The sequence below is a fragment of the Brachyspira hampsonii 30446 genome (assembly GCF_000316195.1).
Classification (GTDB): Bacteria; Spirochaetota; Brachyspiria; order Brachyspirales; family Brachyspiraceae; genus Brachyspira; species Brachyspira hampsonii_C.
In genome coordinates this window covers 392,728-508,070 of record NZ_JH994110.1, presented here as the reverse complement: position 1 = coordinate 508,070, position 115,343 = coordinate 392,728, and the positions used below count along the sequence as shown (strand labels likewise).

The following is a 115,343-nucleotide window of genomic DNA, read 5'->3' as shown; positions in this document are numbered from 1 at the left end:
AGCGAATAAATCTTGCAGCTTTATCAGCAGCATTAATATCAAGTACGCCTGCCATAGAATTAGGCTGATTAGCTATTATACCAACAGACTTTCCATCAAGACGAGCAAAACATATAACTATATTAGTAGCAAATAAAGGCTGAAGTTCAAAAAACTCTCCGTTATCAACTACTCTTTTAATAATTTCTTTAATGTCATAAGGTTTATTAGGGCTGTCTGGAAGAACATTAGATAATTCTTCATCTGCTCTGTTAGGATCATCATCTGTATTATTTAAAGGCACATCCTCTAAATTATTCTGCGGTATATAAGAAAGTAATGTTTTTACACCTTCCAAAGTAGAAACCTCATCAGGGAACATCATAGAAGCAACGCCAGAAGTTTTGCTATGAACATAAGCTCCTCCAAGCTCTTCAGCAGAAACCTGTTCTCCTGTTACAGCTTTTACTACCTGAGGACCTGTTATAAACATATTGGAACCTTTATCAGTCATAAATATAAAATCCATCAAGGCAGGCGAATAAACAGCACCTCCTGCACAAGGTCCCATTATAATACATATCTGAGGTATAACTCCTGAAGCCTGAACATTTCTGTAGAAAATATCACCGTATCCTCTTAATGAGTCAATACCTTCCTGTATTCTAGCTCCGCCTGAATCATTAATACCTATACAAGGACAGCCTAATTTTATAGCCATCTCCTGTACTTTACAAATTTTAGCAGCATGCATTTGTCCTAAAGAACCGCCTATAACAGTAAAGTCCTGAGCATATATACATACCTGTCTTCCGTTAATTTTACCGTATCCTGTAACTACACCTTCTCCGGCAACTTTATTTTTTTCCATACCGAAATCACTGCATCTATGCTCTATAAAAGCATCTATCTCGCAGAAAGTACCTTCGTCTAAAAGCTGTAATATACGCTCTCTTGCTGTTAATTTACCCTTTTTATGACGCTCTTCGTTTTTTTCCTTGCCGCCGCCTTCTTCTATTTTCTCTTTTCTTTTTCTTAATTCATTGATTTTTTCTTGCATATTCCTTTAAGTCCTTATTAGATTTTTTATCTAACTATTAGATTTTAAACAAAAATTTAAATGACTAGTTAAAGAAACATATAACTATTTCTTATTTATTGCAATGGTATTTTATAACTTTTGTATGTTTTAACAATTTAGTCGAAAGTTTAATTTTTTTATACATAAAAAATTTTAAATAAAGTGATAAGATATTTTTATATACTTTAAATAATATTACATTTTTTACTGCAAATAAAAATATATAAAATATTAACTTCAAAACATAATCTGTTAACACTTTATTAACTCTAATCTTAAAATTCATAACTTTATCTTAAATATACTTAATTAAAGATTCAATTTATTTTAATTACATATAATATTATTTAGCATCATAAAATAAAATTATAAGTTACACATTTAAAATATCTATTAATTTATTCATAACTTTTTATAGTTTATAGCAAAAATAGAACTATAAATAGTTTATTTCTAAAATAAATAATTCATAATAGAACAAATTTATTTTTAAAAAAAGGAGAAATATTAATGAAAAATAAGCTCATTTTATCTTTAATGTTAGTTTTAGCACTTGCTGTAAGCTGTAAAAATAACACAACTGACAGTACAGCAACAGGTACTACAATAACAATGGATATGCTGGAAGAAGAATTAAATAATATTAATAATGATAGCCCAATATCACAAAATGGGGAATTAAAGCATATGAATTTATATTCATTATATTAAATACGGATCCAAGTTCTCCTTCAGAGATTAGCATTTCTAATGATTATTTTACAGCTGACTCAATAAAGAAAGGATTAGATAATGCTTTTGCTGCCATACCAAATAGTAAAATTAATTATGAAGTAACTGCACCAATAATAACTACAGATGGAGAACAAAATGCAACTACTACTATAAAATTAACTCCTAAAAATGTTAATGATAAATTTGCTGAATCTGGTTGGGATGAATATTTTACAGTCGATCCTGATAAACAAATTACAATTAAAGTGACAATTAAATCAGACTGGAGAAAATAATTAAATAAAAAATTGATTTAAATTAATTCTTATATAAAAATAGAGAGCTTAAGTATTATAACTTAAGCTCTCTATTTTTTATTTATGTTTATCTATTATTTACCCGGAGTGCTTAAAGCATCATCAATACCTGTTCCTGTTTCAACACTAGCCAAATCTTTAGCATCATAATCTTTAAGAGGTATTCTGTTTCTAATAGCAGCATAAACAGTAGGTACTATAACAAGAGTAAACATAGTAGAAACTGTTAGTCCTCCAAGAACTGCTAATGATAAAGGCTGATACATCTCATTACCTTCTCCGCTTGATAATGCCATAGGAAGAAGACCTAATATTGTAGTAAGTGAAGTCATAAGTACAGGTCTTAATCTTCTAGGACCTGCTATTAAAGCAGCTTTATCACCATTAATCTTTTTCTCATGCATAAGCTGATTCATATAGTCAATAAGTACAATACCATTATTAACTACTATACCAATAAGAACTATAACCCCAATACCGCTGTATACACTCAAAGTCTGTCCTGTAACAAATAATAATGTAAGAGATCCTGCAAAACCAAAAGGTATAGCAAGAGCAATAACAAAAGGAGCTATATAAGATTCAAACTGACTTGCCATAATAGCATAAACTAATACTAAAGCTAAGAATAAAGCCTGTATAAGCTGTCCAAATGCCTCATTCATATCTTCATAATCTCCTGAATAAACTATTGAAAAACCAGAAGGTAAGAATACTTTTTCATTAATAGCAGCCTGTACATCAGTCATTATCTGATTCATAGGTCTTCCGTAACCTGAGGCAGTGATTGAAGTTATTCTGCTGTCATTTTTTCTCTCTATTTCTGAAGGGGCAAAACTTTTATCAACATTTGCTATAGCAGATACAGGAACCATTCCAGCAGGAGTTGGTATAAGCATTCTATTAACATCATCTATATTGATTCTGTCTCTTTCATTTAATCTCACTATAACATCAATATCAGTAACATCAGAATTATCCGGAGTCATTCTAGTGGCAGTAGTACCTCCGAAACTTGTTTTAATGGAGTTTGCAACAGTATTTATATTAAGTCCCATTTTAGAAGCTAAATCTCTATTAACAGTAACATTAAGTTCCGGACTTGCATCACTTTTTTTCAAACGAACATCTCTAAGTCCTGGAACATCCTGTAATGCTGCTATTACATTATTAGCAAGCTCTCTGGCTCTAGTTAAATCTTCACCAACTATATCTATATCAATACCGCTGGAATCACTATTTCCACCTCCTCTCATACTGCTTACTAAATCCACATTAATTGTAGCAGGATAGCTTGCCAATTTTTTTCTCACAAGCTCAACATATTCAGCAGTCTCCATAGTTCTTCCGTCAGATTTATCTATAAGTTTAGCTCTTATTTCACCTTTATTGGCATCAGAACCGGATCTCGCTCTAGTCTGAATTCTGCTTAAATCTTTTCCAACAACCTCTTCTACATCTTTTCTCATTCTGTCAATAAAAGTACCTGTCTGTTCTTTTCTAGTACCTATAGGCATAGTAATACTAGCTCTAAACTGTCCTTCATCAGACTCAGGGAAACCCTCTTTACCTATAAAGATTAATCCAACAATAATTACAGTAAATACTATAGTTATAACAGGAATTAATACTCTGTTTTTATGATGAACTGAATAAGTTAATATTTTCTCATATACATAATTAACTTTTGAGTGAAAATGCTTATCAAAGAAATCTTCAAATTTAGATAAGAATTTAGATTTTTTAGTAGTTACAAGTCTAGCTCCAAGCATAGGTACAATAGTTAAAGCTACAGCCAAAGAAGCTATCATAGAAACAGTAACAGTAATACATAAGTCTCTAAACATCTGACCGGTCTGACCTTCTACAAAAAGGAAAGGTAAGAATACTGCTATTGTAGTAAGAGTAGAAGCAGATATCGCAAGAGCTACAGTAGAAGTACCATCTATAGCAGATGAATATTTACCGTATCCGTTATTTCTATAGAAGAATATATTTTCAAGTACAACAATAGAGTTATCAACCATCATACCGATACCAAGTACAAGACCTGATAGTGAAATAATATTTAAAGTAGTTCCAAAGAAATACATCAAAGTAAATGTAACTATAATAGACATAGGAATAGATATTGCTATGATTAGTACAGTTCTAACATTCCATAAATAAAGCATAAGTATTATAACAGCAAATAAACCACCCTGCCAAGCAGTATCAAGAACCCCTTTTATGGCATTATTAACATTATCCGCACTGTTAAATAACACTTCATATTTTATACCTTCAGGCAGATTAAGAGTAGCAAGTCTTTTCTTTATACCATCAGAAACGGCAACTGTATTAGCACCGGATTCTTTATTGATAGAAACATTAACAGCAGGAGTACCATTAACTTTAATAACATCTCCGTCTTCATCATAGCCTTCATATATAGTTGCCAGCTCTCTAAGTCTTATAGGTGTACTGTTAGTTTTTAAAGCTACGACAACATTTCCTATATCATCAACAGTTTTAAACTCTCCTGTAGTTCTTAAAGTATATTTATAAACGCCTTCATAAGTCTCTCCGCCTGATATATTCTGATTTTCAGTAGCTAAAGTACTTACAATAGTATTAATATCAAGTCCGTAAGCCTGAAGCCTATTCATATCCACATCTACTTTAATCTGAGTTTTAAGTCCTCCTCTGATTTCAGCCATAGCAACGCCGCCTACCTGCTCTATACTAGTTAATATTTGATTATCAACCAAATTATATAAAGCAGCTAAATTATCAGTACCATAAAAAGATATTTCCATAACAGGAATATTGTCAGTAGAAAATTTATAAACTGCAGGACTTTCAGCATCATCAGGAAGCGATTTTCTTATTCTATCTATTGCCTCTCTTATATCAGCAGTAGCAGAAGCTAAATCACTGCCCCAGTTAAACTCAATAAAAACTCTTGAGTCCTCTTCTTCCGAAGTAGAACTCACCTCTTTAATGTTATTAACTGATGAAACAGCTCCTTCAATTATCTTAGAAACAGATTTTTCTACTTCTTCAGGACCTGCATTATCATAAGTAGTTCTGATACTAATAAAAGGAAGCTCCATGTCGGGCAGAAAGTCGACAGGAAGCCTTGAAAGACTTACAGCACCAAGTATAACTACAGCAATAATTCCCATAAAAACTGCAACAGGTCTTTTTACTATTAGTTCAATAAAACTTCTCATAAAAAATCGCTCCTTTAATTAAATATATATAATTAACCTCCAATAGAATAAATACCATTATCACTGCTATTATCTGCAGTTTTTGATGTATTAGTAGTGGTTGTTGTTTTAGGTGTAGTAGTAGTTTGTTTAGCAGTAGTAGTAGCTGGCTTAGATGCAGTTGTTGTTTGTTTGGATGTGCTAGAAGCTGCTGGTTTAGATGCAGTTGTTGTTTTAGCAGCAGCAGTATCTTCTTTAACTGCTGTAGTTTGATTTGCTACTGTATTTTGATTAGTATTAGCTGAAGCAACTGCTGTAGCCTGAGGTGTAATATATTCCAATATAGTAGGGTCATTTTCTATTCTATTAACTAATGAACCATTTTTAAGGAATTCGCGTCCGAACATTACTACCTCTTCTCCTTCTTCAAGTCCTCCGCTTAAAGCTACTTTATCTTTAGAAGTGAATAATACATTAACTTCTCTTGTATATGCTCTGTATTGAACATTAGTTGAATTTTCTGCCTGAACTTCTGCCGGAGGATTATTTGAATTATCTTCTTTAACAACATAGATATAATTCTTACCTAAATCATCACTGAACATAGCACTGTTTGGTATAACAAATACATTATCAGCTGAATTCAAAAGTATTGAAACATCAGAAAACATACCAGGTAAAAGAAGTCTGTCTTTATTATCTATCAGAGCTTTTACCATTAAAGTACGGGTAGAAGGATTAACAGCATAATCTCTTTTTGTTATCTCAGCTTCTATTTCTTTATTAGGAGCTGAAGGAACTCTTATAATTACTTTTTGGCCCAATTCTATTCCGGAAATGGAGCGCTCTGGAACTTGTATTTCTACCTCTAATTGGCTGATATCAGCAACATTTGCTATAGGCGTAGAAGCGGCTATTGATGCACCTGCTGCCATATATGTAGTGGTAACATATCCTGAAATAGGAGTTCTTGCAGGAGCATAAGCATAGTTTGCACCTATTACGAATCGGTCTATTAAAGCTATAGTGTCTCCCTTATTAACAAAACTTCCTTCGTATTTTAAGATACTTGCGATTTTTCCGGGTACATCAGAAGATATTTCTACTTCTTTAATAGCCTTAATCTCAGCTGATAAATCTAAATACTCTTCTAAATGCTGCTTTATAGGTGCTGCTACCAATACACTTATAGGGTTCTCTTTTTTCTTTAAATCTACTGCTGACTTTTTACAAGAAGCAGATAAAAAAGATAAAATTAAAACAATTGATAATACTATAATATTTACTCTTCTCATCATAATCTCCTTAAGCACCTAAAAGCTTTAATATTTGTAAAGTGCTTGAAAAATAATCATATATAGCCTGCAAATATGCAAGCTGTGCATTCAAATATGTAATTTCGGCATCACTAAGTTCAAGTGTAGATATAGTACCGCCTCTATACTGCCTTTGTGCCATTTGCAAAGCATAAGCTGCAGTTCTGGCATTCTCTGCCTGAGACTGCAAATTCACCGCTTGAGATCTTGCTGTAGAAATCAAATCCCGGCTGCTTATTTCTATAGTATCTCTTAACTCATCATAGCTTACTTCCATTTGCTTTATACTAAGCTCAATTTCTTCAGCAGCCTTTGCTGTAGAAGAAAAAGGCAAAAGAGAGTTAAGACTATATGACAAAGAAAAGCCTACACCCCAACTAAATTCACCAACCCTATTTTTCGTAAATGTGCCGTTCTCCATTTTTACTTTATCTACTGTAGTAATACCTACATTAGCACTCGCTGACAATGTAGGCCATAAATAACTTCTTGCTACCTTTCTATTATACTCTAACATTTCTAAATTGCTAGCCATATTTTTTAATTCTATATTATTATTCATTATAATAGTAAGCAAATCATCATAAGCCATATCAGGCAATGCTATATTTGTAGCATCCAATATATTACCTACTAAATCTACATCATCAGCAATATTAGTTAAACCTATTTGTCTGATAAATGTCAATTTCAAACTTTGATATTGATTGCTTAAAGTTATAACCTGAGGTTTTGTAGTTTCATATTGCACCTTAGCATTTAAATATTCGTATTCTGAAACCTGTCCGTTTCTATACTTTATATATGCCTCTCTCATTCTATTGCTGTAATTAAGCTGCTGCTGTAAATATACTCTGTAATTTTCCTGAGCTACAAATGTATTATAAAAATTTAATTTTGTATCGAGATCCACATTAAGCATTTCATCATAATATGTATCCTTTTTCATTTTTAAATTAACATCTCTAGCCCTATCTGTATTCCAATTTTTAAATCCTGTAAATAATGTTTTTGATAAACTAGCCGAAGCCGACCAAGTATCAGGACTTGAATAAACGCCTGTATTTCTATTGCTGATAGAATATTCTTTAGATTCAGATAAATCTAATCCTCCGCTTATAGTTAAAGAAGGCATAAATAAGTCAGAGAAAGATGCATCTTTTTGAACTTGTGCTATTCTTACATCATATTCAGCCTGCTTTAATGTTTTACTAGTATCAAAAGCCATATTTAGAGCATCTTCTAAAGTTATAGATATTTTTGTTCCATTTGTAATATTATCTGTTAAATTTGTATCCTGTGAATATAAAGAAATATTTAATATTAAAATCAAAACCAGAGTAACATAAAATCTCACCACATGCTCCTAATATCAATTTATCATATTATAAAGTTTAGTAATAAATCTTCATATTATAAACTTAGAATAGAAAATATCAAGTTTCCATATAAAATTCGTATTATTAGACGAATAAATTTAAAAATAGTTCCTAATATCTTTATAAATTTATAACAATAAAATTATAATATTGTAAACTACACTTACAATACTTTTATTTATATTTTTTATTAATAAATAAGAAATATAAATAAATGACTATGAATTATTAAAGTAATTTATACATATAATACAAATTTAATATTAATATGTTCATTTTTATGATTTTTTATAAAGTTTTAATCATTAAATCAAAAACTTCATTATCTATCTTGGAAGCTAATTGTATTTCTTCTATAGGCAGATTAACATCAATTAATATTTTATTTTTACTAATATTATATTTATCAGCTATAATATATGATAAACGCTCTATTTCTATAGGGCTTAAATTGGCAAAGGCATATCTAAAATTAGGAAGTATCTCTAAAAATTTATCTTCATCTAATTTTTTTATTGCCAAGTCTATACTTTCTATAATATTCTCATTTATGAATAATATATCTCTTGCTGCTGAAAGTATGCCGTTCAAAAAATATGAAGATGATTCTATATCAGAAGATTCCATAAAAGATGATATTATATGAGAAAATTCATCTGCTGTTAATCTTCCCGATTTATATTTTAAAGCTAGGCAAACTGCATATATATGAGAACTTCCGAATGTATTATCAAGCATTGAATCTATTTTATTATTAAAAATATCTATATCGCACCAATTAGGATTTTCTAATGTAAATGAATATAGATTTTTTATATAATGGGAATTTTTTAATGCCTCCTCTTCAGGCAGATTTTTAATAGAGTCCATATTAATAACAGCAATCGTAAATACCTGTTTGGCCAAAGACTCTATAACAGACATTATATCATAATTACAAAATAATGATTCCCTCTCTATTGATAAATTATTATTAATAGCTTCCATATTAGCTAAATATGATAAATTATTAAGGCAGGAGCAAAGACTTACAAAATTATTATCACTAAGTATAGTTTCTTCTATTTTGTTATAGTTATCAGTAAAAAAGCTGTAAATCCCCATAACATTAGCTTCTATTAAGAGTTTTGAAACCTCTGCAGCTCCTATACGGCTATTTAGCTTTTCAACTATCAAATTTGATGCTAGCTCTTCTATTGTTACACCATAAACAGATTTATCTATTAAAACGGAATCTACTGCTGTTTTATATTCATATTTCCAAATTTCTCTTGCTAGATTCTTATTAATTTTATTTACATAGTCAGGTCCCCTTTCTAATTTGCAAAATCCCGTATCCAAAAATTGCATCTTATGAAAAAATTTACTCTTTTCAAAATGACTTCTATTTTTTACTATATCTAATGCAGATTCTATTTCTTCTGTTTTATTAGTTTTTATTTTATATTCTTTGCATTTATTTCTAAAATCTATTACAACAGGAGGAACTATACTTTTTGACGACACATGACCATTTGACATGCCTGAAAGAAGTTTAAGCATCAAATCAAGATTGCTAGTGTTCTCCAAAGATATATCACCCTTAACAAATGCACTCTTAGCAGCATCTATAAGCTCATAAACTCCTGCCGAATACTTACCTCTTAATTTAGCAAGATTGACTGCCATATAATAAGCATTAATACAGTCTGGTATGCTTACATTATGATTGTATCTGTCTATATTTGAAGCCTTTATTATAAATGACATTACAACATCTAAATACATATTACCTATATTACCGGTATTATTTTGATTTATATAATTTTCTAGTTCTTTATAAACCAAATTATAAAATGCCGGAAACTCTATGCCGGCTCTGTATCCTCTTCTAGCATCAGCATCTTCAAATGAATATGGTATCAAATAGTTGGCTGTATTTGAAATTATGTATTTTTTTAATCTTTTATATTCTTTATTTAATTTTTTATTATCTTTTTCATCCTCTTTTAATTTATCTATTATGCCTTTAGTATGAAAACTTCCTGTAACTACCAAAACCCTATTATATTTTTCTAATGCCTCTTTAACATTTAAAGCCATTACATATTCTCTATTTCTAGTTTCAAAATCTTCATCTTCTATCAAACGCATATAATAGCCTAAAGCATAAACACTTCTTATAAAGTCTTTACTTTCTTTATGTATACCATTTATCTCAAAATCTCTCTCCCAAAGCTCTGCAAAACTTCTAAGTCCTGCCTTTTTGGTCAGCTCTACAGTATAAGCATTAACATTAAATCTATTATCATCATTATCATAAATTGATACTAATTTTTTTCTTTTTGCATCTGTATTATTATTAACTTCCTCAGAATTTTCTTGATTATTATTACTTTCTTTTTCATGCTCTGAGTTGTCTATAGAATTCTCTATCATAAAGGCATAATTCATATCTATAAAACAGCAGTGAATATTATTTTTAAGTGATTCTCTTATAGCAGTAAACTCCGGAGAATAATCTAAAAAAGGATAGTAGCATCTGTATTTCTCATTATTTCCGTCAACATAGCTTGAATAAATACAAAATGGTGCTTTAGTATCTTCTTCAATCATATACTTCATCAGATCATTACAGTCATTTGGTCCCTCTATAAGTACAGCATCAGGCTTAAAACTCTCAAAAATTTTCTTCAAATGATATGAGCATGCAGGAGAGTGATGTCTGATCGGAAAAAATATTACATTATCTTTTATGCTTTCTTCAAAACACTCATCAAAATTGTTGTTATCTTTTATACTGCTATTTGTTTTTTTCATTATTAAAAATCCTAAATAATGAAAGTATTTTACTATAAAAACAGCATAATGCAATAATTACAAGTTAATTGCATTATGCTTCTTTAATAAAGTATTATAAAGTTATATAAATTATTTGGCTAATTCATCAAAATCTCTGCTTACAGAATCAATAATATCTACTTTAACATCACCTTTATTTAATGAAACTAATGTTTTTGAAAGAGCATCTAATAATTTATTTTTCTCATTTATATTTGAAACACATAAAGATAATATTTTATGTCCATTTTTATTAAAAAATGAGAATTTATAAAAAGTACCGCTTCCTAATAATGCATTAAAAAAATTACCTTTAGGAAATGGTATCGCATCTATTTGAAAACTCTTTACTTCTATAAAAAATACTTCTTTTAAATATAAAACATCTTTTAAAAAACCAAATTTAGCATTATTATTTTTTACTAAACGCCCTTCTCTAACATCTATATAAACTCCTCTTGGATTCATTTTCATAGCTAAAATAACAAAAATAAACGGAACAACAATAGCTATAAATGGAAAATTAACATTCATTGTCATCATTAATAACATTATAACAATAGGCAGTATAAATGCCGAAAACAACATATGTTCATAACCATGATCAAATTTTGATTTTATACCAGATATTGGAACATAAAAACTATTACTAAAATTACTATTAGCCTGTTCATTAATACTAGCCTGTTCATTATTATTAGCTTGTTCATTATTATTAGCTTGTTCATTACTATTAGCTTGTTCGTTAATATTGGACTCTTTATTACTACTAACTTCTTCGTTAATATTGGACTCTTTATTACTATTAGCTTCTTCATTAATAGAACTTTTTACATCTGACATATTTTCTATATCTTCCAATTTTACTCCGCAATAACTGCAAAATATAGAATCGTCTTTAATTTCTTTTAAACATTTTTTGCATAACATATTTAATCTCCTAAAATATATTTTATAATTTTTTATTAGTTTTAAGCACCATATTTTTCCAATAACTCAATAATATCTTCTCTGCCTTCGGAAGCTGCTGTCATTAAAGCATTTTTACCATCAGAATTTTTTGCATTATAATCAGCACCAGCCTCTAAAAGAGCATCAATAACTTTTACATCTACACTATAATTATCATTATAACGAAAACCTCTATGATTTTTTATTGCCCAAGTTAATACTGTCTCATTTTCAATATCTTCTTCCAATAAACTTTTATCTTTTTTTAGAATCTCTCTTACTATATCAGCATTATTAGTTATTATTGCAGCCATTATCACAGTTTGATTATACCTATTAGTACCTTCAAGTTTTACACCTTTATCTAGAAAAGCCTTAACAATATTATAATTTTTGGTTTGTATAGCATAAAAGAATATTGGTACTTGAATATAATATGAATAGTTGTCAGTTTCTGATATATCTACACTTAATGTCATATTAATATCAGCATTTCTTTTTATCAATTCAATTATAGCTTCACTATTATCTATTTCCTGATAAATATATTCAAATATTGCCCTTCTCAAAGAATTATTAAAATCATCTGCACCAGCCTTTATAAGTTCCTGCATTATAGCTACATTACCTCTTTCAGATGCATAAGGAAGATAATAATTAGCATCAGCTCCTTTTTTTATAAATTCTTTCACTCTATTAATATCATTTTTGTATATGGCAAAAAATAAAAAATCATTAGGATTAGCTCCCTTGCTTAATAAATATTCGATAATATCATTATTGCCGTTTTCGATAGCAAAGAAAGCTATATCAATATTTACACTTTTACCTCTGTCATCAGAAGAACCATAATAATATCCTATATCAGCCCCAAATCTTACTAATTCTTTTACCAAATCTAAATTTCCGCTTTTCACAGCATACATCAAAGCACTTACTCTTTTATCATCTTTTGTATTAACATCAGTGCCTGTTCTTATTAGTTTTTTGGCCGTTTCTAAATCGCCTTTCTTACAAGCTTCTATTAACGTTTTTTCATCATTATTATATTGACTGAAACCAAATGAATTAAATAAAGCTAATGAAAATATTATGGTTATTAATATTTTAGTAATTTTCATAAACTATCCTTAACAATATTTTTATACATATTATAATATAAAATATACATAAAAAGTCAACTATTAAATAGTTTAAAACATAAAAATAGTTTATATATTTTATAATTATTTTATTATTATAAACATACTTTAAGCGAAAGATTATACCCTATATGGATTTAATATGAAAACTTGAAAAAAAATATTTATATAATATACTAATAAAAACTTGACTATAGGATAATATCGTTTATGAAATATTTATTAATTCTTTTTCTCTCTACTATAATATTTTCTTGCAATACAAAAGAAGCAAACAATAATAATACAGATAAAGCAGCTATAAATTTAGATGACAGTACGAATCAAACAGAACAAGCAAAAATTACAAATAATAACTCAATAAATACAAATCAAACAGAAGAATTAACAGATTACTCTCTTTCATATACAGATGAAGAGATTATAGACTTAATAAAAATGGGAGACTTAGAAACAATCAAAAAATTAATTGAATCAAAAAGTTTAGATGTTAATTATAATTTAGATATAGATGAATATTCCAAGTCAACCCCTTTAATAAAAGCTATAGAATATAAGCAAACTGATATTATAAATTATTTATTAGAAAATAATGCCGATGTTAATTTAACTTTGGGATATTCTACTCCTTTAACAGAAGCTATGTATGATGAAGAACTTGTTCGTAAACTTATAGATTTAGGAGCTGATATAAATTTACCTACCGAACTTACAGGATTTACTCCTCTTATGGCAAGCCTTCATAATATTGCTATAGCAGAGCTTTTAATTGAAAAAGGTGCTGACATTGAAGCTAAAGATGATGACGGCATTAATGCTTTAGTTTATGCCTCAACTTATAATAATGAAGAGATGGTAAAATTTTTACTTGAGAAAGGTGCTGATGCCAATACAGTATGCGAAATAGAAAATGAACATACGGACATATCTTCTACTCCTTTAATGAATGCTGCTTATAGAGGGAATACTAATATAATAAATATGTTATTAGAAAATGGTGCTGATATTAATTATACCACTGATTTTGGAATGACTGCTTTGATGATGGCTGCTAGTTTTAATCAATTTGAAGCTGCAAAAGTACTTTTAGAAAATAATGCTGATACTTCTGTAACTGATGAATATGGCAGGACTGCACTTGATTTAGCAAAATTAGAAGATTATAAGGATATAGTTCAGCTTCTTGAAAAATATAATTAATAGCTTGATTCAAACTCAATTTGTTAATACTTATAGTTAGAAATCACACAGCCGAAATTATAAAAAAATTAGTTTTGAAAAAAGTATAATTTTAGATATAAATTGAGAGATATATAAGATAATTTTATAGTTTTGATAAATAATATTCTGTGTTTTTAATATAGACTTATATAAAAAATATTTATTAAATTGTTTTTGAAACAGATATAATATAGCTATACAAATTACTTAATTTATTATAATAAAAAAGAGGCTATGTATAATACACAGCCTCTATATTTAATTTATTATTTTTTTGCTGATTTTCTTACAGCCGATTTTTTAGTAGGATTCTTTTTGGCAGAATCATCAGATTTTTTTTCTAATTCAGGTAAAAGAAGCTCAGCTATTTGCACCGCATTTGTAGCAGCTCCTTTTCTTATTTGGTCTCCTGCACACCAGAATGTTAATGAGTTTTTAGCACTTATATCGTCTCTTATTCTTCCAACATATATTAAATCTTGATCAGAAGTATCTAAAGGCATAGGATATTTAAATTTCTCTGGATCATCAACTACTTTTACACCTTTTGCTTTAGATAATAATTCTCTTGCCTTTTTAGCAGTTATTTTTTTCTCAGTTTCTACTGTAATAGATTCGCTATGGCTTCTCATAACAGGAACTCTTACGCATGTACAGCTTACATTCATATCAGGTGCATGAAGTATTTTTCTTCCTTCATTAGTCATTTTTAATTCTTCTTTAGTATATCCGTTTTTATCAAATGAGTCAATTTGAGGAATTAAATTGAATGCTATTTGATATTTGAATGTTTTATTAACAAGTTTTTTCTTAGCAACATAATCTTGAATCTGCTGCTCTAATTCTTCCATACCTTCTTTACCAGCACCTGAAACAGCTTGATAAGTAGATGCTATAATTCTTTTAATTTTTCCGAATCTGTGAAGCGGAGCCAATGCTACTAAAGCTATTATTGTAGAACAGTTAGGATTTGCTATTATTCCTTTGTGAAGTTTAACATCTTCAGGATTAACTTCAGGAACTACCAAAGGAACATTTTTATCCATTCTAAATGCACTGCTGTTATCTACAATTATGCTTCCTGCTTTTACTGCTAATGGGCTAAACTTCTTACTTAAATCTGCTCCTACAGCAACCAATGTTATATCCATATCTTTGAATGAATCTTTAGTTGTCTTTTCGATTGTGTATTCTTTTCCGTTAAATTTTACTTTTTTTCCTGCTTCTCTATTTCCAAGAAGTCTTAACTCATTGATAGGGAATTTTCTTTCTTCCAATACTTTAAGCATTTCCTGACCTACAGCACCAGAAGCCCCTAATAAACATAAATTTACTTTTTTCATAATTGTATTACCATTAATTATTTATTTTTGTTCGTTTAATTATACATTGATTATACATTAAAATCAAGATTTTTTTACATATAAAACTATAGTTTTTATAGTTTAATCCAATGAATTTATTATAATTTTTACTAAAAAAATGTAAATTTTTAGTAAAAAACTAGTAAAATTAATTGACATAATCTTAAAATTATACTATAATACTAAATGTAAAGATAATTTACCTAGTATCAGGGTGTCTTTACAAAATTAAAAATAGGAGAAATTTTATGACTACTATAAAAAAAGCTTTATCTATAATTTTTGTTTCAGCAATGCTTACAGGTTCATTGTTTGCTCAATATAATGGATATTATGACAATAATCAAGGTCAAGGCGGAGGACAAGGAGGTTATCAAGATCCTTATGGACAGCAAGGAGGACAAGGAGGCTATCAAGATCCTTATGGTCAGCCTCAGGTACAGCCAAACCCTCAAAATAATTATCAAGACCCTTATGCTCAGCAAGGAGGTCAAGGGGCACAATATGGATATGGAGTGCAATTATCTTCTATCCCTCAGAATGCTCAGAATTTTATAAAACAGCATTTTGCTAATGTGAAAGTAACTTTCATAGAAAGAGATTGGGACGATATCGAAGTATATTTAGAAAACGGTACTCAAATAGATTTCTTCCCTAATGGAGATTGGAAAGAAGTGAAATGTTATGGAAATATGCCTTCTACTATACTTCCTGCTAATGTTATGAACACAATAAAAAGAACTTACCCTAATGCTCAAATTATAAAAATAGAAAAACAGTTTACTATATTTGAAATCAAATTAAATAACATGATGGAATTATACATAGACAATAATGGTCAGTTATTAGGTCAAAAATGGGACGATTAATTTAATATATTTTATATAAAAGGAGTAATATTATGAAAAAAATACTTTGTTTATTAGCAGCTTTAACAGTTTTAAGCACTTCAGCTTTATTTGCTGATTGGTATGTGCCTCTTAATCAAGTTCCTCAAGCTGTAATAGCAACTGCCAAGAGAACTTATCCTCAGGCTCAGATTTGGGCAGTAGAAATGGAGCATTACAATGTATATAAAGTTAAAATGAATAATATGATGGAATTATACATTGATAAAGCAGGCAATCTATTAGGTCAAGAATGGGACGATTAATTTAATATATTTTATATAAAAGGAGTAATACTATGAAAAAAATACTTTGTTTATTAATAGCTTTAACAGTTTTAAGCACTTCAGCTTTATTTGCTGATTGGTATGTGCCTCTTAATCAAGTTCCTCAAGCCGTAATAGCAACTGCTAAGAGAACTTATCCTCAGGCTCAGATTTGGGCAGTAGAGATGGAGCATTACAATGTATATAAAGTTAAAATGAATAATATGATGGAATTATACATTGATAAATCTGGTCAGTTATTAGGTCAGGAATGGGACGATTAATATAAATACGCTTTAATATAAAAATATATTAGAACAAGAGATATGTAAATATCTCTTGTTCTTTTTTTTAATTTAATATTAAAATAAAATTATTGACATTATATCTATAATTATGTAAACTTTATTATGTTTATTGAATAACAAAAAGGTTTTGTACATGATAAGAGTTAATACAAAAGAATTAATGGAAGCCGTATACAATAAATTTAAAATGGCTGGGGTACCTAATGAACAGGCTGGAATAGTTACAGATTTATTAATCTATGCAGATATAAGAGCAATACATTCACATGGAGTATTAAGGGTAGAGCATTATATAGAAAGAATAAAAGCAGGAGGAATAAATTTAAATTCACAGTTTAATATAGAAGAGAAAAAACCGTCTTTTGCATTAATGGATGCTGACGGAGGATTCGGACATGTTGCAACACAGTATGCTATGGAATGGGCTTTGGAAACTGTTGAAAAACAAGGAATTGCATTAATAGGAATAAAAAATAATAGCCATGCAGGAGCATTAGGATATTATAATAAAATGGCTATAGACAGAAATAAAGTTTCTCTAATAATGGTTAATACAGATCCTTGCGTTATACCTTTCGGAGGAAAGAGATCTTTCTTTGGTACTAACCCTATAAGCTATGGTTTTCCTGCTAAAAGAGATTTTATACTTGGTGATATGGCTACGAGTGAAGTATCATTAGGACGCATATTTACCGCTCGTGAAAATAATGAAACAGTGCCTATGCATTGGGGTGTTGATGAAAATGGTAATCCTAGTTCTAATCCGCATGAAATAAAGTATGTTGTACCTTTCGGAGGAGTTAAGGGATATTTAATAATGACCATGGTTGAAGCTTTTACAGGGCTTTTAATAGGTCAGGCCTACTGCAATAATTTAGTGAAGATGTACGGTGATATGGATAAAAAAAGAAATCTATCCACATTTATGCTAGTTATTGATCCTGCTGTTTATAATGATTTAGATACTTATTTAAATACTGTGCAGTCATTTATTGATGATATAAGAAAAGAACCAGCCTTAAAAGAAGGTGAAACTATATCAATACCGGGCGAGAGAAAAGAGGCTTGTTCTGCTGATTACTTAAAAAATGGAATACCTTTATCAGATCATGTTTATAAATATATTTTTGATAAGTAGTTTTAAAGCTTTATTAAATGAATAATTTATATAATAATCTCTCAAAAGAATTTGAAATATTAAAAAACAATAAAGAAGCCGATTCAATGGCTAAATACATGAAAAATAATTTTGAGTTTTTGGGTATTCATTCAAAAGAGAGAAAAGAAGCTCAGAAAAAAGTATTTAAAACAATTTCAAAAGATGAAAAAGAATATATTGATTTTGACTTCACCGACAAATGCTACAAAAATAAATACAGAGAATTTCAGTATGCCGCAATAGATTATCTTATATTAAAAAATAAATATTTAAATAAAACTCATATAGAAAAATTAAAAATATATGCCCTCACAAAATCATGGTGGGATACTATAGATTTTTTGGACAGAATTATCGGAGATATTGCTTTAAGAGATGAAGCAGTTAATAACATACTTTTAGAATGGTCTTTATCTGATAATATTTGGCTTAGAAGAATAGCTATAGATCATCAGCTTTTAAGAAAAGATAAAACCAATACTGAATTATTAGAAAAAATTATAATAAACAATTTAAACAATAAAGAGTTTTTTATAAACAAAGCAATAGGCTGGGCATTAAGGGATTATAGTAAGACCGATCCTCATTGGGTAAGAGATTTTATAGAAAGGCACAAAGACGACATGGCGAATCTCAGTATCAAAGAAGCAGGCAAATATATTTAATTTATTATTGCTGCTAGTGATAAACTCATAATTATAAATTTCAGTATCCGCCAAAGTGTTGATTAGATTTAAAAATTATTTAACGCACGGTAAACAAAATTAAAAATATAATAAAATTTGAATTACAAATAAATCTATATTTTTAATTTTATTCTACGTGCAGCAAATACGCTATAAATTTAAAAAAATCTTGGGTGGGCAGCTAAAAATTCTAATTAAACAAAAAATAAAATATAAAATTATAATTGCAAATTAAAGTCATAAGCCTAGAGGGTGGGAATGAAAAATAAGTTTTTAAATTTATTTACATACCCCGCCCTTTAAAATTTACAGCTTTATTTTTAATTTTAATATTAATTATATTTATAGCCTAACTAGAATTTGTAGCACCCACCCAAACTAATTTAAATTTATAGTCTATACACCGCACGGTAAATAAATTCTAAAATATTAATCGATTAACAATCAAATTTTTCCTATATTTTAAAATCTATTCTGCGTGCGTTAGATGAATTCAAAACCTAGTAAAAATTTGGGTGGGCTTTAATAAATTAGAATAAAGTAAAAAGATAAATAAAATTTTAATTGCAGGTTAAAACAACAAACCTATAGGGAGGGAATGAAAAATAAGTTTTAAAACTTTATTTACATACCCCGCCATTTAAAATTTACAGCTTTATTTTGGATTTTAATATTTACTATCTTTATAACCTAATTAGACTTTGTTAGCACCCACCCTAGTGAGGATTAGATTAAAAAAATCATTTAACGCACGGTAAAAAAAATTTATAATATGACAAAAATATAAATTAAAAATAAGTTTATAATTTTAGCTTTACTCTGCGTTCATTTAAAAATAATAATTATAATATAACTAATTTACATAATACTATCTAATATATAAATTTTAGAAAATTATAAAAATAATTTTTTTATTTTTTCTAAAAAAATTGTATTTTTTATTATATTTAATCGCATAAAAATATAAAGTGAATTTTGGAGAATCAATGAAAAGAGGATTAATGTTCAAGTTTTTGAGTATTTTTTCTATATTTCTATTTGCTGCATTTTTAGCAATATTATTTATATACAAACCAATATATAAATCAAAATTTTTAAAAGAAAAATATTTTCAAACTTTAAACTCAAAAAATGAAGCAGAAGCGTATGTAAAAGAAATAAAAAATACAGTCAATTTAATAGTTAATAATTTAGAAGTAAATCCAAGTTTAGAGACATTCGGTAATTTTATAACAAATGTACATAAATCAGGTACCGGTTACTTAAATATGTATTTTGGAGATACTGTACCATATTCAGAAGGAGGAATATACATAAATACTTTAGAAGAATATCCCCGTACATATAATCAAACTTCAAGACCTTGGTATCAGGATGCGGTAGCTTCCAATGATATAGCAATAAGCGATCCGTATATAGATTTTGCGGTTAATAAACTTACAGTTACATTCAGTAAAGCTGTATATACAAATGGAAAATTAAAAGGAGTATTTGCTATAGACTTTGCTGATATGAATGCTATTATGAAAGATATAAAAGAAAATTTTGATGAAAGTTTTTATATAGTATCCTCTGATGGAATATATATGACTCATGAAAATAATGATTATGTACTAAATGAAAATAATAATTTATTTAAAGATCCGCTTTTTAGTTCTTTTAAAGGAAATCTCATATCACATATAGGAGAAGTAAAAATCGTAGGCAATCAATGGTATTCAGTGCAAAAAACAGATAATGCTCCATGGATATTAATATTCAAAGGAGATGCAAGCGAATTAAATAATCAATTTATGATTTTAATGTTTGTGATATTTATTGTTATGATCATTCTTTTATTTCTTGAAGGGTTTCTAGTTTATAAAATAGTAAAGCCATTAAAAAACACGATAAAGATTATAGACTTAATGAAAGAAGGAAACTTTAATAGTGTATTTGATAAAGAAGATTTGGATTTAAAAGATGAATCAGGACATTTGGTTAATTCTGTTAATGATATGCAAAACAAAATATCATCTATAGTATCAGAAATAAAAATGAATATGGCTTCTATAAATAATTCAAGCGGACAAATATCAAATGGTATAGATAACTTATCAGACAGAACATCTTCTCAGGCTGCTGCTATAGAACAGATAAGCGGTGCTATAGAAAGTCTATTCTCTTCTATATCTGAAACATCCAAGCATACTAATGATGTAAAAGATATGAGTAATAAAGTAGCTGATTCTACAAGAGTTGGAGTTGATGCTGTAACACAGATTTCTAATAATATGGCTGATATATCTCAGTCTAGTAAAGAGATATATGATATAATAAAGCTTATACAATCTATAGCATTTCAAACTAATATACTTTCTTTGAATGCTGCTGTAGAAGCTGCCAGAGCAGGCGAACAAGGTAAAGGATTTGCTGTTGTTGCTTCGGAAATCCGTTCTCTTGCACAAAATGTTAATGATGCTGCCGGAAAGATTACAAATATAATAGAAAATAGGGTTGCTAAAATAGAAACAGGAGATGAATCTGTTAAGCATTCTTTGGAAATACTTTTAAATATAGAGGCTTCTGCAAATGAAGTTTCAGAAGTTTTAAATAATCTTCATAATGCGGTTTCAGAGGAAGAAGGAAGCGTAAAAGAAATTGCACTTGCTATGAATGAACTAAATAATATTACTCATGAAAACTCTGCTCTAGTAAATAATAGCTCCATACTAGGAAAAGAAGTTGCTAATAATACAGAAAGAGTTTATTCAGAATTAGAATATTTTAAATTGCATAAAATAGGATAATATCAAAATCATATAATGCATATAAAAACTGCATTGTATGATTATATGATATTAGTTCCGTCATCGTCCATATTTCTTCTATTATCTTTATTATCTCTATCATCAATATTAAGACTTAATATTCTAAGCCCCTCATTACCAAGTACAGATTTTAATGCTATTAAAAATGCTGTATCTCTGCTGCTTGCAATATTTCCTTTATATAATTTCATTGCATATCTAGCCATATTAATACCATCTCTCACAGAAAAAGAAGCATTATGAATATGTGATTTTTGTAAAAAACCTACAGTAATTTTTAATATTTCATCATCAGCAAAAGGAAGATTCATCTTTAATATATCATATTCTTCTTTAACATCAGGGAAAGGAAGTTCTATAGTAGGCTGAAGACGAGAATGTATATATTCAGGAAGCTCAAAAGTGCTGGCATCATCATTCATAGTAACTATTACTCTGAAATCAGGATGAGCCTTTATCTTTATTCCAGCTATTACACTTTCTACATATCTTCTGTCATCAAGAAGCGGAGCAAGCGAAGCCCAAGTTTTTTCACTCATTCTATTTCCTTCATCTAGTATAGCTACCCCTCCTTTAATCATAGCAGTAACCAAACTAGAAGCATGATAGCTTATTTTATTATTTTCAGATATTACAGGAATAATTATAAGATCTTCAGGTCTTGTATCTACAGTACATTGAAATATATAAACATCTCTATTTAGAATTTCTTTTCCTACATAATACGAAAGAGTAGTTTTTCCGGCACCTGGTTTTCCTACAATTCTTGGGTTTAGAGGTATATCATCTTCTGAAATTAAATGCCAAGAAGCCATTATCTGTCTTACTAAATCATTCTGTCCTGTCCATTTTATATTTAAATTATCCGGATGTGATAATGTAAGTTCAACATTTTCTATTTGCACTTTTTCCATACTTTAATCCTATTTTTAGAAGAAATTTATAATTAATCAATGATATTATTAATTTTATAAAAAGTCAATTATTTATAATAATTTTAATTATTTGTATTGATTTATTGGTATTAATTTATATATTAACAGTTATAGCAAAAAAATTAAGGGTGTATTATATATGTTTCAAAAGTTTTTGTCTTTGTTAATTGTTATTAATTTAATTATTTCCTGCAATAATTCTAAAAGCATTACAACGGATAAAACTAAAAATGGTTCAGAAATACAAGAATCTAAATTCTATTTGCTTGAAGGAAATATATCCGGAGAAAAGGCTGATATGTATTTGTATGTAAATGAAAAGAATCAAAAAGTAAGCGGTTATTATTATACAAAAAATGAAAAATCAGTAATTACAGGTACTATTAATAATAATAAAATAAATTTGCAGGAAGTTGATGATAATAATAATATTCATGCTTCTATAGTAGGCAGTTTAAGTGATGATATAGTATTAAATGCAGAAATAAAATATGAGGAATTAAATGAAGTTAAAGATATGGAGTTTTCTTTAAATAGAAATCTTCCTGTATATTATGCGGATATAGTAGATTATTATAAAAATGAAAGTATAAGTAATTCTATATTCTCCTATCATAAAACTTTACTTTTATTTAGTAAGAACAGTGATACAAGCTCTTCAGATATGGAATCATCTATTAATTATGCTGAGGAAGAATGTGATAATTACTATAATGAATGGAAAGGACTTTTATATATAGGTTCAAGCAATACTACTTATGAAATAGATAATACAGTTAATGTAGGATATATAGACAGCCGTATAATAGCACTTGATAATTATTCATCATTGTATACAGGCGGAGATTATGCTGAAAAAGCTAATATTCAGGAAGTATTTTCATTAGAAAGTTCTAATCTCATTACTATAAGAGATTTAATATCTGACTTTAATAATGCTGATTTAATCTCATTAATGCGAGATAAAATATTAAAAACAGGTTATTCTAAAGAGGACTACTATGAATTTGATTCTATCACATTGGAAAGCTCAACTTTTAGAGTGCTTCCTAATTCTTTAAATTTTGTATGGCAGGCTAATGATATATCACCATATACAGTAGGAATTACAGAGATAAGTTTTACATTTAAAGAATTAAAACCATATATAAAAGAAGATTCTCCTTTATATTATTTATTTTTATAATTTTTTATAAAAGTTAGGCTTAAATTGATAAAAAAATTTGTTTAACTATTAGCATAAAGACAATAATCAATAGGAGTTTTAATATGTCAGGAAATGCTAATATTATAGTAATAGAAGGAAGATTAACAAAAGATCCTACTTACATGAAAACTAAAAATGGAAAATCTTTATGCAAATTTTCTGTAGCCAATAATAGATTCTATTATACAAACGGAACTTTACAAAAGGAAGTATATTTCTTTGATTTAGTAACTTGGGGATATAATGCAGATAAAGCTGCGGTTAGTTTATTTAAAGGAAGACATGTACTTGTAAGCGGAGAATTAAGACAAAATATTTATACATCAAAAGAGGGAACTAAAAAAAGTGAGATTTATATACTAGCATTGGATATAAAAAATTTGGATAAGAAATCTATAGGCAATACTTATTACACAAAAACAGCTAATAATCAAATAATATCAGATTCTATTGAAGAGAATTTAGAGGAAGTATTTTAGATTCTTTTATAGTATTTAAAATTTCATCTTTGATTGATTGCTGAGATTTGGAAGCGTCTATATGATGTATATATGAGGCATCAAAAGAGCAGAATATTTTATCAACCTCTTCTAAATAATTCTTGTTTTCAAATCTATCAACGAATCCTCTTTTTTCCATGATTCTGTTTAATGCAGTTTCTATATCAAGATGGAGTATAAATACTATATCAGGCTGTAATATAAAATCTTTATGCAGATTATATATATATTCTTTATCTATACCCTTAGCTCCCTGATATGCTATAGAGGAATAAATATATCTGTCTAATACTATTACATATCCGTCATTAATAGCAGGCTTAATCATATGTTTTATATGCTCTTTTCTATCAGCTATAAATAATGATAATTCTTCTTCAGGTTTTAAATCTTTAGAGAGCATGCTTTCTCTCAATTTAGAGCCATAATATGCATGAGTAGGCTCAAATGTATATATAGATTTTATTCCAAGACTATTCAAAGTATCAGTAAGCATCATACCAATACTAGATTTTCCAGAACCATCTATGCCTTCTAATACTATTAATTTTCCTTCCATTAATTATATTCCTAAATTATATTTACTACATACCCCTATCATAAATATACTAATTATTCAAAATAAATCAATATATAATTTTATCTTATTTTAAGCGTAGCTATTCCAATAAGAGCCATTATAATTCCTATAATATAAAATCTAAATACCACCTGAGTTTCTTTCCAGCCAGATTTTTCAAAATGATGATGTAAAGGAGCCATTTTAAATACTCTCTTTTTAAATAGTTTATATGAAAAAACCTGCAAAACTACACTGAATGCTTCAGCCACATAAACAGCACCTATTATAACAAGAAGTAATTCATGCTTTATGAATAAGGCTATGATACCTAAAACTCCTCCCAAAGATAAACTTCCTACATCTCCCATAAACACCTGAGCAGGGTGAGAATTAAACCATAAAAAGCCTAATCCTGCACCTATTAAAGAACCTACAAAAACAGTAACCTCTCCAGCATCTGATATAAAAGGTATTTTTAAATAAGTTGCTATTAGTGAGTTTCCTGATACATAAGAGAGAACCGCTAAAGCCATAGACATTATTATTAAAAGTCCTATAGCAAGTCCGTCAAGTCCGTCGGTAAGATTAACAGCATTACTCATACTCACAACTACAAATGTTGCAAATGGTATGTATAATATTTTTAAATCTATATATATTGTACTTGCAAATGGAAGAAATATAGTTGAAGAAGGTACTTGTGCCACTTTTACAGCTTCTAATACTCCTATACCTTGATTAAGTTCAAATGTCATCAAAAAAGTTGATTTATCAAAATAATATAAATAGACTCCTATTATAATTCCTACAAAAGTTTGAAAAAATATTTTGTATTTTCCGGGAAGACCTTTTGAGTTTTTATATTTAATCTTTAAAAAATCATCTAAAAAACCTGCTATAGAAAGTATTACTAATGATAAAGTAAGCAGTATTATTTTTAAATTATCTAATTCAGCCCATAAAAGCACACTGATTACAATACTTCCTATTATAAATATCCCTCCCATAGTAGGAGTTCCTGTTTTAACTAAATGTGTTTCAGGACCGTCATCTCTTATAACCTGTCCGAAATGAAGTTTTTTTAATTTTTCTATAACATTCGGAGCAAATAAAAGCACTAATATCAATGCAGTAGCTACAGCACCTGCAGTTCTGAATGTGATATATCTAAATAGGTTAAAACCAAAAAATGATTCCCTTAATGGATAAAAAATTTGATACAGCATAATTATATACAACCTTTATATAATTAAAAAAGTTAAATATTTATTTATTATATACTATTATATATAAATTGTTTTGTCAATTAAAAAATATTATGTTAATTAACAAATTCTAATTATTGCAGTATACTTTTTGATATAAAAAATCAGACTATTACAATTTTCTATAATAGCCTGATTATTAAATAATATATTATCTTAATCTCTTTCCTTAATTATCACATCTTTGAAGTAATTATCTTTGAATATGGTTAAATCTTTAAAATCACTATATTGTACGCTTAAAGATTTTGATGACTGCGGCAAAGTTATTGAAATGCCTACAACATTATTCGCTGCAACAAATCCAGGAGTTGCATTTTTTGAAGTATTTAATAGAAGATAATTACCATCTTTTAAAGCTGTTTTTGTTATTTTAGAATCAGTTATTTTGTTGGCATCCTCAGCAGAACAAACTACTAATGCTTTAGGAACTAGCGGTAATTGTCCGTTTACAGTTAAATATTCAGTAAGACCCGAATCAGATAAAGGAATAGGAGAAACATTTAACCCTAAGTTATTTCCGTTATATATATCAGAAATATAATTAATCAATAAAGTATTCATATCGCTGCCTAAAGATGGTGCTAATTCATTTACAGAATTTACAAGTCTTTGTTCACTGTCTGCTATAGTAGAAGAGGCTATTTTTCTATAAACTTCCTGATTTCCTCCTGTTTTAGTATCAATCCATTTCATAAACATTGATGCTGGAGAATAGCTTAAAGCATCCAGATATTGTCCAAATATATCTGTTTCATCTTCATATTTCAAATACCAAGAATAAAAAGAATAATAAGGTATTTCATTAAATGATTGTACTCTATCTTGTACAAAGATATTATTAAATGTATGTGATGTGGATTCAGAAAGTGCCTCATTAAGCCAAATATCCATATCTTTATTATGTCCAAAAACATTTACATTGTAATTAATCAAATGCTGAAGTTCATGCATCATAACAGCAAATATTAATTCAAATTCCCACTTAAAATTTACATGAAGATATTCCCCTCTTATTCCATCTTTTCCATCAATCAAATCATTCGGATCGAAATACCCTCCTATACTATTTCCATTTGTATTAATATTAGCCATTAAAAATATTATTTTACCATTTCTATCAAGATCTGATGGCTCTCCATATATGCTTATCTCTTTTTTATAAGATTCTTCAAATTGAGTGAGAAAACTTCTTAATTGATCTCTAGTAAAACTATATCCGTCTTCAAAATAAATAATAGCATTTTGAGATTCTGCTAGTTTTTTGAACTTACTTTTAGCTTCAAAATCTTCACCTGTAGTGCCATCAATCTTATAAAAAGAAAAATATTTAGTTTCTGCAGTTTCACTATCATAATATACTATACCATTTATATTTTCTGAAGGGGCTGTAATCTTATTACCGCATGAAGCAATAAATATAAAAATAATTAATAAAAATATCCAATTTCTTTTCATAATAATTCCTTTATTAAATACTATTTTATTATTCTATTATATAATCTTTACTAAAAACTTTATCTATAAAAGGATAGCCTTTAAGTGAGTCTAAATCAAGTGATTTATATTTCATTGAAGAACTCAAACCATTTACCTGAGTCAAGTTAAGCCTTACAATATCCGCTTCATCAGCATATCCTGCCTTTTTATTTTCAGAAGTATTTACTACAGCAGAAAACCCATTCCAACCCTCTCCGCTTAACTGTATTGTCTTAATTTTGGAGTCAGTAGGAATAGAAGCTGTATTATAAACTATAACTGATTTAGGCAATAATGGTATGCTTCCATTTTGACTTATATTTGGATAACTTGGATTTATAGCAGAAATACTTATTCCAGGAAGATCCCCTTTACTTAATCCGTCTATCCAATTAAGCATTACATCATCCATATTGTCTCCAAGACCATATTTAGATGTAATACCTGTAAGTCTTTCTTCGCTTGTTAATGAAGTACTAGAATGTGCTATTTCTTTATAAATATTATAGTTTCCTCCTGTTTTATTATTTAGCCAGTTCATAAATACTGATACAGAAGAATAACTTATAATAAAACTGATTTCCCCAAAGATATTATTTCTATTATTTGACTGCATATACCAAGAATAAAAAGAATAATAAGGGGTTTCTACAAAATACTCTCCTCTTGATTTTACAATATCCTTTGAAAATAAATAAGATGTTGATTCTGAAAGTGCTTCATCAAGCCAAATATCCATTGATTTATTTCCATTAATTGCATTCATATTATAATTAATTAAATGCTGAAGTTCATGCATCATAATGCCAACTACGCTATAAATGGAGTCTTCAATATCAACATGCAGATACTCCCCTCTTTCTCCATTTTTTCCATAAAGTAAATCAGAAGAAGCGAAATATCCGCCAAAACTACGTTCATTAGGTTTTTTATTAATATTTAGAGAAGCCATTAAGAATATTATTTTTCCGTTTCCATCAATATCTGATGGTTCTCCATATATTTCAACTTCTTTAGGATAATACTCTTCAAATTTATTTATAAAGTTCATAATATAATCTCTTGTAATATCTTGTCCATCTTCAACATAAATAATAGTATTTTTAGATTCTGCTAACTTTCTGAAAGTGCTTTTAACGGTAATGTAAGTGTAAGTGTTATTGTCATTTTTCATAATACTATATTTCTTAGTTTCTGCAGTATCATAGTCATAATATATTATACCATTACTTTCTGAAGGGGCTGTAATCTTATTAGCACATGAAACAATAAAAATAGATACAATAAGCAAAAATAAATAAATATTTTTCATAATTAATCCTCATCTTTTTGTTTCATAAATGATAAATTATTAATACATAATAAATTATTAATACATAATTTCAATATGAATTTATCAACTCTATTTTTTAATATAGAAATAAAATATAATTAATTATTATAATTATGAAAATGTTTAATTTTAATTAAATTTATTTTGAAATATATTTTGTAATAAGGTATCTTATTAAGACATTAATACTTAGGAGATAAAAATGAATAAGAAATTATCTTCAATTCTATTTATTGTTATGTTGTCGGGATTTTATGCTATAGGATGTAAAAACAATAATACAAACCCATATACGGAAATAGATATAGGAGAAAAATATCATGCAACATGGTATATTAATGCCGAAATAAAATTTGAGTTCTATCCTGATTCCCCTCCGCTAGCAGCTCAAATAATTGCTGATTTTGAATCAGTGGTTGATAGTGTATTTCAAGATGTAGAATTAATTATTAATACAGACGGCAGTGTAGTTTTTTATGGAAGTACAATAGAAAAAAATAATATAATTAAAGAAGACAGCAATAAATATATGATAACCCTATATAATAATAATCTATCTACGGAGTATATTGTTGAAGAAAAATATGAACTTACTTTTAATACAGATGGTACAGGAAATATGTTGTTTTATATTATAATAAATGTAGGCAAAACTCATTATAATCTTTATCTATTTAGAGATGGAAAAATTACAACTACAAAACAAAATGTTCAATAATTAGATAAAATTAATTTAATTATAAAAAATTAAAACCTGCTTTATATATCATATAGAGAAGGTTTTTATTATATAGTTACAATAAATTAGACTTGTTTCAAAACTAAATTTATAAATTTTTAATTTAATATTTTTTAAATTATAGTTGGGGCTTTGCTGCGAAGCACACATTCGTACTTCGTAAAACCCCACTTCTTTTGTGACGCTGTCCGCCTTCGGTGTGGCACATACGAAGTACGCCTCACTCTGTGTGCCTTTGGCAGGCGAAAGACTGCATATTTATATACTAAAATACTAAATTATGCAACATGTAAAACATCATGTTTGTAATTTTAAAATTAAATAATTTTTATAATTAATCTTGTCAAGTAGTTTTGAAACAAGTCTATTATTTCTTCTTATTTGTAAGAGCAAGTATTAGAATATGCACTACCGATTTATCTACTTCTGGTATTCTTAGTGCCTGCGATATATTATAAGGCTTATACTGTTTTAATTTGTTAATGGCATCTATCTTTACACTTTTTAAACTAGAATAATCAAAATCTTCTGGTATAAGCATGTTCTCATACTTTTCAATGTCTTTTATTTCATTTAAATACCTTGCAATATAGCCTTCATACTTAATAGCAATTTCTGCATTATTCAAAACATCTTTATTGTACTCATCATCTATTAAAGATACAAGCATATCAATACCGCATTCAGGACGCTTTATTATAGAAGATAATGTCATGCTTCTGTATTCTTTAGCCTCTTTTGTAAACCCCAGATCCTCTGCTTCTTTCTGAGTTAATGTCCTTTTATTTAAGTATTCTACAAGAATTTGAGTTTTTCTTTTTTTATCTCTTACTTTATCAAGCCTTTCTTTACTTGCAAGCCCTATATTATAAGAAAGCTCAGTAAGTCTTTCATCGGCATTATCCTGTCTTAAAAGCATTCTATGTTCTGCCTGCGAAGTGAACATTCTATGAGGCTCTTTAGTTCCCTTAGCCGTTAAATCATCTATTAAAACACCAATATATCCGTCGCTTCTTTTAAGTATAAACGGATCTTCTTTTTTAATTTTTAATGCAGCATTTATTCCAGCCATTAATCCCTGACAAGCAGCTTCCTCATATCCGCTTGTTCCATTAATCTGACCTGCTAGAAATAAACCTTCAATTTTCTTAGTTTCAAGCGTAGGCTTTAACTCTATAGGGTTCACATAATCATATTCTACTGCATAAGCAGGCTTTAATATCCTCACTTCTTCAAGACCTTTCAATGCTCTTATCATCTTTATCTGCACTTCTTCTGGTAAACTTGAAGAAAAACCGTTTATATAAACTTCATTAGTTCTGTAGCTTTCTCTCTCTAAATGAAGCTGATGTCTAGGCTTATCTGCAAACCTTACAACCTTATCCTCTATACTAGGGCAGTATCTTGGACCTATTCCTGTAATTGCTCCGCTGTACATTGGTGATAAATGTATATTATCCTGTATAAGTTTATGAATATTAGTATCTGTATATGTTATATAGCAAGGCTCCTGAACTATATCAATTTTTTCATCTAAAAAAGAAAATGGTACTATTTCTTCATCGCCTTTCTGAATCTCTAATATATCAAAATTAATAGAATTATAATCCACTCTTGCAGGAGTACCTGTTTTTAATCTTCCTACTTCAAGCCCCAAACTTCTCAAATTATCAGAAAGCCCTATAGCGGGAAGCTCTCCGATTCTTCCAGCCTGTTTCTGATATGTTCCTATATGAATAAGTCCATTTAAAAATGTTCCTGTAGTAAGTATTACAGCATTACATTCATATTCTCTGCCTCTTTCTGTTTTCAATCCTTTAAGTACATTATTTTCTGCAATTATTTCTGTTACTATATCCTGATGAAGTGTGAGATTATTTTGAGCATAAAGAGTTTTAGCAGCTTCTTCCTTATATGCATATTTATCTGCCTGAGCTCTTGGTGCCCATACAGCTTTGCCTTTGCTTCTATTAAGCATTCTAAACTGCATCATAGTTTTATCTATTAAAATTCCCATCTCTCCGCCTAGTGCGTCTATCTCTTTAACAATAGTACCTTTAGCAACGCCTCCTATAGAAGGATTGCATGACATTTGTCCTATAGTATCCAAATTAATAGATATAATTAAAGTTTTCATTCCTAGTCTTGCTGATGAAAGTGCAGCTTCTATTCCAGCATGTCCAGCACCTACTACTATAACATCGTATTTATTATTATCCATATATAATATTCTCATTAAAAAAAATTAATTTTTATTAAAAAGATAATATATTAAAAACTTTTAATTGTCAAAGAAATATTTTGAATACTAGTTTAAAAATTTGAAAACCGCACGCAGAATAAAATTTAAAATATAGAATATTTTGAGTTACAACTTTAATAATAAATAAAAATATGCCTACCGTGCGTTAAACAGATTTTAAATTTAAATAACACTTGGGTGGGTGCCATAATTTCTGGTTCAGCTTTAAATATAATTAATATTAAAATTCAAAATACAGCTGTAAAGTATAAAGGGCGGGGTATGTAATTAAAGTTAAAAAAATTAATTACATTTGCCCACCCTTTAGGCTTATAACTTTTATTTGTAATTGTCATTTCTATTTTCTTTTTTATCTAATTAGAATTTTTGGCTGCCCACCCAAGATTTTTTTAAATTTATAGCATATTCACCGCACGCAGAATGAAGCTAAAAATAAAGTTTATTTGTAATTCAAATTTTATTATATAATAAATTTTATTTACCGTGCGTTAAATAAAGGCTTTACTCTTACAAGCAAAGCTAATTGTTTTTATTCATTTTTATTAAATTCTAAATCTTTTAGTTCTCTTAATTTTGGAAGATCATCTAAACTATTTATTCCAAAATGCATTAAAAATTTATCAGTAGTTCCATAAGTCTGCCTTTTATCTAAATAGTCCTTTCTTCCTTTCCAAGCTATGAAACCATCTTCCATTAAAGCCCTTAAATGATAACTGCTGTCGCTTTGCCTTATATCGTCAATTTCAGCTTTAGTTAAAGGCTGTTTATATGCTATTATAGAAAGAGTCTGAAGCATTGCTTTTGATATTTTTTTCTTTCTTTTTTTATCATATATTGCTGATAAAGTACCGAATGTAGAAGGTATTATAGTCATAAGTATAGAGTCTCCTAGCTCAAGTATCTCTATAGCACTTTTGGCATTTCTATATCTATTATTAATATTTTCTATATGAGTTCTTATATCTGAATTCTCGCATTTGAAAAGAGTTCTTAATCTGCTTATTGGAACATTTCCTTCAACATATATGATAGCTTCCATAATCTTTTCAAGTTCTTCTTCGTTTGCAAGTATAGAATCATCTATTTCTAAAGTGTTTTTATTCTCAGTATTTGCTACCCGAACTTCTGCATTATTATCAGAATTATTTTCTGCAATTTCATTCTCCAAAAGAGCACCGCTTGTTTCAATCATTTCATCCATAATGTTTAATCCCTAAAAAATAACTTCCTTTTTATTTTTTAATATATTTAGATTATAGCATATTAAAAACTTTTTTCAATCGTTTAGACATAATTTTGTGTATATATTTTTATGTAAAAATAAATTTATTTTCAATTATCAGTTTTTAAAAGTTTAATACTTTCATCATTTATAATTCTTCTTATAATCTCTATATTAGAATCATCAAAGTTTTTATGGAAATATATATTTTTTATTTTTATATTGTTAAAAATTACTCTATAATCATCACTTTTATTTTCTGAATTATAGCTGAATATTGAAAGTAAAGTATCATAGTGAATATCATCTTCTTTAGTAATAAACTTAGCCGTTTTTCCGTAAATGTTTTCTTCTTCACTATAATTTTTTGTTTTGATTATAATTGAGCCTTGAGTTTCATATTCTAAGCATATAATATTATTCTCTAAATTATTAATAGATGAACTAAATGAAGATAAATTAATATTCATTTTTTCATTAAATTTTTCTATAACAGGTTTAATGGCCGCAAATTTTCCGGCATCAATAGTATTTTCTAAAATATTTACTATGTTTTCAGTTTCTGTTTTTTTATCTAATAATAATTTAAGAGTATCTGTATTATAGTTAATATTTTTATATAGAGTATAAGAAGAATTAGTTTTATGTATATTATGAAACTCTATAGTTTTATTTAAAGATTTTTCAAATAAGTTTAGAAAGTCATTGTATTTTATTATATTTGCTTTCAATAAAGTATATGATAGTAAAAATATATTGCAGCTTGCAAAATGAGTCTGATTTAAATCAAAATTATCTATATATCTGAAATAAGTATTTAAAAGTGAATCATAATCTTTTTTCAAGTAATATATAACTGCTAAATTATTATAAAGATAAAAATCTGATTTTTTATTTTCTATTAATTTATTATAGCATATAGAAGAATTATCATAATCTTTTATTCTATAGTATGACTGAGCCAGCATATCATAAATATCATCATCTCTTTTATCAGTTCTTGATGCATATTCTATCACTTTATTATAATCTTTATTATTGAAGCATATTGAAATCAATTTATCATAATGCTTAAATGAATAAGGATTTACTTCTATAATTTTATCTGCAATAGTCAAAGCATTATCATATTCTTCCAAATCAAAATATATGTTGAATAATATTTGATAAGAATTGCTGTATGAAGGATTAAGTTCTAATGCTCTATTTAAATAAATCAATGATTTTTCTTTTTCGCCTAAATGATAGTAGGATAAACCTATGCCGTTATATGAATCTGCATTATTATTATTTATATCTATTGCTTTATTGAAATTTTCTATTGCTTTATTATAATCTTTTAAATTAAAATAAGCCAAAGCCAAATTATTATAAGCCTTATAGTACCTATCATTTATTTCTATAGATTTGTTAAAATATTCTATTGCTTTATCATATTCTTCATTAGATGAATAGCACACTCCTATAAAGTTGTATGCCTTATAAGCATTATTATTTTTTTCTATAACTTTTTCAAAACATTCTATAGCTTCATAATAATATTTTTTGGAGTAATAACTTATTGCCAATTTATTGTAGTCTGTAAAAGCATTGATATCTAATTTTCTAGCCTTATCAAAATAAAAAGCCGCTTTATCAAATAATTTTCTATTAAAATACACTAAAGCTAAATTATTATAGGCATTAGCATATTTAGGGTTAATATCTATGGCTATATTAAAATATTTTATAGCATTATCATAATCCTTTAAGAAAGAGTAAACCGCTCCTAAAGTATTTGCTATTTTATAGGATTTATTATTATACTGAAGGAATTTGGAAAAACATTCTATAGCTTTATCATAATTATTAATATTATAATAACTCATTCCAAGCATATCATAAGCTTTAAAAACTCTCTCATCTAAAGATTTTGAATGTTCAAAAAACTCTATAGCCTCATTATATTTTTTATTTTTATAATAGAATAAAGCTAAATTATTAAATGCCTTATCATATTTAGGATTAATTTCTATTGCCTTATTAAAATTTTCTATAGCCTTAGTAAAATCCTTTTTCTCAAAATAGCTGATACCCAAAAGATTATATGCTTTGAAAGAATTAGGAGTAATTTTTAAAGTTTCATTAAAGCATTCTATAGCCTTATCATACTGTTTTATGGCATGATAGCTTATACCTAGAAGATTATAAGATTTAAAAGTTTTTATATCGACTCTTCTAGCCTCTTCAAAATATCTTACAGCATCTTCATATTCTTTAAGCTCAACGCAAACTTGTCCCTTATATAAATTAGCCCTGTAATTTTTAGGAACTTTTTTAAGTATAACATCAAGTATTTCAAGAGTCTGATTATAATCTTCATTATTCAGTCTGTATGAAACTTCATTTAAAAGATTCTCCATCTTAGTATTGTACATAACAACCCCATATACAATTATTGTAAATATTTTACAATGAATATATATATTATGTCAACAATAAAATGCAATTTTTTATTTATTAAAATACTTTTTTAAATCATCATCATTTATATTAATAGAAATAAGTTTTTTACTGTTTTTCTCGCCTTTTAGTATCTCAATATCTTTTTTTTTAATATTAAGCTCATCAGCCAAAAATTCAATTATAGCCTTATTAGCCTTTCCATCTATAGCCTTAGCCATAATGCGAATAGAATAAGCTCCATTCTCGAATTTAAAACTATTGGATTTAGCTCCTGCTGTTACTTTAACTTCTATGTTCATCATTTTGTATAATAATTTACATATAAATCTATAACTTCTTTTAAATGTTCCTTACATGCATTTTCATCCCATTTATTGTTTTTTAATATCAATAATGATTTTAATGATTCTATATTTCCTCTATCGAGGTTAGTTCTAAATCTAGCTAACTTCTCATGATATGGCTTATTACTATATTCTGAATTAAGTCCTTGACTAATAAGAACCAAATTCCCAAAATTATGCAAATATATATCTTCCCATTTTGGTGAGTTTTCAGGATTTTGAGGATATACATGTTCTATAGAATTTTTAGCAGTAATTCTAAAATTTAAGAGTATTTCATTTAATTTACTATATTTATATTCAAAAAAATCATTATTTTCATTCCAATAATACCATAAAATAAATTCTAATTTGTAAAACCAATATCTATAAAATTTTAATCCTTTTGGCATTTTGAGTTCTTCTATTAATCTATCCTTTATTGTATCAATATTCTTATCATAGTATTTATTAATTTTTTCAGAACACATATTTATAGTTCTTTCACTTAAATTTTTATCACTTTCATAAAAATATAATAAATTATCTAATTTCATTAAATATTTATATAAAATATTTTCATCTATGTTATTATTTAACATCTTTTTTAAAAAAGGTGTTAACCAATATTGTGTTATATATTCCTGTGAATGATACAGCATCATTTGAAGCATAGAAAATCCATCTGAATTTATATTATGTCTTCTTTGTATTACTTGAGAAGTATTATTCTTTATACAATATATTTTACTTATGCTTAAAACTTCTTTATCATTTATATATACCCATTTGACTACATATTTATCAAACCTTACTCTAATTTTCCATAAAAGTTTAAAAAATTTTTTTATATCATTACCATTACTTTTCTTTGTAAATACTTTTTTAAAAATATTAATAAGTTCTTTTTCTTTTACATCAACTATATCAATATCTATATTATTTTTTATAATATAAATTCTTAATGTATGCAGTAATAACATGGGAAAACTTATTATACTTCTTATGTATGGTGCTTCATATTCATTTTCATCATATTCATTCTTATTAAAATTAAAATCATTATTTTCATCTAAAATTTCATATAAGTTATAATTATCAGAATTATTATCTTTATCAATGCTTTTTATTAAATATTTAACATATTCTATATTATCAGGTATTTCTTCTTCTCTTTCACTATCCGTTCTAATATATGAAGTGTTAATGATTTTTTTCCAAGGTATATTTAAAATATCTTTTAAATTCTTTTCAATATAATTATCCATTATGGAACAGCAATCCCATATAATAGAATATATGTATTTATCTCTATTATTTTTAATTTTTTCTAATAATTTGGCCTTTAATATTTCATGCTGTTTTAATTGTACGCCTCTATTATTAAAAGTTTCAAATAGTTTATTAACATCTGTATTTCTAGGCATTTGAGTTATTATGAATATTAATTTTGTGGAAATGAAATCTATAAAATTATCTAAATTAATATTATTATTTATATCTTCAAAAAAACCTCTTATTACATTTATAGCTTGATAAAATGGATCTAACAATTCTTTTTCTTCATCACTATTGTCTTGATTATCTATGTTAACTTTTTTAAAAAAATCATCAGCAAATTTTCTGGCTCTGAATAATAATCTAATATTATTTTCTCCATATAGAAAATTTTTAATAAATAATAAATTTTTTTCGTTTATTCTATCTTCAAATATTTCTTGTATAGTTCTAAATAATATAAATATTGTTGTGAAACGCTGCTGACCATCTATTAAATCATATCTATTATTATCGGATTTTAACACTATTAAAGATCCTATATAATAATTTTCTTTTTTATCTTCAATTGCAATTTTTATATCTTGCAAAAGTTTTAATATTTGTTCTTCTTTCCAAACATAAAGTCTTTGATAAATAGGGATTGAAAAATATTGTTTTTCTTCAATAATTTTATCTAAAGAAAATTGTTTTGAACTTAATTCATACATAAATAATTCTCCATTGATTATAACTTATTTGATATTTCAATTATTTTACTAATGATGTTTTCTTTATCTAAATCATTTTTTAAATTGATACCTATAGTATTTATAAAATTAATATAACTTTTTCTATACTCACCTATTACTCCTTCATATGTAATTTCAGAATTTTTATCAATCTCAGGAGTATTATCTTTTATAAAAGATAGTACATCTTCAGTGTCAAAAGCCATAAATATAACATCGATGATATTTTCACTGCTGTCTTTTATTATTTTTATAATACTTTCTTTGTATATCTTTTTTTTAATTATACGGTGATTACCTATTAAATAATCACAATATAAAGCAAATTTTAAAAAATTATTTTCTCCAAATTTATCATAATATACAACGCAAAGCAATTCAAAAAAATATTTAAAATAATTGCTTATTTTATTTTTATAAACACAATTATATAAATTATCAAAATATTGAAATTGTTTATCATCATTTTTAGGAAGATTGAATAGATAATCATATACAGCATTGTATTTATTTGTATATAAAAAGAAGTTAATACCCTCTACTATGGGTTGTCTTAACATAAAACAATAATCTTTTTCATTATCATTTCTGATAATATCAATTATATTTTCTTGTATACATGATTTATCCTGATTATTATTAAAATCAGATAAACTATTAATTTGATAACAATATCTAATTTTATCAATATCCCAATTTTTATCAGTGTGTTTCTGAAATTCTTTTAATATTTCATCTTTATTTTCAAAATATAGATTATTTCCTTTCCATTTTCTTGCTCTCCATAATATATTATAGAATAAGATGTTAAGATTATTGCTTTCATTATCCTTTTTTATTCTATTATTTTTATCCCATTTTTGTGCTGTATCGTTTAATAAATCTGTATTTTTTATTGCTCTTAAATGATACGCTTTTAAATAATCAACAGCAGCTAAATTTACTCCTCTTCCATTTTGTGTATCAAAAAAAGTAAATGCATCGTCTTCTGATTTTGTATATATTACCGTAAAAGATATCTTATTTAAAAAATTTTTAGGGAGAATATTTTTTATGCTTTTTGAACATATATATTTAAAATTATTATTTATATTTTTTAAAGTTATTTTAGAATTGAATTCTGCTTTAATTGGAAATCTTTTCTTCCTTAAAACATAATCAATTATTAATAAACTTATTATTCTTTGCTGACCATCTATTATATTATATATTTTTTTATTAGTATTTTTTTTAGTTTCCAAATGTATTAAAATTGTACCTAAATAATATTTATTATGATCTTCTTTATTGTTTTCAAAAAAATATTTTAAATCATCTATAAGTTCTTCTATTTTATCTTGATTCCATACATAGAACCTTTGATATTCAGGAACAGTTAATTCTTTTTTTAATAGTTTACTAGGAGTCATAATTTTTACTTTAATATTCATATATAAAAACCTTTTTAATATAATGCTATAAGTATAGTAAATTTTAAGTTTATAGTAAATATTTTTATGCCTTATTTATTAATTTTACATATATTTGTAAACCCAGCAGTAGGTACTCCCAAAGCCCTTATAAGCCTTGCCCAATAATTCACCTGTGCGGCAGTAGACGCTAATATAAGTATTGCTCTCTCTGAATACTCTTTTTTTACTTCTGTTATTAATTCTTCGGATATTATTACAGGTGTTTTTGTAATAGCTGAAATATATTTTAAAGCAATCTTTTCTTTACTTGACATTGTAGGACATGAATCTATATCTTTATTTTGTAAATATTTTATTTCTTCTTCTGTTACATTTTCTTTGTCGTATTCAAAGCTGTTCATGTCTATACAAAATGGGCATGCTATATCTATTGAGATTTGTATTCTTATGAGTTTTAAAAGTCTTTTAGGCACTTCCTTATCATCATGCGTAATTAATGCCTCCATTATGCCAGAACTTATTGCTGTTTTAGGGTTCCAAGCCAAAATCTTTGGTAGGAGCAAGTCTTTTTTTACTTTCTTTTTTGCTATCCACATAGTAAGTCTTAAAAATAGAGGTATTTTTTTTGGAGGCTTTATATATGCAGTAGTTTCACTTTCAAAATAATTTTCTTTTGTGCTTTGTATATTTAGATTTATATTATTCATTTAATTATCCTTTTAAAAATATTTTTAATTTTTTATATGTTAAGTATTGTTTTTAAGCTGTAAACGATAAGCTAATAACTTTTAAGTTCTCATATAATTTTTAGAGAGTTTATAGCTAGAAGTAATTAATGTTATTTATAGGTTTTATGTATGACTATTGTGTGCTTTCAAAATAATTGTATTTATATTTGATTGTAAAATTGATTGTATTATCCATTATGTTTCCTTAATTTTAAATTATTTTTATATTTATTAATATAACATAAAAAACTGATAATAATTCTAAAATCATATATCTTTACAGTTATAAATAATAAAATAATTTTTTATCATAATATATATATAATTATTTACAAGTAGTTTCAAATTTCTTAAATATGATTTATAATATGAAACTAATAATTAAAAAGGATTATATGGAAAATATTAATAAATATCTGCATGAAGTAGATGAGTGTATAAAAAACAAAAATTATAATGATGCATTTTCCTTATGCAATGATATTTTATCTATCAACCCCAACAATATAGAAGCTATGTTTAAAGCAGGTTATTGCTGTTATAGATTAAAAAAATATGATATATCTATGATGCATTTTATAAAGGCTTCTTCATTAGAGAAATTCAGCACTAATAAGGCTATATATAAATACTATATAGGAAGATGTTATGCTTCTTTGGGTGTATATAAAGAGGCATTAGAATATTTTAAAGCTTCATATAATTTAGATAATAACAATAAATATTATACTTTATGGCTTGGAATAACTTATGCTAAAACTGCTGTTAATGATAATGATTATAATACAGCATTAATGTATTTGTCTATGTCTTTAGGTTCTGAAGACTATTTGGTATACGGATATATTGGATACTGTCATATTCAGTTAAAAAATTATGATAAAGCTATTATGTATTTAAATAAATCTATAAAATTGAAAGATAATGATTATTTAAATAGATATTATCTAGGAAGCACATATTTTATAATGCAGGTATATGATAAGGCTTTGGAGCATTTAAGTGAATCTGTAAAATTAAAAGATGATGACTTTGATAATTGGTTTGCTTTAGGTTTGATATATAAAGTAATAGATGAAAACAATTTATCAGATGAATGTTTTGAGAATGCTAGAAATATTGCTTTAACTAATAATAATATTGATGAAGAGCTTGACTGCTTTATTAAGCTTACAGATTCTCAAAATGATGAATATTTAAATTATTTATATCTTGGCATCTGCTATGCTAAACTTGAAAGCTATAAAAATGCTGTGCATTACTTACTTAAATCTATAGAGGTAAATGAAAAATATAATAATGAAAATAACTATCTGGCATATTATTGGATAGGATATATTAATTATATAGACAGTGAATATGAAGATGCTGTAAAATATTTTGAAAAATCTTTAAATTTGAATAGCGATAATGAAGAAAATTATTTGGTTTTATTGTGGCTTGGGGACTGCTATTTTAGATTGGGTAATTATAAAAAGGCTTTATTTAATTTAAAAAAATCTATAGAAATTAAAGATGATGAGGCTGATGCTTATAAATTAATATCCGAATTATATTTAAAAGCAGGAAAGAAAGAAAAATATAATAGTTATATAAGCCAATATAAAAAACTCATTAAGAATTCTAATATATATGATAATATTGAAAATAATGAAAAAAAAGAAAATATTTATCAAGAAGAATATGTATTAAATAATAATGAAGAAATCCATTATCAAAAAGAAGATGCATTATATATTAATGAAGGAATTCATTTTAAAAAAACAGATATTTATCATTTTATCAATCTTTTATTTCAGGATATAGAGAGTAATGATTTATATAGCTTGTATTCATCTAATACTGAAAAAAAATCTTATATAGATTTTAACAATTTTAATATAGATAATTTTTTATCATATAGAAATATAATCAATAATGCAGTAAAAGATAATTTTGATAATTCCAGCAAAATAACAGTAGTAAAAAATATTATAACTAATTTTGATATTATAAGTGATACAGAAATAAAAAATGCTAAAAAATTAATAGATGATATAGAAGAATTATTTAATTATACTTCCGAATGTATATTAAATACTATGCATTATTATTATAGAAAAAAAGATATAGAACTTTATTTAATATTAATGAGAATAATAGAAAATAATTTATAAATAAAAAACACATATATTTTTTGATATATGTGCTTTTTTAATTATTTATAGTTTAAAAAACTTCATAGCATGCTGCAATGAATTAGCCTGAGCAACTAAATCCTTTGAAGCATTTTCAGCATCATTAACAAGAGCATTATTCATTTGAGTAGCTCCATCCATTTCAGAAACTGCCCTATTAACCTGTTCAACACCTGACTGCTGCTCTACTGCTGCGGAACTTATTCCTTTCATTATATTAGCTGTTTCATCTATTTTTGTTCTTAGATCTGCAAATATTTCCTGGGAATGATGAGCTGTTTCTGTAGCTTTATTTATTTTATCGTATGCATTATCTACTAAATCAGTAATATCCTTTACCGATGACTGAGTAGTTTGAGCAAGATTTCTAACCTCGCTTGCTACAACCGCAAAACCTTTACCTTGATCTCCAGCTCTTGCTGCTTCTACAGAGGCATTCAATGCTAGTATATTAGTTTGAAAAGCAATACCTTCAATAATTTTTGTGATGTTTTTTATTTTTGTGCTTGCTTCATATACTTCTTCTATATTTTTTGTAGTTTGTATAATAATATCTCCTGCTTCATCTATAGAATTTTTTGAAGATATCATCATATTATTTCCTGTTATAGAGTATTCTGTAGAGGATTTTATAGTAGAAGCCATTTGCTCCATAGAAGCTGCTGTCTGCTGCAAACTTGCTGACTGAGCTTCCGTTCTTCTTGATAACTCAACATTACCTTTAGCTAACTTTTCTGAAGCATTCATTATACATATAGAAGCATCATTAACTTCTTTAATAGTTTCAACTAATTTATGTCTCATATTAGCAAAGCTATCTGCAAGTATGCCGATTTCATCTTTTCTAGGTTTTATTTTTCCTTTAAATTCTGTCAAATCTCCTCTTTCTATTTTTTGAGCTTCTAGTACTACTAAAGATAAAGGTTTTGTTATAGAGCGTATAAATATATTAATAAATATTGCTATAGAAACTATAGTGATAATTCCAAGAATAATCCCGCTTAATATAGCTTTTCTGCTTTCAGCAAATATTTCTTCCGAAGTCATAGTCATAGAAGTTATCCAAGGCACATATTTCATTTTTGTGTATGAGCCCATTGTCTTATGATTATTAGCAATATATTCAACAACCCCTTTTGATAAATTACCATCAAATACACTTTTATAAACTTGAGGAGCATCTGTATTAACTTTATTATAATCTGTATTCATTAATACTTTTAGATTAGGTGCTATTACATCGAGACCGCCTGTTTCTCCCAATTTTATGCCTTCTATATAATTTTTATAAAATTCTCTCCAACTAAAAATAGTATACAAATAACCTATTTCTCTATTTTCATATTTTATAGGAGAAGCAAAAATGAATGATAATTCGCCATTAACTGCTGAAGGAGTAATATCATTTCCATAACTAACAGAACCATATCCATATTCTCTATTTTGAAGTTTATTCCAAACATCAATATTATTATCTGTAAATTTACTGCCTATCCATTTAGGATAATCACTGTCAGCAGATATGATGCCATTTTTATCAACTATTCCTATATTTATGGCACAAGCATTCTTTTCTCTGAATGTTTTTAAATTAGAAGTTACTTTTTCTCTTGCATCTTCATCTGGAGAAAGTATATACTCACTTATCATGGGCATAGATGCATAAGTTTCCAATAAATATGACTGCGTTCTAAACCAAGCATCAAATACCGATGAATATCCCTTTACCGTTGTTTCAAAACCTTCGAATCTGCTTTTTGATATACCATTGCCGGCTATTGTAAGTGAAATTATAAGCATTATTGTTATAAATATCGCAGTAACAATACAAAGAATTACGGGTACCTTAACCGACAAACTACTAAATCTACTCATCCATTACTCCATATATTTTATGAAAAATTACCAACGCTTTGAATATAATAATTATTTTCATATCGTCAATAATTTTTTTATATTTTTATAGTTTTTCTAAAAAATATTTAGATATTTTTTAATTGAATAACCGCTAAAAAGTAATCATTAATAGCTGATAAAATCCGAATATTATTTACAATATAGAACTTTTAAATATAAATTATGGTGCAAAAATTATGAAAATTTTTATTAACGGAAAGGAATTATCAGTAATACTTGAGAATGAAACTAATGCTTATGAAATATTAAAACCTATAGAAAGTTGGTGCAATTCTAATGACTTTTTAATCAATAAAGTTATTATAGATAATAAAGAAATGCAGCCGTATATAGACGAAGAATATGAAACTATACCAATAGAAAATATACAAAAAATAGAAGTAGAGGCATTGAGTCAGGCTGAATATTCTCTATATTCTATTATGTCTATTGCTGAATATATAGAAAAAGTATTGAATACCGATTCAGTAAGCAGTAAAGATATAGAAGATTTAAAAGATGGTATGTATTGGGTGTTGGATTCCATACCTAGAACTATATTTCTATTTAATATGAGTTTAGAATCCTACGGAATTATTCATATACTAAAAATGCTTGAAGTAAAATTGGAAAAGTTTAATAATGCATCAGATAATATAGATAAATTTAATGAGTTTTTTAATAATGAATTTAAGCCTTTTTTAAGTGAAAAAATGCTTCCTACTATGTACATTGTTATAGAGGAGGCTAAAATAAATACTATATTCCTTTTTGCTGGGAATATAACAAGCAGCAATGCTCTATATAAAGTGGGAAGTCTGCCTAAATTCTTACCGCTAATACTAGATGTATTGGATTCCATTGTCAATAAACTTCAGTCTGGAAATGATAAAGAGGCTTTTATATATGCAGAAAAATTTTCGCGTATAGTAAGTTATGCATTCAGCATACTTTCAAATGTAGCTTCTATTTATTCTATAGATTATTCTCAGATTTCTTTGAATTCTGTTGCTCTTACAGATGCCATCAATGATTTTAATGAAATGATGAATAATGTTTTAGATGCCTTTGCAAATGAAGATTATATATCAATAGCTGATTTGCTTGAGTACGAAATCAAAGAAAGAATAGAAAATATTATGAATTATATACCGCTTGTAGAGGAACATATTGAAAAACTCAATGTTTGATTTTGAAGAGGACATTAATAATTTCAGACCTATGGCTGAAAGAATGCGTCCTCTTACTATAGAAGAAATTTTCGGGCAGCATCATATACTAGATAAAAATAAAACTTTAAGGAAAATGATAGATAATGATAAAATAACATCTATGGTTTTCTTTGGTCCTCCCGGTGTAGGTAAATCTACTGTAGCATCAATTATAGCTAAAAAAACTAAAAGCGAATATATTAAACTAAATGCTGTACTTTCAAATGTTTCTGAAATAAGAGAAGCTATAAAAAAGGCAGAAAAAAATTTAGAAAACAGAAAAAAGACTATTCTTTTTATAGATGAAATACATAGATTCAATAAAAGTCAGCAAGATGCTTTGCTTCCGGCAGTTGAAAACGGAGCTGTTATACTTATAGGAAGCACCACATTAAATCCGTACTTTTATCTAAATAATGCTCTTCTTTCCAGAATAATGCTTTTTGAGTTTAGAAATCTCGATGATAATGATATAAGAGAAGCCGTATTAAAAGCTATTACTGACAAAAGAGGTTTAGGCGAAGATGATGTTGATGTTGAAGATGAGGCAGTTAATTTAATAGTCCGTTATTCTCATGGCGATGTAAGAAAAGCTTTTACATATCTTGAGGCATCATATTTAGCAACTCAAATTGATGAAACTAAAGAAAAACTCACCATTACAGAAGAAATAGTTAGAGATGTTACAAGCAAGCAGTCAATAACTTTTGATGAAGATGAGCATTACAATACTATAAGTGCATTTATAAAAAGCGTAAGGGGAAGCGATCCTAATGCCGCAATTTACTATTTAGCTAGAATGCTTGAAGCCGGAGAAGATCCTAGATATATAGCAAGAAGATTATGCATATTAGCTTCTGAAGATATAGGGCTTGCTGAGCCTAATGCTATGAATATTGCTTCTTCTCTTGTAAGTATTGTTGATTTCATAGGTATGCCTGAAGGAAGAATTCCATTAGCTGAAGTTACTATTTATTTAGCATTATGTCCTAAATCAAATTCAGCTTATAATGCCATTAATAAAGCCATAAGAGACATAAGAAACGGAGAGCTATATTCTATACCTAACTATTTAAAAGATAATCATTCTGCCTCATTCGATAAAAAAAGCGATGAAGAATATAAATATCCTCATGATTATCCTTATCATATAGTAAAGCAGGACTATTTAGAACATGGTATAAAAAAAGAGTATTATGAGCCTGTAGATATAGGCGAAGAGCGGGAACTAAAAAAAAGGTATGAGTGGATTATAAAGCATATATAATTCATTTTACTATAATAAAATTATAATAATAAATAATACATATATACTGCAAAGCTTACGCAATAAGCAAAATATTTTTAAAAGTTATATACATAAATAAAAAATCATATTTCATTTAATATAAATAAAAAATATAGACTAATTTTATATTTTATATATATTTAATATAGAATATATATTACTAATGGAAAATTTTTATGAATAACAAAATAAGCATTATTTTATATTTCATTATATCAATATTATTATTCTCATGTTCAAAAACAAAAGAAGAAAAAGATGATATTATTATATTTGCTTCTTCTAGTTTGATGAATCCATTAATTGAAATATGTACTAACTATAAAAAAGAAACAGGTGAAAAAATAGGATGTTCATTTGATTCATCAGGAAGACTAAGAGAACAAATACAATCAGGTAATTATGCTGATTTATATTTTTCATCTTCTCTTTATGAAATGAATATGCTAAAAGATATGAATCTTTTATATAATGACAGTATCACCAATATAGTTAAAAATGAAATAGTTTTAGTTATCCCTAAAGATTTGAATATAAATATTAATTCTTTTTATGATTTAACTAATGATTATATAAATAAGATAGCTATAGGAGAATCTATGACTTCCCCTATAGGACGATACACAGAGGAAACATTAAATAATTTAGGAATATATGATATTATTTCAGATAAAATTATATTTGGAAAAGACACAAGAGAAGTAATTGACTTAGTAAAAAATGATAAAATAGAATGCGGTATAGTTTATATAACAGAAGCTATGCTTAATAATGATTTAAAAATAGCTGCTGAAAATAAAAGTCATACAGAAATAATTTATAGCATTGCTGTATTGAAAAAATCTTTAAAAGAGAAAGAAGCAAGAGATTTCATTGACTACTTATGTTCAGAAGAAAGTATTAATATATTAAAAGATTATGGTTTTGGTATTATTACATACCCTGCCTTTTAAAATTTATAGCTTTATTTTGATTTTTTATATTTATCATATTTACAGCTTAATAAGAATTTGTAAGCACCCGTCCAAGTTATATTTTAATTCATAATTTATTTAACGCACGGTGTATGAATGTTTTTATATAATTTAAATTACAATTTTCAATATGCACATATTTTAAATTTTACTCTGCGTGCGGTATTGATGCATAACAACTTAAAAAATTCTGGGTGGGAAGCAAAAAAAACAGCTGAAAACAAAAAAGAAAAATAATGTAGAAATAACTTAATAATATTGAAAGCCTAAGGGGTGGGCAGATGTAATTAAGTTTAAAACTTTATTTACATACCCCGCCCTTTAAAATTTAAGGCTTTATTTTGATTTTTTATATTTATCATATTTACAGCTTAATAAGAATTTATAAGCACCCGCCCAAGTATTTTTTTAATTTATAATTTTATTTTCATTATCATCTTTGGAATATGAATTCAATGTGATATTAGCATTCTTTTTCCATTTGTTTGAATAATAATAAGCTAAATGGAAAATCATATTAAATAAATTACTTACAGACATAGAAATCCAAACGCCCCATAAACCTATTTTTGGAGACAATAAATAAACGACAGGAATTCTTATTAAGAAATGTGTAAATAGAGTAAACATCATTATTATAAAAGTTTTTCCTGAAGCATTAATAATACCATTTGCTGAAAATATAACGGCAATTAATATTGCGGAAGGAACACCGGCATATATATAACTTTTCATATAAGGCATTATATTATCATCTTGTACAAATATTTTGATAATGAAATCAGGAAAAAGCATACATAATGCGGTCATAATTAATGCTATAGTTAAAGAAACTTTTAATCCTGTAATAAATATTTCTTTAATTCTATACATTTTATTTGCCCCTATATTTTGAGCAGCCATGGTTCCTATACCGGAAAGAATAGCAGAAAGAGGTACAAATGATAAAGCATCTATTCTAGCAGCTACCGCAAAAGCGGCAGAAGATAATTCTCCATAAGAGTTAATAACCTTATTTAAAAATAGCCAGCTTATAGAAGATATTAAGTGCATAAAAGTAAAAGGAAGCCCTATTTTCAATATTAATTTTGTTATGTGCAAATCAAATTTAAAATTAATGGGATTAACCTTTATAATACTATTTTTTGCTTTTAAATAAATCATACTCACTATTAAAGATACAGCCTGAGCAAATACTGTAGCATAAGCAGCACCGGAGACCCCCATAGCAGGAAAAGGGTATATTCCTTTTATCATAAGAGGATCTAAAACTATATTTATCACAGAAGAAATTATCAAAAATATTAAAGGTCTTACAGTATCGCCTATTCCTCTAAGCAAAGCAGAAATGAAAGTATAATAAAATACAAAAGGAAAACCTATCATACTTATTCTAAAATAATTTACAGCATCTTCCATTATACTTTCAGAAGTATTTAAAAATACCATTAAATCAGGAGCAAATACATATCCTAATATTGCCAAAGTTAAAGAGATTATTAAACTTACCGTAGTTGACACTTTAGAAATATATGTTACATATTCCTTATCATTTGCCCCAAAATACTGCCCTATTAAAACATTTACTGCAGTTGCTACTCCTGATGCTATAGCAGTAACAACCATTGTAAGCGGGAAACTCACAGCAACAGCAGCAAGCCCTTTAGAACCAACTATCTGACCTATCCAAATGGCATCAACTGTAGAGTATGCCACATTTAATAGGTTGCCAAGCACCATAGGAATAACTAATATTAAAAGACCTTTTGCTACATTGCATTCTGTTAAATCTAATTCATTTTTTTCTTTCATCATTATTATTAATTTACATAAATTATTTTTATATACTAAATAATTAGGCAATTTTATACAAAAGATATATAAAAGTCAATAAGTATCAGTATTTATATATTATGCTCGGCTGCAGAATGAGAGGCTATATTGGCATCTTTTTTCCACTTGTTTGAAAAATAATATATCAAGCTGAAAGTCATACTAAAAAAGTTCCCTATAGCCATTGCAGTCCATATACCCCATAATTCCATTTGAGGAGATATTATATATGCAAGCGGTACTCTAATTATTATATGAGCACAAAAAGCAAAGAGCATAAGCATAAAAGTTTTACCAGCCCCATTAATAACCCCATTTGCCGTAAACATTACAGCAAGCATTATTATAGAAGGCATAACAACATAAATATAGCTTTTAGTATATTTTAACACACTCATATCTTTAGTAAACATTCTTACAATAAGCTCAGGAAATAATATAGAAAAAAGAGCCATAAATACTGATATTCCAACTGATAATTTTATTCCGGATTTGAATATTTCCTTTACTCTTTCCATTTTACCAGCCCCAATATTTTGTGCTGTCATAGTGGCAATACCTGCAGATAATGCTAAAAGCGGAAGAAACGATAAAGAATCCACTCTCATAGATACAGCAACAGATGCAGAAGCAGATTCACCGTAAGTATTGATGAGCCTGTTTAAAAATAACCAGCTTACAGATACTATTAACTGCATAGCAGCAAAAGGAAGTCCTATTTTAAACATTAATTTAGTGATGCTGAAATCAAATGCCAAATCAAAAGGATTAGCTTTTACAATACTGTTTTTCATTTTTAAATATATCATACTCACAGCAACAGAAACAAATTGTGAGAAAGCTGTAGCATAAGCAGCTCCATCAAGTCCCATAGCAGGAAAAGGTCCTATTCCTTTTATCATAAGCGGATCTAATATCAAGTTTAAAATTGATGCAATAGCTAAAAATATTAAAGGTCTTACAGTATCGCCTATTCCTCTAAGCAAAGCAGATACTAAAAAATAATAAAACATAAATGGAAAACCTATCATGCTTATTCTAAAATAACTTACAGAATATTCCATTATACTATCTGCGGTATTTAAAAAACGCATCATATAAGGAGCAAATATATACCCTATGATTGCCAATGCCAAAGAAGTTACTAAACTTATAGTAGTTGAAACTCTGGAAACATATATTACAGAATTATGATCATTTGCACCGAAATACTGTCCTATTAAAACATTAGAAGCTACTGTAACACCTGAAGCTATAGCCATAAGTATTAATATAATTGGGAAACTTACCGCAATAGCACCAAGCCCTTTAGGACCTACCATCTGACCTATCCATATAGTATCAACTATATTATATGCAATATTTAGTAGGTTTCCTAATATCATAGGTATAACTAACTTTATAAGTCCTTTGCTGACATTGCCTTCAGTAAGCTCTAACATCTTGTTCTTTTCCATAATTGTCCTCTAGTATATTTTTATAATAAAAAATGAGTATTGAAATATATTATTCTTAAAAACAAATATATAACTTTTTTATTATTTTATTTTTTATAGAAAAAAGTTTAAAAAGTATAAAAGCATCAAAAAATACAATGAATAAGATTATATTTTTTATAAATCAAAATAGATTTAATCATTTCTCATAAGCAATGGATAAAAATTATATATTACAGCGATAATATCAAATTTATATTATAATAAAACAGCAGTAATTTCATATAAATTTCTATATGATTATAAGTAAGTAGTAATATTATATTCTTCAAAAATAAAGTCAATATAAAAAATGTATTATTTGTAAAATTTTAATATTTTATACTATAAATTTTATTATCTTCTTCTAGTGGAAGATCTTCTAAAAGTAGATTGTTTTCTTGTAGAACTTCCTGAACTAGGTTTAAATAATGTTCTTCTTTTGCTAGTAGAATTATTATTATCTACAGTTGTTTTTTTCGCTGAAGTACTTGAATTATTAAATATGCTTCTTCTTGTTGCAGTTCTAGTATATCGGTCATCATAGTAATCTCTATTAATAGTTCTTCTTTGACCATAATCATCATAATATACAGGTCTTCTATTATCCATCATGCTCATAAGCATCATATATGTAAAGAAACTGCTTCCAAATCCACCGCTGTTTGCAATTCTTTGAGCTTTTTCAGGCTGAATTTCTTCGATAAAGTTTGTATATTTAGTAAAACTATTTGTAGGAAATGGCACATTAAACTCATATTTTCCGGCATCAAACATCATAGGACCTATTTGAGACATAGAAGTATTAACTATAACATCATTATCATTTAAAAATTGAGAAACTAAAAATATATTTTCTGATTGTCTGCCTGATTTTTTAGCTTCTACTATCACTTTTATACTATCATTTTCTTTATTTGCTGATAATATATTAAAATATGATTTTGCAGGTGAATAGCAGGAAATAAATATAAAACTTAAAAACAATAAAATATAAACTTTTTTCATAATCATAAGCCTCTGTATTTTTTATCTAGTCCAAATTAATATAAGCAGTTTTTTTATGCTGATTTCTAATTCCATAAAATTATTAGATAATGTTTTTCTTTCGCTTTTTACTAATAATTTTTGATATAAGATTTCATTAAGAAGATAAACCAAAAAATCTTCAACACTTGAATATACTTCTCCCACACTTTCGGAAGTATAAAAAACTATTTCATTATTATTTTTTAATTCATTTGACACAGCATTTCTGATTCTATCTTTTTCATAATTATCTAAATCATATATATGATTTTCCAATTCTTCTCTATTTTTTAAAACTTCAAATTGAAAATCATCTTCATAAAGAGCTTTTAATTCAGCATACTTTACCATGTCAAAGTATTTTTTTACTTCGTCTAATATCATACAACCTCCATAGATTTGGACATTATAACTTATATTTTTTGTCTGTCAATATTTAGGATATTGAGATGTATATAAAAAGATATGAGCTTATTATAATAAAATATGATAATTTTTCATTATACAAAAAGAGACAGCATATTTTTAATGCTGCCTCAAATTTTATAAAAATAATAAACGAAATATTTTTATTATTTATTAGAGAGTTTTCATATCAATTACATATCTGAATTTTGCCTTACCTGTTGTAAGTTTATTGTATGCCTCATCAATTTGATTTGCTGATATGATTTCTGTTTCCGGATATATTTTATGTTTTAAAGAGAAATCAAGCATCTCCTGAGTTTCTTTAATACCTCCTATCATAGAGCCGTAAACTTTTTTTCCGCCTGAAAATATTAATCTAGCTAAATCTATGCTTTGTTTTAATTCAGCAGGAGGAAGTCCTACAATAGCCATTTCTCCGCCGTATTTAAGTAAATCAACATAATCATTAACATTATATCCTGTAGGTATAGTTGATATAATTAAATCAAAACGGATAGGGACATCTTTTGTAGAAGTAAATAAATCTTTTACCCCCATTTCCAAAGCTTCTTTTTTCTTTTTATCATTACGGGCAAATACATAAACTTCAGCCCCCATATTAACAGCGTATTTTACCGCCATAGAACCAAGTCCTCCGAAACCAGCAACTCCAACTATATCACCTTTTTTAACACCAGAAAATTTTAAAGGGGAATAAGTTGTAATACCTGCACATAGTAATGGAGCAACTTTTTCCATTGGGGCATCTTTTGGTACAGTAATAGCAAATTTTTCGCTTACTACTATATTATTAGAATATCCGCCGTAAGTAGGCTCATCATTGTGAAAATGATCTTTACAGTCATAAGTCAGAACTGTCTGACCTCTTTCGCAAAATTGCTCATGGCTTCTCTTACATGCTTCACATTCTCCGCATGAGTTTACCATACAGCCTACTCCTGCATAATCGCCTATTTTAAACTTAGTAACATTCTTACCTACCGCCACAACTTTACCTGCAATTTCATGACCTGGTACCATAGGATATATACCCTCATGCCATTCACTTCTTGCTGAGTGTATATCGCTATGGCATATTCCGGCATACATTATTTCTATAAGTATATCATTATCTCCCATTGAATGTCTTGAAAATTCAAATGGTTTAAAAGTATCTGTTTTGCTATGAACCGCATAGCCCTTAGCATTTATTCTTTTACCTGAATTAGCTTCTTCTAAGTTTTTATCAAGCAGCATAAATAACTCCTTTTTATAATATATCATTATTATAACATTGAAGTGCACTCCAATGTCAATAGGCTATATACATATTTTTGCATTTTTATTACATACCCCGCCATTTATTTTTGTTAGCTTTATTTACAATTAACAAGCTTATTTTTATTTAAAGCAAATTCAGAAAAAGCATGCCCACCCAAGCATATTCTGTATTTAAAGTCTATTAATCGCACGGTGAGCGAAATTTGATATATAACTTAATTTCGATTGATAATTTAATTTATATTCATGATTTTATTCTGCGTGCGGGTATATAGCTGCAAATTTAAAATCAACTTGGGTAGGGGCTGAAATTTCTTATGATGTTAATTATATAGTAAAAATAAAATATAATAATACAAGTTATTAAGCCTAGAGGGTGGGTAGGAGAGAATAAAATTTAATAAAATACAATTTACTATTTTTAAAAAAGCTGTATAATTTATACAAATTTTATTTAAGGATTTTATTATGATAGATGTAAAATTAATAAGAGAAAATATTGAATTGGTAGAAGAGAACTTGAAAAAGAGAAGAAGCAAAGTATCTTTAGACAAACTAAAAGAATTAGAACATGAAAGACTTAATTTATTAAAAGAAGTTGAGCAGGACAGAGCAAAAAAGAATGAGGCTTCTAAAAAAATCGGCGAATTCATGAAATCAGGAAATAAACAAGAGGCTGAAAAAATAAAAGAAGAGATGAAAACTTTTACAGAATCCTTAAATAAGAAAGAAGAAAAATTAGCAGAACTAGAAGAATCGGTTAATAATGAAATACTTTATTTACCTAATATGCTTTCAGAGGATGTACCAGAAGGTGATGATGAGAATGCTAATAAAGAAATAATCAGATGGGGAGAGCCTCGTAAATTTGATTTTGAAGTTAAAGATCATGTCGATGTAGCTTTAGGTCTTGATATACTTGATATTGAAAGAGCTGTAAGAATGTCTAGAACTCGTTTTTCACTTATGAAAGGCAAGGGGGCTGCTTTAGAGAGAGCATTGATTAACTTTATGCTTAAAAAACACACTTCTGAACATGGATATACTGAATATGTTCCTCCTATGCTTGTTAATTCAAGAACTATGACTGGTACTGGTCAGCTTCCTAAGTTTGAAGAGGATTTATTTAAAACTACTGATGATCCTGCTTTATATCTTATACCTACAGCAGAAGTTCCTCTTACTAATATTTACAGAGAAGAGATTATACCAGAAAATATGCTTCCTATCTATGCTACTGCCTATACGCCATGTTTTCGTTCTGAGGCAGGATCTTACGGACGCGATATGAGAGGACTTATAAGACAGCATCAGTTTGATAAAGTAGAGCTTGTAAAAGTATGTGCTGCCGACAAATCAAAAGAAGAGCATGAAAAGATGCTTAAAGATGCTGAGAGTATTTTACAGGCTTTAGAACTTCCATACAGAGTTGTAGTGCTTTCTTCTGGGGATATAGGAAATGCTGCTTACAAAACTTTTGACATAGAAGTGTGGCTTCCTTCACAAAATACATACAGAGAGATTTCTAGTGTTAGTAACTGCTGGGATTATCAGGCAAGAAGAATGCAGATGAGAACTAGAAGAAATGGTAAAACTGAATTAGTACATACTTTAAATGGTTCTGGTATCGCTGTTGGAAGGACTTGGATTGCCATACTTGAAAATTATCAGCAGGCAGACGGAAGCGTTATAATTCCAGATGCTTTAAGACCGTTTACTGGTTTTGATAAGATAGAGAAGCCTAATTAATGTTTTGTTAAGAAAAACTAATTAAAAAATAATAAAGTGCAGATCTGAATTAAGGTTGGCACTTTTTTATTGCATAAATGATGTAATTAGGTTTTGAATTTATTTAACGCACGGTAAATGAAATTTCATAAATAATTTAAATTATAATTTATAAAATATACTTCATTATAAATTTTGTTCTGCGTGCGTTGATCAAATCAATAAGTTAAAATAAAGCTTGGGTGGGCTTCTAATAAATTAGAATAAAACTATAAAAAATAAAAATTTAACATTTAAATATAAATTAAAAAGCCTAGAGGGCGGGAAAGTGTAAGTAAAGTTTCAAACTATGTATGATACAATAAAACTATAAAAATAAACTATATATTGAATACATAATAATTTTTTTATATATAAAAGTTTTGAATTGTAATAAAAACTATAAATAATTTTTATCATGCGTTATAAAAGTATTTAATTTAATAAGAAATTGTATTGTAGATAATAAATTAGAATAAAATGTAATTCATATAAATTAATAAACTTATATGGTTGGTATTAAAACAAAGCAAAAAAATTTATTCTCACTTTCCACCCTTTATACTTTATTAAATTGCTCTGAATTTAAATTATGTATTGTTTTATCATTTAAATAACATCTGTTAGCACCCTCCCAAGTGTTATTTAAATTTATAATAAAATTAACGCACAATTTAATTAATTAAAAATATAACTTAATTAATAAAAAAGTTTATACTGTAAATATTAATATTTCTACCGTGCATTAAAAAAATAGGCTTTACTTAATTTAATAAATAAAAAAGCAAAGCCCAAATGAAATTCTATTATTAAAAAATTATTCCCAATACTTTTTCATTCTTTCTTTTAAAGAAGATTTATATTTTTCAAAATTATCAATAGGCTCTCTTGCAAGTCCTTCATCGCAGGCAGCCTTAGCAACGGCAGGCGATACCCATTCAATAACTCTAGGGTCAAAAGGTTTAGGTACTATATAATTTTTACCATATTCAAAATTAGTATTACCATAAGCTTTGAAAACTTCTTCAGGAACTTTTTCTTTAGCAAGAGCAGCTAAAGCTAATGAAGCAGCCATTTTCATTTTTTCTGATATGGCTTTTGCTTTTACATCCAAAGCACCTCTGAATATGAAAGGAAAACCTAAAACATTATTAATCTGATTAGGATAATCACTTCTTCCCGTAGCCATAATCAAATCATCTCTTATTGCTATGGCTTTTTCATATTGTATTTCAGGGTTGGGATTAGCCATTGCAAATATTATAGGGTTCTTAGCCATAGATTTCACCATATCTTCACTTAAACAGTCTGCAACAGAAAGTCCTGCAAAAACATTAGCTCCTTTTAATGCCTCTTCAAGAGTTTTTACTTTTAAGTCAGTTGCAAACTCTCTTTTCTCTTCGGTAACTGATTCTATTCTATCCTTAGTAATAACACCTTTACTATCGCACATAATAATATTTTCTTTAGGTACTCCTAATGCCTTAAACATTTTAGCACAAGATATGCCAGCAGCTCCCGCACCATTAAATACTATCTTAGCATTTTTTCTATCTATATCTGCAATTTCCAAAGCATTAATCAAAGCAGCAGAACATATTATAGCAGTACCATGCTGATCATCATGAAAAACAGGAATACTGCATTTTTCTATTAAAGTTTTTTCTATTTTGAAGCATTCAGGAGCTTTTATATCCTCAAGATTAATTCCTCCGAAAGTAGGCTCTAACGATTTTACTATATCTATAATTTTATCCGGATCTTTTTCATTTATCTCTATATCAAATACATCAATATCAGCAAAGCGTTTGAATAATATTCCCTTTCCTTCCATAACAGGTTTTGAAGCCAAAGCTCCCCTATCTCCTAAACCAAGTATTGCAGTTCCATTTGAAATAACTGCTACTAAATTTCCTTTTGAAGTGTATTTGTATGCTTCATTAGGATTTTCAGCTATTTCAAGTACAGGTTTAGCTACTCCAGGAGTATATGCTAAAGATAAATCATCAGCCGTTTTACATGGCTTTGTGGCTATAACTTCTATCTTTCCAGCTTTTCCTTTAGAATGATATTCCAATGCTTTAATTTTTAATTCATCTGACATAAATATTTCCTTATATATTTTGTATGATTTATAAGTAATATTATATAAACAATATGATTTTGTCAATTTTTTTATTTTTTAAATTATCTTGAAAACCCGCCCTTTATATTTGCTGCTTTAATTAGGAATTCTTTACCAATCATTTTTTATAATTTAAATTATAAAAGCATGCCCACCCAAGATTTTTTTAAATTATAAATTATATACCGCACGGGGAATGATTTCTTAGCATAGATGCATATAATAAAAATTTATTTCTATTATATTAATAAAGTAATTTACCGTGCGTTAAAAAAATTAATATATATAATTAGTATCATAAACTGAAATCATCAATCTTTCTTAATTCATCATCGGTAATAGGCATTTTATTTATGATTTTTAGGTTTTCTATTATTTGGCTAGGCTTTGAAGCACCTATCAAAACACTTGTAACCTCTTCATCTTTTAACACCCATCTCAAAGCCATTTGTGCCAGACTTTCACCTCTTTCCTTTGCTAAATCATTAAGGTTTTTAATTTGCTCCAATCTTTTTCTTGTTATAGAATCTTGCTTTAAATATCTGCCGTCAGCTGCTATTCTGCTGTCTTTAGGAATACCATTTAAATATTTATCTGTTAATAATCCCTGAGCTAATGGACTGTATGCTATTATACCTTTTCCCAACTTTTTAGCTTTTAATTTTAACCCGTTATTTTCTATAGTTCTGTCAAATATAGAATATCTGTTTTGATTTATAATGAATGGTACATTTGCCATATAAAGCAATTTAGATGCTTTTTCCATTGTAGGGCCATCATAATTTGAAAGCCCAGCATATAAAGCTTTACCGCTCTTTACTATTCTAGTTAATGCCTCAATAGTTTCTTCTAAAGGAGTCTCAGGATCCATTCTATGATGGTAAAATATATCAACATATTCAAGCCCTAATCTTTTCAAACTTTGATTGATGCTTGCTATTAAATATTTCTTGCTGCCCCAATCTCCATAAGGCCCTTTCCACATATCATAACCGGCTTTAGTGCTTATTATAAGCTCATCTCTGTATTTATTTAATCCGTCATTTAATATTTTTCCCATACTGATTTCAGCAGAGCCATAAGGCGGACCGTAATTATTAGCTAAATCAAAATGTGTTATTCCATTATCAAAAGCCGTTTTTATCATATCTTTCATATTATTATAATCGCAGTTTTCACCGAAATTATGCCAAAGACCTAAAGAAACTATAGGAAGTTTTAATCCGCTTTTACCGCATCTATTATATATAATATTATCATATCTATTTTCAGAAATTTGCATTTTTATAGTCCTCTTTAAGAAAAATAACTATATATTAATAATTATAGATTTATTATTATATTATTCAAGTATAAAATGTAAAAAAAATATTTAATATTACGAAAATAGTTTCCGATAGTTTTAACGGTATTGAGTTTAAATAAAATACTTGCGGAGGTACCATGTTAAAAAAATTTTTTATTGTTGCTGGGTTGGTAACTATACTTCTCGGATGTGCAACTATGCAGTCTAAAGATAATAATACTCTTACTAAAGATAATACAACTAATGAAGATAAAAAAGAAGATACTATAACTAGAGAAGATACTCCAAAAATGAAAGTTACAGTTTATGGAGCAGATAAAGAAATTCAAGCTGTAGAAATAAATGAAAAAGTCTATTATGTAATAGGCGGAAAAGATGTTGAGAATATGACAGAAGCCGATATAAAAAAATCATCATTGGTAGCACCTTTAAAAGTTACAGAAGAAACAATTAATGGTACCAAAGGCATAGTCGTTACATATTATGATGTAAAAGTATTCTTGGGTAAAAGAACAGGAACAGGAACCATTGTAGGAATATTTGAGCCTCAGAAAAATGATTGGACTACAGGTAATGATATAGATAGAAGTTTATCTATTCAAATAAAATTATCCAGAAATATAGCAGGTCCTATAGATATAAAAAGAGGAAGTATATCTTTAGCATTTAATTAATAATTGAATTATACTAAATTAAAAAAGCTGATTAAAAATCAGCTTTTTTTATAATTATAAAATTATTTCATTTTATTTGTATACAATTTATATAACTCGCTTGCTGCTATATCTATAGTGTATGGAGTTTTATTTATTTCAAATGCATACAATTCCCATCTGTATTGATCTGTTATCTGAAACTGTATTATATATTCATTTGTATCATATCTTGCTACTATATCTATATAACGATTATAATCATCTTCTGATATGAAATCCTGCCATTCTACAGAAGTAAAAGGGGATATAAGTTCATTTATTGTGATATTAGGATATGCTGTAAATGAACTGTTTTTTATTAAACTTATTCCGTCAAAACTTCTGCTCTTTATATCTACTACTTCATTTGTTTCTGCAATATTAAGCCTATATTGTTTACTTTCCAACTTTTTATTATTACAAGATATAATAAACAAGATTATTATTATAGATGCAGAATAAATTTTATACATAATTAAAAGCCTAACAATTAATTTAATTTATTATCGGTCAAACTATTTTATTTATTGAATAATCAAATTTAATTGAGATTATTTTATAAAATTAATCAATATAAATCAATACATTATGTAATTTTATTTTATGAAATAGTATTGATTTTTATGAAAAAAATACAGCTATATATAAATACTTAGTTTGAAATTGATAATCAAAATATGAAATCTTATGATACAAATGTATTATAACATTACATTACAAATATTAGTAACTAGAAATATTATTAAAGTGATGTATACAATAATTCATTAAAAAATATTATACTTGTTTTAATTATTATATAGTTATAATTTTATTATGGGGTTTTACTAACTTTGAAACATGTTAAATAGTCTAAAATCCGTATTATTTATTACTATACAAATAACAGAATAATAATAAAAAAATAGTTTGTATACTACAAACTTACCTTACATATTTAAAAACAATAAAAAATTATAAAAAATTACAAAATATTATACATTTTTTATAAATAATATATATAATACTTCATCATTTAAATAATAATTGTTAGGAATAAATAATAATGACTATATTGGTATATTCTATGCCGTTTCTGCTTTACTTATGTTCAAGTATATTCAGCACGGTTTTAGTTATAAATGCTTCTATATCAGGAGCCAGCCCTTTTTTTGTATCGTTACTTGGTGTTTCTTATGGTATGGGTATGATGCTCACTGCTGGTACTTTCTCTCGAATCAAAATACAAAAGAAATATTATACCAATTTAATATATGTTGAAGCACTTCTTCAGCTTATTATTGCAGCAGCATGTTTAATATTTCTTCCTCCTGAGATGTCTTTATTTTATTCATTTTTATACGGATGCTGTGCTACTATATTTTTTGTATGCTTTCAATCTTCACTAGATGTAGTATCAAAGGATCTTCCTGTTACATTAAGCGGAGCTTTATTTATATTTTCTTGGTCTTTGGGGTTTGCTGTAGGTCCAACTATTACAGGTTTTATATATAAGTTTGATTATAAATTGGGGTTTTATTTTGTTATAGCAGTAAGCGTAATAATGTTTATACTATTTTATCTTTCAAGGCATTTGAGATTTAAGGCTAACAACAAAAAAATAAATTGGAATATACCTTTCATGCGTGCTCCTAGATACAAAGTACATATAGGCTGGCTTGTAATATTTGTAGGTGCTATGGTTTTACATACTTTAAGGTTTATGTTTCTTGATTATGGAATAAATGTAATTGGTTTTTCTGAGGCTGATTCATCATTACTAGTTGGAAGTTTATCTGCTTTTATGGCTGTAGGTTCTTTATCATCTGCTTTTTATTTGAGATTTTTAGAGAAAAAAAGAGTGTTTACTATAGTAGGTCTTCTTACTCCTGCTGCTTTGCTTTTAATAACATTCACTAGAAATTTCTGGTTATTTTTGATAGCATTTATGTTTTTAGGTTTTGTAAGCGGTTTTGGATATTTCTTCGGGCTTTATTATGCTTTGGCGGATCAGGACAATGCTCCTAGAAATGTTGCTGTTAATGAGGCTTTAACAGGTGTTGCTGCTTTGCTTATACCTTTTGTAATGGGTTATTTAGCTTCTCATTTCTCATATTTAGTTGGATTTTTATTTATGATGGGAGTATCTTTAATATGCTACATTATAGCTATATACACTATGTGGCAAAAGAAAAGAACTGCTTTGCTTAAAGAAAAATTTAATAAAATAATAAATGATATAGATAACAAATATATAGATAAAAATATTTAATACATATAAATTTTATAAACTGTTATTTTTATGTTTATAAGGCTTGATATTAATCTTAAAAAGCTCATTAATTATTTTATATATTGAAGCTTATTTTTGTCTGTTTCATAATCTAAAACTTGAACTTCTTTAATATTCCACATTCTACCGAGCGGACATATTAAAAATTTTTTTATACTATTTTCTATTTTTTGTGAAACGCTTTGAAAATTTACTTTTGATTTGCTGTCTAATTTAAATATAACATATATTTTTAATTCTTCATCACCAGAATAATTTTTATTTAATTTATTTAATACTTCAAATATGTAATTATTTTTAGAATATAATGCAGTTTTTATTAAAGCAGAAGAATGTAATACCTTATCTGTACAATCTTCTTTTAAGGATTTTTTATCAGGATTGCAGGCTTCTTTACACTCTATCAGTCATTAATTATTTTTGTTTATCTGTACTAACAAATCAAATTATTAATTTTTATTGTACAATCAAAATTTTTAATTATTCTTCTTCTATAATTTCAAAAAGTTCTTTAATAATTTTAGGATGCAGTATTTTATTTCCATGATATGGTATAACCATTCTTTTATTATTTTTTTTGTATATTCTGTGGCTGCCTTTCTGTCTATCTAATATAAATCCATTATCATATAGAATTTTTTCAGCTTCTTTGGCATTCAATTTTGGAAACTTATCTTTCAATAGATACCTCTATTGGGGAAATTGTATAATCTTTAGAAATCAAAGCATTTAGCTCATCTTCTTCCATACTTTCAATATATATTTCTATAGCTTCTTTAATATTCGATTTTATTTCTTCAAAAGTATTTCCTTGACTAACACATCCTTTTAATTCTGGAACATAAGCAAAATAACCATTTTCGTCTTTTTCTATAATAGCATTTATTATCATTCAAAATCCTTTTAATAAATTATAATAATATTTTTATTATATATTCTATTCTTTATTTATCAATATTTTTTATTTATGTTTATAAGGCTTGATATTAATCTTAAAAAGCTCATTATCATCTAGTTCAGCCCGATACAGTTTAATTATATCATTATTATAATCAAGTCTTTTTTCATTTATTGAGTTCACTATATTGTATACAAGCTCTTTATCATCATCTGAAGTTTTTACACCAAAACAAATACTTTTTATTGGTAAATTGATAAGTATTCCATTTGGATTTCTATTTTCTTCATCATAAAAAAGTATACGGTACTCGTCTTCATATTCCCATTCTTTAGATTTTATAGCAAATGATTCTATGATATAATTTATTTCTGTATATTCATCTAAAACAAAATTTCTAATTGTTAAATTATCATTACTTGTAAATGAATTATATCTATTCATTTTAGTATGATACTTAATTTTTTTAAAAATAATTTCTTTCCTTTTAGATATATTACTAATATCATATTCAATACATATACCTTGATGTTTATCAGAATAATGACTCCACATTAAAGTATTATCATTATGCGTAGTCAAACAAGATACTTTTATTTTTTCTAATAAGTAATTATATGCTTCATTATCTCTATTTTTTTTAATGAGAGGATCAATAGGATCATTAAATTTATTTGTATTTCCAACCCATAATTGACCATTCAAAACACTCTTTAATCTATCTTTATCAAGTATTGTGTAATTATATAAAGTATTATTTTTTATTTCATCATTTAAATTTGAATTAAAATCTTTTAGTATTAGTTCATCTATAAAATTAAAGTCTGCTTTCATTTTAAGTTTTGATATAAAAGAAACATATAATGACAATAATTTATTTGTATATATATCATAACTGTAAAGAAACTTTTTATATATTCTTGATAACTTATTATACAATTTTTCAATTTCAAATATTTCTTTATTTAAATATAAAGATTCAATTATTTCTGTATATATTGTTATTTTATTATTATAATTATCTGTTAATTTTATAGCTTTTTTGTAATAGTCAATAGACTCTTTATAATTTTTTAAATTAAATAATATAAGCCCTTTATAATAAAAATAGCCACAATTATTAGAATCTAATTCTATTAATTTACTAATATCATTTAATGCATTAGTATAATAATTATAATTCTCATATTTTGCTAAATAATAATAAGATAAAAACCTATTATAGTATGCATTTTTATTATATGGATCTATATATATGACTTTATTTAAATTATCTATAGATTCTGCATAATTTCCTAATATTGCATATGAAACTCCAAGTTCTGAATGAACTGATTTGTATTTCTTATTCAATGTTTCTATGTCAGAATCTTTTATTGTTTTTTCTTCATTTTTCTTTAGTAACTCTAAATTTCTATTGAAATAATATACAGCTAATTCCAAATAGTTTTTAGAATAATTATTTTTAATAGCTAAATTACGGTATATAAGTCCAATATTAAAGTATGCTTCTTTAGCCTTACTATTATATGGTATTAAATCTATGACAATATTATAATTTTTAATGGCTTCAAAATAATATTGATAATTATTTTCCAATAAAGCTAAATTATAATAACATTTTGCTTTATGAAAAAATATATATGGGACATCATCATTATAGTTTAATAAATATTCATTACAATGTTTTAAAGCTTTTTTATATTTTTTTTGATTAATTGAACTTTCTATTTCTTTAACAATATTTTCTTTATTATGCATAATAAAATCCTAAACATTAATGAATATATTTTATAGTAAAAATAATTTGTTTTTTTTGCAACTTTTTTAACGTAAAAAAGTTGATAAAAATTATAATTAATTTATTAAACAATTTCCAAATATTTTATTACATCAAAATAAAAATTAAACATTTTATAGTTAGTATATGTTTATTGAAAAATACTACAAAAAAATAAAAATCAATAATTAACATATTGAATAAAATCAGAAATATAATATAGTTTTTAATCAATAAAATAAATTTTTAAATCTTAGAGGAATTATATGAAAGTTTTTATTAGTGCGGATATTGAAGGAATTACTACAACTACACAATGGCCTGATACTGATGCAGGAAGTTTAACTTATAAAGAGCATACTCTGCAAATGACTAAAGAAGTTAATGCGGCATGCGAGGGAGCTATAGCGGCAGGAGCTAAAGAAATATTTGTAAAAGATGCACATGACTCTGCTATGAATATAGATCAAACAGCTTTGCCGGAATGCGTAAAGATACATAGAAGATGGAGCGGAGATCCTTATTCTATGGTAGAAGGTATTGATGAGAGCTTTGATGCGGCTATATTTATAGGATATCATAATGCAGCTTCTATCGGCAATAATCCGCTTTCGCATACTATGAATACTAGAAATGTATATGTGAAACTTAATGAAGTTCTTGCAAGCGAGTTTATGTTTTTTAGTTATGCTGCAGCTTATAGGAAAGTACCTACAGTATTTTTGTCTGGGGATAAGGGATTATGCGAAGAGGCTGTTAAGATGAATCCTAATCACCCTAATTTAATCACGCTTCCTGTAAAAGAAGGTATAGGCTATTCTACTATTAATTACTCACCTAATTTAATGGTAAAGATGATTAAAGAGAAAACTAAAGAGGCATTAAGTCAGGACTTTAAGGGCAAATTATTAAAACTTCCTAATCATTTTAAACTTGAAGTTTGCTATAAAGAACATGGTTATGCTCATAAAGTATCATTCTATCCGGGAGCAAAAAAAATTAATGATACTACTGTAATTTTTGAAAATAATGACTATTACGAGGTGCTAAGAGCCTTGAAATTTATATTATAAAACTCTATAATATAAAAATCCGATAACTTATGAAAGCCCCCTTAAAAAGCAGTATTCTTTTAAGGCGGCTTTTTTATTATCAAATATGTTTTTTGGAATGTTCATGAAAGAGATTTGGGATATATACGATAGAAATAAAAATAAAACAGGACGCATTCATCAAAGAGGAATTCATTTAAATAAAAATGATTATCATATAGTTATACATGCTTGGGTGGTAAATAGTAATGATGAAGTTATAATGACAAAAAGGCATAGCAGTAAAAAAATATGCCCTAATATGTGGGAATGTACTGAAGGTTCTATATTATCCGGAGAAGATAGTATTAACGGAGCTTTAAGAGAGCTTAAAGAAGAAATAGGATTGTCATTTAAAAAAGATGAAGCTGTATTTTTAACTTCTTTTGTATTAGAGTTTTCAAATACTATAGTAGATTCATTTATGTTTAGAAGAGATGTAAAATTGGAAGAATTAATTTTGCAGGACAATGAAGTAAGCGATGCTATGATAGTAAATAGAGAAAAATATTTAGAGATGTGTGAAAGCGGAGAGATTATCTCTTCTATAAGATATTTTTATGATATTTATGATAAACTAAATAATTAATAGTAAAAGAGGGTTAAATTGAAAGTATTAATAATAACAGTAGGAGCTCAGGGAAGCGGTAAAAGCTACACTATAAAAAAAGCTAAACTTGACAATTACAGTGTAAGTTCTGATAATATGAGAATATTATATTCAGGTATTTTTCCAGATGGATATAATGGTATTGGTATTTCTGAAAATGATAATTCTTATATTTGGAATAATTTAATATTAAGCATATTAGAAAATAGATTCAGATTAGGACAGTTTACTATATTGGATAGTACAGGACTTTTTAATTTGAAAAGCATTACAGATCTTGCCAAAAAATACGGATACAGAATAGCGGCCGTTTTATTTGATAATGTATCTCTTAAAGAATGCATTGATAATGTAAGAAAAAGAGAAATAGGTTCTAATATACCAAAAGAAGTTATTGAGAACTTTTTTATGCGTATGAAAAGTTTTAAATTGTCGGGGGCTAATATTTTTAAGGCTTCGGATTATGGAAGTGCTGAAACTGCTTTGATTGAAGCTTCAAAATGGGATAGCTTTTATTTGAATAAAACTGAATTTGAAAAGTATGATAATATAAAAGTGATACCCGATTTGCATGGTGAATATGATGTATTTAAAAAATTTATAGAAAAAGAGAATTACTTTCAGGATAAAAAAATAGCTTATATATTCGTAGGAGATTTAATAGACAGGGGTTCTAAATCAAAAGAATTACTTGATTATTTTCTCAATAATGATATATCAGATAATGTTTATTTTACTGAAGGCAATCATGATATAAATTTGAATTTCTTTGCTAATGATATAAAAGTTACAAGTCAGGATTTTTATAAAACAACATATAAGGAAATAAAAAAATCATTTACCATAACTAAACAAATAAAAGATGACAGCAATAATATTATAGAAGAAAAAATATTAAATGAAAGCGAATTAAATAATTATAAAAAGAAAATAAGAAATTTTTATAAGAAGTTCAGACTTTATTATTTTTTCACTTTTAAGGGAAAGAAATTTTTTATTAATCATTCTGGTATAGATAAAATGTATGATCATATACCAGCTTCGCTATTGAATGGTATTATAACTTACGGATATAAAGAAGATGATAACAGTTATAAATCTTATATAGAAGTAGGAAACAGATTTAAAGAAAATCACAATGATATTATTCAGATATTCGGTCATAGAAATGTGCTTCAGGAAGAATTAGAAGATAAGTTATGCAAAATAAATGATAATGCATATTGTATAGAAAACTCTGTGGAATATGGTAATGATTTAATTATTCTTAATTTAAAAGATTTATATATTGAGAGTTATAAAAATGACAGAGAAATAGAAAATATACTTGATAAAGAAAAAACAGATGATAATCTTGTACGCTATAAATATTATGATACAGTTTATTCTACTAATTTTTCAGATAGAGTATTTTACAAAAGATTATGGAATGAACAGACTATTAAGGCTAGAGGATTATACCGATACAATGAAACAAATGAAATTGCAGGAAGAAGCTATGATAAATTTTTTAATTATGATGAAGTTAATGAAACTAAATTAAAAAGTTTAGAGAAAAATATAGAGTTTCCTGTAAGCGTATACAAAAAATATAACGGATACTTATTTTTAGTATTTTTAGATAAAACCAGAGATGAGCTTATATTTGCTACTAAAAGCTCTATTGATACTAAAATGACTTCTTGGGCAGAAAGTTTACTTACCGAAGAAAATAAAAATTTTATTAAAGAATACTGCAAGAAAAATAATACTACATTTGTATTTGAATGCATACACTTAAAAGATTCTTCTCACCCTATTGTTTATGATGAATCATTTTTGGTTTTGCTTGATATTATATATAATGAAGAGAATTTCAGAAAACTTTCTTATGAAGAACTATCAGGCAAAGAAATAACAGAGCAATTCAAAATTAAAGAGAAAATAGAAATACTTGAAGCACCAAAAGATAATAAATATATAGAAGAAATGATTAATAAATATACTGATGATTTTTCTATAGACTATGAGGGAGTGGTATTTGAAGACAGTAAGGGCTTTATGGTAAAAGTTAAATGTCCTTTTTATATTATCAAAAAGGCATTAAGGTCAGAGTCTATGCGTTTAAATAGATTAAGTTATTCATTAAATATTCATTATCCTAATCAATATGTTATTTTTACAGGAAATAAAATATTTTTAAAATATAAAAGAGAAAATAAATTAAAGGAGTGGAGAAGTTTACAAGTATCAGAAGTTTTAGAAACTTATAATGAGGTTTTAAGTGAATTAAATAATAAATAAAGTTTATTTACTTAAATAAAACTTGGGCTGGCATGCTTTTATAATTGAAATTTTAAATATTAATAAATCTCTTAATTGTAAATATAGCTTTTAAATATAAAGGGTGGGGTATGTAATTAAGTTTTAAAGTTTAATTACATTTGCCCACCCTATAGATTTATAATTTCAATCTGCAATTAAAATTATTCTTTTTTTTATTGTTAAATTAGAACTTATTAGCACCCACCCAAGATTTTTTTAAGTTTAAAGCATCATAATCAATTTTCAATTAATATTATGCTTTTTACAGAAATTTTCAGCAGCTTCCATATTAAGAAAAGCTAATTTTTTAAGACCTTCAGAAATGATATTCTTTATATGTTCATTAGCTAAATCGTATGCTTTATCAAAATCATCTTCAGCTTCTTTTATTAGTTTATTATATTCATCTTTGCTTATTTTATCTTTTTTTGTATATGCATTTTTAGATTTTGAAATTCCTCTGTTGAAATAGCTTTCAGAATAATCCGGATTTAGTTTTATCGCTTGATCATAATAAAGTATAGATTCATCATATATACCTAAATGATTAAGTGCTACTGCTTTGTTATAATAAGCATCAGCAATATTCGGATCTAATTCTATCACTTTATCAAAATCTTTAATAGCCTCTTGATATGCTTCCATGGTTATAGCAATTATTCCTCTGTTTAAATATGCTTTTGAATAATTTGGATCAATCTTTATTAATTCATCAAAGTCTTCTACAGCACCTTTGTAATCTTTTATATGAAATTTGGCATTTGCCCTATTGAAATATCCGTCAGCAAATTCTCTGTTTATATGAATAGCATTTGTATAATCATCTATAGCTTCATTATAATTGCCGAGTTTTTCTTTTACATTTCCTCTGTTATTGTATGCATCAGTAAAATGAGAATTATATTCTATTGCTTTGTCATAATCTTTTATAGCCTCTTTATATTCTCCAAGTGCATTTTTGGATAAAGCTCTGTTATAATAAGCATCAGCAAAATGAGGATAAACTTCAATAGCCTTGTTATAATCTTCTATAGAACCTTTATAATCTTTCAAGCTAGCTTTTGTATTTGCCCTTACATAATAAGCCTCTTCAAGATTATAATTAAGCTCTATTGCCTTGTCAAAATCCTTCAAAGCATCTTCAGTGTTTCCTAAACTTCTGTTCATAATTCCTCTGTTATAATATGCTGCTGCAAATTTATCATTTAATTTTAAAGCCCAAGTATAATCTTCTATGGCACTTTTATATGAATTTTCATTGTCTATATTTGCTTTTGCATTTGCTCTGTTATAGTATGCTTCGTAGATGGTTGAATCTAATTTTATAACCTCAGAAAAATATTCTATTGCTAAGTTATAATTTTTATTTTTAAAAGCATCATAAGCCTTATTAAAAAAATTGTTAATATCCTTTTCAGCCATAAATTAAAACCTTATATTTATATTATTTTTTTATATTATAATAATATCGAAAAAACTCAATTAAAATATATAGCACTTGAAAGAATATCATAAATAAAATATACTATTTCAGAATTATTATATAAGTGATAAAGATAAATTATGGATATAAATAACTTAAATACAGCAATATTAGAACTTTTAAAATTAAGAGGAATAACTTCAAAAGAAGATATTTATGATTTCTTTTTTCAGGATATATATTCACTGTCTAATCCTTTTAATATAATGGATGTTAATGTATTTGTGGACAGAGTAAAAGAAGCTATAGAAAATGATGAGAAGATATTAGTATATGGTGATAAAGATGCAGACGGTATAACAGCAGCATCTATTATATATAATACCTTAAAAATGGTTACAAAAAATGTTGAAGCATTCGTACCTAATCATACAACAGGATACGGACTTTCTAAATCGGTTATAGAAGAATATGCCAATTCAGGTATAAGCCTTATTATAACAGTCGACTGCGGTATATCTAATGCTGAAGAAGTGGAGTTTGCAAGGGATTTATCAATAGATATTATAGTAACAGACCATCATGATATACCGGAGATACTTCCGAATGCTTATGCGGTATTTAATCCTAAAATTTCAAATACAGGTTTTGTATCAAAGAATTTTTCAGGCTGTGCTGTTGCTTTTAAACTTATGCAGGCTTTCGTGTTTTCTTATACCAAGTTATATAATAAGGATATAATAGTATTAGATTATGAGATTGATAGGTCTAAAAATGTATTAAAAAGAATAAGGGCTTTGAAATCTACTAACTTTGTTATAAGCGATGAGGTATTCGGATTTGAGCTTATTAATAATGATAATCGCTATAAGTCGATGTATGCTGACTATTATGATGAGCTTATGAGCGAAGATGAGGTCTTGGAAGAGCTTGCTAGTTATATGTTTGAAGGCGACGGATGCGTATTGGTGCTTACAGGCGGAGAAGAGCGATTAAAAAGGCTTATTCATTTTTATGAGAAATATGAAATATATTTGCCTGAATATGATAATGTATATGATCTTCTTCAATTAGGTGCTAAATATGGTAATGTCAATATAAAAACTACAAAGACTTTAAATGATTTTGCTTTGGCTCTTAATGTTAATATTTACAGATATGATAATATAGAGTATAGAGATTTAATTATAAAAATGGAAATATTCAGAAGGCTGTTTTATATAAGTCAGAAACAGCTTCAGAATTATATAAAGAAGAAGTCTATACTTGTATTATTCGGCAGTGTTGCTGATGTTGTGCCTCTCATAGAAGAAAATAGGGCTTATGTGAAATGTGCTTTAAAGGAATTGGAAAAGCCTAGTCATATTAGATATAATATTATACTTGAGCGAATTAATTTATTAAATACAAAGATAGATACTCAGATTATAAGCTGGAGGCTGGCTCCTTTTATAAATGCGGCTGGAAGAATGGGAAGCCCTGAAACTGCCTTGAAACTCCTTACTTGCGAAATAAAAGAGGAGGCTATGACTTTATCAAATGAAGTTTACAATATGAATGAGACTAGAAAATCTTTGACTGAATCCAATTTTAATATTGTAAATGAATATATAAAGGCTAATAGCTGTTTAGATTTGCCTATTATAGTGGTTAAGAGTAAAAAGATAGAGCAGGGACTTACAGGACTCATTGCTGGAAAGGTATTAAGCGAATACGGCAAAACCGCTGTGATTATGCATGAGAATGATGATGGTATTTGTATAGGAAGCATAAGAAGCCGTGGTGAGGATAATGCTAGGGATATGCTTGAGTATGCTAATATTTATTTAACTAAATTCGGAGGTCATAAGAATGCTGCCGGATTTACTTTGAATACTGATAATTTTGAGAAGTTTCAAAGTAAGATAATAAAGTATGCATCAAATCAGAATTTCCAAACCGAAAAAAATGATGATGTATTTGATATGGAGCTTAGTTTTAAAGAGATAGATATAAAATTTGCAAGATTGTTGGAATTGTTTGAGCCTTACGGATGCGGAAATGAGGAGCCTTTATTTATGTCTAAAAAAGTTAAAGTTAATGGCATAAATAAAATGAAAAAAAACAATAAAACACATTTAAGGCTTGAATTATTACAGGATAATAAAAAAGTTAATGCTATTATGTGGGATAAAAGCGATGAGGAAGCTGACAAATTATTATCCTCTGATTATATAGATATTATTTATAAATTGAAAGTTAATCGTTTTAATGGAAGCGAGGATGCCAGAATATATGTAGAGAGCTATAAAATATTTTAATAGTATTATAGCTTTTCTATTTGCTCTATGCTTAATCCTGTATTCTCACTTATTATTTTAATATCTATTCCTGATTTTTTGAGATTACTTGCTATTTCAATTTTACTCTTTTCTATACCTTGCTCTATGCCTTTTTCTATACCTTGCTCTATGCCTTGCTTTATACCTTTTTCTATACCCTGTTCTATGCCTTGCTCTATACCTCTTTCTATGCCTTTTTCGATGCCTTGCTCTATGCATTTTTCTATACCCTGTTCTATGCCTTGCTTTATACCTTTTTCTATACCCTGCTCTATACCTTGCTGAATTCCTTTATTCATAGCATTTTTTATTTCATAGTCAATCATTCTTTTGTTAAAATATTCATCTATCTCTTTTCGTTTGTAGGTATCGATTAATGGATTATCGCAAAGAAAAGATTCTGATTTCTCTTTTACTAATTCAAAAACTGTATCTTCTTTTAATAATGTTTTCATATCTTCCCCCTTAAAAAATTTTATCCAAGACAGAAATTCTTTTTTTATATCTTTTATATTTGCATTATTATTGAATTTTGGAAGTTCTAGGAAATGTATCTGACAATGATCAGTTAAAATATTATTATGCTTTATTTCTTTAAGCACATAGCATGTATGTATATCATCAATATTTTCTATTAATTTAAAATCTAAAATATTAATGATGATTAAAGCCTGAAGTTTATTATAATCTTCACCCTTATCAAGCATTACACTATAGCCTTTAGCCCAATAAAATAAACTTCTGTAAATAAACTCATTATTTCCTTGAAGCTGTATCTCTATAATTACAACCTGTCCGCTTTCAGTAACGCATCTTATGTCCATTATAGATTCTTTTGATTTTAAATACTTTGAGAGGCTGAAAGGGTTTAATATTTCTACTTTTACGAAAGTTTCAAAGTCTAAATCTTTCATAACAGAGTTTATAAAGCTCAGCACTATACTTTCAGAACCATCGGCAGAAAATAAGTATCGTATAAAGCAGTCATTAATCCTATTAATATTATCAATGGTAATAGGTTCTTTGAATAATTGTTCTAATTTTTTGAAACCGTCCATAATTATATTATATTAAAAAAAACATAAAAGTAAAGCGTATAGTTAAACTAGCCCGCCCACCCACCCTAGTTAAACAAACATTTTTAATGAAATGAGCCTAAAGGCAGGAATTTTTTTATAAGCCTATTGAAAAAAATTATAAACGCTAATAAAAAAGGAGGGCATTAAAGCCCCCCTTGTAAGTTATATATATTCTCTAGTTAATTTCTAATTAATTGAAAGCAGGTAAATACCAAGTTATACCTGTAGTAGCTGCGAATTTAACAGGAACACCATTATAAGCAGTAGTAGTAGTGTCAGAATTATTATTAACATCCATCTCGAAGTACCATTCTAAGTCTTGAGTAGGTCTGATATAAAGCTCTGTGTAAGCACCCCAATATAAGTTATGTATTACTTTAGGATCAGTACCTGAAATAGTGTCTGTAGTACCAGCAGTAGTAGTAGTAGTTTTAGATTTTCCGCCGTAAGTAGCTTTATAACCTAAAGCAGGCTCTACATAAAGAGAAACTATATCGCTGTTAGCAGTGATTCCTAATACAGCAGCAACAGTTACATCATAAGGGCTTTTTTCCCATTCTTCTTTATAAGAATTACCGTCAGCACTTGCACTTTTAAAGAAGCCGCCATTATATCCAGGATATGGGTAAGTTCTATCAATTGAACCATCTCCAGCACCGCCGGCTCTAACTTGATTATTATTTGCTTTTCCTTTTAAAGAAGTATTGAAAGCAACTTTCAAATAAGGGTTAACTGTTACATTTCCAACAGGAGTATTTAAGAAATAGAATCTAGTTTCAAAACCAACTGACTGAGCCATATTATCAGAATTTACACCATAAAATTCATCTTTGTATGAAGCTTGTCCGTATTTGAAATATACTCTTATCTGATTGAAAGCATCTATGCCTGTGTAATATCTTATTTGAACATCAGTGCTTATTCCTAAATAATCTTTTGCAGTGTTATATGGAGCACCATTATATACTTCATCATAAGGATTTTGAGAAGTAGCTATTTGTAAAGGAATAGCTATTCTTAAATTGTTATTTAAAGCATTAATCATAAGTACAGGAGTATGAACACCTAATCTGTCATGTACATGAGTATAGTTGTAGCCTAAACCTATACCGAAAGGCTCAGAAGTGTAGCCTATACCAGCAGAAATAGTTGTTGTTAAATCCACATTACCTGTAGCACCTGTTGTAAGTATGTTGCCTAATGCAGTTGTTAAAGCTTGAGATCTAAAACCGAAAGTACCTTTAATAGTACCGTTACCCAAAACAAATCCTAACTGATCCATTCTAGCTCTGAATTGATTTCCATGTACTAAAAAGTCGATCCAAGAATCTTGGTCTCCGTACATACCGAAAGCAGATGCACTAGCTATAGTTAATAAAGCCATAGCTGTCAATAAAACTTTTTTCATTGTTTTTTCTCCTAAATTTTTTTATATATAGTTAATACTCTTTATGAGCAGTAACTCCAAAAATAATTTAGGAAACAACAAAGATTTAGAGGATCTTTATTGTTTCCGAATGCGTTAGAACCTTTAAGCTTAATTCTAACGGACTATAAAAAATCAGTGAGAATAATAAGATTTAGAGGATCTTTATTCTCAGTAAAAACAGTTAACTAACAGAAAAATTATGCTGCTTTTACTAGTGTGTTGAGTTGGGAATAATAAGATTTAGAGGATCTTTATTGTTCCAAACATTGGTTATAGACATTATAAGCAATCTTTTTTCTAATGTCTATATCATACCAACACTTTCATTCTAATAAATTTACATAAAAAAGTCAACAGTAATAATCCTAAATTTATAATTTTTTTTAAAAATATAATTAAAATATATAAAAAACAGTTAATTATTTAATTATGTAAATAATTAAGTGAATTTTTTTATAAAAAATAATGCTGATTTATTTAATAAAAAATAATAATTTTTAAATACTAGAAAGCCAAATATAAAAATTGTGAGCGTATAGCAAAGTCATTTGCTATGCATTCTTAGCGAGCAATTTTTATTAGCAATAATAAATAATAATAAGTTTTTAATAGTTAATATTAAAGTTGTTTAAAAATACTTAAAATATTAAGCATAAAAATTATTATATTAAAAAATTATTGAAATATTTCGATTGCATACGGAAACAAAATAGATATTACAATCAATTAATGTTCATTCAAATTACATTAAATGCAAAGTTATACATGCAGTAGTTTAAAGTATACAGAAATAAAACATACTATAAAAATAAAACTAAAATTTTTTTTACAGTTTAAATTAGCCCGCCCGCCCACCCTTAATTAAACAAATATTTTTAACGAAATGAGCCTAAAGGTAAGAATTTTTTATAAATTTATTAGGCTTGTTTCAAAACTAATTTTTCATAATTTTGTGTGGACTAGCCCTACGAAGTACACAGTCATGCACCGCTCTGTACCAACTTATTTTGCCGCCTACTCTGCGTACCATAGGCAAGGCACCTACTCGGTGGTGACCATACGAAGTCCACCTCGCGAAGCGTGCCGACGAAGTCCACCTTTGGTGTCGGCAGGTGTCGGCAGGTGTCGGCAGGTAAAGAACTGTGTGTTTATATACTACAATAACAATTTATAAAACATATAAAACATTACTTTGTGAATTATGAAATTTTTATATACTATCTTGTCAAGTAGTTTTGAAACAAGTATATTGAAAAAAATTATAAAATGCCAATAAAAAAGAGGGCTTAAAGCCCCCTTATTTTCTATAGCTAATTTCTAATTAATTAAATTCTGGTAAATACCAAGTGATACCTGTAGTAGCTTCAAAGTATACAGGAACACTAGAAGCTTGTGAAGTATTACCGAATCCGTTATTATTAACATCCATTTCAAAGTACCATTCAAGATCTTGAACAGGTCTTATATAAAGTTCTGCATAAGCTCCCCAAGCTAATCCATGCTGTACTTTTTGATCAGCAGCATTTTTTGCTTTTCCGACATATTTAGCTTTATATCCTAAAGAAGGCTCTACATAAAGAGATACTATATCGCTATTAGCAGTAATACCTAATACAGCAGCAGCAGTTACATTATAAGGGTTTTTATCCCATTTACTATCTTTTTGTACATAAGCTGTGTCTGCAATAGGCTCTACTGCTCTAATCATTGTATTGTCTCCAATTAAAGCAGTGTTATATGCTACTTTAACATAAGGATTAACAGTTACATTTCCAATAACAGTATTTAGGAAATAAAATCTTGCTTCAAATCCAACTGACTGAAGAAACATATCTGAATTGTTTACAATATTTTTATATCCTGACTGTCCGTATTTAACATATAATCTTACCTGATTAAAAGCATCTATGCCTGTGTAATATCTTATCTGTGTATCTGTACTTACTCCTAAATAATCTTTATATTGGTTTGCAGTACTTTTTTTGAAAGGATCCTTTGATGCACCGATCTGTATAGGAATAGCTATTCTCAAATTATTATTCAAAGCATTAATAGTAAGTACAGGAGTATGTGTACCTAAAGTACTATTATAATAAGTAAAATTATAACCAAGACCTATGCTGAAAGACTCAGAAGTATAAGCTATACCAGCTGAAATAGTTGCATCAAGTCCTATATTATCAGTTTCTCCTGACATTATGCTTCCCCATGAAGTTTTTAAAGCTTGTGATCTAACTCCGAAAGTACCTTTAATAGTATTGTTGCCTAAAACGAATCCTAACTGATCCATTCTGGCTCTGAATTGATTTCCGTCTGTAAGAAAATCAATCCAATCATCCCTATCTCCATACATAGCGGATGCTGATGCACTTAACATGGTTAATAGAGCAATAGCTGTTAATAAAAATTTTTTCATTGTTTTTTCTCCATAAATATTAAAAATTTTTTCTTCTATTATTATATAATAATATTTTTTAAATGTAAATATATAACTCTGATTTCATTTAATTTACTATAATATTTATAAAAAATTCAAATAAAAAAAGGAGGCTTAAAGCCCCCTTATTTTCTCTAGTAATTTCTAATTAATTGAAAGCAGGTAAATACCAAGTTATACCTGTAGTAGTTTCAAAGTATACAGGAATATTAGAAGCTTGTTTTGTTCCGCTGTTATTAACATCCATCTCGAAATACCATTCTAAGTCTTGAGTAGGTCTGATATAAAGCTCTGTATAAGCTCCCCAGTATAATTTATGACTTACAGTAGGATCATAATTAGCACCTTTTTCTTTTCCGCTTCCACCAGCTGTATAACCTAAAGAAGGCTCAACATAAAGAGATACTATATCGCTGTTAGCAGTGATACCTAATACGGCAGCAACTGTTACCTCATAAGGAACTTGATCCCATTCTTTCTGATTATTACCTCTAGCCCAACCTGCAACAGAATCTCCAGCTCTTACTTTAAAATTATTACCAACTAAAGCAGTGTCAAATGCAACTTTCAAATAAGGATTAACAGTTACATTTCCAACAGGAGTATTTAAGAAATAGAATCTAGTTTCAAAACCAAGTGACTGAGCAAGATAGTCAACATTAGGTCCATTAAAAACATCCATTTTTTTATATCCATTTTGTCCATATCTAAAGTATACTCTTATAGCATTGAAAGCATCTATGCCTGTATAGTATCTTATCTGAATATCAGTACTTACACCTAAATAATCTTTTTTTCTATAAGGATCTGGAGTACCTCCATTCATCTGATTATCAGCATTATCAGAAACAGCAACTTGTACAGGTATAGCTATTCTCAAATTATTGTTTAAAGCATTAATCATAAGTACAGGAGTATGAACACCTAATCTTTGATTTACATAAGTATAGCTGTATCCAACACCGATACCGAAAGGCTCAGAAGTATAGCCTATACCACCAGAAATAGTTGTTGTCAAATCTACATTATCTGCAGCACCTGTTGCAAGTATGTTTCCTAATGCAGTTGATGCTGCCTGAGATCTAAAACCAAAAGTACCTTTAATAGTACCGTTACCCAAAACGAATCCTAACTGATCCATTCTAGCTCTGAATTGGTTGCCATGTACTAAGAAGTCAATCCAAGAATCTCTGTCACCGTACATACCGAAAGCAGATGCACTAGCTATAGTTAATAAAGCCATAGCTGTCAATAAAACTTTTTTCATTGTTTTTTCTCCTAAATTTTTTATAGTCTTTTGACAGTGTCTATTGAGAGATTGCTTAAAAACTCAATAGACACCATAAAGATCCTCTATAAACTATTATAGAAAAAAGCTATAAAATGTCAATACATATAAACAGAATTTGTATAAAAAAATCATAGTATTAATTCATATTTACATAGTTTTTAATAAAAAATTATAATTTTTTCTAAAAACCACATAATTATGATTTTTATTTTTATGAATTTTTGAATTTTATTATATATATTTTGATAATATTTAATTAAATTAATGATCTGTATTAATTGTGTTATAGTTATTAATAATTGTTTTTACAATAAAAAAGTAAGCTTTTAAAAATCAGTTATTTATGATTTAATTACACTTTATGAAGAAGGTAAATATTAAGTTACATTGGTATAGTTTTAATGTATACAGGAATACTGATTAATATAAAAATAAAACTAAATTTTTTTATAGTTTAACCCGCCCGCCAACCAACCCTTAATTAAACAAACATTTTTAATCAAATAAGCCTAAAAGCAAAAATTTTTTATAAGTTTATTGAAAAAATTATAAAAAAACAATAAAAAAGGAGGCTTAAAGCCCCCTTTATTTTCTATACTTAATTTCTAATTAATTAAGAGCAGGTAAATACCAAGTTATACCTGTATTAGCTCCGAATACAACAGGTACTCCGTTACCCGCAGGGTTTCCTTGAAGTTTAGGTACGCCGTTATTAACATCCATTTCAAAATACCATTCTAAGTCTTGAGTAGGTCTTATATAAATTTCTCCGTAAGCCTGCCAATATAATGAATGAGTAAGTTTGCTTCCCTTAATTCCGTCGTCTTGTATTCTGTATCCTAAACCAGGTTCAAATATCAAATTAACATAGTCTGTATTAACACTTAAAGATATGCTAGGTATGATTTTCAAATCATAAGCTTCTCTATCATAAGCTTCTTCACCAGCTGTAGCTTCTCTCCAAGCATTTGCAGCCCAAGCTGTAAGTCTTCCATCAAAAGATGTATTTGCTGGGAATACTACATTGGCTTTTCCTTTGGCTCCTATAGTAGAAGCAAAGTCAATTCTTAAGAATGGATTTACAGTAACATTATTTCCAATAACTGTATTCAAGAAATGAAGTCTTAATTGGAAACCTATAGTTTGTGCTTCATATTTTGCTGTTTGATTGCCTGTTACTCCATCATATTTATTTAATCCGTAGTTAAATTCAAATCTTATATAATTAAATGCATCTATTCCTGTATAATATCTTATCTGAGCAGGTATGCTTAAGCCTAAATAATCTTTTCTATCTGTTAATGCCCCAGAACCTCCTATGCTCTTTTCTATTGCTATACTTACAGGTATTGCTATTCTCAAATTATTATTTAGGAAATTCATAGTTACTACAGGAGTATGGGTGTTTATTCCTGTACCAGTAGCAGAATAAGTATAGTTATAACCAACACCTATTCCAAAAGCATCGCTAGTATATCCTATACCGCCGGATACAGTAGCTTCTAATGGATTTTTGTCATTTTTACCGCTTGTATTTAAGATGCTTCCGTTAATAAGTGTATTAGCTTTAAAACCGAAAGTACCTTTGATAGTGCCGTTGCCTAGAGTGAAACCTACTTGGTTCATTCTAGCTCTGAATTGGTTGCCATGTATAAGGAAAAATAACCAAGTATTATCCGCACCATACATACCAAACACTGATCCGCTTGCTACTGTTAAAATAGCCATTACAGTTAATAAAAACTTTTTCATTTTTATTTTCTCCTAAATTTTTATATATAAATACTATTATATAAATTTTTTTTGAAAATTCTATGAAAAATACAAAATTTTTTATATTTTGATAATTATATAATTGCTTTTTATAATAATACTCATTTTTTACTTTAATATGTACTATAATATTATAAATATATAAAGTTTATATGGTTATAAAATACATAATTCAGCATTATATATAAAAACATTAAAATAAAAATATATTTGAAAGTTTAATTAAACATATCTGATTTTATTTTGTTATATAGATAATTATTAACAATATTATTTTTAATATAATATATTAACACATAATACTATTTAATAAGATTTCTGCTTTCATAATACTCTTTCCATTTCTTGCCGAATTTCTCAGCTTTTATTTTTACAGAATTATTGAAATAGTTCTTTAACTTAGGCAAATCATCTTTATTTTCTTTAGCAACACTTCCTATTAAGTTTCCAACTACAGTATCCATTTTTATACTTTTATCACCGTAATAATAAGAATGAAGTGCTGACTGATAATAAACCGATACAGCTTCAGCAGTGCTCATAACCGAATTTAATTCCTGTATTTTGGCATTTTCAAAACTCTTTCCGCTTCTAAGTTCATTAAATGTAGTGGCAAGTATATCAACAACATCATATTCTATATCAACATCTATATCAGCAAGCTCTAATAATGTTTGGCATTGATTAGTAATGATTTCGCCTTCAAGTTTAGGATTTTTTATAGGTTCAACTGTTTCAAAATTGAATCTTCTTTTTAATGCACTGCTCATTTCATTGATGCCTTTATCTCTGGTATTGGCAGTAGCTATAATATTAAAGCCGGAATTGGCAAATAAAACTCTATTCTGCTCTGGAATATTCATGATTTTATCGCTTAATATACTTATAAGTGAATCCTGTATTTCAAGCGGGCATCTTGTAATCTCTTCAAATCTTGTTATTATTCCTTCATTCATTCCTATATAAACAGGAGAAGGTATCAATGCCTCTTCTACAGGTCCCTTAGCAAATAGCATGGCATAATTCCAAGAATATTTTATATTATCTTCATTAGTTCCGGCAGTTCCCTGTATTGTTATTGTACTGTTTCCGCTTATAGCCGCTGATAATAATTCGCTTAGCATAGTTTTGGCAGTACCGGGTTCGCCTACAAGCATTAATCCTCTGTTGCCTGCTAATGTTATTATTGACCTTTCTACTAAGGCATCATCTCCGTAGAATTTTCTTTTTATCTCTGCACCGCTCTTTAATTTTTTACCTAATATGAAATCTCTGACAGCCTGAGGAGATAAATTCCAATTTTTCGGCTTACTATTTTTATCTTCTTTTTTCAAAGCTTCAAGTTCATCTTTATAAAGTTCTTCCATTAAAGGTTTCTGATGTATTTTTTCTTCATTATTATTATCTTTTTTTTTCATTGTTATAAAAAACTCCTTTATTTAGAAATAGTTTTTCTCTTTTCCCATAAAAATAAAGCTATTCCTGCTAATATAACAGTTATTCCTATAAACTGCTTAAAACTTATGCTTTCATGCAATATAAAGTATCCTAGTATACAAGTTCCCACAGCTTCGCCTAATATAGTCATAGAAATAATAGTAGCTGAGAAATATTTTAAAAGCCAAGTAAATATTACCTGTCCTAGCATAGTTGATATGAATGTAATTCCTAATATATTAATCCAAGTATTTAATGAATAACCTGTAAAAGGTGTATGCATTATATAAGATAAAATCCCTAAAAAGATAAATGCACTGAAATATGTTAAACTAATCCAAGTTAAAGCTGATAATCTTTTTCTTGTATATTGTCCTATAATAAAGTATGTACTTATAAGTCCTGCCGATATAAAAGCTATAAAATCTCCAAGCAATGCTTTTGAGCTTATCTGAAAATCACCCCAGCCTATTATGACAGAACCCATAACTGCTATAATAAAACCCAAAATGGCTAATTTAGTGTACTCCTCTTTAAAAAAGAAATGTCCTGCTATGAATGCAAATAAAGGCTGCAATGTTACTATAACTGTAGAGCTTGCAACAGATGTAAGGCTTAATGATTGAAACCATAAAAAGTAATGAAGTGCTAGTGAAAATCCTGATATCACAGAAAGTATTATTTCTTTCTTACTAACAGATAAAAGTTCTTCTCTTGAAGATTTTTTTGATATTGTTATCACAGATATAAAACAAAATGATATAAATATTCTATAAAATGCTATTATAGATGAAGGAGCATTAGCAAGCTTAACAAATATTGCAGAAGCTGATAATGCCATAACTCCTATAAGTAAGAATAAAGCCATAAAAATTTAACCTTAAATTAATTACAATATAATATATTAAAAAAATACTATTGCAAGATAAATACCTTCAAACTATTAAATTTAAACATTTTTCTCTAAACCCCGCCCTTTAGGTTTTTATGCGTTAATTTCAAATGACGGCATCATTTATATATTTTGCCTAATTTTAAAAAAGCATGCCCGCCCTAGTATTGATTAGATTTAACAAATTATTTAACGCACGGTAAATGAGCTTTTATTTATTGTTTTAATTATAATTTCAAAATAATCATATATTAAAAATTTTATTCTGCGTGCGGTTTAGAAAGCAATAAATTTAAAATAAACTTGGGTGGGTGCCTCGATTTCTAATTAGACAATAAAAAAGCATAAATTAAAAATTTCAAAATAAAACAAAAAGCATAGAGGGCGGGCAGATGAAGATAAAATTTTCTTTTTTAATAATTTTGTTTTGTAAATTCAATAAAAAATTGTAAAAACTCTTTGACAAAAGTTCAATTTTTCAGTATATATAATATGTAAGAATTTAATATTTCAGTAAAGGAGATTATTTTGTCTTATGAAGAAGTATATTTTTATCATAATGGTATTGATTTCTAATATGGTTTTCGGATACAATCAGACATTTAAAGTAGGTGAATATATAAAGTATGATGTTTTAGCACAGGTACCGGAATTTAATATAAGCGGAAAAGTTGGTACACTCGAAGCTAAAGTCCTTGCTATAAGCAATGTAAACGGAGTACCAGCATACCATTTATATGCCCATGTTTATACTACAGGAGCAGCTAATTGGATTTATAAAGTAAGCGATATATTTGAAGCATGGGTAAGCACCAATGATTTTAAACCTATAGTTTTGAAAAAAGATACTTCTGAAGGAGATTGGACTAATAAAGAATCTTTAACTTTTTATGATAACTATTATTTATTCAATGACAAAAGAACTGTTGATGAAAAAGTAGAATTTGAAGGCATGGCATTTGATGCTTTATCGTTAGTATTCTTTATGCGTTTCGTAGACAAAAATATTGGCACATTTAAAGTTAATTGGCTTGAAGGAAAAAATGTCAAAACAGATATAAGATTTACTATAGAAAATGGAGAAGATTTAAAAACAAAATTGGAGCGGGATAAATTATCCACTATAAGAGTTTATGAAAAGGATAAATATGGTACAGATGCTTTAATTTCCAAAGACAAATATAATCAAGTTCCTTTAGATGTTATTATAGCAGAACAGAAAGTTTATGGACTTACAATAAGAGTCAGAGGAATAATTAGAGAATATAAAGACGGAAAATAATACACTTATAGAATTATCAAAATCATAAAAAAAGAGATAGTATTTTTACTATCTCTTATTTTTTGATATAAAAACCAATTATTTTCTGGCTTCTAATTTATCATTTATTTCTTTAACTATACTGTCTATAACTTCATCACTCATGCCATGTCCTCTGCATCCTTCTTCTAAACTTTCCCAGCTTGCAACATGACAGCCTACGCAATGAAGACCTCTTCCCATCATTATTTCTACAGAATCAGGAAATATCTGTATAATCTCACCTATACTCATAGTTTTGTTTATCATATTTATTACCTCTTTTTTATTTTTATTTATATGTTTATAATACTATTAATATATTTTTTTGTCAAAGTGTAAAATCCCTATTTAAAATAGGATAGAAATTATTGAAATTTTTAATGTATTTTCTTATGTAATTTAAATTTAATTCCCCTGTAGTTTCTAATGCCTTTTTCTCCATTTTAGACATTCTCTTAACATCATTCTTCTTTCCCAATCTTTTATATATTCTTTTAAGCATCATTATAATATATATATTATGAGAATAATTATCTATATTTTCAAATAATGTTAAAGAAGTAACTAAATCAAATCCTTCTATATTATTTAAAGCAAAATATGAATATAATAATGCCGCATAATCATGGGAATTATTACCTAAAACATCAACGGTTTTTTTTATTATATCATAAGCCATTTGTTCATTTTTTTCTACTCCTATTCCCTTATAATAACAATGAGCTATAATCCCATTAGAACAGGAACATCTGGAATTACTATTTTTGCATATTGTCATAGCTTTATTATACATTTCAAAAGCCTTAGAATCATTTTGCTCTACTCCCCTTCCTAATTCATAAGCTCTTCCTACAATAGTTAAAGCACATTCCAAAGTATTATCTATATCAAATGCTATATTTGCCATAGAAATAGCTAGTTCAGGATACGGAGTAATAATATCGCCGTAAAATAATTCTTTAGCATATATATGATATGATATGGCATCATTTAATTCCAAAGCTTTTTTTAACATATATATGCCTTCATTAGTATATTCATTAGGCATATTATAAATCATTATCTTTGCTATAGCTCTGTATATAGGAGCTTTATCGAGATTGCCATTTAAACATATCTTAAAATTATCTAGTATTAATTTATAATCATTAGAGCCTATCATCTGCAAAGAATGAGCATATATAAATCTTATATAATATATCTCATCATCATAATCATTTACATATTCAAAAAATTCTTTGCATAATTGAGCTGCTGACTCATAATTTTTTATTTCATAATTTGAAAATATAGATAGATAATATGTAGAATATTTATATTCTATTTTATCTATATGAGATAAATATTTTAATGCCTCTCTATAATCATTATCACTTTTAGCATAATTATGATATAATTCTGCAATTTTTTCATAAATCCATGCTTCTTTATTTTCATTGAGTATTTTTTTGAATTCTGCTATTGCTTTTTTTATTTCACCCTGATAAGCATATAAATTTCCTCTATAGTATCTGTACTGAAGAGTATTTATGCCTATTACATCTATAACTTTATCTAATAAATAAAAAACTTCTGCTAAATCTTTTCCTTCTTCCTGACTATCCGGATAATTTTTATCATCATTTTCTATAATTAAATCATGAAGTGCCTGAATTTTACCAAGTAAAGCATCTAATCTATATTTATTATTATGTTTTAAAAGCTCATTATAATTTTCTATAGCTTTTCTATAATTTTCTTTATTAAAATACCATTCTGCTCTTTCATATATAGCATTAAAATTGGAAGCATTTAATTCTATAGCCCTATCCAAAAAGAATATAGCATCATCATAAAACTCAGATTTTATACCATTTTTGGCAAGTATTATACCTTTAAGAAAGTAAGCATCATCATAAAAAGGAAAATCATAAATAAGTTTATTAGCCTCTATATCAGCTTTTGTAAGGATATTAAGATTATAATAGCAAAGACCTCTTTCAAATCTTGCCGCTTTAGTTTTTTCAGGCTTTACCTTGCTGATAAAATCATCATAATATCCTATAGCCTGATAGAAATCTGCTTCATTTTCTCCATTATTTAAATAGCTGCTTGCAAGTATTAACAAAGCATCATAAGCAGTATTATCTTTTTCAAGAAGTATCTGAGCATATTCTCTTTCTTTATCAACATTTTTCAAATCTCTATTAAGATACATTAACCCTCTATATGCATCTGTTATATTAGGATCTATATCTATTGATTTATTAAGGTCGTATTCTATAGTAGAATATATCAAAGCCCTTCTAGCATCATATTTATTTCTATCAAACTCTTCGTTCTGAAGCTCTATGAATGCTGATTTTCCCCTCATATAAAAAGCTCTGGCATTGTCCGGTTCTCTAGATATAATAATATCCAATTCTTCTATGGCTTTTCTATAATCACCATCATCAATATATTTACTTATATCATCTAAAGAACTCATAATATGCTCTATATCCTAACTGCTAGATTTAGTAAAAACTGGAATACTACTCTGAGTATAATAGGAGCAACTAATTGAAGTACCAAAAGAAATACTAATGGAGATAAATCAAGAATACCTACAATAAGTCTTCTTCCTCCGAATATTTTATCTATAACTCCATCAGTGATTTTATAAAAAAAGTTTACTATAGGATTATAATAGTCCAAATGCATAGCTCCGAAAGCCTGAAGCCAGCTTAATATAATCCATACAAACCATATAAAAGAATAAAGTCTTAGAGTTTGCATTAATAAATAGTATATGAATCTAATAGTTTCTATTAACATATATATCCTGTTTATATTATTTAATATTTTTTAAGGCTTCATCTATATTATCAGCAGTTTTTACAATGGTTAAAAATTTAGTAGCTTCAAATAATGATTTTAACTGTTTGCTTAGAGAACAAAAATAAACAACCCCTCCATTTTCTGAAGATACCCTTAAAGCTAATGCAATCAATCCTAATGCAGAGGAACACATATACTCTATATTATGGAAATCAAATATCAAATTAGAAATATCTGCATTTTTTATATAATTCAATTTTTCTTCTAGTATATCTACATTCTCAGATATTATATTTTTTTCTATATTTATTATTGCCGTTTTATCCTCAATAATTGTACGAACCATGCAAACTCCTTTAATAATATAAAAATAGAATCATATTTAATAATTTTTAATATATTATAAAACCTTAAAAAATCAAGTAATTTTTTAATTTACAGTTTTTATTGTTTATCCCATTCAATAAGTATAGGACAATGATCGCTTCCCATAACATCAGTTAATATATCAGCTCTTTTTATATTAGGAGCTATTTCATTGTTAACAAAGAAATAATCTATTCTCCAGCCCACATTTTTTTCTCTGGATCTAGTTTTCATATCCCACCAGCTGTAATGACCGCCTTCTTTTACAAACATTCTAAATGTATCAGTAAAACCCTTATTTAAAAATTCTGTTATTTTTTCGCGTTCCTCTGGTAAGAAACCTATACTCTTTTCATTTTCTTTTGGTCTTGCCAAATCTATAGCCTCATGAGCTATATTCATATCTCCGCATAATATTACATTTGTATTTTTTTTGAGCTTACTTAAATGTTTTGTGATTTCATCATAGAAAGAAAGTTTATATTGAAAATGCTCTTCAGATTTACCGCCGTTTGGGAAATATACATTAAATATAGTAAAATCATCAAACTCTAATGATAATATTCTTCCTTCTCTGTCTGAGAATTTACTTCCTAATTTGTTTTTTATTTCTTTATTTGGTTTTAATTTAGTATATATAGCAACTCCGCTGTATCCTTTTTTTATTTCAGGATCAGCAGGATTAATAAAAAGTTCATAACCTTCTATATTTCTTAAATCTTCAGGCAGCTGCTCTTCAAATGCCTTAGTTTCCTGAAGACATATTATATCCGGATTTTCTTTTTTTATAAAATCTACCAGACCTTTTTTGTATGCTGCTCTTATTCCGTTTACATTCCAAGATATTATTTTTAATACACTCATATATTTTAATTACCTTTTATATAATGTATATTTATTATAAACTTTATGCCGTAATAATACAACTATATAAAAATTGTATAGTTTTTTAAAATTGAAATTAGATTGATTTTTTTTTATTATTGTATTATGATATATAATATAAAATAATAATTTAAGGTTTATTTGTGAAAGTAAGATTTCTTGGAAGCAGAGGATCTATACCAACCCCCGGTAGCAGTTTTAGCGTATATGGCGGAAATACATCTTGCATTCAAGTTGTAGATGATGACGGTACTTATATAATACTAGATGCCGGAAGCGGACTTAAAAATGCAAGTTATTATGCTTTAAAATCCGAAAAGACTGAAAGCATAATATTATTAACTCATTTCCATTGGGATCATATAATAGGCATACCTTTCTTTGCCCCATTTTTCTCCGATAAATACAGCTTTACAATATACGGACCTAAAGATTCTTATACAGAAATGTATGATACTATAAATAATATACTAGCTAAAGATTATTTCCCTGTTAATTTGGAGCAGTTTGCAGCTAACCTTAAATTTGAAGCATTTTATGAGGGAAAGAAAATAACATTCGGAAATATGACTATAGAAGGTTTATGGGTTAATCATCCTTGCCATACACTTTCATATAAAATAACCTCAGGAAATAAAACTGTTGTATATCTTACAGATCATGAGCCTTATAAAAAGCGTCTGCATGCACAGCATCCTTCACTTTCTCATTACAATCATAATGCTGATTTGCTTCATGCAAGACTAATAGACTTTGTACGAGGTGCTAATGTCCTTATAATAGAAGGCGAATATACAAAAAGTGAATATTATAATGGACATGTAGGCTGGGGACATTCTACTTTGAATGATGCTATTCAGGTAGGACTAGATGCTGATGTGCCTTATGTTATACTTCATCATCATAATCAGGAAAGAACAGATGCTCAAATAGATTTAATATACAGTAAATTGATGGCTTTCCTCAAAAAAGAAGAAATTGACCTGCATCTTGCTTTTGCAAAAGAAGGCTCTTATATTAATATATAAATATTTTATTAACTTCTTCACCGATATAATTTAATATAACGAAATGTTTTCTATTTGGATTTAAAAAACTTATTTATTTTTTATTATAAAGTGTATATATTTCACTATACAAAATATCAATTATCTTTCTTAAAAATTGAAAATATATAATTTATCAATATACTATATATTATACTTCATTTGAATTGTATAAAAAAATTAATATTTTACATAAATTAAAAAGGCAGGATATTTTATGCGTGATTTACATGTTGATACTATAACAGATATTATATCAAAATTATGTATAGAGGCGAATATTAATTTAAACCAAGATATTAAAAATGCCTTTATCGAAAACGAAAAAAAAGAGGAAAATCTTCTTGCAAAGAATATTTTAAACATTTTAATAGAAAATTCAGAAATAGCTTCAAAAAATGCCAAACCAATATGTCAGGATACAGGAATGGCAATAGTTTATATGGATATAGGAATGGATGTTCATTTTACAGGAGGGAATCTTACAGATGCTATAAACAAAGGTGTGGCATTAGGATATACTAGCGGATATTTAAGAAAATCTGTAGTAAATGATCCTATTGAAAGAAAGAATACTAATGATAATACGCCTGCTATAATTCATTATAATATAGTTGAAGGAGATAAAGTAAAAATAGTAGTAGCTCCAAAGGGATTTGGAAGCGAAAATATGAGCAGATTAAAAATGTTTCCTCCTTCGGCTGGTATAGAAGGCGTTAAAGAATTTGTATATGAAACTGTAAAAATGGCAGGTGCCAATGCCTGTCCTCCAATGATTATAGGTATAGGACTTGGAGGCACTATGGAAAAATGTGCTGATATAGCTAAAAGGGCTTTACTTAGAGAGATAGGCTCTGTTAATGAAGATCCTCGTTTGGCTCAGCTTGAAAAAGAATTGCTTGAAAATATAAACAAAATGAATATAGGTCCTTCAGGATTCGGCGGAAAAACAACAGCTCTATGCGTTAATATTAACATGTATGCCACTCATATAGCGGCACTTCCTGTTTGTGTTTGTACAGGATGTCATGTTACCAGACATTGTGAAGCGGTATTATAAGAAATAAAAAAGGAGAATGACTTTATGGAAGTAAAAAAACTTAAATCCCCTTTAACTAAAGAAGTTTTATCAGTATTAAAAGCAGGAGATATGGTAAGTTTAACAGGAACTATATATACCGCCAGAGATGCAGCACATAAGAGATTGATAGAAATGATAGATAAAAATGAAAAACTGCCTTTTGATTTACAAAATCAGACAGTATTTTATGCAGGACCTTCTCCTAATAAACCTAATGAAGTTATAGGAAGCGTCGGACCTACTACTAGTTATAGAATGGATGCTTATTCTCCTAAACTTATAGAATTAGGACTTTTATCTATGATAGGTAAGGGAAAAAGGGGGAAAGAAGTTATAGATGCTATAGTAAAATATGGAGGATGTTATTTTACAGCTATAGGAGGTGCTGCTGCATATATGTCTAATTGCGTTAAAGAATCTAAAATTATAGCTTTTGAAGATTTAGGAACAGAGGCAATTAGAGAAATGTTTGTTGAGGATATGCCTTTAATAGTTACAATAGACTCACATGGCAATAATGCTTTAACTGTTTGAGATATAAAATATTTTATTTTTTAATATTTAATAAAAAGAGAGGCTGCATTTACAGCTTCTCTTTTTATATATAAAAAATTATATTCTTATTTCTCTAAAATAATAAATCAAACTCTCAAAAATAATTAATACATAAATATCTTATGCTTTTTTATATTATTTGTATAATTGAAAAAATGAAATACTTTGCTGAAGTTTTTCTGCTCTGCTTAGAAGATTTTTAGATAAATTATTAGAATCAACAGCTAAAGAAGCATTTTGAGTTGTGGCACTTTCCATATTATTTATTGCGGTACTTATTTGATTAACTCCAGACTGCTGTTCTAATGCCGTATTTGATATGCTTTCCATTAAATTAGAAGTTTCTTTAACTTTACTTTGAAGTTCTTCAAATAATTCCTGAGATTTTCTAGCAGTTTGTGTGGCATTATCAATTTGCTCTGCTGTATTGTCTACTAAATGAGTAATATCTTTTACTGAAGCCTGAGTAGTTTGTGCCAGATTTCTTACTTCGCTTGCTACTACCGCAAAACCTTTACCCTGCTCTCCTGCTCTTGCCGCCTCTACAGAGGCATTTAAAGCTAATATATTGGTTTGAAAAGCTATATCTTCTATTATTTTTGTTATGTCTTTTATTTTTTCACTTGATTTATAAACCTCCTCTATGTTTGACGAAGTTTCTGCAATGATTGATGCTGCCTCTCCTATATGATTGATAGATTCATTCATCATATCTTTTCCATTTACTGCATTTTCAGTTGATGACTGTATTGTAGACACTATCTCTTCTACGCTTGCTGCAGTTTCTTCCAAACTAGAGGCTTGAGATTATGTTCTTGATGATAATTCGCTGCTGCTTTCCATCATGTTCTGAGCTGATTCTAATATTTCTTTAGATGTTTCATTTACTTCATTAATAACTTCTGATAATTTTTCGCTCATTATATTAAATGTTTTTTCTAATATTCCAAACTCATCTTTTCTTTCTTTTTTTATTTCTTTTACTTCAATATGTCCTTCTGATATATTTTGTGCCTGTTTCATTAAGCTTTCTAATGGAGACATTGTTTTTTTAATATATGATAAAGTAAAGCTATTAATAAATAAAACGGATAATATACATACTATTATAGCTATTTTAATCATGGTTATATTTTCTTTATATATGATATTATCATTCATAGACATAGTTAATGTCCAAGGCATTTCTTCCAATTTTGTGTATACTGCTGTTCTTGAAGTGCTGCTTGTATTTTTATATTTAATTATTCCGTTTTGCTTATTATCTTTTTTTATTAGATTAAAATAAGCCCCTCCGTTTTCATTTATATAATCATAGGTGTCTGCAACTATAATTCCTTCATTGTCTAATGCAAATAATCTTCCTGTTTCATCTAGTTTTAATTGCTTTAATTTATTTATGAGTTCCTGCCAATTTATTGTCATATATATAGAGCCTATTAAATTATTATTAGCATCTCTCACTCCGGATATTAATGTAAGCGACCATTTATTATCATCTCCGTATTTTAATATTTTGCTTCCGTAAGCGGTATCATAATTGTTTTGTTTAAAACTATCCCATATACCCGGTCTTAAATCCTGTATATTCTGCCCTATTTCATTATGTTTTGCATTATCAAGTACAATGCCGTTTATATCTGTTACGCCTATATCTAGAGAAAATTTATTTATAGATTCAAATTTCTGCAATGTTTCATTTAATTGTGTATTTGCATTCGTACTGTAGCTGTTTAATAGATAATTAATTACTGCTGGAGTTATAGAATAAGTTTTTATAAGTGTTTTATTGTCAAAAAGCCATGAATCCATCATAGACTTATATCCCTCTATTGTACTTGAAAATCCTGAAAAAGTTGTTTTACTAACACCAATAAATGACCTGTAAGATAATATAGTTATTGTAATGATTAGAAGTATTGTAGTTATTATACTTATAATTAAAGGCATCTTAAATCTTATTGAATATCTTTTTTTCATAAAATTATTTTACCTAAAATAAATATATTTTTTCTCAAGTATAAATTAGTTATGTGTCAAAAAATGACGCGTATATTTTTTTATTATAATTATCATTAAAAAAATAGATTTTTATGCAATAACAATATGAATACAATAATATTTAAAAATTGATGCTTGATATAATACTTAAACCTTAATAAATTCATATCAATTATATTATTTATTTTTAATAAATCAAACTTACTTTTTATACTTATTGATAAAATCATATACAATATTGTTTAAATTACATAGTACTTTCATAAAACTATATGCCAAGCATTGATTATTATATTAACAGCAAAATAAAATACTATATTAATTTTTTAGCTTTACAAAAAACATTAATTTTAGTATAATTGATTTGTTTTTAAAATATTAAAGATACATAACTTGACATGGAGGCATACAGATGACAGATAAAAAGTTTTATATTACAACTCCGATATATTATCCTTCAGATTATCTTCATATAGGGCATTGCTACTGCACTATAGCTACAGATACTATGGCTAGATATAAGAAGATAATGGGATACGATGTTTATTTTCTAACAGGTACTGATGAGCATGGTGAGAAAATCGCAAGAAAAGCAGAAGTAGCAGGAACTACTCCTAAGGCTTATGTTGATAATATCGTTAATGCCACTAAAGAGTTATGGAAAAGACTTCATATTGATTATAGTCATTATATAAGAACTACTGATGACTATCATGAGAGAAGAGTTCAGAAAATATTTAAAATTCTTTATGATAAAGGATATATTTATAAAGGTGCTTATAAAGGACTTTATTGTGTAAGCGATGAAGCATTTTTTACTGAAAGTCAGGTAGTGAAAAAAGATGACGGAAAGTTTTACTGCCCAGATTGTGAAAAAGAATTAGAATATAAAGAAGAAGAATGCTATTATCTCAAACTTTCACAGTACGGACAATGGTTAATAGATTATTATAAAGAACACCCTGAGTTTTTAGAGCCTAAAGAAAGACAAAATGAAATGCTTAAAAACTTTTTGCTTCCGGGGTTAGAGGATTTAGCAGTAAGCCGTAAGGGATTGCAATGGGGCATACCTTGTCCTGTTGACAGCGAGCATAGTATATATGTATGGATTGATGCTTTGGCTAATTACATAACAGCTTTAGGATATCCTGAAGAGGGACAAGATGAATTATATAAAAAATATTGGCCTGCAGATGTACATTTTGTAGGTAAGGAGATAGTGCGTTTTCATGCTATTATATGGCCTATAATGCTTAAAATGCTTGATATACCGCTTCCTAAAAAAGTATTCGGTCATGGCTGGGTGCTTTTTGATGATGGAAAGAAGATGAGCAAAAGCAGAGGAAATGTAGTTGATCCCAATACTTTAATTGATAAATATGGAGTTGATTCTTTAAGATATTTCCTTATGAGAGAGATTAATTTCGGTTCTGACGGATATTATTCTCAGGAGCTTTTCTTAAAGAGAATAAACAGCGACTTAGCTAATGATTACGGCAACTTATGGCATAGAATCACTACTATGCTTGGAAAATATTTTGACGGTGTTCTTCCTAATGAATCAGAGAGTGTTTACGGTGATAGAGAAAAAGAACTTAAAAAAATGGTTCTTACTCTTGATGCTAATGTAGAATCTGCTTTAGATAGTTTTAAATTTCATGAGGCTTTAGCTTATATTTGGGAAGTAATTAGAACTACTAATAAATATGTTGAAGAGAGTGCACCTTGGAATTTGGCCAAAGACGAAAGTAAAAGAGAGCATCTTGCCAATGTAATGTATATTTCTTTCCAAGTTTATTATATAGTAACTGCATATTTACAAATATTCTTTATAGAAACACCTAAAAAAGTATTTAATAGATTAGGACTTGGAGACAGTGTTTCTTTGGAAAGTGCTAAGCAATGGGGTTCTTTAAAATCCGGAATAAAAATTGAAAAAGGTGAGCCTTTATTTAATAGATACGACATAGAAAAAGAAATAGGTGCAAGTATGGAAGATAATAAAAAACAAATTAATCCTCCTAAAGAAGATAAGCATAAACCTAATATAGAAAAAGAAGATTTTGAAAAATTAGAATTATTAACTGCTAAAATACTATTTGCTGAAAAAGTAGAAAATGCTGATAAGCTTTTAAAATTTGTACTCGATATTGGATGCGGCGAGCAGAGAGTAGTTGTTTCTTCTATAGCAGAATATTACAAGCCTGAGGATATGGTTGGTAAAACAGTTCTTTATTTGGCAAATTTAAAGCCTAAAAAATTCAGAGGTGTTACATCTCATGGTATGCTTCTTTTAGCTGATAATGGAGAAACCCTTTCGCTTATGACTACAGAAAAAGGTTTCGATGCAGGATGTTCTGTTAATTAATAATTTATAATTAAACAATAAAAGATGATATTATAATGAAAGATTTTAAAGATAATAAACTTAGAAAAAAGCTTAAAAAAAATAAACTTAGCGATAAACAGAAAAATATAATAAAAAAAATAATTATCTTTTTTGTTTCAGCTGTTATAATATTATTTCTTGTTGTGATTATAAATAAGGCTAGAATATTAAGAGTGGAAATACGGGGATTAGAAGTTTTAAATGCTATAGATATAATGGAAGAAGCTGGATTATCAAAGTACAATAATGTAAGTATTTTTAATGTACCTAAAAAAGAAATAAAGTCTGATATAGAAAATAATCCCAGACTTCAGGTAGAAAGCATAAAAACTTCTTTTCCTGATTTACTTATTATAAATGTAATAGAAAGAGGAACATTATTTTTATTAGAATCCAGCAGCGGAATATATGAAATTACAGATGACGGATATATTCTCAAAGATAATATTATTCACAATTATGATGTTCCATATATAACAGGGCTAAGCATTAATCCTACAAATAAAATGGTAGAAAATGATTATTCTAAATATCTTTCATCTGTTATATATGATTTAAAAACTAATCATAATGAAATATACAATCTTATATCCGAGATTAATGCCTATGGAGATGATTTAATACTTTATCCTAGGGGATATCAGGTGCAGGTGATATTAGAAAAGTATGTGAAAACTGATAAATTTGTAGATTTGGCTGCCATATTAAAGACATTGCAGAATCAGGATAATCAAACTCACAGAATAGATTTCAGATTTAAAGAGGCTATAGTTAATTAATAATTTTTATCTCTTTATTTAATGTTTAATACTCTTTATAAAAATTGCGCAGCATATTTATACTTTAGTATAAATATATTCTTAGCGCAGCAATTTTTATTTATGATAAATAGATTTCAGATTTAAAGAGGCTATAGTTAATTAATATATTTTTATCTCATTATTTAATGTTTAATGCTCTTTATAAAAATTGCGCAGCATATTTATCTTTAGTATAAATATATTTCAGATTTAAATAGTTAATTAAAACATATTTCTTATTTTTATATTTACGCACGGTGAATAAAATTTCAAATATAAAAACGTTTAAATTACAATTTTAATAATATATATAAATGCGTTCATCGTGCGTTAAAAAAATTTTTAAATTTAAACACAGCTAGGGCGGGTATGCTTTTATGATTTAAACTTTAAATTAAAATATATTTATCAGTTGTAAAAAGAATTCTAAAATCTAAAGGGCGGGGTATGTAATTAGGTTTTTAAATTTAATTACACACCCCACCCCTTATATTTATAGTTTGAATCTGCAATATAAACTTTAAATTTTCTTGTTATTGAGCCCCCACCCAAGGTTTTTTAAATTTGTTAATCTATATACCGCATGTCAAAACTATATTAAATATAATGTGCATTAATAATTGTTTATTTTTATTATATTTACAGCTAATTTAACATGCGTATTATTTTAATAAAGTTTATTGTAAGTAATTTTTCTTACAAATATATAAAAGTATATTAACCCTATAAAAGCGGGAACTATACTTGACAATGCCATCGCAATATATATTCCTAAATATCCTATGTATATTTCTAATATTTTTGATATTATTATTTTAAATATTATAGAATCTATAAATGAATTAATAAAAGCCAAATATGATTTTTGAATGCCTATTAAAAAACTATCTAATACATACATTAAAGCATAAGTAATACCATTATTTTTATATAGAAAATAATATCATTAATAACTTTATCATCTCCGCTGTAGAATATAGCTATTATATTTTTAAGAAATAGATGTATAAATATTATTGCTATTACTGTAGCAGATATATTAAATAATACGGCAAAATTAACCATGCTTTTTATTTTTATGTAATCTTTTTTTCCTATACTATTTGAAACAATTATACTTAAAGCCTCTCCTATAGACCAAGAAATCATACCTATAAAAGTATTTATTTTTAATCCTATTGTAAATCCTGTAATAGTGTCATATTTATTCATCATTATATTAACAAAAAAATATGATATATTTATTATAAGAATTTGAAATATGCAAGGCAAAGAAATAAATATTAGCTCCTTTATTATTTTTATATCAAAATTAAAAGTTAATAATTTTCTTATATAATATAAAGACAGTAAAAATGAAACAGCCTGAGATGTTACAGTAGCTAATGCTGCACCTTTTACAGATAATTTCAAAATATAACAAAATAAAAAATTTAGTATAAAATTTAGTAATGCAGCAATTATCATAAAATATAATGATACTTTTTCTTTTCCGCTTGATTTTATTACAGCTGATAGATAAGAATATAGAAATATAAAAAATATCCCTGAAAAAATTATTTTTATATAATCATCAGCATACTTAAATGATTCTTTTGGAATATTCATAAATAATAATATCTTATTTGAAAATATTAATCCTATTATTGAAATTATTAAAGCTGCTGCTGAAGATAAAAATAATAAACTTCCTATTGCCTGCTTATATCTTGTATTATCATCAGCACCTTTATATTTTGATATTATAACAGATCCGCCTATTGATAAGCCTAAAGATATAGAAGTTATTATAAACATTATAGAAGCACAATTTCCTAATGCTATAACTCAATTACTGCCAAGCAAATGAGAAATAAATATTATATCTGTAATGCTGTATAGGTATTTAATATATTTGAAATGAATAAAATAAATGAAAATTTTATTAAATACATGAAACTTTCCTTTGAATAAATTAAATAAAAAACATATTAAAAATTTTATAACCTTTAATAACTATAAAGAACTATAGCATACTGTTTTTTAGTATGCCCCAACAATAATGATAAAATATTTCCGGAGCTTTATTCAATAACAAGTTTCATATTTTTTATAATATATTCATTTTTATTAATTGTCAATTATATGTATTAATTATATTAGGAAGTTTTTTATATTAGAATTATAATACATAATTTTTTCATACTTTTTCTAAAAAAGTTATAAATAAATTGATAATTTTTATTATATTTATTGTTGAATTACTATTTAGTAATTATTCTTATGTAAAAACATATTACATAATAGTAAATTTTTTATAAAGGATATATCATGATAAAAAAAACAATCTATTTAACTTTTACAATTCTATTATTTTTACTAATTATAAGTTGCGGTAAAAATGCAAGTAATTCAACATCACCTATTACTAAAGAAAACAGCGAGTATACAGTTAAAGGTTTAGATGCTAAATACAATACTGTTTGGAAATTTTTTAATGCCGATGAAACAGGAAATAATGCAGTTGATGTTGTCATAGAAAATGGAGGAATAAACGGTTTAATTGTATCAAATAAAACAACAAAAGTAAATTTCACTAAAGATGATATTTACAGCATTGCAGATGAAAATAAAAATAAATATTATGACAGATATTTCGGATATATAGTAAGTTCTTCAGATTGGGTTGGAGAGATTCAATTTCCTACAGATGAATATGAAACTGTAGGATATGTATATATAAGAAATAAAAAAAATTCAGATATAATAGCCGGCATTATTGATAAGGCTCCTTCTGATAAAGAAGGAATAGATAAAGGATATTGGGGAAAAAGAAGCAGAACAGATAATGGTTTAAAAAGAACTGTAGATGTAGAAGGAGATTTTGTAACATATTATGAAAATGATATTCAAAAACTTAAAATACCTTCAAAATTCTTTGATTTATCTAAAGGATCCGGATTTTACGGATATACTATAATACTCGGACTTTTATATTCAGGCATATCCATAAATACATATAATTCCCAGGATGCGAGTATATTACCAAGTATATATTTTGAATATATTGACTATAATTACATACTTGATATCACATTAAGAGATGACGGAGTCCCTATTTCAGCAAAATATAATAAAATAGTAACAGTAATATCTCCGGAGGATATTCTATATTCAAAAGCAGATTAATTCTATTCTCACTACCATAAATTTATATAAGATGCTTTAAATAAAATTTTATTTAAAGCATTTTTATTTTTTTGCGACAATTAAAACGATATCTTTTATTTAATGGTTTTAATGATGAGCAAATATATAATAATATTAACAATAATACTTAGTTCTTTATTATCGGCGAATAATTTTAAAATTATATCCAGACAAGGCGAGGCATCTGTAATAGTTAATGAAGAGCATGCTGATATGGATATAAAAAAAAGTTTTCCCACTAATTATTTCTCTATATCTACAAAAGAGGAATCTTATTTAGTAATAGATAACGGAGAGAAATCAATTATACTTATGCCTAGTTCAAAGCTCACTTATGAGGATAATAAATTCACTTTGGATTCAGGATATATTTATGTAAAAAGCAAACATAATGATGATATTCAAATGACTTTAACAAAAGAAGGCAAAGGATATAATTTCAAAGGAAAATCTTTTGCTATAGTTTCTTATGATGATGAAGTATCCGTTATAACATATAATAATGCTGTAAAAATTACTCCTGAGGCATCTTTAGGAGTAAGCTATTTTTTAGAACCTAATCATAAAACATCTATAATACCAATGCTTAACGGCCCCTACAGAACTACAGAAAATGAAAAAGCCCTAATTGAAAATGTATCAAGACAATTAGAAAGCGAAGTAGCAAGCCATTTAAATGAAGATATAGACAGATACAATTTCAAAATAATGGAAGGTACTAAGAACGAAAATACTATATACAGAGTGGTTCACCCGGAAAAAGGACCTAATATATTTTTAATAGTGCCTCATGGAAGCGAGAGAGTCGGTACTGATGTTGCTATGGAAAGAATCAATATGCCTATAAAAAAAGGAAGTCTTACTATAGTACCTATTGCTGTACCTGAAGCATATAGAAAAAATACTAGAGCAATAGAAGGACAGGATATTAATAATAGATTCTTTGATAAAAGTATAAGCAGAACCGATACTGATAAATTAGCCAAAGAGTATATGAATATGCTTGATGAATATGATATAGATGTTGTACTTACTCTTCATGAGGGAAACGGATTCAAAGAATTTTTTGGAGATTCTATAATATATGACAGCAGAAAATTAGATGATAAAGTTGTAAAAGTACTTGATAATATAAACTCAAGGATAGAGCCTATGAAGTTTAAATTTAAACAAATGTATTATCCTATGCCTACAACTATTACTTATTATGCGGCTAAAAAGAATATAGAATCTTTTGGAATAGAGCTTACTAGAAATTTAGATTATGACAAAAAAAGAATAATTATGCATACTATATTAAGTGAGTTTTTGAAAATATACGGACTTGAATAGAAATATAATTTTTATCAAAATAAAAATTAAACAGCTAATGATTGATTTATTTCATCATTAGCTGTTTTTATAAGTTTTACCTTTATATATAAAAAATTTAGCAGTAATAAAAAATGAATATTATGTAAATTATCAACTGTCAATGATTTAAAAATTTATTACCAAATCATTAAAGTAGACCCCCAAGTAAATCCGCCGCCGAATCCTGTAAGAAGAACCAAATCTCCATCATTAATTTTATTATTATCTAAAGCATCAGTTAGAGCTAATCCTATACTTGCAGAAGAACAGTTTCCAAATTTGTTTAATACAACACTTACTTTTTCCATAGGAAGCCCTATTCTTTTGGCAACAGCCTGCATAATTCTTAAATTAGCCTGATGAGGTACAAAATATTTAACATCGCTTAATTGTTTTCCTGAATCTGCCAAAACTTTATCTATGCTATTAGAAAACTCAGTAACAGCTCTTTTAAAAGTTTCAGATCCTTCCATATATATCTTGAATTCAGGTGCCTCTATATCATCGGCTCTTATAGGACAAACGCTTCCTCCATTAAGTACAATACTCATATCCGGCTCACTTTGCATATGCATTCCTATTATACCTTTACCGTCATTTCTTGCTGTTATTAATGAAGCAGTAGCAGCATCTCCGAATAAAATAGCAGTTCCTCTGTCTTTCCAATTAATATCTTTAGTAAGTTTTTCGCTTGAAACTATAAGTACATTTTTACATTGTCCGCTTTCTATTAAAGCAACAGCTGTGTTTAATGCATATATATATCCAGAGCAAGCTGCAGATATATCGGTAGCAAAGCAGTGTTTTAATCCCAATGTTTTTTGCAATTGTCCTGCCATAGAAGGGAATATATAATCTTTTGTTACAGTAGGTACCAATATTGCATCAACCTCCTGCAAATCAACACCTTTTTTTTCTAAGTTTCTAACAGCATTCAAACCCATTTCAAAAATAGTTTCATCTGCTCTTGCCATATGTCTTGTTTCTATTCCTGTACGAGTTATTATCCATTCATTGTTAGTGTCCAATATACTTTCAAAATATTTATTATCTAATATTCTTTCAGGTACATAGTAAGCTATGTTTTTTATATATGCTCTTTCCATACTTTTCTCCGTTTTAATGTAATGTACTTAAGATAGAACTCTTATTGTAAAAGTTTAATTAAAAAAATAAAAAAATCTATAGCTAATAATAACTATTTTTGTAAATTTAACTGCAGTATTGATATTATTTTATGATATTTTAATGTTAAATTATCAAAGATAAGCTGTTACAGTGCTTAATAAAAAATAATATATAAAAATTGTTTGATAATTAGATTTATTAATATAGGTTTTATAAATATAGATTATTTTAATTTATTTACTAACAAAAATTGCAGGCTAATTATATATAATAAATTTATTATATGCCCGCAATTTTTAATAATATTATTCTTCTTGAAATAATAGATATATATTTCTTGAATTGTAGTTATTTTCTTCTGTATATATTTCCCAATCGGTAAGTCTCTCTATGCTATGCATTCCTCTATCGCCTTCATGCATACCCAAATCTTTATAAGGTTCATTTATTAAAGTAGCATCGAAATATCCTTCATTGGTGAAGTCATGCACATCAAACCATAAATGCTCTAAGTCATTAGGGTTTTCTTCTGTTTCTCCGTATCCTAATTTCACTAAGAAAGAAGTTTTATCATCACCTTTATTCTTATTCAATAATTCTAGGAAATACTCTAATTTTTCAAAAGCAGCCTCTCTCATTAGCGAAGTTTCAAAATAACTCATCATAAACATAGGATTATCTGTAAGCTCATTTTTATAATAATCAAGAGAATGATAATTGCCTTCAGCATCTACAGCAAGCAAAATACCTGAAGGCGTATTATGCACTCCGTCATTTCTGTCTTTAGCACTTCCTGTAATATCATCAGTAATATTTAATTTCTTCAAAGCCTCCTGCCAAGGAAACCAGCATACATAAGTGTTATATGCAGGATTAAATTTAAATCCAGCTTCTGGAACTCCCCTTTCTATAAACATTTTTGCACAAGTATTAAGCAATGCACCATAAGAGGCATTTGAATCTTCAACTCCTACTATTTCCAATTCTATAGAACCTACTCTGTAAAGTCCATGCGTATGAAACCAATATTCTACTTTATTAGGGTCTTTATCATCATCATAAACTGCATGTATGGTATATAGATAATCTAAAGAAGGAGGTAATGCAAAAGTTGATGTATAAGAAAGCCAATCTCCTGAATGTGCTGTGTAGCATGACATATCTAAAAATATAGAACATTCCGGAACTAAACTGTCTAATAATTTTAATTGTCTTTGATAGTCGGTAAGCGGATGATTATCAAATGTTGTTGATATATGTACTGCATATTTACATTGACATGCTTCATTATAATCATCTTCTCTTACTGTATTTACAGAAAATATTTCAGGTACATTTTCAGTAACGCTTGAAGCATCTACTAATGCCGCATAAAAACTAAGCTCATCATTATTTTCTTCTTCTTCATGATTGTGTCCGCATCCGCAGGAATGTTCTTCATCATCATGATTATGTCCGCATCCGCAGGAATGTTCTTCATCGTCATGATTATGTCCGCATCCGCAGGAGTGTTCTTCATCGTCATGTCCGCATCCGCAGGAGTGTCCTTCTTCATCATGATTATGCCCGCATCCGCAGCCATCTTCTTCCATTTCATCCATCTCATCTATAACCATAGGCAAATACTGCAGCTTAACCGATACTTCCCACTTGGATTTATCTCTTATAAAATTGGATTTTTCTATTTTATTGAACTCTAATACCATATATTCATCAGATTCTGATAATATATCTCTGAACTCTTCAACTGTCATATTATGATCATATTCTTTAGTAAATACAGCCGCCATCCATGATTCTAATCTCTGCTCTCCGCTAGAAAATACATTATATAACTTTTCATTATAATCCATTATTTTTACCTCTATTATTAATTTTGTATTATGAAATTAAAAAGCTTTTTTAGTATAGAGTAATTTATATTTTTTTCAACTTCTTTAAATTATAAATTAGTAAAAAATGTATCCAAAATCTTCTTTTCCTTTTTCCATTCCGGCATATACAAACTTACTATATTATAAAATTTTTTACTATGATTAGCCTGAAGAAGATGTGCTAATTCATGAAGAACAATATATTCTACAGCAGAAATCGGATATTTCATAAGTTCCAAATTAAATGTAAGATGTTTTTTATTTATATCGCATGAACCCCATTTGCTTTTTAATTTTTTTACTGTGAATGTATTAATTTCTAAGTTCATCATAGCAGAGTATTTTTTTATAAGTGAATCAAATAGCTTTAATGCTTCTTTTTTGTACCATGTATCAAGAAGAATATGTTTTTTTCTTATATCACTGTTTTTGTATTCCTCTTTATCTTTTATATTTACATACATATACATCATTCTGCCGGCAAGAATTATATTTTCTTTATTGCATTTTAATACTTTAAGCATATAGCTTTTACCAAGATAATATACTTCATTGCCGCTTGCAAGTTCCTTTTTGCTTATATCAAAGCTGTTTTTCTTTTTTATAGCTTCCTTTCTCTCTTCTATCCATTCTCTTCTTTTTTCTATAAGTTCGTATATGTACTTTTTAGAAGCTCTTTTTGGGGCTGTAACATATATATTTAAATCGGGCTTTACTCTTATATAAATATTTTTTATTTTTTTATATTCTATTATTATTTCACTTGTAGTTTGCATATATATTTAAACCTATCTTCACCAGCATTTTTAAAAATTCTTTCATCTCTTCATTGCTTATACTTAATATTTTTTTATCCTTGCTTTCTTTACCAAGTTCATATAATTTTATATCTATATCACCTTCTATATTATTTCTTATAGATTGTATATTCTGCCAATTAGGCATACCGCTGCTAGATTTAAATAATTTATCAACAAATAAAGAAAAGTCTATTAATGTATTATCATTATCTATATATTTTTTAGAGTTATCGTATATGGATCTTGCACATTTATTATCTCTTATACGCTCATCATATTTAAGATTTTCTTTTTCATTTTCGCCTCTTATTGTAGATGCTACTTCCATTACCTCTAAAAGTTTTTCCTGCTCATTTATCCTGTTATTCTTGTATTTTTCTATTATATCAAATATTTTCTCTGAAAGTTTCCTATACATTTCAGGGTTTTCATCCATTTTTTCTTTTATAACACTGTTTGCTGCATTTATTATGGCATCTGCTTTTGATTCATTTAAATAATCTATTTCTTTTTCAAAGTCGGCATCAAATATGCTGGGTATTTCATTTAATACTTTCACATTATTATCAGTACCTACAAACTCATCATATAATTTCTGCATTTTAGATTCATATTCTTTAAAATCTACAGCTTCATGATGGGTAATTCTTAAACGATTTCTAATCTCAATACAAGTTTTAAATAATTTTTTATATTTTTCAATTTCTTTATATTCAAAACTTTCTATAAAATGATCGCTGAACTGACATATATTTAAAAGTTTTGAATAGTTTAAAAATAACCCATAAAATTTTTTTCTTTTATCTTCATCGCTTAAAAGAGGAGGACATATCTCATAAGCCTTTTCTAAAGTAAGTTCAGGCAAGAACTGTACTAAATCTTCATAGGAATTTTTAAACTCTTCAATTTTTTCCTTTATATCGAATACAACATCTTCAATATCTTTAGGATCATAATTGGCTAATTTATCATAAGCATTTAAAGCATTATCCAAGTTGGAAAGAAGTCCTCTATAGTCTATTAATATTCCATTATCTTTTCCTGAATATGCTCTGTTTACTCTTGCTATAGCCTGAAGAAGTCCATGATCTTTTAATTTTTTATCTATATATAAAACCTGAGCCTTTGGGGCATCAAAACCTGTAAGAAGTTTATCTACTACTATTATTATATCTATAGTGCCTTTTTTAAAACTTTTTATTATTTCTTCTGTGTATTTATTTTCATCATTTGAATATTTGCTGTATAGAGCTTTCCATTTTTCTGCTACATACTGTTTTTTTTCTGAGCCGTTATTTTTTTTGTATTCATCACTGTCTGCCCCTTCATCATTTTGCGAAGATATGACCACTGCTGTTTCAAGACTATGATAAGTATCGAATATTTCCTTCATCTTCATAGCCTCATATTTGCTTTCTACTGCAAGCATGGCATTAAACTCTGTATTTGCTAAATTAGTTTTATAATGTTTTGCTATATCATCGGCTAATACTATTAATCGCTGTTCGCTTTCAAGTATCACATTTTCGCTTAGATTTTTCTTTTGTAAATCTTCTTTTTCTTTATCTGTTAAATCTTTTGTAATTAAATCGAATCTGTAATCTAAGCCTTTTTTATCGTATATTTTCTGATTTATCAATCTGCTTTCATAGTATAGAGGTACTATTACTTTATCTTCTAAAGCATCTCTTATAGTGTATGAATCTATAAAGCCTCCGAATTTCTCTGCTGTACTTTTTTCGGATTTGTATAAAGGTGTTCCTGTAAAGCCTAAATAACATGCATTAGGAAAGACTTTTCTCATCTTCATAGCAAAATCCCCGTACTGCGTTCTATGGCTTTCATCTACTAGTATAAAAATATCTGCAGAATCCATTACCACTTTTTTGTCGAATACTTTTTCAAATTTATTGATTACTGTTGTTATGACGCTTTTACCGCTTTCTATTAATTTGATTAAATTCGCACCTGTTGTTGCTCTTTCAACCTCTATATCCGTATTTTTGAAAGTGCCGTGAATTTGCTCGTCTAAATCTACTCTGTCGGTTACCACCACTATTTTAGAGTTTTTTATTTTTCTTGATATTATTTTTGTAAGCATAGACATTGTAAGACTTTTACCGCTTCCCTGAGTATGCCATATTACTCCGCCTTGTCTTTTCCCTTGACTTATATTTTGTATTCTATCCATAGTTTTTTTGATAGCGAAGTATTGATTGTATCTTGTAACTTTTTTTACCGTTCCGTCAAATATGATGAAATATTCTAATATATCAAATAATCTCTCTTTTTCAAATAATGAATATAATGTTATGTCTATTTCATTTATTACTCTGTCTTTCACTATTTTTTTTAATGCTTTCATTACTTTGCTTTCTTCTTTTCTGCCTGTTTTATCTTTTTTATTATCATTATTTTCTTTATCTTTCCAAACATTATATAATTTTACCGGAGTTCCTGCTGTGCCGTATTTAACCATATCATCATTAGCACATATTAGTAATTGGCTGAATTTAAATAATTGTCTTATTTCTTTTTCTTCCTGATTTCTCACCATCTGCTCTATAGCATTCTTTGAGTTTACGCTTCCTTTTTTTAATTCTATTACTGCTATAGGTATGCCGTTTATAAATATTACTAAATCTGGTCTTCTTGTTTTTTCTTTTTCTTCTGTACTGTTTCTAGTTACTGTAAATTCTTCAGTGATATGAAATGTATTATTTTCTATATTATCAAAATCTATATATTTGATATTAAAACTTTCATATTTATTTCCGATTTTTTCTTTGTATGATTCGCCTTTTAAAATTCTTTCTGTAATCTCTTCATTTGTGATTAAATATCCTTTTATAAGCGGCATATCCAAATCACTTATTGCCTTTTTGATATTATCTATTGAAAAGCTGTTTTTCTTATCATCATACATAAAGTAATTAATTTTTTTAAGCTGTTCTTCGAGAATATTTTTAAATAGCACATTATTAGTATCATTATCTCTTTCTTTAAGAGCTTCTTCCGGGCTTAAATATTGGTAGCCCATATTTTTAAAAAGTTCTATAACTTTATTTTGTAATATTCTTTCGCTGTATTGTTCATTCATAAAAAACTCCTGTATTCGCCATTACCGCAGGTATGCTTCGCGACGGGCAAGCTGCACGGTATTGCTTATTCTTATCAAATGCCCTATGTAAATACGGCATCGTACCTTTCATTATACAATGAATTATAATAATAAAAAGCTAAAAAATATTATAATGCAATCACAGAAATAAAAAGTAATCCCTAAATAATATAATAGTGAGTCGAAACCGTATTACAGCTTTAGCTGGAATACATTTATAGGTTTCGGCTAACATAACAATAATAAAATTGTTTTTTGTCTTCTTTTTTACAAAAACTACTTGCCGTAGCGGCGATCCGCACGGTATCGCTTAACTTTTAAGATAGTACAATGTATGTGCGGCATCGTACATTTTATTATACAATTATATTCAAAACTTTAAATCCTCACCTCACCGCTTAAAAGCCTCTGCATAAGTCCTTTCTTCTGCTGTTTACGAAGCTCCAACTGCTTTTTAAGATTGTCAATCTCTTCGTCTATAACCGAAATAAGCCCCGCAATTTTTTTCTGCTCCTCTAGGCTTGGTACTTTTATTTCCATATCTGTTAATGTGCTTAGAACTATATATGGTGTATTTCCCTCATTTTTTTCTTTTCTTATTCTATCCTTTAAATATATGTCAAGATAATATTTTATATATTTTATATCTTCTTCAAAATCCATTAAAACATAAGTTCTTTGATAAGCATTAAACTTACCTTTATAATAATGAACATATCCAACATAAGCACCATTGCCGGATATTAATAAAGCCTCCCCATCAAAGGCATACTCATTTATTCTATAATATTCTCTAGCACAAGTATAAAACCTATATTGCCCGTTTTCTTCCATAGCATTAGCATCTAATTTTCCTGTTTTTATACTTCTGCTAATTTCAGATAATTTTTTTATTTTCCACTCATCTCCAAAACCATTGAAACGAACTTCACCGCTTAACACTCTCTGCATTACGCCTTTCTTATAAAGCTCTTTCTTCTCTATTAATTGCGTAAGATTCTCTATAACATCATCGCATAATGACAAAATTTCAGATATACGCTTCTGTTCATCTATGGGCGGCAGTACTATATTCATATTAGCATATTCTTTTCCATTTATTCCAGGCTGTCCTGTTCTTGCAGATGTTATTTTTACAAAATGCCAATATCTCTTACTTTGAGTATAATATTTTAAAAATAGGCTATTTAATATATTTTGATTCGGTTTTACTTTTATTAAATAACCCGCAAAAACTAAAATGCCGTCTTTTCTATTATATAAATATGTTTTTCCTACCGAAGCTCCTGTTCTTGCAAACAGAAAGTCATTATCATGTAAAATATACTCTTCATAATTAGCATTGTTAACAGATACTTTATTATCATTTATAAAATTTCCATACTCATCTATATCAGTTATCCTTATATATGTAGGTAATGAATTATCATATTTTACAGCAGGGGCATTCATTCCATATTTTGGTTGTTCTAATAGACATTCCTGCAATTTTACTTCCTGCCATCCTGCTGGGAGCGGTTGGTTCATTGTTGGGGCTCCTTTTTATAAATATACAAATGATTGCGGTGCATAATAGATATTAAAATCTTCCAATTTTTTAGGTTTACGATATTTTTTTATTTTACCTATTTTTTATAGCATATGCTATTTCTTTATTTTCAAGATATTTATAAAAAAAATCTACAGAAATACCGGACTCATATTTTATTATGTTCCATACATTATCTAAATCATCAGATATTATATCTTCTATTTCAAATTCACCTACTACCTTAGAAATAGGAGATGAAGAATATATTATAATTTTTTTTATATTTTTTCTTTTAAAAATAGATTTTCTAATTTCATATTTTTTACTACCATTGAATATTTTTTCAACATATTCAGGTTTAATAGACAATAAAACTTTCATTTACTTTACACTCTCTTAATATTAATAAGAATTGTTCTTTTGTTATTTTTGTTAGACCTCTAATTCCATTATCAGCATCACTTATAATTCCTAGTTGTAGTAATCTACCTCTATTCATTCTATTCCCAATTTTAAATGAATATACATATAAAAAATTAATTAAAAATGGTTTAGCACCTTTCCCGTTCCAAAAATTAGATAATTCTTTATCTGTAAAAATACTTCTTTTCCTAGAATTTATTATAAATTCTTTTTCATTTTTTATCTTATCAATTTTTTCTTCAACTATTCCTATAGTAGTTATTACAGATGAATATTTTGCTGGCTTACCTTCTTCTTTGGTTCTATAAAATATTATAATATCTCCCTTTTTTATATTTTTGTTTAATGAACGAGATACATAAACTTTACTTATTGCATTTCTATGTGGTAAATTATCTTTAAAATCTTTTGCAGATTCTGTTTTTAAATAAGAATCAGGTAATAAATCTGTATGATAATCTGGATATATTGGTACTAAAAAGATATTTGTATTTATTGAAAAAAATGGATAAGTATGTTTTGGTTCTTCTATATTAAACCTTTTTGAAAAATCTCTAATATATACTAATTCTCCATTCTCTCCTTTTTTTCCCCATTTAATAAAACCATATTCTTCAAATAAATTAATTAGTCTATTTTGTTCTTCTCTTTTATCAAAAATTGTAACATATATTTCATCAACTTTATTAGCTATAGCATTATCAAATATTATTTTTATAAATCTCTCACCTAATTTGACTCCGTTATATTCTACTTTAAAAGTACCTATTTTTAATCTTTTTTTAGGAGAAAATGCTGGAATTATATCAGCATAGTTTTCATCTTTGTCTTCAACTTTTAAATATAAAAAAGATAATAATTTTTTATCTTTGTAAGTAACATAAGCTATTTCATTAGATTTTTTATTAAACCATTTATCAAACCCAACATAATCTTCTTTTAAAGAATCAAAGAATTTATCTTTTAAATCTATATTACCAAAATATTCTTTTTCTACTGATAAAACTTTATAATCAATGAGTTCAGGATTTTCTGCAATAACTTTTTCTAGAAAAGAGTCTATGGTAAATACTTTATTATCTATATTTACTAATTTAGCTTTTTGATGTATTTTTTTATCTTCTGTAATAAATATATCAACTCTGTCATTTACAAGTTCATTTAATAATAAAGTATCATTTTTATCATTTTCTGTTTTGTCAAATTTTTCATATATTTCAAGTAGTTTTTTATTTAATGGAGCTTGAGTCATTAATAAAGTATAATTTTTAGATTTTACATTCATAACATCTACAGTATCAGAATTTGAGTTTTTATTTAATTCTTCAAGATTAATTTTATGTATACATTTTTCATATTTAGTCTTTTCTAGCCATTTAAATAGACTACCTATTTCTCTATTGATTATTTTATTATTACTTTCTCTATGAATAATAATATTTGTATCTAAAAGTGCTTTCATAAAATTCTCCACAAACTAAAATTATAACTAATTTGCTAAGTTTTTCAATTATATTATAATTTTATATCTTTCAAAAAATCTTCTAATTTGCCGCTTAGAGTTTCGCGTTCTTTTTCTAATGCTGTTATTTCTTTGTTTATGCTCTTCAAGTCCACATGCTCCTCATCTTCAAATGAGTCTATATATCTAGGTATATTGAGATTGTATTCATTTTCTTTGATTTCTTCTAGGCTTGCTGATTTAGAGTATTTTTCTATGTTTTTTCTGTCTTTGTAGGCTTTTACTATTTTTTCTATATCCTCATCGCGTAAGCGGTTTTGATTTTTTCCTTTCTCATATTCTACGCTTGCATCTATAAATAAAATGTCTTTCTCTTTTCTGTTCTTTTTTAATATTAAAATGCATGCTGGTATTGAAGTGCCGTAAAATAAATTGTTTGGAAGCCCTATAACAGCATCAAGCAAATTTTCATTTATTATTCTTTCTCGTATTATTCCCTCGCTAGCTCCTCTGAATAATACCCCATGAGGCATTACAACAGCAGTGATTCCATTTTCAGACATACTGTTTATCATATGAAGTACAAAAGCATAGTCTCCCTTGCTCTTTGGAGGTATGCCGTACTCAAATCTATTGTATTGGTCTTTAACTGCAGTTTCATCTCCCCATTTATCCAAGCTGAAAGGAGGATTAGCAACTACTATGTCAAATTTTTCTAAATTGCCGTTTTTATCCAAGAATTTAGGCTCTTTTATAGTGTCGCCCCATTCAATCATTCCTTTATCGCCTATTTCATGCAAATACATGTTCATTCGGCATAAAGAATATGTTTGGTTGTTTTTCTCCTGTCCGTATACAGAACATTTTTTGCCTCCTAATTCTTTATACACTTTAACAAGCAAAGAACCGCTTCCGCAAGTAGGGTCATATACTTTAACTCCGTCTTTTATATTCAAAGTTACTATTTTAGCTATAAGCATAGATACTTCAGGAGGAGTGAAGAATTCGCCTCCTTTTTTACCGGCATAGCTTGCAAAGTTTTTTATCAAATACTCATAAGCATCACCCATAACATCATTGTTTTCTAATGCACTGGGACTTAAATCTAATGCAGGATCATTGAAGTCTTCAAGCAGATTTTTTAATATAGAATTTCTTGTTTTTGTATTGCCGAATTTATTTGAATCATTAAAATCTATATTATTAAAAATGCCTTCAAATTTACTCTGATTCTGTTTTTCTATTTCTCTTAAAGCAGTATTGATCCTCTCTCCAATATTGTTTTCCTCTCTTATAGAATATAAATAATCAAAGTTAGCAGTTTCGCTTATTTTATAATCCAGCCTTTCAATCATTCTTGATAAAATACCTTCATTGTCTTTATATTCTTTTCTTAATTCTTCAGTTTTTTCTTTCACGAAATCTGATAAATATTTCACAAACAGCATACTCAATATATAATCTTTATAAACAGATGAGTCTATTGATCCTCTGAAAGTATCGCATGCTTTCCAAACTATATTTTCAACTACTTCTTTTGTTGTTTTCATCTTGATTTCTCCTTTTAAAAAATATATTTTAGTAAATGATTAACAGTTTTTTAATATTTTATTCATAGCTTCTTTATAAAATACTTGTTTTAATTCAAAAAGTTTTCCATAAATAAAAATATCCCTTTCAAATAATGAATTTATTTCAATGATTTCTTTTTGTTTATCTATACTAGGCAATTCTATTTCTATATTTGCTATATCAAAAGTTCCTATTGATATTATCCCTGTTCCTCTTGATTCTCTTTTTAAAAATTTCTGAACTTTTTTATTATTTAGATAAATAGCAAGAAAATGAGGCAGGCATATATTATAAAATTCTTCTTTTATTCTGATACATGCCATTAATGAACTTATTATACAATTATCAATATTATCTTCTACTATTAGGCTATTGAATGGTTCTCTAAGCCTTATGATAATATCATTTGCTTGTATTAATTCGATATTTTTTTGTTTGATTTGTATTGTATCAATATTTTTTTCATTTTGAGTATACTTAATAGATTTATTATCGAATGCTTTTAAGTTTATGAGATTGACTTCATACCCTTTTTCGTATATCTTTGCTGAAGCCCTTGAAACAGATGCCCCTACTCTTATATTTGCAAGCTCTTTTAATATGATTTTTTTCATAATTTATTTCCTCCTTATGTTTTTATATTAGCACATAAATTAGGTATTGTCAATATTTTTTATTAAAAAATTACGCTCTAATCAAAAATATGCTGTTAAAAATATATAGGTGCCGTATTTTTTATTCATATAATGATATATATTTTTTACCTATCAAGAAACATACTGTTATTTTTATATAAAATTTATTTGATAATACAGATTATTGTTTAATTGTAATATTTTATTTTGATATATAAATAAGCGGATATAAAACTATATCCGCTATTAAGGTAAATTATGAAGAAAAAATTTATAAAATTAGATACAAATCAACTTTGTTATATTAATAATATATAAAACTTTTAAAAAAAGTGTAAAAAAAATACGATTTTTATATATTTTTTTTAAAATAAAATATTTTATATGAAAAAAAAGTATAAAATTACTAAAAAATAACGATTAAATATAAAGCATTTTCTATTTTTATATGAATTGGAGTTTGTCTATGAAAAAGATACATAGTTTATCTTTCAAGGTTCCTGCTATAATATCGGTTACATCTATATTAATAATATTTATTGTATTAAGTGTAGCAGTAACTTTTGCTAATAAAGGTATAAGCAAAAGCAGATTTGAAGGCTTTGCCAACACAGCACAGTCTTATGCTAAATTATTTGATGCCATATTGGTAGATCAGATTTCATTAGCTAAAACATATTCTGTTGCACCTGCTGTTATGAATTCACTTTTAAATAGAAATGAACAGACAGAAACTGATGCTTTAAATGCTTTGGCACTATTTAATGGTGCTAATGAATATTCTATAAATATAGCAGTAGCAGATTTAAATGGGGATATTATAGCTGATGCTTTAGGAAGCTCCATAGGTAATAGTATTTCTGATACTAGACCTAATTTCTGGTCTATACTAGAAAGAAATAATTTTGAATATACATTTGATGAGGAAATAATAGATTCAGCAGATACTGGAAATAAATCATTGATTTTAGGCGGTGCTATAAAAAGTTTGGACGGCAATTTATTAGGAGTAATACTCGTAGTAATAGATTGGAAACTTATACATGACAATTACTTTGCTGATATAACTTTAGGACAAACAGGCAGAATACTTGCTATAGATTCTAATTTAACTGACATAATGGATAATCTATATGATCAAATAGGCTCTAGTGTCGTTCAGGATTACAAAACAGTTTTTGATAATAATTTAACTCAGGGTACTTTATCCTATATCTATATGGATCAAAAAAGAACAGGTTCTTATTGCAAAATGAAATCTATGAATTGGATAATAGCTATGACTATGTTCGATAGTGAGATATATTCTACAAATAGGGAATTGATTTTAATAAGTTCGTTAGTAGGTTTAATTGCTGTTGTATTATTATCTATATTTGTTTATCTTTTCATAAAGAGAATAATGGGACATATATACAGCATTATAAGAGAGGCTAAGGAGATAGAGGCAGGAAATTTGACTTATGTTTCAAATGAACATAAAAGAAAAGATGAGCTTGGAATATTATTTGAATCTTTCAGCGGAATGCGTAAAAAACTGACAGAGATAATATCTCAAGTTAATGATTCTTCTATCAAAATCACTACAGCGGCTCAGGAATTAGCAAATGGTAATTCTGATCTATCAAGGAGAACAGAAGCTCAAGCTGCAAGTCTTGAAGAAACTGCTTCTTCTATGGAGGAGATGGCTTCTACAATTAAATCTTCTACTTCGCATTCTATAGAAGGCAATAATATGATGAAGGAATCTATGAATTCAATTAGAAATGCAGGAGCTATAATTTTAGAAACAACTAAAAGCATAGAAGAGGTTAATGAGGACAGTGAAAAAATAAAAAATATAACTAAGGTCATAGAGGATATCGCTTTTCAAACTAATATATTGGCACTTAATGCTGCTGTAGAAGCTGCCCGTGCCGGAGAGCAAGGTAAGGGATTTGCTGTTGTAGCAAGTGAAGTTAGAAATTTAGCACAGAATTCTCAGTCTTCGGCTAAGGATATTACTGCTTTGATTAATGTTATATATGATAAGATTAGTAAGTCTGTGGAGAAAGCAAAAGAATCAGAAAAAATATTTGAAGATTTGGAGAAAAAAATAGAAGAAACTTCTAATATAATGAGAGATATTAGTGAAACGGCTATAGAACAGCAGTCAGGAGTTGATCAGGTAAATATAGCAGTTTCTCAAATGGATAGCGTAACACAGCAGAATGCCGGATTGGTAGAACAATCTGCTTCAGCGGCTGCTTCTTTGTTAAATGAAGCTAGAGACTTGGAAGATGCTATGCAGTTTTTCAAATTAAATAAATAATTTATTTGATATTATTACAAAAAAATATACTGCCATCTGATAATTTATTATGATACTTTTTTCAACGCACGGTAAGCAGCATTTTATTTATAGTTTAAACTATGATTTTTGGTTAGCATATATTTTAAATATTATTCTGCGTGTGGGTATGCGTTTTTTAAATTTTAAAAAAAACTTGGGTGGGTGCTAATAAATTCTAAT

The 115,343-nt window shown here is 27.4% G+C and carries 86 protein-coding genes and 1 pseudogene (1 of these 87 running past the window's edge); 31 read left to right on the top strand and 56 right to left on the bottom strand.

Features of this window, described 5'->3' with window-relative positions; genetic code table 11:
• A protein-coding gene (locus tag A966_RS02265; protein ID WP_008722085.1) for an acyl-CoA carboxylase subunit beta crosses the window boundary here: on the bottom strand, positions 1 to 1,039 show its 5' portion. It extends 506 nt beyond the left edge of the window; 1,039 of the gene's 1,545 nt are visible here — the first part of the coding sequence; it begins with the start codon at positions 1,037 to 1,039; the stop codon falls past the left edge of the window.
• Positions 1,040 to 1,570: 531 nt separating this feature from the next.
• Here A966_RS02265 and A966_RS02260 point away from each other — a divergent pair.
• Complete coding sequence (locus tag A966_RS02260) at positions 1,571 to 1,771, top strand: hypothetical protein (RefSeq protein ID WP_008722083.1); 201 nt, start codon at positions 1,571 to 1,573, stop codon at positions 1,769 to 1,771.
• Between the two features lie 394 nt (positions 1,772 to 2,165).
• On the opposite strand, the gene A966_RS02255 is transcribed toward A966_RS02260, so the two are convergent.
• The 6 genes from A966_RS02255 to A966_RS02230 form a co-directional block, all read right to left on the bottom strand.
• Positions 2,166 to 5,306 carry an efflux RND transporter permease subunit gene (locus A966_RS02255; RefSeq protein WP_008722080.1) on the bottom strand — a complete coding sequence of 1,047 codons (3,141 nt, stop codon included), beginning with the start codon at positions 5,304 to 5,306 and terminating at the stop codon, positions 2,166 to 2,168.
• Between the two features lie 32 nt (positions 5,307 to 5,338).
• The gene (locus tag A966_RS02250) at positions 5,339 to 6,583 is read right to left on the bottom strand and encodes an efflux RND transporter periplasmic adaptor subunit (protein WP_039955424.1); all 1,245 of its coding nucleotides are present in this window, start codon (positions 6,581 to 6,583) and stop codon (positions 5,339 to 5,341) included.
• A gap of 7 nt (positions 6,584 to 6,590) precedes the next feature.
• Positions 6,591 to 7,958, bottom strand: a complete 1,368-nt coding sequence (locus A966_RS02245; protein ID WP_008722076.1) for a TolC family protein — start codon at positions 7,956 to 7,958, stop codon at positions 6,591 to 6,593.
• Positions 7,959 to 8,268: 310 nt separating this feature from the next.
• A complete protein-coding gene (locus tag A966_RS02240) occupies positions 8,269 to 10,779 on the bottom strand; it encodes a DUF5682 family protein (protein WP_008722073.1) in 2,511 nt (836 codons plus the stop codon).
• A gap of 111 nt (positions 10,780 to 10,890) precedes the next feature.
• The gene (locus tag A966_RS02235; RefSeq protein ID WP_008722069.1) at positions 10,891 to 11,730 is read right to left on the bottom strand and encodes a zinc ribbon domain-containing protein; all 840 of its coding nucleotides are present in this window, start codon (positions 11,728 to 11,730) and stop codon (positions 10,891 to 10,893) included.
• Positions 11,731 to 11,771: 41 nt separating this feature from the next.
• Complete coding sequence (locus tag A966_RS02230) at positions 11,772 to 12,872, bottom strand: ankyrin repeat domain-containing protein (protein ID WP_008722067.1); 1,101 nt, start codon at positions 12,870 to 12,872, stop codon at positions 11,772 to 11,774.
• A 231-nt stretch (positions 12,873 to 13,103) separates the two neighbouring features.
• Here A966_RS02230 and A966_RS02225 point away from each other — a divergent pair, with 231 nt between their 5' ends.
• A complete protein-coding gene (locus A966_RS02225) occupies positions 13,104 to 14,093 on the top strand; it encodes an ankyrin repeat domain-containing protein (RefSeq protein WP_008722064.1) in 990 nt (329 codons plus the stop codon).
• Between the two features lie 287 nt (positions 14,094 to 14,380).
• Here the strand turns inward: A966_RS02225 and A966_RS02220 are convergent, their stop codons facing one another.
• On the bottom strand, positions 14,381 to 15,457 hold the full coding sequence (locus A966_RS02220; RefSeq protein WP_008722061.1) for an aspartate-semialdehyde dehydrogenase: 1,077 nt from the start codon (positions 15,455 to 15,457) through the stop codon (positions 14,381 to 14,383).
• A 269-nt stretch (positions 15,458 to 15,726) separates the two neighbouring features.
• Between A966_RS02220 and A966_RS02215 the strand changes: the two genes are divergently transcribed.
• From A966_RS02215 to A966_RS02190, 6 genes are all read left to right on the top strand, one after another.
• A complete protein-coding gene (locus A966_RS02215) occupies positions 15,727 to 16,347 on the top strand; it encodes a PepSY-like domain-containing protein (protein ID WP_008722059.1) in 621 nt (206 codons plus the stop codon).
• Between the two features lie 32 nt (positions 16,348 to 16,379).
• Positions 16,380 to 16,631: a PepSY-like domain-containing protein gene (locus tag A966_RS02210; RefSeq protein WP_008722057.1), complete on the top strand. Its 252-nt coding sequence runs from the start codon at positions 16,380 to 16,382 to the stop codon at positions 16,629 to 16,631.
• A gap of 32 nt (positions 16,632 to 16,663) precedes the next feature.
• Entirely contained in the window at positions 16,664 to 16,915 is a 252-nt protein-coding gene (locus A966_RS02205) for a PepSY-like domain-containing protein (RefSeq protein WP_008722055.1), read from the top strand.
• 157 nt (positions 16,916 to 17,072) lie between these two features.
• Positions 17,073 to 18,077, top strand: a complete 1,005-nt coding sequence (locus tag A966_RS02200; protein ID WP_008722053.1) for an Ldh family oxidoreductase — start codon at positions 17,073 to 17,075, stop codon at positions 18,075 to 18,077.
• Between the two features lie 17 nt (positions 18,078 to 18,094).
• Complete coding sequence (locus A966_RS02195) at positions 18,095 to 18,763, top strand: DNA alkylation repair protein (RefSeq protein ID WP_008722051.1); 669 nt, start codon at positions 18,095 to 18,097, stop codon at positions 18,761 to 18,763.
• Positions 18,764 to 19,770: 1,007 nt separating this feature from the next.
• On the top strand, positions 19,771 to 21,573 hold the full coding sequence (locus tag A966_RS02190; protein WP_008722049.1) for a methyl-accepting chemotaxis protein: 1,803 nt from the start codon (positions 19,771 to 19,773) through the stop codon (positions 21,571 to 21,573).
• A gap of 41 nt (positions 21,574 to 21,614) precedes the next feature.
• Here A966_RS02190 and A966_RS02185 read toward each other — a convergent pair whose 3' ends face one another.
• A complete protein-coding gene (locus A966_RS02185) occupies positions 21,615 to 22,508 on the bottom strand; it encodes an AAA family ATPase (protein WP_008722047.1) in 894 nt (297 codons plus the stop codon).
• Positions 22,509 to 22,668: 160 nt separating this feature from the next.
• On the opposite strand from A966_RS02185, the gene A966_RS02180 reads away from it, so the two are divergent.
• Complete coding sequence (locus A966_RS02180) at positions 22,669 to 23,715, top strand: hypothetical protein (RefSeq protein ID WP_008722045.1); 1,047 nt, start codon at positions 22,669 to 22,671, stop codon at positions 23,713 to 23,715.
• 83 nt (positions 23,716 to 23,798) lie between these two features.
• Positions 23,799 to 24,215, top strand: a complete 417-nt coding sequence (locus A966_RS02175) for a single-stranded DNA-binding protein (RefSeq protein WP_008722042.1) — start codon at positions 23,799 to 23,801, stop codon at positions 24,213 to 24,215.
• On the opposite strand, the gene tmk is transcribed toward A966_RS02175, so the two are convergent.
• The 4 genes from tmk to A966_RS02155 form a co-directional block, all read right to left on the bottom strand.
• On the bottom strand, positions 24,184 to 24,795 hold the full coding sequence (gene tmk, locus A966_RS02170) for a dTMP kinase (RefSeq protein WP_008722040.1): 612 nt from the start codon (positions 24,793 to 24,795) through the stop codon (positions 24,184 to 24,186). The two genes, A966_RS02175 and tmk, sit on opposite strands and share 32 nt — an antisense overlap.
• Positions 24,796 to 24,875: 80 nt before the next feature.
• Positions 24,876 to 26,024: a phospho-N-acetylmuramoyl-pentapeptide-transferase gene (gene mraY, locus A966_RS02165; RefSeq protein ID WP_008722038.1), complete on the bottom strand. Its 1,149-nt coding sequence runs from the start codon at positions 26,022 to 26,024 to the stop codon at positions 24,876 to 24,878.
• A gap of 195 nt (positions 26,025 to 26,219) precedes the next feature.
• A complete protein-coding gene (locus A966_RS02160; RefSeq protein ID WP_008722036.1) occupies positions 26,220 to 27,521 on the bottom strand; it encodes a hypothetical protein in 1,302 nt (433 codons plus the stop codon).
• Between the two features lie 28 nt (positions 27,522 to 27,549).
• Complete coding sequence (locus A966_RS02155) at positions 27,550 to 28,854, bottom strand: hypothetical protein (RefSeq protein ID WP_008722035.1); 1,305 nt, start codon at positions 28,852 to 28,854, stop codon at positions 27,550 to 27,552.
• A 223-nt stretch (positions 28,855 to 29,077) separates the two neighbouring features.
• On the opposite strand from A966_RS02155, the gene A966_RS02150 reads away from it, so the two are divergent.
• Complete coding sequence (locus A966_RS02150) at positions 29,078 to 29,593, top strand: hypothetical protein (protein WP_008722033.1); 516 nt, start codon at positions 29,078 to 29,080, stop codon at positions 29,591 to 29,593.
• Positions 29,594 to 29,981: 388 nt separating this feature from the next.
• Here the strand turns inward: A966_RS02150 and mnmG are convergent, their stop codons facing one another.
• From mnmG to A966_RS02115, 7 genes are all read right to left on the bottom strand, one after another.
• Positions 29,982 to 31,835, bottom strand: a complete 1,854-nt coding sequence (mnmG, locus tag A966_RS02145) for a tRNA uridine-5-carboxymethylaminomethyl(34) synthesis enzyme MnmG (RefSeq protein WP_008722031.1) — start codon at positions 31,833 to 31,835, stop codon at positions 29,982 to 29,984.
• A gap of 571 nt (positions 31,836 to 32,406) precedes the next feature.
• Complete coding sequence (gene scpB, locus A966_RS02140; RefSeq protein WP_008722029.1) at positions 32,407 to 33,078, bottom strand: SMC-Scp complex subunit ScpB; 672 nt, start codon at positions 33,076 to 33,078, stop codon at positions 32,407 to 32,409.
• Positions 33,079 to 33,209: 131 nt separating this feature from the next.
• Positions 33,210 to 35,516, bottom strand: coding sequence for a tetratricopeptide repeat protein (locus A966_RS02135; RefSeq protein ID WP_008722027.1), 2,307 nt, complete (start codon positions 35,514 to 35,516; stop codon positions 33,210 to 33,212).
• Positions 35,517 to 35,591: 75 nt separating this feature from the next.
• Positions 35,592 to 35,843: a DUF167 family protein gene (locus tag A966_RS02130; protein WP_039955500.1), complete on the bottom strand. Its 252-nt coding sequence runs from the start codon at positions 35,841 to 35,843 to the stop codon at positions 35,592 to 35,594.
• Positions 35,843 to 37,855 carry a DUF262 domain-containing protein gene (locus tag A966_RS02125; RefSeq protein WP_008722023.1) on the bottom strand — a complete coding sequence of 671 codons (2,013 nt, stop codon included), beginning with the start codon at positions 37,853 to 37,855 and terminating at the stop codon, positions 35,843 to 35,845. The genes A966_RS02130 and A966_RS02125 overlap by 1 nt, the downstream gene beginning before the upstream one ends.
• A gap of 17 nt (positions 37,856 to 37,872) precedes the next feature.
• Positions 37,873 to 39,306 carry a DUF262 domain-containing protein gene (locus tag A966_RS02120; protein ID WP_008722021.1) on the bottom strand — a complete coding sequence of 478 codons (1,434 nt, stop codon included), beginning with the start codon at positions 39,304 to 39,306 and terminating at the stop codon, positions 37,873 to 37,875.
• Between the two features lie 71 nt (positions 39,307 to 39,377).
• Positions 39,378 to 39,995, bottom strand: a complete 618-nt coding sequence (locus tag A966_RS02115) for a carboxymuconolactone decarboxylase family protein (RefSeq protein WP_008722020.1) — start codon at positions 39,993 to 39,995, stop codon at positions 39,378 to 39,380.
• A 416-nt stretch (positions 39,996 to 40,411) separates the two neighbouring features.
• Between A966_RS02115 and A966_RS02110 the strand changes: the two genes are divergently transcribed.
• Entirely contained in the window at positions 40,412 to 42,172 is a 1,761-nt protein-coding gene (locus A966_RS02110) for a tetratricopeptide repeat protein (protein WP_008722018.1), read from the top strand.
• 45 nt (positions 42,173 to 42,217) lie between these two features.
• Here the strand turns inward: A966_RS02110 and A966_RS02105 are convergent, their stop codons facing one another.
• Complete coding sequence (locus tag A966_RS02105) at positions 42,218 to 44,068, bottom strand: methyl-accepting chemotaxis protein (protein ID WP_008722014.1); 1,851 nt, start codon at positions 44,066 to 44,068, stop codon at positions 42,218 to 42,220.
• Positions 44,069 to 44,286: 218 nt separating this feature from the next.
• Here A966_RS02105 and A966_RS02100 point away from each other — a divergent pair, with 218 nt between their 5' ends.
• The 3 genes from A966_RS02100 to modA all read left to right on the top strand — a co-directional run bounded on the left by A966_RS02100 (position 44,287) and on the right by modA (position 47,541).
• Positions 44,287 to 45,279 (top strand): hypothetical protein, encoded by a 993-nt coding sequence (locus A966_RS02100; protein ID WP_008722011.1) that lies wholly within the window; start codon positions 44,287 to 44,289, stop codon positions 45,277 to 45,279.
• On the top strand, positions 45,272 to 46,567 hold the full coding sequence (locus A966_RS02095) for a replication-associated recombination protein A (protein WP_008722009.1): 1,296 nt from the start codon (positions 45,272 to 45,274) through the stop codon (positions 46,565 to 46,567). Before A966_RS02100 ends, A966_RS02095 begins: the two co-directional genes overlap by 8 nt.
• Before the next feature lie 197 nt (positions 46,568 to 46,764).
• The gene (gene modA, locus A966_RS02090) at positions 46,765 to 47,541 is read left to right on the top strand and encodes a molybdate ABC transporter substrate-binding protein (protein ID WP_008722008.1); all 777 of its coding nucleotides are present in this window, start codon (positions 46,765 to 46,767) and stop codon (positions 47,539 to 47,541) included.
• Between the two features lie 429 nt (positions 47,542 to 47,970).
• On the opposite strand, the gene A966_RS02085 is transcribed toward modA, so the two are convergent.
• The 5 genes from A966_RS02085 to A966_RS02065 form a co-directional block, all read right to left on the bottom strand.
• On the bottom strand, positions 47,971 to 49,377 hold the full coding sequence (locus A966_RS02085; RefSeq protein ID WP_008722007.1) for an MATE family efflux transporter: 1,407 nt from the start codon (positions 49,375 to 49,377) through the stop codon (positions 47,971 to 47,973).
• 89 nt (positions 49,378 to 49,466) lie between these two features.
• Positions 49,467 to 50,852: an MATE family efflux transporter gene (locus tag A966_RS02080; RefSeq protein ID WP_039955422.1), complete on the bottom strand. Its 1,386-nt coding sequence runs from the start codon at positions 50,850 to 50,852 to the stop codon at positions 49,467 to 49,469.
• A gap of 375 nt (positions 50,853 to 51,227) precedes the next feature.
• The gene (locus A966_RS02075; RefSeq protein WP_008722004.1) at positions 51,228 to 51,878 is read right to left on the bottom strand and encodes a hypothetical protein; all 651 of its coding nucleotides are present in this window, start codon (positions 51,876 to 51,878) and stop codon (positions 51,228 to 51,230) included.
• Positions 51,879 to 51,899: 21 nt separating this feature from the next.
• Positions 51,900 to 52,283, bottom strand: a complete 384-nt coding sequence (locus tag A966_RS02070; protein WP_008722002.1) for a hypothetical protein — start codon at positions 52,281 to 52,283, stop codon at positions 51,900 to 51,902.
• Positions 52,284 to 52,478: 195 nt separating this feature from the next.
• Positions 52,479 to 53,564, bottom strand: a complete 1,086-nt coding sequence (locus tag A966_RS02065) for an NAD(P)-dependent alcohol dehydrogenase (protein ID WP_008722001.1) — start codon at positions 53,562 to 53,564, stop codon at positions 52,479 to 52,481.
• 492 nt (positions 53,565 to 54,056) lie between these two features.
• On the opposite strand from A966_RS02065, the gene serS reads away from it, so the two are divergent.
• A complete protein-coding gene (serS, locus tag A966_RS02060; RefSeq protein ID WP_008721999.1) occupies positions 54,057 to 55,337 on the top strand; it encodes a serine--tRNA ligase in 1,281 nt (426 codons plus the stop codon).
• Positions 55,338 to 56,172: 835 nt separating this feature from the next.
• On the opposite strand, the gene A966_RS02055 is transcribed toward serS, so the two are convergent.
• Entirely contained in the window at positions 56,173 to 57,459 is a 1,287-nt protein-coding gene (locus A966_RS02055) for a malic enzyme-like NAD(P)-binding protein (RefSeq protein ID WP_008721998.1), read from the bottom strand.
• A gap of 316 nt (positions 57,460 to 57,775) precedes the next feature.
• Positions 57,776 to 58,762 (bottom strand): aldo/keto reductase, encoded by a 987-nt coding sequence (locus A966_RS02050; RefSeq protein WP_008721997.1) that lies wholly within the window; start codon positions 58,760 to 58,762, stop codon positions 57,776 to 57,778.
• A gap of 161 nt (positions 58,763 to 58,923) precedes the next feature.
• On the opposite strand from A966_RS02050, the gene A966_RS02045 reads away from it, so the two are divergent.
• Positions 58,924 to 59,460 carry a hypothetical protein gene (locus A966_RS02045; protein ID WP_008721995.1) on the top strand — a complete coding sequence of 179 codons (537 nt, stop codon included), beginning with the start codon at positions 58,924 to 58,926 and terminating at the stop codon, positions 59,458 to 59,460.
• A 62-nt stretch (positions 59,461 to 59,522) separates the two neighbouring features.
• On the opposite strand, the gene A966_RS02040 is transcribed toward A966_RS02045, so the two are convergent.
• Positions 59,523 to 59,954, bottom strand: a complete 432-nt coding sequence (locus tag A966_RS02040; RefSeq protein WP_008721993.1) for a hypothetical protein — start codon at positions 59,952 to 59,954, stop codon at positions 59,523 to 59,525.
• Positions 59,955 to 60,526: 572 nt separating this feature from the next.
• Between A966_RS02040 and A966_RS02035 the strand changes: the two genes are divergently transcribed.
• Positions 60,527 to 61,732, top strand: a complete 1,206-nt coding sequence (locus A966_RS02035; RefSeq protein WP_008721991.1) for an MFS transporter — start codon at positions 60,527 to 60,529, stop codon at positions 61,730 to 61,732.
• 501 nt (positions 61,733 to 62,233) lie between these two features.
• Here A966_RS02035 and A966_RS02030 read toward each other — a convergent pair.
• The 3 genes from A966_RS02030 to A966_RS02020 all read right to left on the bottom strand — a co-directional run bounded on the left by A966_RS02030 (position 62,234) and on the right by A966_RS02020 (position 64,412).
• Positions 62,234 to 62,434: a type II toxin-antitoxin system HicA family toxin gene (locus tag A966_RS02030; RefSeq protein WP_008721986.1), complete on the bottom strand. Its 201-nt coding sequence runs from the start codon at positions 62,432 to 62,434 to the stop codon at positions 62,234 to 62,236.
• Positions 62,424 to 62,645, bottom strand: coding sequence for a type II toxin-antitoxin system HicB family antitoxin (locus tag A966_RS02025; RefSeq protein ID WP_008721983.1), 222 nt, complete (start codon positions 62,643 to 62,645; stop codon positions 62,424 to 62,426). Before A966_RS02025 ends, A966_RS02030 begins: the two co-directional genes overlap by 11 nt.
• Positions 62,646 to 62,714: 69 nt before the next feature.
• A complete protein-coding gene (locus A966_RS02020; RefSeq protein WP_008721981.1) occupies positions 62,715 to 64,412 on the bottom strand; it encodes a tetratricopeptide repeat protein in 1,698 nt (565 codons plus the stop codon).
• Between the two features lie 285 nt (positions 64,413 to 64,697).
• On the opposite strand from A966_RS02020, the gene A966_RS02015 reads away from it, so the two are divergent.
• The 3 genes from A966_RS02015 to A966_RS02005 all read left to right on the top strand — a co-directional run bounded on the left by A966_RS02015 (position 64,698) and on the right by A966_RS02005 (position 68,415).
• Positions 64,698 to 65,504, top strand: coding sequence for a M55 family metallopeptidase (locus tag A966_RS02015; protein WP_008721979.1), 807 nt, complete (start codon positions 64,698 to 64,700; stop codon positions 65,502 to 65,504).
• Between the two features lie 103 nt (positions 65,505 to 65,607).
• Positions 65,608 to 66,111: an NUDIX hydrolase gene (locus A966_RS02010; protein ID WP_008721977.1), complete on the top strand. Its 504-nt coding sequence runs from the start codon at positions 65,608 to 65,610 to the stop codon at positions 66,109 to 66,111.
• An 18-nt stretch (positions 66,112 to 66,129) separates the two neighbouring features.
• Positions 66,130 to 68,415, top strand: a complete 2,286-nt coding sequence (locus A966_RS02005; RefSeq protein WP_008721975.1) for an RNA ligase — start codon at positions 66,130 to 66,132, stop codon at positions 68,413 to 68,415.
• A gap of 264 nt (positions 68,416 to 68,679) precedes the next feature.
• Here the strand turns inward: A966_RS02005 and A966_RS02000 are convergent, their stop codons facing one another.
• On the bottom strand, positions 68,680 to 69,858 hold the full coding sequence (locus tag A966_RS02000; protein ID WP_008721973.1) for a tetratricopeptide repeat protein: 1,179 nt from the start codon (positions 69,856 to 69,858) through the stop codon (positions 68,680 to 68,682).
• Positions 69,859 to 69,999: 141 nt separating this feature from the next.
• Here A966_RS02000 and recJ point away from each other — a divergent pair, with 141 nt between their 5' ends.
• A complete protein-coding gene (gene recJ / locus A966_RS01995; RefSeq protein ID WP_008721971.1) occupies positions 70,000 to 72,159 on the top strand; it encodes a single-stranded-DNA-specific exonuclease RecJ in 2,160 nt (719 codons plus the stop codon).
• 5 nt (positions 72,160 to 72,164) lie between these two features.
• Here the strand turns inward: recJ and A966_RS01990 are convergent, their stop codons facing one another.
• From A966_RS01990 to A966_RS01960, 7 genes are all read right to left on the bottom strand, one after another.
• Complete coding sequence (locus tag A966_RS01990; RefSeq protein WP_008721970.1) at positions 72,165 to 73,238, bottom strand: Rpn family recombination-promoting nuclease/putative transposase; 1,074 nt, start codon at positions 73,236 to 73,238, stop codon at positions 72,165 to 72,167.
• 211 nt (positions 73,239 to 73,449) lie between these two features.
• Positions 73,450 to 74,667 carry a variable surface family protein gene (locus A966_RS01985; RefSeq protein ID WP_008721968.1) on the bottom strand — a complete coding sequence of 406 codons (1,218 nt, stop codon included), beginning with the start codon at positions 74,665 to 74,667 and terminating at the stop codon, positions 73,450 to 73,452.
• A gap of 1,342 nt (positions 74,668 to 76,009) precedes the next feature.
• Positions 76,010 to 77,104 (bottom strand): variable surface family protein, encoded by a 1,095-nt coding sequence (locus tag A966_RS01980; RefSeq protein ID WP_008721965.1) that lies wholly within the window; start codon positions 77,102 to 77,104, stop codon positions 76,010 to 76,012.
• A gap of 169 nt (positions 77,105 to 77,273) precedes the next feature.
• A complete protein-coding gene (locus A966_RS01975) occupies positions 77,274 to 78,392 on the bottom strand; it encodes a variable surface family protein (protein WP_008721962.1) in 1,119 nt (372 codons plus the stop codon).
• Positions 78,393 to 79,025: 633 nt separating this feature from the next.
• Positions 79,026 to 80,168: a variable surface family protein gene (locus A966_RS01970; protein WP_008721960.1), complete on the bottom strand. Its 1,143-nt coding sequence runs from the start codon at positions 80,166 to 80,168 to the stop codon at positions 79,026 to 79,028.
• Positions 80,169 to 80,491: 323 nt separating this feature from the next.
• Complete coding sequence (locus A966_RS01965) at positions 80,492 to 81,607, bottom strand: ATP-binding protein (protein ID WP_008721958.1); 1,116 nt, start codon at positions 81,605 to 81,607, stop codon at positions 80,492 to 80,494.
• A 17-nt stretch (positions 81,608 to 81,624) separates the two neighbouring features.
• Positions 81,625 to 82,494, bottom strand: coding sequence for a DMT family transporter (locus tag A966_RS01960; protein WP_008721957.1), 870 nt, complete (start codon positions 82,492 to 82,494; stop codon positions 81,625 to 81,627).
• A gap of 559 nt (positions 82,495 to 83,053) precedes the next feature.
• Here A966_RS01960 and A966_RS01955 point away from each other — a divergent pair.
• On the top strand, positions 83,054 to 83,800 hold the full coding sequence (locus A966_RS01955; protein WP_008721955.1) for a DUF3108 domain-containing protein: 747 nt from the start codon (positions 83,054 to 83,056) through the stop codon (positions 83,798 to 83,800).
• A 78-nt stretch (positions 83,801 to 83,878) separates the two neighbouring features.
• Here A966_RS01955 and A966_RS01950 read toward each other — a convergent pair whose 3' ends face one another.
• From A966_RS01950 to A966_RS01930, 5 genes are all read right to left on the bottom strand, one after another.
• On the bottom strand, positions 83,879 to 84,088 hold the full coding sequence (locus A966_RS01950) for a DUF1858 domain-containing protein (RefSeq protein ID WP_008721953.1): 210 nt from the start codon (positions 84,086 to 84,088) through the stop codon (positions 83,879 to 83,881).
• Positions 84,089 to 84,149: 61 nt separating this feature from the next.
• Positions 84,150 to 86,288, bottom strand: a complete 2,139-nt coding sequence (locus tag A966_RS01945) for a tetratricopeptide repeat protein (RefSeq protein ID WP_008721952.1) — start codon at positions 86,286 to 86,288, stop codon at positions 84,150 to 84,152.
• An 8-nt stretch (positions 86,289 to 86,296) separates the two neighbouring features.
• Complete coding sequence (locus tag A966_RS01940) at positions 86,297 to 86,617, bottom strand: YggT family protein (protein WP_008721950.1); 321 nt, start codon at positions 86,615 to 86,617, stop codon at positions 86,297 to 86,299.
• Between the two features lie 16 nt (positions 86,618 to 86,633).
• Positions 86,634 to 86,966: an STAS domain-containing protein gene (locus A966_RS01935; protein WP_008721947.1), complete on the bottom strand. Its 333-nt coding sequence runs from the start codon at positions 86,964 to 86,966 to the stop codon at positions 86,634 to 86,636.
• Positions 86,967 to 87,064: 98 nt separating this feature from the next.
• Positions 87,065 to 87,850: an exodeoxyribonuclease III gene (locus A966_RS01930; RefSeq protein WP_008721945.1), complete on the bottom strand. Its 786-nt coding sequence runs from the start codon at positions 87,848 to 87,850 to the stop codon at positions 87,065 to 87,067.
• A 164-nt stretch (positions 87,851 to 88,014) separates the two neighbouring features.
• Here A966_RS01930 and A966_RS01925 point away from each other — a divergent pair, with 164 nt between their 5' ends.
• The 3 genes from A966_RS01925 (at position 88,015) to A966_RS01915 (ending at position 90,532) form a co-directional block, all read left to right on the top strand.
• On the top strand, positions 88,015 to 88,899 hold the full coding sequence (locus tag A966_RS01925) for an MBL fold metallo-hydrolase (protein ID WP_008721941.1): 885 nt from the start codon (positions 88,015 to 88,017) through the stop codon (positions 88,897 to 88,899).
• 235 nt (positions 88,900 to 89,134) lie between these two features.
• Positions 89,135 to 89,977, top strand: coding sequence for a fumarate hydratase (locus A966_RS01920; protein ID WP_008721939.1), 843 nt, complete (start codon positions 89,135 to 89,137; stop codon positions 89,975 to 89,977).
• Between the two features lie 24 nt (positions 89,978 to 90,001).
• Positions 90,002 to 90,532 carry a Fe-S-containing hydro-lyase gene (locus A966_RS01915; protein WP_008721937.1) on the top strand — a complete coding sequence of 177 codons (531 nt, stop codon included), beginning with the start codon at positions 90,002 to 90,004 and terminating at the stop codon, positions 90,530 to 90,532.
• Between the two features lie 156 nt (positions 90,533 to 90,688).
• On the opposite strand, the pseudogene A966_RS01910 reads toward A966_RS01915, so the two are convergent.
• Positions 90,689 to 92,533: pseudogene (locus A966_RS01910) on the bottom strand (methyl-accepting chemotaxis protein).
• A 433-nt stretch (positions 92,534 to 92,966) separates the two neighbouring features.
• Here A966_RS01910 and metG point away from each other — a divergent pair.
• Both metG and A966_RS01900 read left to right on the top strand, forming a co-directional pair.
• Complete coding sequence (metG, locus tag A966_RS01905; RefSeq protein ID WP_008721934.1) at positions 92,967 to 94,922, top strand: methionine--tRNA ligase; 1,956 nt, start codon at positions 92,967 to 92,969, stop codon at positions 94,920 to 94,922.
• A gap of 35 nt (positions 94,923 to 94,957) precedes the next feature.
• Positions 94,958 to 95,722, top strand: a complete 765-nt coding sequence (locus A966_RS01900; RefSeq protein WP_008721933.1) for a cell division protein FtsQ/DivIB — start codon at positions 94,958 to 94,960, stop codon at positions 95,720 to 95,722.
• A 921-nt stretch (positions 95,723 to 96,643) separates the two neighbouring features.
• Here the strand turns inward: A966_RS01900 and A966_RS01895 are convergent.
• The gene (locus A966_RS01895; RefSeq protein WP_232817728.1) at positions 96,644 to 97,540 is read right to left on the bottom strand and encodes an MATE family efflux transporter; all 897 of its coding nucleotides are present in this window, start codon (positions 97,538 to 97,540) and stop codon (positions 96,644 to 96,646) included.
• Between the two features lie 513 nt (positions 97,541 to 98,053).
• On the opposite strand from A966_RS01895, the gene A966_RS01890 reads away from it, so the two are divergent.
• Positions 98,054 to 98,911, top strand: coding sequence for a hypothetical protein (locus A966_RS01890; protein ID WP_008721931.1), 858 nt, complete (start codon positions 98,054 to 98,056; stop codon positions 98,909 to 98,911).
• 114 nt (positions 98,912 to 99,025) lie between these two features.
• Positions 99,026 to 100,264 carry a M14 family metallopeptidase gene (locus tag A966_RS01885; RefSeq protein ID WP_008721930.1) on the top strand — a complete coding sequence of 413 codons (1,239 nt, stop codon included), beginning with the start codon at positions 99,026 to 99,028 and terminating at the stop codon, positions 100,262 to 100,264.
• A gap of 158 nt (positions 100,265 to 100,422) precedes the next feature.
• Here the strand turns inward: A966_RS01885 and A966_RS01880 are convergent, their stop codons facing one another.
• The 9 genes from A966_RS01880 to A966_RS01840 form a co-directional block, all read right to left on the bottom strand.
• A complete protein-coding gene (locus tag A966_RS01880; RefSeq protein ID WP_008721928.1) occupies positions 100,423 to 101,391 on the bottom strand; it encodes a beta-ketoacyl-ACP synthase III in 969 nt (322 codons plus the stop codon).
• Positions 101,392 to 101,718: 327 nt separating this feature from the next.
• Positions 101,719 to 103,266, bottom strand: coding sequence for a DUF4026 domain-containing protein (locus A966_RS01875; RefSeq protein ID WP_008721927.1), 1,548 nt, complete (start codon positions 103,264 to 103,266; stop codon positions 101,719 to 101,721).
• Between the two features lie 89 nt (positions 103,267 to 103,355).
• Positions 103,356 to 104,063, bottom strand: coding sequence for a M48 family metallopeptidase (locus A966_RS01870; RefSeq protein ID WP_008721925.1), 708 nt, complete (start codon positions 104,061 to 104,063; stop codon positions 103,356 to 103,358).
• Complete coding sequence (locus A966_RS01865; protein WP_008721922.1) at positions 104,047 to 107,187, bottom strand: type I restriction endonuclease subunit R; 3,141 nt, start codon at positions 107,185 to 107,187, stop codon at positions 104,047 to 104,049. Before A966_RS01865 ends, A966_RS01870 begins: the two co-directional genes overlap by 17 nt.
• 399 nt (positions 107,188 to 107,586) lie before the next feature.
• Entirely contained in the window at positions 107,587 to 108,735 is a 1,149-nt protein-coding gene (locus tag A966_RS01860) for a restriction endonuclease subunit S (RefSeq protein WP_008721920.1), read from the bottom strand.
• A gap of 94 nt (positions 108,736 to 108,829) precedes the next feature.
• Positions 108,830 to 109,120, bottom strand: a complete 291-nt coding sequence (locus A966_RS01855) for an ASCH domain-containing protein (protein WP_008721918.1) — start codon at positions 109,118 to 109,120, stop codon at positions 108,830 to 108,832.
• Complete coding sequence (locus tag A966_RS01850; RefSeq protein ID WP_008721917.1) at positions 109,098 to 110,624, bottom strand: PIN domain-containing protein; 1,527 nt, start codon at positions 110,622 to 110,624, stop codon at positions 109,098 to 109,100. Before A966_RS01850 ends, A966_RS01855 begins: the two co-directional genes overlap by 23 nt.
• A gap of 53 nt (positions 110,625 to 110,677) precedes the next feature.
• Positions 110,678 to 112,174 carry a type I restriction-modification system subunit M gene (locus A966_RS01845; RefSeq protein WP_008721914.1) on the bottom strand — a complete coding sequence of 499 codons (1,497 nt, stop codon included), beginning with the start codon at positions 112,172 to 112,174 and terminating at the stop codon, positions 110,678 to 110,680.
• 39 nt (positions 112,175 to 112,213) lie between these two features.
• Entirely contained in the window at positions 112,214 to 112,810 is a 597-nt protein-coding gene (locus A966_RS01840) for a restriction endonuclease subunit S (protein WP_008721912.1), read from the bottom strand.
• Positions 112,811 to 113,297: 487 nt separating this feature from the next.
• Between A966_RS01840 and A966_RS01835 the strand changes: the two genes are divergently transcribed.
• Positions 113,298 to 115,142: a methyl-accepting chemotaxis protein gene (locus A966_RS01835; RefSeq protein ID WP_008721909.1), complete on the top strand. Its 1,845-nt coding sequence runs from the start codon at positions 113,298 to 113,300 to the stop codon at positions 115,140 to 115,142.
• Positions 115,143 to 115,343: the final 201 nt, after the last annotated feature.

Bases quoted from the DNA above. Each gene is read 5' to 3' on its own strand.
- A966_RS02260 (WP_008722083.1), top strand. From the start codon at position 1,571: ATGAAAAATAAGCTCATTTTATCTTTAATGTTAGTTTTAGCACTTGCT.
- A966_RS02255 (WP_008722080.1), bottom strand. From the start codon at position 5,306: ATGAGAAGTTTTATTGAACTAATAGTAAAAAGACCTGTTGCAGTTTTT.
- A966_RS02250 (WP_039955424.1), bottom strand. From the start codon at position 6,583: ATGATGAGAAGAGTAAATATTATAGTATTATCAATTGTTTTAATTTTA.
- A966_RS02240 (WP_008722073.1), bottom strand. From the start codon at position 10,779: ATGAAAAAAACAAATAGCAGTATAAAAGATAACAACAATTTTGATGAG.
- A966_RS02235 (WP_008722069.1), bottom strand. From the start codon at position 11,730: ATGTTATGCAAAAAATGTTTAAAAGAAATTAAAGACGATTCTATATTT.
- A966_RS02230 (WP_008722067.1), bottom strand. From the start codon at position 12,872: ATGAAAATTACTAAAATATTAATAACCATAATATTTTCATTAGCTTTA.
- A966_RS02225 (WP_008722064.1), top strand. From the start codon at position 13,104: ATGAAATATTTATTAATTCTTTTTCTCTCTACTATAATATTTTCTTGC.
- A966_RS02220 (WP_008722061.1), bottom strand. From the start codon at position 15,457: ATGAAAAAAGTAAATTTATGTTTATTAGGGGCTTCTGGTGCTGTAGGT.
- A966_RS02215 (WP_008722059.1), top strand. From the start codon at position 15,727: ATGACTACTATAAAAAAAGCTTTATCTATAATTTTTGTTTCAGCAATG.
- A966_RS02210 (WP_008722057.1), top strand. From the start codon at position 16,380: ATGAAAAAAATACTTTGTTTATTAGCAGCTTTAACAGTTTTAAGCACT.
- A966_RS02205 (WP_008722055.1), top strand. From the start codon at position 16,664: ATGAAAAAAATACTTTGTTTATTAATAGCTTTAACAGTTTTAAGCACT.
- A966_RS02200 (WP_008722053.1), top strand. From the start codon at position 17,073: ATGATAAGAGTTAATACAAAAGAATTAATGGAAGCCGTATACAATAAA.
- A966_RS02195 (WP_008722051.1), top strand. From the start codon at position 18,095: ATGAATAATTTATATAATAATCTCTCAAAAGAATTTGAAATATTAAAA.
- A966_RS02190 (WP_008722049.1), top strand. From the start codon at position 19,771: ATGAAAAGAGGATTAATGTTCAAGTTTTTGAGTATTTTTTCTATATTT.
- A966_RS02185 (WP_008722047.1), bottom strand. From the start codon at position 22,508: ATGGAAAAAGTGCAAATAGAAAATGTTGAACTTACATTATCACATCCG.
- A966_RS02180 (WP_008722045.1), top strand. From the start codon at position 22,669: ATGTTTCAAAAGTTTTTGTCTTTGTTAATTGTTATTAATTTAATTATT.
- A966_RS02175 (WP_008722042.1), top strand. From the start codon at position 23,799: ATGTCAGGAAATGCTAATATTATAGTAATAGAAGGAAGATTAACAAAA.
- tmk (WP_008722040.1), bottom strand. From the start codon at position 24,795: ATGGAAGGAAAATTAATAGTATTAGAAGGCATAGATGGTTCTGGAAAA.
- mraY (WP_008722038.1), bottom strand. From the start codon at position 26,024: ATGCTGTATCAAATTTTTTATCCATTAAGGGAATCATTTTTTGGTTTT.
- A966_RS02160 (WP_008722036.1), bottom strand. From the start codon at position 27,521: ATGAAAAGAAATTGGATATTTTTATTAATTATTTTTATATTTATTGCT.
- A966_RS02155 (WP_008722035.1), bottom strand. From the start codon at position 28,854: ATGAAAAATATTTATTTATTTTTGCTTATTGTATCTATTTTTATTGTT.
- A966_RS02150 (WP_008722033.1), top strand. From the start codon at position 29,078: ATGAATAAGAAATTATCTTCAATTCTATTTATTGTTATGTTGTCGGGA.
- mnmG (WP_008722031.1), bottom strand. From the start codon at position 31,835: ATGGATAATAATAAATACGATGTTATAGTAGTAGGTGCTGGACATGCT.
- scpB (WP_008722029.1), bottom strand. From the start codon at position 33,078: ATGGATGAAATGATTGAAACAAGCGGTGCTCTTTTGGAGAATGAAATT.
- A966_RS02135 (WP_008722027.1), bottom strand. From the start codon at position 35,516: ATGTACAATACTAAGATGGAGAATCTTTTAAATGAAGTTTCATACAGA.
- A966_RS02130 (WP_039955500.1), bottom strand. From the start codon at position 35,843: ATGAACATAGAAGTTAAAGTAACAGCAGGAGCTAAATCCAATAGTTTT.
- A966_RS02125 (WP_008722023.1), bottom strand. From the start codon at position 37,855: ATGTATGAATTAAGTTCAAAACAATTTTCTTTAGATAAAATTATTGAA.
- A966_RS02120 (WP_008722021.1), bottom strand. From the start codon at position 39,306: ATGAATATTAAAGTAAAAATTATGACTCCTAGTAAACTATTAAAAAAA.
- A966_RS02115 (WP_008722020.1), bottom strand. From the start codon at position 39,995: ATGAATAATATAAATCTAAATATACAAAGCACAAAAGAAAATTATTTT.
- A966_RS02110 (WP_008722018.1), top strand. From the start codon at position 40,412: ATGGAAAATATTAATAAATATCTGCATGAAGTAGATGAGTGTATAAAA.
- A966_RS02105 (WP_008722014.1), bottom strand. From the start codon at position 44,068: ATGAGTAGATTTAGTAGTTTGTCGGTTAAGGTACCCGTAATTCTTTGT.
- A966_RS02100 (WP_008722011.1), top strand. From the start codon at position 44,287: ATGAAAATTTTTATTAACGGAAAGGAATTATCAGTAATACTTGAGAAT.
- A966_RS02095 (WP_008722009.1), top strand. From the start codon at position 45,272: ATGTTTGATTTTGAAGAGGACATTAATAATTTCAGACCTATGGCTGAA.
- modA (WP_008722008.1), top strand. From the start codon at position 46,765: ATGAATAACAAAATAAGCATTATTTTATATTTCATTATATCAATATTA.
- A966_RS02085 (WP_008722007.1), bottom strand. From the start codon at position 49,377: ATGATGAAAGAAAAAAATGAATTAGATTTAACAGAATGCAATGTAGCA.
- A966_RS02080 (WP_039955422.1), bottom strand. From the start codon at position 50,852: ATGGAAAAGAACAAGATGTTAGAGCTTACTGAAGGCAATGTCAGCAAA.
- A966_RS02075 (WP_008722004.1), bottom strand. From the start codon at position 51,878: ATGAAAAAAGTTTATATTTTATTGTTTTTAAGTTTTATATTTATTTCC.
- A966_RS02070 (WP_008722002.1), bottom strand. From the start codon at position 52,283: ATGATATTAGACGAAGTAAAAAAATACTTTGACATGGTAAAGTATGCT.
- A966_RS02065 (WP_008722001.1), bottom strand. From the start codon at position 53,564: ATGCTGCTTGATAAAAACTTAGAAGAAGCTAATTCAGGTAAAAGAATA.
- serS (WP_008721999.1), top strand. From the start codon at position 54,057: ATGATAGATGTAAAATTAATAAGAGAAAATATTGAATTGGTAGAAGAG.
- A966_RS02055 (WP_008721998.1), bottom strand. From the start codon at position 57,459: ATGTCAGATGAATTAAAAATTAAAGCATTGGAATATCATTCTAAAGGA.
- A966_RS02050 (WP_008721997.1), bottom strand. From the start codon at position 58,762: ATGCAAATTTCTGAAAATAGATATGATAATATTATATATAATAGATGC.
- A966_RS02045 (WP_008721995.1), top strand. From the start codon at position 58,924: ATGTTAAAAAAATTTTTTATTGTTGCTGGGTTGGTAACTATACTTCTC.
- A966_RS02040 (WP_008721993.1), bottom strand. From the start codon at position 59,954: ATGTATAAAATTTATTCTGCATCTATAATAATAATCTTGTTTATTATA.
- A966_RS02035 (WP_008721991.1), top strand. From the start codon at position 60,527: ATGACTATATTGGTATATTCTATGCCGTTTCTGCTTTACTTATGTTCA.
- A966_RS02025 (WP_008721983.1), bottom strand. From the start codon at position 62,645: ATGATAATAAATGCTATTATAGAAAAAGACGAAAATGGTTATTTTGCT.
- A966_RS02020 (WP_008721981.1), bottom strand. From the start codon at position 64,412: ATGCATAATAAAGAAAATATTGTTAAAGAAATAGAAAGTTCAATTAAT.
- A966_RS02015 (WP_008721979.1), top strand. From the start codon at position 64,698: ATGAAAGTTTTTATTAGTGCGGATATTGAAGGAATTACTACAACTACA.
- A966_RS02010 (WP_008721977.1), top strand. From the start codon at position 65,608: ATGAAAGAGATTTGGGATATATACGATAGAAATAAAAATAAAACAGGA.
- A966_RS02000 (WP_008721973.1), bottom strand. From the start codon at position 69,858: ATGGCTGAAAAGGATATTAACAATTTTTTTAATAAGGCTTATGATGCT.
- recJ (WP_008721971.1), top strand. From the start codon at position 70,000: ATGGATATAAATAACTTAAATACAGCAATATTAGAACTTTTAAAATTA.
- A966_RS01990 (WP_008721970.1), bottom strand. From the start codon at position 73,238: ATGGACGGTTTCAAAAAATTAGAACAATTATTCAAAGAACCTATTACC.
- A966_RS01985 (WP_008721968.1), bottom strand. From the start codon at position 74,667: ATGAAAAAAGTTTTATTGACAGCTATGGCTTTATTAACTATAGCTAGT.
- A966_RS01980 (WP_008721965.1), bottom strand. From the start codon at position 77,104: ATGAAAAAATTTTTATTAACAGCTATTGCTCTATTAACCATGTTAAGT.
- A966_RS01975 (WP_008721962.1), bottom strand. From the start codon at position 78,392: ATGAAAAAAGTTTTATTGACAGCTATGGCTTTATTAACTATAGCTAGT.
- A966_RS01970 (WP_008721960.1), bottom strand. From the start codon at position 80,168: ATGAAAAAGTTTTTATTAACTGTAATGGCTATTTTAACAGTAGCAAGC.
- A966_RS01965 (WP_008721958.1), bottom strand. From the start codon at position 81,607: ATGAAAAAAAAAGATAATAATAATGAAGAAAAAATACATCAGAAACCT.
- A966_RS01960 (WP_008721957.1), bottom strand. From the start codon at position 82,494: ATGGCTTTATTCTTACTTATAGGAGTTATGGCATTATCAGCTTCTGCA.
- A966_RS01955 (WP_008721955.1), top strand. From the start codon at position 83,054: ATGAAGAAGTATATTTTTATCATAATGGTATTGATTTCTAATATGGTT.
- A966_RS01950 (WP_008721953.1), bottom strand. From the start codon at position 84,088: ATGATAAACAAAACTATGAGTATAGGTGAGATTATACAGATATTTCCT.
- A966_RS01945 (WP_008721952.1), bottom strand. From the start codon at position 86,288: ATGAGTTCTTTAGATGATATAAGTAAATATATTGATGATGGTGATTAT.
- A966_RS01940 (WP_008721950.1), bottom strand. From the start codon at position 86,617: ATGTTAATAGAAACTATTAGATTCATATACTATTTATTAATGCAAACT.
- A966_RS01935 (WP_008721947.1), bottom strand. From the start codon at position 86,966: ATGGTTCGTACAATTATTGAGGATAAAACGGCAATAATAAATATAGAA.
- A966_RS01930 (WP_008721945.1), bottom strand. From the start codon at position 87,850: ATGAGTGTATTAAAAATAATATCTTGGAATGTAAACGGAATAAGAGCA.
- A966_RS01920 (WP_008721939.1), top strand. From the start codon at position 89,135: ATGCGTGATTTACATGTTGATACTATAACAGATATTATATCAAAATTA.
- A966_RS01915 (WP_008721937.1), top strand. From the start codon at position 90,002: ATGGAAGTAAAAAAACTTAAATCCCCTTTAACTAAAGAAGTTTTATCA.
- metG (WP_008721934.1), top strand. From the start codon at position 92,967: ATGACAGATAAAAAGTTTTATATTACAACTCCGATATATTATCCTTCA.
- A966_RS01900 (WP_008721933.1), top strand. From the start codon at position 94,958: ATGAAAGATTTTAAAGATAATAAACTTAGAAAAAAGCTTAAAAAAAAT.
- A966_RS01895 (WP_232817728.1), bottom strand. From the start codon at position 97,540: ATGTTTATAATAACTTCTATATCTTTAGGCTTATCAATAGGCGGATCT.
- A966_RS01890 (WP_008721931.1), top strand. From the start codon at position 98,054: ATGATAAAAAAAACAATCTATTTAACTTTTACAATTCTATTATTTTTA.
- A966_RS01885 (WP_008721930.1), top strand. From the start codon at position 99,026: ATGAGCAAATATATAATAATATTAACAATAATACTTAGTTCTTTATTA.
- A966_RS01880 (WP_008721928.1), bottom strand. From the start codon at position 101,391: ATGGAAAGAGCATATATAAAAAACATAGCTTACTATGTACCTGAAAGA.
- A966_RS01875 (WP_008721927.1), bottom strand. From the start codon at position 103,266: ATGGATTATAATGAAAAGTTATATAATGTATTTTCTAGCGGAGAGCAG.
- A966_RS01870 (WP_008721925.1), bottom strand. From the start codon at position 104,063: ATGCAAACTACAAGTGAAATAATAATAGAATATAAAAAAATAAAAAAT.
- A966_RS01865 (WP_008721922.1), bottom strand. From the start codon at position 107,187: ATGAATGAACAATACAGCGAAAGAATATTACAAAATAAAGTTATAGAA.
- A966_RS01860 (WP_008721920.1), bottom strand. From the start codon at position 108,735: ATGAACCAACCGCTCCCAGCAGGATGGCAGGAAGTAAAATTGCAGGAA.
- A966_RS01855 (WP_008721918.1), bottom strand. From the start codon at position 109,120: ATGAAAGTTTTATTGTCTATTAAACCTGAATATGTTGAAAAAATATTC.
- A966_RS01850 (WP_008721917.1), bottom strand. From the start codon at position 110,624: ATGAAAGCACTTTTAGATACAAATATTATTATTCATAGAGAAAGTAAT.
- A966_RS01845 (WP_008721914.1), bottom strand. From the start codon at position 112,174: ATGAAAACAACAAAAGAAGTAGTTGAAAATATAGTTTGGAAAGCATGC.
- A966_RS01840 (WP_008721912.1), bottom strand. From the start codon at position 112,810: ATGAAAAAAATCATATTAAAAGAGCTTGCAAATATAAGAGTAGGGGCA.
- A966_RS01835 (WP_008721909.1), top strand. From the start codon at position 113,298: ATGAAAAAGATACATAGTTTATCTTTCAAGGTTCCTGCTATAATATCG.